Source organism: Vreelandella titanicae BH1 (genome assembly GCF_000336575.1).
Taxonomy (GTDB): Bacteria; Pseudomonadota; Gammaproteobacteria; order Pseudomonadales; family Halomonadaceae; genus Vreelandella; species Vreelandella titanicae.
The window spans coordinates 114,237-227,223 of record NZ_AOPO01000004.1; the positions used below are offsets into that span (position 1 = coordinate 114,237).

At 53.7% G+C, this 112,987-nt stretch carries 115 protein-coding genes and 2 pseudogenes (2 of these 117 only partly in view); 48 read left to right on the plus strand and 69 right to left on the minus strand.

Features of this window, described 5'->3' with window-relative positions; genetic code table 11:
* Positions 1-78, plus strand: partial view of a phage integrase N-terminal SAM-like domain-containing protein gene (locus HALTITAN_RS26340; protein WP_411572201.1) — the end only. It extends 135 nt beyond the left edge of the window; 78 of the gene's 213 nt are visible here — the last part of the coding sequence; its start codon lies beyond the left edge, outside the window; its stop codon occupies positions 76-78.
* A 480-nt stretch (positions 79-558) separates the two neighbouring features.
* Positions 559-1,872 carry a hypothetical protein gene (locus tag HALTITAN_RS09585; protein ID WP_039859090.1) on the plus strand — a complete coding sequence of 438 codons (1,314 nt, stop codon included), beginning with the start codon at positions 559-561 and terminating at the stop codon, positions 1,870-1,872.
* A 4-nt stretch (positions 1,873-1,876) separates the two neighbouring features.
* On the opposite strand, the gene HALTITAN_RS09590 is transcribed toward HALTITAN_RS09585, so the two are convergent.
* On the minus strand, positions 1,877-2,398 hold the full coding sequence (locus HALTITAN_RS09590; protein ID WP_009286975.1) for a zinc ribbon-containing protein: 522 nt from the start codon (positions 2,396-2,398) through the stop codon (positions 1,877-1,879).
* 161 nt (positions 2,399-2,559) lie between these two features.
* Between HALTITAN_RS09590 and leuS the strand changes: the two genes are divergently transcribed.
* From leuS to HALTITAN_RS09620, 6 genes are all read left to right on the plus strand, one after another.
* Positions 2,560-5,145 (plus strand): leucine--tRNA ligase, encoded by a 2,586-nt coding sequence (gene leuS, locus HALTITAN_RS09595; protein WP_009286976.1) that lies wholly within the window; start codon positions 2,560-2,562, stop codon positions 5,143-5,145.
* Complete coding sequence (locus tag HALTITAN_RS09600; protein WP_009286977.1) at positions 5,142-5,636, plus strand: LPS-assembly lipoprotein LptE; 495 nt, start codon at positions 5,142-5,144, stop codon at positions 5,634-5,636. Before leuS ends, HALTITAN_RS09600 begins: the two co-directional genes overlap by 4 nt.
* Positions 5,633-6,700, plus strand: coding sequence for a DNA polymerase III subunit delta (holA, locus tag HALTITAN_RS09605; protein WP_009286978.1), 1,068 nt, complete (start codon positions 5,633-5,635; stop codon positions 6,698-6,700). The genes HALTITAN_RS09600 and holA overlap by 4 nt, the downstream gene beginning before the upstream one ends.
* Before the next feature lie 86 nt (positions 6,701-6,786).
* On the plus strand, positions 6,787-7,185 hold the full coding sequence (locus HALTITAN_RS09610) for a PA2779 family protein (protein WP_009286979.1): 399 nt from the start codon (positions 6,787-6,789) through the stop codon (positions 7,183-7,185).
* Between the two features lie 13 nt (positions 7,186-7,198).
* Complete coding sequence (locus HALTITAN_RS09615; protein ID WP_009286980.1) at positions 7,199-8,137, plus strand: PA2778 family cysteine peptidase; 939 nt, start codon at positions 7,199-7,201, stop codon at positions 8,135-8,137.
* 255 nt (positions 8,138-8,392) lie between these two features.
* Positions 8,393-9,631 carry a GGDEF domain-containing protein gene (locus HALTITAN_RS09620; RefSeq protein ID WP_009286981.1) on the plus strand — a complete coding sequence of 413 codons (1,239 nt, stop codon included), beginning with the start codon at positions 8,393-8,395 and terminating at the stop codon, positions 9,629-9,631.
* A gap of 63 nt (positions 9,632-9,694) precedes the next feature.
* Here HALTITAN_RS09620 and sthA read toward each other — a convergent pair whose 3' ends face one another.
* From sthA to HALTITAN_RS09665, 9 genes are all read right to left on the minus strand, one after another.
* Complete coding sequence (gene sthA / locus HALTITAN_RS09625; RefSeq protein WP_009286982.1) at positions 9,695-11,086, minus strand: Si-specific NAD(P)(+) transhydrogenase; 1,392 nt, start codon at positions 11,084-11,086, stop codon at positions 9,695-9,697.
* A gap of 60 nt (positions 11,087-11,146) precedes the next feature.
* Positions 11,147-11,401, minus strand: a complete 255-nt coding sequence (gene nqrM, locus HALTITAN_RS09630) for a (Na+)-NQR maturation NqrM (RefSeq protein ID WP_022523176.1) — start codon at positions 11,399-11,401, stop codon at positions 11,147-11,149.
* Between the two features lie 232 nt (positions 11,402-11,633).
* On the minus strand, positions 11,634-12,866 hold the full coding sequence (gene nqrF / locus HALTITAN_RS09635) for an NADH:ubiquinone reductase (Na(+)-transporting) subunit F (protein ID WP_009286983.1): 1,233 nt from the start codon (positions 12,864-12,866) through the stop codon (positions 11,634-11,636).
* Positions 12,867-12,938: 72 nt separating this feature from the next.
* A complete protein-coding gene (gene nqrE, locus HALTITAN_RS09640; RefSeq protein WP_009286984.1) occupies positions 12,939-13,556 on the minus strand; it encodes an NADH:ubiquinone reductase (Na(+)-transporting) subunit E in 618 nt (205 codons plus the stop codon).
* Between the two features lies 1 nt (position 13,557).
* Positions 13,558-14,226, minus strand: a complete 669-nt coding sequence (locus HALTITAN_RS09645) for an NADH:ubiquinone reductase (Na(+)-transporting) subunit D (protein ID WP_009286985.1) — start codon at positions 14,224-14,226, stop codon at positions 13,558-13,560.
* Between the two features lie 2 nt (positions 14,227-14,228).
* Complete coding sequence (locus tag HALTITAN_RS09650) at positions 14,229-15,050, minus strand: Na(+)-translocating NADH-quinone reductase subunit C (RefSeq protein ID WP_009286986.1); 822 nt, start codon at positions 15,048-15,050, stop codon at positions 14,229-14,231.
* Positions 15,050-16,273 (minus strand): NADH:ubiquinone reductase (Na(+)-transporting) subunit B, encoded by a 1,224-nt coding sequence (locus HALTITAN_RS09655; protein WP_022523175.1) that lies wholly within the window; start codon positions 16,271-16,273, stop codon positions 15,050-15,052. The genes HALTITAN_RS09650 and HALTITAN_RS09655 overlap by 1 nt, the downstream gene beginning before the upstream one ends.
* A gap of 2 nt (positions 16,274-16,275) precedes the next feature.
* Positions 16,276-17,625, minus strand: coding sequence for a Na(+)-translocating NADH-quinone reductase subunit A (locus HALTITAN_RS09660; RefSeq protein WP_027957530.1), 1,350 nt, complete (start codon positions 17,623-17,625; stop codon positions 16,276-16,278).
* Between the two features lie 306 nt (positions 17,626-17,931).
* Positions 17,932-19,386, minus strand: coding sequence for a glyceraldehyde-3-phosphate dehydrogenase (locus HALTITAN_RS09665; protein WP_039859094.1), 1,455 nt, complete (start codon positions 19,384-19,386; stop codon positions 17,932-17,934).
* Between the two features lie 231 nt (positions 19,387-19,617).
* Here HALTITAN_RS09665 and mfd point away from each other — a divergent pair, with 231 nt between their 5' ends.
* Both mfd and HALTITAN_RS09675 read left to right on the plus strand, forming a co-directional pair.
* On the plus strand, positions 19,618-23,067 hold the full coding sequence (gene mfd, locus HALTITAN_RS09670; protein ID WP_022523172.1) for a transcription-repair coupling factor: 3,450 nt from the start codon (positions 19,618-19,620) through the stop codon (positions 23,065-23,067).
* 111 nt (positions 23,068-23,178) lie between these two features.
* Entirely contained in the window at positions 23,179-24,348 is a 1,170-nt protein-coding gene (locus tag HALTITAN_RS09675; protein WP_009286988.1) for a L,D-transpeptidase family protein, read from the plus strand.
* Positions 24,349-24,525: 177 nt separating this feature from the next.
* Here HALTITAN_RS09675 and HALTITAN_RS09680 read toward each other — a convergent pair whose 3' ends face one another.
* The 6 genes from HALTITAN_RS09680 to HALTITAN_RS09705 form a co-directional block, all read right to left on the minus strand.
* Positions 24,526-24,789, minus strand: coding sequence for an Lpp/OprI family alanine-zipper lipoprotein (locus HALTITAN_RS09680; protein ID WP_022523170.1), 264 nt, complete (start codon positions 24,787-24,789; stop codon positions 24,526-24,528).
* Between the two features lie 230 nt (positions 24,790-25,019).
* Positions 25,020-25,649: a L,D-transpeptidase family protein gene (locus tag HALTITAN_RS09685; protein ID WP_009286989.1), complete on the minus strand. Its 630-nt coding sequence runs from the start codon at positions 25,647-25,649 to the stop codon at positions 25,020-25,022.
* A gap of 154 nt (positions 25,650-25,803) precedes the next feature.
* Complete coding sequence (locus tag HALTITAN_RS09690; protein ID WP_022523168.1) at positions 25,804-26,268, minus strand: ferritin family protein; 465 nt, start codon at positions 26,266-26,268, stop codon at positions 25,804-25,806.
* A gap of 46 nt (positions 26,269-26,314) precedes the next feature.
* Entirely contained in the window at positions 26,315-26,776 is a 462-nt protein-coding gene (locus HALTITAN_RS09695) for a DUF6586 family protein (RefSeq protein ID WP_022523167.1), read from the minus strand.
* The gene (topA, locus tag HALTITAN_RS09700) at positions 26,773-29,400 is read right to left on the minus strand and encodes a type I DNA topoisomerase (protein ID WP_009286991.1); all 2,628 of its coding nucleotides are present in this window, start codon (positions 29,398-29,400) and stop codon (positions 26,773-26,775) included. The genes HALTITAN_RS09695 and topA overlap by 4 nt, the downstream gene beginning before the upstream one ends.
* A 314-nt stretch (positions 29,401-29,714) precedes the next feature.
* Positions 29,715-32,258: a DUF3141 domain-containing protein gene (locus HALTITAN_RS09705; RefSeq protein WP_009286992.1), complete on the minus strand. Its 2,544-nt coding sequence runs from the start codon at positions 32,256-32,258 to the stop codon at positions 29,715-29,717.
* A gap of 235 nt (positions 32,259-32,493) precedes the next feature.
* On the opposite strand from HALTITAN_RS09705, the gene HALTITAN_RS09710 reads away from it, so the two are divergent.
* Positions 32,494-33,480: a LysR family transcriptional regulator gene (locus tag HALTITAN_RS09710; protein WP_009286993.1), complete on the plus strand. Its 987-nt coding sequence runs from the start codon at positions 32,494-32,496 to the stop codon at positions 33,478-33,480.
* 178 nt (positions 33,481-33,658) lie between these two features.
* Positions 33,659-34,723, plus strand: a complete 1,065-nt coding sequence (lipA, locus tag HALTITAN_RS09715) for a lipoyl synthase (RefSeq protein ID WP_022523163.1) — start codon at positions 33,659-33,661, stop codon at positions 34,721-34,723.
* A 112-nt stretch (positions 34,724-34,835) separates the two neighbouring features.
* Here the strand turns inward: lipA and lipB are convergent, their stop codons facing one another.
* From lipB to HALTITAN_RS09770, 11 genes are all read right to left on the minus strand, one after another.
* Positions 34,836-35,498 carry a lipoyl(octanoyl) transferase LipB gene (gene lipB, locus HALTITAN_RS09720; protein WP_009286994.1) on the minus strand — a complete coding sequence of 221 codons (663 nt, stop codon included), beginning with the start codon at positions 35,496-35,498 and terminating at the stop codon, positions 34,836-34,838.
* A gap of 2 nt (positions 35,499-35,500) precedes the next feature.
* The gene (locus HALTITAN_RS09725) at positions 35,501-35,809 is read right to left on the minus strand and encodes an HP0495 family protein (RefSeq protein WP_022523161.1); all 309 of its coding nucleotides are present in this window, start codon (positions 35,807-35,809) and stop codon (positions 35,501-35,503) included.
* Between the two features lie 95 nt (positions 35,810-35,904).
* The gene (locus tag HALTITAN_RS09730; RefSeq protein WP_039859097.1) at positions 35,905-37,119 is read right to left on the minus strand and encodes a D-alanyl-D-alanine carboxypeptidase family protein; all 1,215 of its coding nucleotides are present in this window, start codon (positions 37,117-37,119) and stop codon (positions 35,905-35,907) included.
* Between the two features lie 96 nt (positions 37,120-37,215).
* Positions 37,216-38,232 (minus strand): septal ring lytic transglycosylase RlpA family protein, encoded by a 1,017-nt coding sequence (locus HALTITAN_RS09735; protein ID WP_009286995.1) that lies wholly within the window; start codon positions 38,230-38,232, stop codon positions 37,216-37,218.
* Positions 38,229-39,290 (minus strand): lytic murein transglycosylase B, encoded by a 1,062-nt coding sequence (mltB, locus tag HALTITAN_RS09740; RefSeq protein ID WP_009286996.1) that lies wholly within the window; start codon positions 39,288-39,290, stop codon positions 38,229-38,231. Before mltB ends, HALTITAN_RS09735 begins: the two co-directional genes overlap by 4 nt.
* A 78-nt stretch (positions 39,291-39,368) precedes the next feature.
* Complete coding sequence (gene rodA, locus HALTITAN_RS09745) at positions 39,369-40,529, minus strand: rod shape-determining protein RodA (RefSeq protein WP_009286997.1); 1,161 nt, start codon at positions 40,527-40,529, stop codon at positions 39,369-39,371.
* 3 nt (positions 40,530-40,532) lie between these two features.
* Positions 40,533-42,440 carry a penicillin-binding protein 2 gene (gene mrdA / locus HALTITAN_RS09750; RefSeq protein WP_039859100.1) on the minus strand — a complete coding sequence of 636 codons (1,908 nt, stop codon included), beginning with the start codon at positions 42,438-42,440 and terminating at the stop codon, positions 40,533-40,535.
* A gap of 88 nt (positions 42,441-42,528) precedes the next feature.
* A complete protein-coding gene (rlmH, locus tag HALTITAN_RS09755) occupies positions 42,529-42,996 on the minus strand; it encodes a 23S rRNA (pseudouridine(1915)-N(3))-methyltransferase RlmH (RefSeq protein WP_009286999.1) in 468 nt (155 codons plus the stop codon).
* The gene (gene rsfS / locus HALTITAN_RS09760; protein ID WP_022523156.1) at positions 42,993-43,379 is read right to left on the minus strand and encodes a ribosome silencing factor; all 387 of its coding nucleotides are present in this window, start codon (positions 43,377-43,379) and stop codon (positions 42,993-42,995) included. The genes rlmH and rsfS overlap by 4 nt, the downstream gene beginning before the upstream one ends.
* Before the next feature lie 78 nt (positions 43,380-43,457).
* Positions 43,458-44,117, minus strand: coding sequence for a nicotinate-nucleotide adenylyltransferase (gene nadD, locus HALTITAN_RS09765; RefSeq protein WP_039859103.1), 660 nt, complete (start codon positions 44,115-44,117; stop codon positions 43,458-43,460).
* A gap of 9 nt (positions 44,118-44,126) precedes the next feature.
* A complete protein-coding gene (locus HALTITAN_RS09770) occupies positions 44,127-45,434 on the minus strand; it encodes a glutamate-5-semialdehyde dehydrogenase (protein ID WP_022523154.1) in 1,308 nt (435 codons plus the stop codon).
* 198 nt (positions 45,435-45,632) lie between these two features.
* Between HALTITAN_RS09770 and HALTITAN_RS09775 the strand changes: the two genes are divergently transcribed.
* Genes HALTITAN_RS09775 through HALTITAN_RS09785 form a run of 3 tightly spaced genes read left to right on the plus strand, consistent with a single transcriptional unit; the run spans position 45,633 to position 48,854 of the window.
* A complete protein-coding gene (locus HALTITAN_RS09775; RefSeq protein ID WP_009287000.1) occupies positions 45,633-46,487 on the plus strand; it encodes a hypothetical protein in 855 nt (284 codons plus the stop codon).
* Entirely contained in the window at positions 46,484-47,413 is a 930-nt protein-coding gene (locus tag HALTITAN_RS09780) for a diguanylate cyclase domain-containing protein (RefSeq protein ID WP_009287001.1), read from the plus strand. The genes HALTITAN_RS09775 and HALTITAN_RS09780 overlap by 4 nt, the downstream gene beginning before the upstream one ends.
* Before the next feature lie 43 nt (positions 47,414-47,456).
* Entirely contained in the window at positions 47,457-48,854 is a 1,398-nt protein-coding gene (locus tag HALTITAN_RS09785; protein ID WP_022523153.1) for a bifunctional DedA family/phosphatase PAP2 family protein, read from the plus strand.
* Between the two features lie 18 nt (positions 48,855-48,872).
* Here the strand turns inward: HALTITAN_RS09785 and HALTITAN_RS09790 are convergent, their stop codons facing one another.
* Genes HALTITAN_RS09790 through mpl form a run of 3 tightly spaced genes read right to left on the minus strand, consistent with a single transcriptional unit; the run spans position 48,873 to position 51,535 of the window.
* The gene (locus HALTITAN_RS09790) at positions 48,873-49,496 is read right to left on the minus strand and encodes a LysE family translocator (RefSeq protein WP_009287002.1); all 624 of its coding nucleotides are present in this window, start codon (positions 49,494-49,496) and stop codon (positions 48,873-48,875) included.
* Between the two features lie 3 nt (positions 49,497-49,499).
* Complete coding sequence (locus HALTITAN_RS09795; protein WP_009287003.1) at positions 49,500-50,144, minus strand: flavin prenyltransferase UbiX; 645 nt, start codon at positions 50,142-50,144, stop codon at positions 49,500-49,502.
* Complete coding sequence (mpl, locus tag HALTITAN_RS09800; RefSeq protein ID WP_009287004.1) at positions 50,141-51,535, minus strand: UDP-N-acetylmuramate:L-alanyl-gamma-D-glutamyl-meso-diaminopimelate ligase; 1,395 nt, start codon at positions 51,533-51,535, stop codon at positions 50,141-50,143. The genes HALTITAN_RS09795 and mpl overlap by 4 nt, the downstream gene beginning before the upstream one ends.
* Before the next feature lie 256 nt (positions 51,536-51,791).
* Between mpl and HALTITAN_RS09805 the strand changes: the two genes are divergently transcribed.
* Positions 51,792-52,178 carry a glutaredoxin family protein gene (locus HALTITAN_RS09805; RefSeq protein ID WP_022523151.1) on the plus strand — a complete coding sequence of 129 codons (387 nt, stop codon included), beginning with the start codon at positions 51,792-51,794 and terminating at the stop codon, positions 52,176-52,178.
* Positions 52,179-52,245: 67 nt separating this feature from the next.
* On the opposite strand, the gene HALTITAN_RS09810 is transcribed toward HALTITAN_RS09805, so the two are convergent.
* Positions 52,246-52,791: a hypothetical protein gene (locus tag HALTITAN_RS09810; protein WP_009287005.1), complete on the minus strand. Its 546-nt coding sequence runs from the start codon at positions 52,789-52,791 to the stop codon at positions 52,246-52,248.
* A gap of 297 nt (positions 52,792-53,088) precedes the next feature.
* Between HALTITAN_RS09810 and HALTITAN_RS09815 the strand changes: the two genes are divergently transcribed.
* The 7 genes from HALTITAN_RS09815 (at position 53,089) to pepQ (ending at position 61,268) form a co-directional block, all read left to right on the plus strand.
* Positions 53,089-54,669: an ABC transporter substrate-binding protein gene (locus HALTITAN_RS09815; RefSeq protein WP_039859107.1), complete on the plus strand. Its 1,581-nt coding sequence runs from the start codon at positions 53,089-53,091 to the stop codon at positions 54,667-54,669.
* Between the two features lie 199 nt (positions 54,670-54,868).
* Positions 54,869-55,918, plus strand: a complete 1,050-nt coding sequence (locus HALTITAN_RS09820) for an ABC transporter permease (RefSeq protein ID WP_039859109.1) — start codon at positions 54,869-54,871, stop codon at positions 55,916-55,918.
* Positions 55,915-56,871 (plus strand): ABC transporter permease, encoded by a 957-nt coding sequence (locus HALTITAN_RS09825; protein ID WP_009287008.1) that lies wholly within the window; start codon positions 55,915-55,917, stop codon positions 56,869-56,871. The genes HALTITAN_RS09820 and HALTITAN_RS09825 overlap by 4 nt, the downstream gene beginning before the upstream one ends.
* A 7-nt stretch (positions 56,872-56,878) precedes the next feature.
* Positions 56,879-57,895: an ABC transporter ATP-binding protein gene (locus HALTITAN_RS09830; protein ID WP_009287009.1), complete on the plus strand. Its 1,017-nt coding sequence runs from the start codon at positions 56,879-56,881 to the stop codon at positions 57,893-57,895.
* A complete protein-coding gene (locus HALTITAN_RS09835; RefSeq protein ID WP_039859110.1) occupies positions 57,892-58,965 on the plus strand; it encodes an ABC transporter ATP-binding protein in 1,074 nt (357 codons plus the stop codon). The genes HALTITAN_RS09830 and HALTITAN_RS09835 overlap by 4 nt, the downstream gene beginning before the upstream one ends.
* Before the next feature lie 49 nt (positions 58,966-59,014).
* The gene (locus HALTITAN_RS09840; RefSeq protein ID WP_009287010.1) at positions 59,015-59,926 is read left to right on the plus strand and encodes a LysR family transcriptional regulator; all 912 of its coding nucleotides are present in this window, start codon (positions 59,015-59,017) and stop codon (positions 59,924-59,926) included.
* A 43-nt stretch (positions 59,927-59,969) separates the two neighbouring features.
* Positions 59,970-61,268 (plus strand): Xaa-Pro dipeptidase, encoded by a 1,299-nt coding sequence (pepQ, locus tag HALTITAN_RS09845; protein ID WP_009287011.1) that lies wholly within the window; start codon positions 59,970-59,972, stop codon positions 61,266-61,268.
* Positions 61,269-61,410: 142 nt separating this feature from the next.
* On the opposite strand, the gene HALTITAN_RS09850 is transcribed toward pepQ, so the two are convergent.
* The 3 genes from HALTITAN_RS09850 to HALTITAN_RS09860 all read right to left on the minus strand — a co-directional run bounded on the left by HALTITAN_RS09850 (position 61,411) and on the right by HALTITAN_RS09860 (position 65,435).
* On the minus strand, positions 61,411-62,007 hold the full coding sequence (locus HALTITAN_RS09850; RefSeq protein ID WP_027957556.1) for an OmpW/AlkL family protein: 597 nt from the start codon (positions 62,005-62,007) through the stop codon (positions 61,411-61,413).
* A 527-nt stretch (positions 62,008-62,534) separates the two neighbouring features.
* On the minus strand, positions 62,535-63,605 hold the full coding sequence (locus HALTITAN_RS09855; protein WP_009287013.1) for a 2,3-butanediol dehydrogenase: 1,071 nt from the start codon (positions 63,603-63,605) through the stop codon (positions 62,535-62,537).
* Between the two features lie 15 nt (positions 63,606-63,620).
* Positions 63,621-65,435, minus strand: a complete 1,815-nt coding sequence (locus HALTITAN_RS09860) for an NAD(P)/FAD-dependent oxidoreductase (RefSeq protein WP_027957558.1) — start codon at positions 65,433-65,435, stop codon at positions 63,621-63,623.
* 287 nt (positions 65,436-65,722) lie between these two features.
* On the opposite strand from HALTITAN_RS09860, the gene HALTITAN_RS09865 reads away from it, so the two are divergent.
* The 3 genes from HALTITAN_RS09865 to HALTITAN_RS09875 all read left to right on the plus strand — a co-directional run bounded on the left by HALTITAN_RS09865 (position 65,723) and on the right by HALTITAN_RS09875 (position 70,023).
* A complete protein-coding gene (locus HALTITAN_RS09865; RefSeq protein WP_027957559.1) occupies positions 65,723-67,705 on the plus strand; it encodes a sigma-54-dependent Fis family transcriptional regulator in 1,983 nt (660 codons plus the stop codon).
* A 278-nt stretch (positions 67,706-67,983) separates the two neighbouring features.
* Positions 67,984-68,838 carry an AAA family ATPase gene (locus tag HALTITAN_RS09870; RefSeq protein ID WP_027957560.1) on the plus strand — a complete coding sequence of 285 codons (855 nt, stop codon included), beginning with the start codon at positions 67,984-67,986 and terminating at the stop codon, positions 68,836-68,838.
* Between the two features lie 3 nt (positions 68,839-68,841).
* Positions 68,842-70,023 (plus strand): vWA domain-containing protein, encoded by a 1,182-nt coding sequence (locus HALTITAN_RS09875; protein ID WP_009287016.1) that lies wholly within the window; start codon positions 68,842-68,844, stop codon positions 70,021-70,023.
* Between the two features lie 5 nt (positions 70,024-70,028).
* Here the strand turns inward: HALTITAN_RS09875 and HALTITAN_RS09880 are convergent, their stop codons facing one another.
* Together HALTITAN_RS09880 and HALTITAN_RS09885 are read right to left on the minus strand one after the other, a co-directional pair.
* Entirely contained in the window at positions 70,029-70,562 is a 534-nt protein-coding gene (locus HALTITAN_RS09880) for a cytochrome b (RefSeq protein ID WP_022523135.1), read from the minus strand.
* 125 nt (positions 70,563-70,687) lie between these two features.
* On the minus strand, positions 70,688-71,251 hold the full coding sequence (locus HALTITAN_RS09885; protein ID WP_022523134.1) for a hypothetical protein: 564 nt from the start codon (positions 71,249-71,251) through the stop codon (positions 70,688-70,690).
* A gap of 170 nt (positions 71,252-71,421) precedes the next feature.
* On the opposite strand from HALTITAN_RS09885, the gene HALTITAN_RS09890 reads away from it, so the two are divergent.
* Positions 71,422-71,820, plus strand: a complete 399-nt coding sequence (locus HALTITAN_RS09890) for a RidA family protein (RefSeq protein ID WP_039859112.1) — start codon at positions 71,422-71,424, stop codon at positions 71,818-71,820.
* On the opposite strand, the gene HALTITAN_RS09895 is transcribed toward HALTITAN_RS09890, so the two are convergent.
* Positions 71,780-73,246 carry a cobyric acid synthase gene (locus HALTITAN_RS09895; protein ID WP_039859113.1) on the minus strand — a complete coding sequence of 489 codons (1,467 nt, stop codon included), beginning with the start codon at positions 73,244-73,246 and terminating at the stop codon, positions 71,780-71,782. The genes HALTITAN_RS09890 and HALTITAN_RS09895 overlap by 41 nt on opposite strands.
* 202 nt (positions 73,247-73,448) lie before the next feature.
* Here HALTITAN_RS09895 and HALTITAN_RS09900 point away from each other — a divergent pair, with 202 nt between their 5' ends.
* The 7 genes from HALTITAN_RS09900 to HALTITAN_RS09925 are packed head-to-tail and all read left to right on the plus strand — an operon-like array spanning position 73,449 to position 79,162.
* Positions 73,449-74,471 carry a substrate-binding domain-containing protein gene (locus HALTITAN_RS09900; RefSeq protein ID WP_009287019.1) on the plus strand — a complete coding sequence of 341 codons (1,023 nt, stop codon included), beginning with the start codon at positions 73,449-73,451 and terminating at the stop codon, positions 74,469-74,471.
* Between the two features lie 11 nt (positions 74,472-74,482).
* On the plus strand, positions 74,483-75,514 hold the full coding sequence (locus HALTITAN_RS09905) for an ABC transporter substrate-binding protein (protein WP_009287020.1): 1,032 nt from the start codon (positions 74,483-74,485) through the stop codon (positions 75,512-75,514).
* A gap of 2 nt (positions 75,515-75,516) precedes the next feature.
* Entirely contained in the window at positions 75,517-76,413 is an 897-nt protein-coding gene (locus HALTITAN_RS09910; RefSeq protein ID WP_009287021.1) for an ABC transporter permease, read from the plus strand.
* Positions 76,410-76,964: an ABC transporter permease gene (locus HALTITAN_RS09915; RefSeq protein WP_009287022.1), complete on the plus strand. Its 555-nt coding sequence runs from the start codon at positions 76,410-76,412 to the stop codon at positions 76,962-76,964. The genes HALTITAN_RS09910 and HALTITAN_RS09915 overlap by 4 nt, the downstream gene beginning before the upstream one ends.
* Positions 76,961-77,197: an ABC transporter permease subunit gene (locus HALTITAN_RS26015; protein WP_236614947.1), complete on the plus strand. Its 237-nt coding sequence runs from the start codon at positions 76,961-76,963 to the stop codon at positions 77,195-77,197. Before HALTITAN_RS09915 ends, HALTITAN_RS26015 begins: the two co-directional genes overlap by 4 nt.
* A gap of 23 nt (positions 77,198-77,220) precedes the next feature.
* Positions 77,221-78,303, plus strand: a complete 1,083-nt coding sequence (locus tag HALTITAN_RS09920) for an ABC transporter ATP-binding protein (RefSeq protein WP_039859114.1) — start codon at positions 77,221-77,223, stop codon at positions 78,301-78,303.
* Positions 78,296-79,162 carry a phosphodiesterase gene (locus tag HALTITAN_RS09925; RefSeq protein WP_051051972.1) on the plus strand — a complete coding sequence of 289 codons (867 nt, stop codon included), beginning with the start codon at positions 78,296-78,298 and terminating at the stop codon, positions 79,160-79,162. Before HALTITAN_RS09920 ends, HALTITAN_RS09925 begins: the two co-directional genes overlap by 8 nt.
* Here the strand turns inward: HALTITAN_RS09925 and HALTITAN_RS09930 are convergent.
* The gene (locus HALTITAN_RS09930) at positions 79,159-80,022 is read right to left on the minus strand and encodes a bifunctional transcriptional activator/DNA repair enzyme AdaA (protein ID WP_009287023.1); all 864 of its coding nucleotides are present in this window, start codon (positions 80,020-80,022) and stop codon (positions 79,159-79,161) included. The two genes, HALTITAN_RS09925 and HALTITAN_RS09930, sit on opposite strands and share 4 nt — an antisense overlap.
* Positions 80,023-80,226: 204 nt before the next feature.
* Between HALTITAN_RS09930 and HALTITAN_RS09935 the strand changes: the two genes are divergently transcribed.
* Entirely contained in the window at positions 80,227-81,147 is a 921-nt protein-coding gene (locus tag HALTITAN_RS09935) for a glutaminase (protein ID WP_039859115.1), read from the plus strand.
* Between the two features lie 92 nt (positions 81,148-81,239).
* Entirely contained in the window at positions 81,240-81,845 is a 606-nt protein-coding gene (locus tag HALTITAN_RS09940; RefSeq protein WP_039859117.1) for a LysE family translocator, read from the plus strand.
* Here HALTITAN_RS09940 and HALTITAN_RS09945 read toward each other — a convergent pair.
* Positions 81,831-82,664, minus strand: coding sequence for an AraC family transcriptional regulator (locus HALTITAN_RS09945; protein ID WP_009287024.1), 834 nt, complete (start codon positions 82,662-82,664; stop codon positions 81,831-81,833). The two genes, HALTITAN_RS09940 and HALTITAN_RS09945, sit on opposite strands and share 15 nt — an antisense overlap.
* Positions 82,665-82,806: 142 nt before the next feature.
* Between HALTITAN_RS09945 and HALTITAN_RS09950 the strand changes: the two genes are divergently transcribed.
* Positions 82,807-83,625, plus strand: a complete 819-nt coding sequence (locus HALTITAN_RS09950) for a DUF1206 domain-containing protein (RefSeq protein ID WP_027957570.1) — start codon at positions 82,807-82,809, stop codon at positions 83,623-83,625.
* A 192-nt stretch (positions 83,626-83,817) separates the two neighbouring features.
* Here HALTITAN_RS09950 and HALTITAN_RS09955 read toward each other — a convergent pair whose 3' ends face one another.
* From HALTITAN_RS09955 to HALTITAN_RS09970, 4 genes are all read right to left on the minus strand, one after another.
* A complete protein-coding gene (locus HALTITAN_RS09955) occupies positions 83,818-84,135 on the minus strand; it encodes an antibiotic biosynthesis monooxygenase family protein (RefSeq protein WP_022523120.1) in 318 nt (105 codons plus the stop codon).
* Positions 84,136-84,259: 124 nt separating this feature from the next.
* Complete coding sequence (locus HALTITAN_RS09960) at positions 84,260-85,048, minus strand: slipin family protein (protein WP_009287026.1); 789 nt, start codon at positions 85,046-85,048, stop codon at positions 84,260-84,262.
* Between the two features lie 46 nt (positions 85,049-85,094).
* Positions 85,095-86,453: an NfeD family protein gene (locus tag HALTITAN_RS09965; RefSeq protein WP_039859118.1), complete on the minus strand. Its 1,359-nt coding sequence runs from the start codon at positions 86,451-86,453 to the stop codon at positions 85,095-85,097.
* A 206-nt stretch (positions 86,454-86,659) separates the two neighbouring features.
* Positions 86,660-87,067 carry a DUF4019 domain-containing protein gene (locus tag HALTITAN_RS09970; RefSeq protein ID WP_022523117.1) on the minus strand — a complete coding sequence of 136 codons (408 nt, stop codon included), beginning with the start codon at positions 87,065-87,067 and terminating at the stop codon, positions 86,660-86,662.
* A gap of 201 nt (positions 87,068-87,268) precedes the next feature.
* Here HALTITAN_RS09970 and HALTITAN_RS09975 point away from each other — a divergent pair, with 201 nt between their 5' ends.
* On the plus strand, positions 87,269-88,012 hold the full coding sequence (locus HALTITAN_RS09975) for a class I SAM-dependent DNA methyltransferase (protein WP_009287028.1): 744 nt from the start codon (positions 87,269-87,271) through the stop codon (positions 88,010-88,012).
* 10 nt (positions 88,013-88,022) lie between these two features.
* Here the strand turns inward: HALTITAN_RS09975 and HALTITAN_RS09980 are convergent, their stop codons facing one another.
* Entirely contained in the window at positions 88,023-88,658 is a 636-nt protein-coding gene (locus HALTITAN_RS09980; RefSeq protein ID WP_009287029.1) for a LysE family translocator, read from the minus strand.
* Positions 88,655-89,071 (minus strand): GNAT family N-acetyltransferase, encoded by a 417-nt coding sequence (locus HALTITAN_RS26345; RefSeq protein ID WP_083868773.1) that lies wholly within the window; start codon positions 89,069-89,071, stop codon positions 88,655-88,657. Before HALTITAN_RS26345 ends, HALTITAN_RS09980 begins: the two co-directional genes overlap by 4 nt.
* A 100-nt stretch (positions 89,072-89,171) precedes the next feature.
* On the opposite strand from HALTITAN_RS26345, the gene HALTITAN_RS09990 reads away from it, so the two are divergent.
* The 6 genes from HALTITAN_RS09990 (at position 89,172) to HALTITAN_RS10015 (ending at position 93,145) form a co-directional block, all read left to right on the plus strand.
* On the plus strand, positions 89,172-89,768 hold the full coding sequence (locus HALTITAN_RS09990) for a GNAT family N-acetyltransferase (RefSeq protein WP_009287030.1): 597 nt from the start codon (positions 89,172-89,174) through the stop codon (positions 89,766-89,768).
* A 203-nt stretch (positions 89,769-89,971) separates the two neighbouring features.
* The gene (locus HALTITAN_RS09995) at positions 89,972-90,538 is read left to right on the plus strand and encodes an isochorismatase family protein (protein ID WP_039859119.1); all 567 of its coding nucleotides are present in this window, start codon (positions 89,972-89,974) and stop codon (positions 90,536-90,538) included.
* Positions 90,531-91,538, plus strand: a complete 1,008-nt coding sequence (locus HALTITAN_RS10000) for a GlxA family transcriptional regulator (RefSeq protein WP_027957575.1) — start codon at positions 90,531-90,533, stop codon at positions 91,536-91,538. Before HALTITAN_RS09995 ends, HALTITAN_RS10000 begins: the two co-directional genes overlap by 8 nt.
* A 45-nt stretch (positions 91,539-91,583) precedes the next feature.
* The gene (locus HALTITAN_RS10005) at positions 91,584-92,387 is read left to right on the plus strand and encodes a helix-turn-helix transcriptional regulator (protein WP_022523109.1); all 804 of its coding nucleotides are present in this window, start codon (positions 91,584-91,586) and stop codon (positions 92,385-92,387) included.
* Between the two features lie 52 nt (positions 92,388-92,439).
* Positions 92,440-92,895 carry a carboxymuconolactone decarboxylase family protein gene (locus tag HALTITAN_RS10010; protein ID WP_009287032.1) on the plus strand — a complete coding sequence of 152 codons (456 nt, stop codon included), beginning with the start codon at positions 92,440-92,442 and terminating at the stop codon, positions 92,893-92,895.
* Positions 92,896-92,938: 43 nt separating this feature from the next.
* Complete coding sequence (locus tag HALTITAN_RS10015; RefSeq protein ID WP_022523108.1) at positions 92,939-93,145, plus strand: YrhK family protein; 207 nt, start codon at positions 92,939-92,941, stop codon at positions 93,143-93,145.
* A 50-nt stretch (positions 93,146-93,195) separates the two neighbouring features.
* On the opposite strand, the gene HALTITAN_RS10020 is transcribed toward HALTITAN_RS10015, so the two are convergent.
* The gene (locus HALTITAN_RS10020) at positions 93,196-93,477 is read right to left on the minus strand and encodes a putative quinol monooxygenase (RefSeq protein WP_027957577.1); all 282 of its coding nucleotides are present in this window, start codon (positions 93,475-93,477) and stop codon (positions 93,196-93,198) included.
* A 142-nt stretch (positions 93,478-93,619) separates the two neighbouring features.
* Here HALTITAN_RS10020 and HALTITAN_RS10025 point away from each other — a divergent pair, with 142 nt between their 5' ends.
* Both HALTITAN_RS10025 and HALTITAN_RS10030 read left to right on the plus strand, forming a co-directional pair.
* Positions 93,620-93,856: an addiction module protein gene (locus tag HALTITAN_RS10025; RefSeq protein WP_039859121.1), complete on the plus strand. Its 237-nt coding sequence runs from the start codon at positions 93,620-93,622 to the stop codon at positions 93,854-93,856.
* Between the two features lie 2 nt (positions 93,857-93,858).
* Complete coding sequence (locus tag HALTITAN_RS10030; protein WP_051051979.1) at positions 93,859-94,170, plus strand: type II toxin-antitoxin system RelE/ParE family toxin; 312 nt, start codon at positions 93,859-93,861, stop codon at positions 94,168-94,170.
* 54 nt (positions 94,171-94,224) lie between these two features.
* Here HALTITAN_RS10030 and HALTITAN_RS10035 read toward each other — a convergent pair whose 3' ends face one another.
* The 21 genes and pseudogenes from HALTITAN_RS10035 to HALTITAN_RS10130 all read right to left on the minus strand — a co-directional run bounded on the left by HALTITAN_RS10035 (position 94,225) and on the right by HALTITAN_RS10130 (position 110,834).
* The gene (locus HALTITAN_RS10035) at positions 94,225-94,734 is read right to left on the minus strand and encodes a GNAT family N-acetyltransferase (RefSeq protein WP_083868775.1); all 510 of its coding nucleotides are present in this window, start codon (positions 94,732-94,734) and stop codon (positions 94,225-94,227) included.
* A 137-nt stretch (positions 94,735-94,871) separates the two neighbouring features.
* Positions 94,872-95,363 carry a RidA family protein gene (locus HALTITAN_RS10040; RefSeq protein WP_039859123.1) on the minus strand — a complete coding sequence of 164 codons (492 nt, stop codon included), beginning with the start codon at positions 95,361-95,363 and terminating at the stop codon, positions 94,872-94,874.
* A gap of 142 nt (positions 95,364-95,505) precedes the next feature.
* Positions 95,506-95,964, minus strand: coding sequence for an HIT family protein (locus HALTITAN_RS10045; RefSeq protein ID WP_039859124.1), 459 nt, complete (start codon positions 95,962-95,964; stop codon positions 95,506-95,508).
* A gap of 282 nt (positions 95,965-96,246) precedes the next feature.
* Entirely contained in the window at positions 96,247-96,774 is a 528-nt protein-coding gene (locus HALTITAN_RS10050) for a GNAT family N-acetyltransferase (RefSeq protein WP_039859125.1), read from the minus strand.
* 174 nt (positions 96,775-96,948) lie between these two features.
* The gene (locus tag HALTITAN_RS24830) at positions 96,949-97,344 is read right to left on the minus strand and encodes a GFA family protein (RefSeq protein ID WP_443604128.1); all 396 of its coding nucleotides are present in this window, start codon (positions 97,342-97,344) and stop codon (positions 96,949-96,951) included.
* A gap of 34 nt (positions 97,345-97,378) precedes the next feature.
* Positions 97,379-98,005: a LysE family translocator gene (locus HALTITAN_RS10055; protein ID WP_009287036.1), complete on the minus strand. Its 627-nt coding sequence runs from the start codon at positions 98,003-98,005 to the stop codon at positions 97,379-97,381.
* A gap of 51 nt (positions 98,006-98,056) precedes the next feature.
* Complete coding sequence (locus tag HALTITAN_RS26350; protein WP_039859127.1) at positions 98,057-98,434, minus strand: nuclear transport factor 2 family protein; 378 nt, start codon at positions 98,432-98,434, stop codon at positions 98,057-98,059.
* A 71-nt stretch (positions 98,435-98,505) separates the two neighbouring features.
* Positions 98,506-99,024 (minus strand): class IV adenylate cyclase, encoded by a 519-nt coding sequence (locus HALTITAN_RS10065; protein WP_039859128.1) that lies wholly within the window; start codon positions 99,022-99,024, stop codon positions 98,506-98,508.
* Positions 99,025-99,114: 90 nt separating this feature from the next.
* Positions 99,115-99,534: a MarR family winged helix-turn-helix transcriptional regulator gene (locus tag HALTITAN_RS10070; RefSeq protein ID WP_022523102.1), complete on the minus strand. Its 420-nt coding sequence runs from the start codon at positions 99,532-99,534 to the stop codon at positions 99,115-99,117.
* Positions 99,535-100,010: 476 nt separating this feature from the next.
* A complete protein-coding gene (locus HALTITAN_RS10075) occupies positions 100,011-100,571 on the minus strand; it encodes a hypothetical protein (RefSeq protein ID WP_009287039.1) in 561 nt (186 codons plus the stop codon).
* A gap of 65 nt (positions 100,572-100,636) precedes the next feature.
* Positions 100,637-101,080 (minus strand): hypothetical protein, encoded by a 444-nt coding sequence (locus HALTITAN_RS10080; protein ID WP_009287040.1) that lies wholly within the window; start codon positions 101,078-101,080, stop codon positions 100,637-100,639.
* Positions 101,081-101,211: 131 nt separating this feature from the next.
* Positions 101,212-101,697 (minus strand): YehS family protein, encoded by a 486-nt coding sequence (locus HALTITAN_RS10085; RefSeq protein ID WP_039859130.1) that lies wholly within the window; start codon positions 101,695-101,697, stop codon positions 101,212-101,214.
* A 271-nt stretch (positions 101,698-101,968) separates the two neighbouring features.
* A complete protein-coding gene (locus tag HALTITAN_RS10090; protein WP_009287042.1) occupies positions 101,969-102,391 on the minus strand; it encodes a hypothetical protein in 423 nt (140 codons plus the stop codon).
* A 265-nt stretch (positions 102,392-102,656) separates the two neighbouring features.
* Complete coding sequence (locus HALTITAN_RS24835) at positions 102,657-103,091, minus strand: GFA family protein (protein ID WP_083868779.1); 435 nt, start codon at positions 103,089-103,091, stop codon at positions 102,657-102,659.
* Positions 103,092-103,152: 61 nt separating this feature from the next.
* On the minus strand, positions 103,153-103,578 hold the full coding sequence (locus HALTITAN_RS10095; protein WP_039859132.1) for an N-acetyltransferase: 426 nt from the start codon (positions 103,576-103,578) through the stop codon (positions 103,153-103,155).
* A gap of 39 nt (positions 103,579-103,617) precedes the next feature.
* A complete protein-coding gene (locus HALTITAN_RS10100) occupies positions 103,618-104,082 on the minus strand; it encodes an NUDIX hydrolase (protein WP_039859133.1) in 465 nt (154 codons plus the stop codon).
* Positions 104,083-105,027: 945 nt separating this feature from the next.
* Positions 105,028-106,089 (minus strand): MerR family transcriptional regulator, encoded by a 1,062-nt coding sequence (locus HALTITAN_RS10110; protein ID WP_161609177.1) that lies wholly within the window; start codon positions 106,087-106,089, stop codon positions 105,028-105,030.
* Positions 106,090-106,217: 128 nt separating this feature from the next.
* Complete coding sequence (locus HALTITAN_RS10115) at positions 106,218-107,096, minus strand: class I SAM-dependent methyltransferase (RefSeq protein ID WP_039859136.1); 879 nt, start codon at positions 107,094-107,096, stop codon at positions 106,218-106,220.
* A 427-nt stretch (positions 107,097-107,523) separates the two neighbouring features.
* Positions 107,524-107,916, minus strand: a pseudogene (locus HALTITAN_RS10120) (VOC family protein); the annotation flags it as partial.
* 3 nt (positions 107,917-107,919) lie between these two features.
* The gene (locus tag HALTITAN_RS10125; RefSeq protein ID WP_039859137.1) at positions 107,920-109,002 is read right to left on the minus strand and encodes an NAD(P)/FAD-dependent oxidoreductase; all 1,083 of its coding nucleotides are present in this window, start codon (positions 109,000-109,002) and stop codon (positions 107,920-107,922) included.
* On the minus strand, positions 109,002-110,834 hold the full coding sequence (locus HALTITAN_RS10130; protein WP_009287046.1) for a LodA/GoxA family CTQ-dependent oxidase: 1,833 nt from the start codon (positions 110,832-110,834) through the stop codon (positions 109,002-109,004). Before HALTITAN_RS10130 ends, HALTITAN_RS10125 begins: the two co-directional genes overlap by 1 nt.
* 430 nt (positions 110,835-111,264) lie before the next feature.
* On the opposite strand from HALTITAN_RS10130, the pseudogene HALTITAN_RS24845 reads away from it, so the two are divergent.
* A pseudogene (locus HALTITAN_RS24845) lies at positions 111,265-111,441 on the plus strand (transposase); the annotation flags it as partial.
* A gap of 146 nt (positions 111,442-111,587) precedes the next feature.
* Here HALTITAN_RS24845 and HALTITAN_RS10135 read toward each other — a convergent pair.
* A complete protein-coding gene (locus tag HALTITAN_RS10135; protein ID WP_039859138.1) occupies positions 111,588-112,010 on the minus strand; it encodes a VOC family protein in 423 nt (140 codons plus the stop codon).
* A 116-nt stretch (positions 112,011-112,126) separates the two neighbouring features.
* A complete protein-coding gene (locus HALTITAN_RS10140) occupies positions 112,127-112,564 on the minus strand; it encodes a VOC family protein (RefSeq protein WP_009287048.1) in 438 nt (145 codons plus the stop codon).
* Between the two features lie 104 nt (positions 112,565-112,668).
* Between HALTITAN_RS10140 and soxR the strand changes: the two genes are divergently transcribed.
* Positions 112,669-112,987 carry the 5' portion of a redox-sensitive transcriptional activator SoxR gene (gene soxR, locus HALTITAN_RS10145; protein WP_039859139.1) on the plus strand. The gene runs 164 nt beyond the window's last position, so only the first 319 of its 483 coding nucleotides appear in the window; its start codon is at positions 112,669-112,671; the stop codon falls past the right edge of the window.

Genomic DNA, 112,987 nt, shown 5'->3' on the forward strand with positions numbered 1-112,987 from the left:
GATATGCCATTGGGTGATTTTGGTACCTTTTCACGAGCTAAACGCCCGCGTCGATTACCTGTCGAGCTTTCTCACTAAGAGGTTATGCACGTATTAAATCGAGTGTGTGGGCCTATGAATTTGATAGCCCCCCTGACCTGAGGAAGGAATTTGCCGGTGTGCGCTGCCCTTTAGGCTAATGAACTAAAACGAAACCACGCTACCGCCACGGCACACCTGGGTTACGTTAAAACGCTCCAGTTGGGACCGAGTCTGACTAATTAACCATACCTTATTCATAAATTTGGATTAGGTCACGTATCGATGAAAAAAAGTGTTTCCTCTCTGAGGGCAACGGCTCGTTAGTTGCGTGGATCTGGCATCGCTTCGCGATGCTCCCGCGGGTGCCTCATTTGCTCGTTCCTCGCAGATTCGTTACCACGCGCTACGAAATTTGGCTACGCAAGTAGTGGTGCCAGTTTTCCTCGCGCGTACAAATCCTCGTGCTTCATAACTCGTTGCCGCTGGCCTTCCTTTGCAAATCCGATTAGCCTGCTAATTCACTATTAAGGGTTTGGCATGCAAGAGACGACTCCTCGGCAGCGCTTGGCGGGCGTGCTGATTTTGCTTGGATTGATCGCACAAATTATCGGTTTTACCAGCTGGTTGAGCACTGCGCATGCGGTGAGCTATTTGCTGTGGGCGGCGGTTGTGTTGCTGTGGCGAGATATACCCCGTCGTTCTCGCATTCAGGCGGGCGTATTGATTGCGCTTGGTGTGGGAATGCTGCTGGTGGCGCAGTTTGTGTATGGTGCGGATGTCGATTGGCCCGCTATGTTGCAGGGCAACTCGTTTGTGGCGGCGATGCTGGTGGGCGTTAGTTTTATCTCGCTGATTGGTAAGCAAGGCAACAAGAGCGCGACAGGCAGCCGAGTGACTGGGGCGGGCGGTATTTTACGTACCTGGCTGGGGGTGCACTTTCTGGGCACGATTTTAAATCTGTCTACCGTATTTATGGTGGGCGATAAGCTGGCTCGGCGTGGGCCGCTCACTACGCCGCAGCTTTTGGCGCTTAACCGCGGGCTCTCCAGCGCAGCCTTATGGTCACCGTTTTTTGCCTCCATGGGTGTGGTGATCGCGCTGGTGCCCGACGTTGAGTACGCGCAAATTGCCGTGGTGGGCTTTCCCATGGCGATGCTGTCGGGGCTGTTAACCACGCTAGAGCTGCGGCGCCGGTTTGATCTCAGCGAGGTGGATGGCTACTCACTGGCGCCCCGTAGCTTGTTGATGCCGGTGGGCATGGCGGCGTTGGTGATGCTGTTTCACTTTGTGCTCACCCCTGCCCTGACCATTGTCAGCATTATCACCTTTCTGCTGCCTAGCGTTGCGCTGCTAAGTAACCTGCACCATGGGCCCAAATTTACCCTGCGGCGGATTCGTCAGCACACCACCACGCGGTTACCCGCCATGCGCGGGGAGATTTCGCTGTTTTTGGCGGCGGGGTTATTAACCATTGGCCTTTCGACACTGGTAACCGCCGCGGCTGGCAGCGACTGGACATTGTTCACTCGCTTTGGTGCGCCCCAGGCGATGCTTAGCTTTGCGGGGATCACGTTGAGCGCACTGGCAGGCTTACATCCCATTATTGGCGTATCGGTGCTGGCGTCGATCCTCAATTTGCAGGGCGGCGAACAAACCGTGTTTGCGTTTGTGGCGTTAACCTCGTGGGCAGTGGGCACCAGCGTGGGCCCGCTTTCGGGGATCAACCTGTCACTGCAAGGTCGCTACGGGGTGAGCGGCTACCGCATGATGAAAAATAACCTGCTCTACGCGGCGGTCATGAGCCTGCTCTCGCTGGGGGCGATTGCAGGCGTCAGTTTACTGGTTACCTAATCGATCAGGTCTCAATGATTTTATTGGGAAAACGGTAGAAGTAGCGATGGCCACACTGATGGCAAGGCTCCAGGCGTGCAACGGTAGGCAGCATCACCTGAGCATCGCAGTGAGTGCAGGCCATTAGGCCAGGCGCTGCCATCTCACCTTCGCAGTAGTCGGCGCGGGCAGCTTCTAAATCTTCCTCGAAGCGCTCGCGTTCGACTACGCTGCGGTCAGCAATTGAAAGCAGCGACTCCGCCACGCGGCGCGAAAGGCCGTCAATGTCGATGCCCAGCCAGCTGGCTACCTGCTTGCCGGTGTCTGCCATGTAGTAGCGCATATCTTTCAGGTCACGCTCGACCCAGGCGCGCAGCAGGGCTAGCTCATCTTTGGTGTACTCTTCCAGCTCCGCTTCAAACTCGACCGCGTCGTCCAAATCCTTCTGCAAGTTTTCCCAGGTTAGCTCATTGGCGCCCCCCTGCATCCGCTCTAGCAAGCGCTCATAGCCTTCGCGCAGGCGATTGTCGTTCTGCTGTTCACTCATGGTGCCTCTCCTTTTGTCGACGCGTGCAGTTACCTATCATCGGCTTACCGTTCAAGGATACACCTGCATAGGATACAATCGACCTCACTTATCTGACAGATGTCATCTAACATTCACTTTGCGCCCCTTTTGGGCGAATACGCCAAGGCATTAATAAACCGATGGACGCACACTACAGCCCTCGTGATATCGAACGCGACGCCCAGCAGTACTGGGACAAACATCAGTGCTTCAAAGCCGTAGAGGACGCGAACCGCGAGAAGTTCTACTGCCTCTCCATGTTCCCCTACCCCAGCGGCAAGCTGCACATGGGCCACGTGCGTAACTACACTATCGGCGACGTTGTGTCCCGTTTCCAGCGCATGCAGGGTAAAAATGTCATGCAGCCCATGGGCTGGGACGCTTTCGGCATGCCCGCAGAAAACGCCGCCATTCAGAATCAGGTGCCGCCTGCCAAGTGGACTTACCAAAACATCGATTACATGCGCAATCAGTTGAAGGCATTGGGCTTTGCCTATGACTGGAGCCGCGAGTTCGCCACCTGCGATACCAGCTACTACCGCTGGGAGCAGTGGTTCTTCACCAAGCTGGTAGAAAAAGGCTTGGTGTATAAGAAGATGTCGACGGTTAACTGGGATCCGGTGGATCAAACCGTCCTCGCCAATGAGCAAGTTATCGAAGGCCGCGGCTGGCGCTCCGGTGCGCTGGTTGAGCGTAAAGAGATACCGCTGTGGTTCTTGAAGATTACCGACTACGCCGATGAGCTGCTGGCCGACCTGGATAAAGTCGAGTGGCCCGAGCAGGTCAAAACCATGCAGCGCAACTGGATTGGTAAATCCCGCGGTGTCGAGCTGACCTTTGATGTCAAAGGCGCTGATGGCCAAGCCAATGAGCCGCTGGCGGTTTATACCACTCGCCCGGATACGCTGCTGGGCGTTACTTATGTGGCGGTTGCAGCTGGCCACCCGCTGGCCAAGCAGGCGGCCGAGCAGAACAGCGAGCTAGCTGCATTTTGCGACGAGTGCGCCAGGGGTGGCACCTCCGAAGCAGAGATGGCCACCAAAGAGAAAAAAGGCATGCTCACCGGCCATAGGGCGGTTCACCCGCTAACCGGCGATGAAGTGCCCGTTTACGTGGCTAATTTCGTGCTGATGGAGTTTGGTACCGGTGCGGTGATGGCGGTACCCGGCCACGACCAGCGCGATTGGGAGTTTGCCACCAAGTACGGCATTGCCATCAAACCGGTCATCGCCGATGAAAGCGGCCAGCCTGCCGACGTTTCTGAGGCGGCCTACGCCGAATACGGCAAGCTGGTTAATTCAGGTCAGTTTGATGGCCTTGATTTTGAACAAGCCTTTGATGCCATTGCCGCCAAACTGGCTGAGCTTGATCGTGGCGAAGTCAAAACCAACTATCGCCTGCGCGATTGGGGCGTTGCCCGCCAACGCTACTGGGGCGCGCCGATTCCGGTTAAATACGGCCCGGAAGGTCAAACCGTTCCGCTCACCGATGACGAGCTGCCAGTCTCTTTGCCTATGGAAGTCACCGTAGATGCCTCGGGCTCGCCGCTGAAAAAGATGCCGGCGTTTTCTGACCTGGGCGATGGCTGGACGCGCGAAACCGACACCTTCGACACCTTTATGGAGTCGTCTTGGTACTACGCGCGCTTCTGCTGTGCGGATAACACCGAAGCAATGCTGGACGAGCGCGCCAACTACTGGCTGCCGGTTGACCTCTACATTGGCGGTATCGAGCACGCCATTCTGCACCTGCTGTATGCGCGTTTCTTCCACAAACTGATGCGTGACTTTGGCTTGGTGGATTCCGACGAGCCGTTCCAGCAGCTTCTGACCCAGGGCATGGTCATTGCGGAAACCTTCTACCGCTCCACTGATAACGGAGGCAAGCAGTGGTTTAACCCCGCTGACGTGGAAGTGAAGCGCGATGAGAAAGGCCGCCCGCTGAGCGCTATCCTTATGAGCGACGGCGAGCCGGTGGAAATGGGTGGCATCGAGAAGATGTCCAAGTCGAAAAACAACGGCGTTGATCCGCAGTCGATGATCGACAAGTTTGGTGCCGATACCGTACGCCTGTTTATGATGTTTGCCGCACCCCCCGAGCAGTCCCTGGAGTGGTCGGATTCAGGTGTAGAGGGCGCGCACCGCTTCTTGAAGCGCCTATGGCGTCAAGTCAATGAGCACTTGGCATCGGGCACGCCCGGCACGCTGGACGTCAATGCACTTAACGACGATCAAAAGGCGCTGCGCCGGAAAACCCACGAGACTATCAAGAAAGCCAGCGACGACATTGGCCGCCGCACCACTTTCAATACCGCCATTGCTGCGGTGATGGAGCTGTCCAACGCTATCGGTAAGTTCGACGATAGTTCCGAACTTGGCCTGGCGGTTAGCCGTGAAGCGCTGGAAGCCTGCGTATTGCTGCTCTCGCCGATTACGCCGCACCTGTGCCATAGTCTCTGGGAAGCGTTTGGCCATTCAGGCCCGGCCATTGAAGCAACCTGGCCGGTAGTAGATGAATCCGCCCTTACCCGCGACAGCATTGAGCTGGTGGTACAGGTCAACGGTAAACTGCGTGCTCGACTTGAAGTACCGGCAAGCGCAGATAAGGCGTCTATTGAAAAGCTGGCGATGGAGCATGAAAACGTTCAGCGCTTCCTCGTGGGCAACACCGTACGTAAAGTGATCGTAGTGCCCGGCAAACTGGTTAATATCGTGGTGAGTGGATGAACCGACGCACATTTTTAACCGCTAGCATCGCCGCCTCGGCGGCGGTGCTGCTCAGCGGCTGTGGGTTTCGGCTACGCGGCTCTGAATCGCTGCCTACGCTGCCCCCCCTTGCTTTAGAAGGCGACACCAACAGTGCCGTCGCTCAGCAGATCGCCTCACGTCTTCAGCAGTTAGGCACCCAGGTCGCCGCTGATGCGCCTTGGAGGGTCACGTTGGGCACGCCTGTTTTAACCGAGCGTCGACTCGGCGGTGATGGCAGAGCAAGCCGCGAGCACGAGCTAACGCTCAGCGCCAGACTCTCAGTTCAGGAGCGAGCATCGAATGCCTACCACATCAATAATGAAACGCTGTCGACAGATACCCGCATTCGCGTTAGCGATGACGACCTGCTTAACCGCGAAACGCTAATGATGGAAGCAGAACAGACGCTTGCACGCCAGTTGTCTCAGCAAATCATTGAGCGCCTTACTTACGTTGAGGGCATGCAGTGAAGGTATTTGCTGATCAGCTACCCGCTGCGTTAGCAAAAAAGCTACCCCGCGTAGTGATCGTAGCGGGGGATGAGCCCTTACAGCATCGCGACGCCTGCGATGCTGTAAGGGCCGCAGCTCGCCAGGGTGGTGTCGAGGAGCGTGAAGTACTCGATGTCGAGCCCAATTTTGCCTGGGGTCGCTTGATGGAAATGTCGAGCAACCTCTCGCTGTTTGCGACCAGCAAGCTACTGGAGTTGCGCTTAGGCAATCACAAGTTAGGGCAAGAAGGCAGCAAAGCGTTAGCGCAGTACGCCGAAACTCTGGATAACAGCGATGACGTTCTGCTCATTGGTATGGGCAAGCTTGATGCCAAGCAACAAAAAAGCGCTTGGTTCAAAGCGCTGGATAAACACGGCCTGTTTGTTCCCGTGTGGCCCGTGGATGCTTCCCGCTTAGGCTACTGGCTGCGGGATCGTGCTTCATTGCACGGTCTACAAATTGATCTGGAAGCCGCTCGCCTGCTGGGAGAGCGCACCGAAGGCAATCTTTTGGCCGCTGACCAAGAGTTGCAAAAGCTGGCGCTGATTCACCCCCAAGGTACGCGCTTGAACGTCGAGAGCATTGCCCAAGGAGTGGAGGACAGCACCCGCTTTGATGTCTTCAATTTGGCCGATGCCTGCCTGAAAGGCGAACCCAGCCGCGCTTCGCGCATTGTGAATGGCTTACGCAGTGAAGGCGTTGAGGCGCCTATCGTGCTGTGGGCGCTTAGCCGAGAGCTACGCACGCTGCTCTCGCTGCATCAGCACCTGGATCAAGGGCAGAGTTTTGAGCACGCCTGCAAAACCCAAAAGCCGATGATTTTTGATAAGCGCCGCCCCGCTTACCAGAAAGCCATTGGCCGCCTGCCCATGAAGCGCTTACATAAATTGCTATTAATGGCCCAGCGGCTCGACTTAGCCGTCAAGGGGGCAGCAGCGGTGCCACTATGGCCCGGCTTACACGATTTAGCCATGACCATGGCCGGGGGCCGCGGGCTGCTCTCAGAGTCGGCCTGGACCTATCGCATTAGTGCAAATAATTAGCACTTTGCATATTACGCTTAAAAATCAAACCATTTGTTTCTATACTCATTCCTTACCACCCCGACTAGTCTATAAGGAAGAAGACGATGAAAACATTGCGTGCTTACCTCTCTACCCTACTGATTGCAGCGCTGGTTATTACCAGCTTACCCGTTGCCGCTGCACCCACTGCGCCCCAATCAATGGATTTAGTCTCCACCCAATCTGTTTTGGCAGCTGACCGTGCTGGCGCTGATCGCGAACGGATTAACGAGATCCTAGCCCGCGCCGATGTGCAAGATCAGCTGGTAAAACAGGGTGTTGATCTGGACGAAGTCGAGGCTCGCGTTGCATCACTCAGTGATGCTGAAGCACAGCAAATGGCCGATCAGCTTGAGCAACTGCCAGCCGGTGCCGGCGTTGTAGGCGCTTTATTTGCCGTTTTCATTATTTTGCTGGTAACCGACATTCTCGGCCTAACCGACGTTTACCCGTTTACTCGCTAATACAAGGCCGCTCATGACCTACCTGTTTTCCAACGCCCGCTTTGCGGGCGTTTTTATTATGCTGCTACTGCTCAGCGGCTGTGCGCGTAATCCGGTATTACTGCAAAGCACCTATCAAGCCCTACCGCCCCATACAGAAATCACCAGCGTACCGTTTTACGCCCAAACGGAATTTCAGTGCGGCCCTGCCACGCTGGCAATGGTACTCAATCACCAGGGTGTCGACACCGACGTTGAGGAGCTGATTCCTCAAGTATTTCTGCCCGGACGCGATGGCAGTGTGCAGCCAGAAATGCTGGCAACGGTGAGACGGCATGAGCAGCTCGCGTTTCCTATTCGCGGCACCATGGACGCCCTATTAAACCATTTGGCAGCGGGCGACCCGGTGGTCGTTATGCAGAATTTGTCGCTGCCGATTTATCCAATGTGGCACTACGCTGTGGCCATTGGCTACGATTTGCCCAGTGAAACGCTTATTCTGCGCAGCGGCGAGATTGGGCGCCATACCATGTCGTTCAGCCGTTTCGATGCCACTTGGGCACGCACAGAGCGCTGGGGATTTGTGGTGGCCGAACCAGGTACATTGCCTACAGGTATTACTGCCCGCAATGCCCTAGAAGCGCTTAGCGCCTACGAAGAGGCTCACGGTCCACGCGCTACGCTTTCAAGCTGGCAAGCGTTTGTAAAACGCCACCCCACTAACGCTATGGGGCAGTTTGCGTTAGGCAATGCACTTTACGCAGATCAACAACCCGACAACGCACGCAAGGCGTTTGAACGGGCAACCGAGCTAGATGAAAAGATGGGGGCCGCATGGCTAAATCTGGGCCTTTTACTATTGCAAAACGATGCGCCTGACGCGGCTCGCGAAGCATTAACGCAAGCGGCTGCGCTTGAAGGGAGCTGGCAGGAAAAAGCGCGTTTAGCCTTGGACTCCTTAAATAACGATTAAATATCAACCAATTAAATAGATACTAATAATAACGAGCACAAGTATGATCCTACAATTAGTAAAGTTGTGGGATGGCAGAAATGGCGGGTGAGTGCTTAAGTTGCATAAGGATGAAGTCTTTAAGCTGTTCATTGGATTACCTAACCATTAACGGAGAGGTGCCATGCAGAACTGCCCTTTGCAACGGATGCACTGTTACGATGATTTCGTTTACTATTCTAACGTGCCTTCGCCAACTCAGCAGTTGGCGAAGGGGTGCACCACCACTGCCAGCTTGCTGATGCCCTCGTGATGTTGCGTCGCTTTCTTCGTCAGCCCGGTGGGCGCTTAGCATTCATTTTTGCCGTCATTCTTTGCGCTATGTCCGCAGTAATGGGCAGCTATGTTTACAGTGCGTGCCAAAAAGCTAGCGCCGATTACACCACGCTAGTGAGTGATATTGTTCTAGCCCAACAGGCCACACCTCAGTTACGGGCCGCATTAGAGGAAGGCAGCCGCCAGCCTAGCAGCGAACACATTAAATACATCGATTATTTTATTTCACTTTCCAAACAGCATTTAAATAATATACAGAGCAGTATTGAACGCCACCGATATCTCATCTCGGACGTTGAATACCTGCATAATCACTTCGGCGAGCTTAACAATCGCCTTTCAGACTTAACCCAGCAGTCACAGCAAGCCCAACAGCGCCCAGAGCTGATTGATCCGTTACAACGGGTTGCCATGGAGGTAGGCGGCGCTCAGGCTTGGCTATACAACCAGCTGCTAGAAGAAGTGCGCGACACCTCTGTTCAGCAACGTTTGGTGATGCAGCGACTCTCGATTGCGGTGAGTGCGCTATTGGTGTTAATGGTTAGCGCTGCAATTACACTCTGCCTAGCGGTTATTCATCTCCACCGTCAGCGCAACGTCATGCATCAGCTAATGCTAACCGATGAACTGACCGGGCTATATAACCGGCGCCATTTGGTCAATATAGCATCCGCTGCGCTTACCCAAGCCCAGCGCGATCGAGCACCGCTTAGCCTGCTGCTGTTAGATCTTGATCACTTCAAGCAAATTAATGATACCTACGGGCACCCAACCGGCGATGAGGTACTTCGCCAGATCAGTAAGCAGCTTCGCGAGCTTAGCCGTCCATCGGATACATTAGCGAGGATTGGTGGAGAGGAGTTTTGTTTATTGATGCCCAACACCGCTACCCATGATGCGCTTCAGGTAGCAGATCGGCTGCGCCGAGAGGTCGAAGTTAATACGCTGAGCGGTATAGAGCAGCAAGCCAACCCGACTATTAGCATCGGCGTGACGACGTGCCAAGTCGGCTCGCTGACGTTTGAGCAGCTTTATTCGTTTGCCGATAAAGCGCTCTATCAAGCTAAAGCACTGGGGCGCAACCGCGTTGAAAAACTGTTGCCCCCCACTGAGCCGTCACCTGATAATAAACCACAAGCTTACGGCCATACGCTTATTCGCGAATCCAGTGACTCTTAAACGTCTACGACAAAGGCAACTTCTCGGATTAGACGCCTGACAAAGCCCTCGCTAAAGCTGTGGCTAGAAAACCCGGTTTAAACCATTCTGCGCAGCCACCCGGTACGCTTCTGCCATGGTCGGGTAATTAAACGTGGTATTTACAAAGTACTTGAGCGTGTTGGCATCGCCCTCTTGCTGCATGATCGCTTGGCCGATATGCAAAATCTCAGACGCCTGGTCGCCAAAACAATGAATACCGAGTATTTCCAGGGTGTCTTGGTGGAACAGAATTTTAAGCATACCCACAGTATCACCGGTAATTTGTGCCCTGGCGGTATCTTTGAAGAAAGCTTTGCCTACTTCATAGGGCACTTTGGCTTCGGTAAGTTCACGCTCATTGGGGCCGAACGAGCTAATCTCAGGGATGGTGTAGATTCCGGTAGGTACATCACTCACAAAGCGATACTCTTTATCGAGCAACTCATTGCACGAGTTCAAGCCTTGGTCGTAAGCCGCGCTCGCCAAACTCGGCCAGCCAATTACATCGCCCGCTGCGTAGATATGGGAAACCGCAGTGCGGTAGTGCTCATCAACGCTTAGCTGACCACGCCCATTGGCGGTTAAGCCAATGTTCTCAAGGCCTAAGCTGTCGGTATTACCGGTTCGCCCATTGGCCCACAAAAAAGCATCAGCGCGAATTTTCTTGCCTGACTTGAGACGCACGACGACGCCTGACTCATCGCCCTCAACGCTCTCGTATTCTTCATTATGGCGAACCAGCACACCGTGCTTACGCAAATGGTAGGAGAGTGCATCGCTAATCTCATCGTCCAGGAACGACAGCAGGCTGTCACGGTTATTAATGAGATCAACTTTAACGCCCAAGCCCGAAAAGATTGATGCATATTCACAGCCAATCACCCCGGCGCCAAAAATCACCAGCGTGCGCGGGGTATGCGAGAGACTTAATATGGTGTCAGAGCAGTAAATACGCGGATGGCGGAAGTTAATATCCGCCGGGCGGTAAGGGCGAGAACCGGTGGCAATCACGATTTTCTTCGCCACCAGTTCTTCCATGCCTTCCTGGCGGTCACGCACCAACAAGGTGTGCTCATCTTTAAATCGGGCGACGCCATGAAACAGATCAATGCGGTTGCGCGCATAGAAGGTGGTACGCATCTCTACCTGTTTATCAATGGTACCCCTTGAGCGTTCCATCACTTTGGGGAAGGAGAACCAGCGCGGCTCACCAATATCGCGGAACATACGGTTGGTGTTGAACGCCATGATCTGTTTCACCTGATGGCGCAACGCTTTGGAAGGAATGGTACCCCAGTGAGTACAATTGCCACCTACCTGAACCTGCTTCTCAATAATCGCTACACGTTTGCCATGCTTTGCAGCGTTGATAGCAGCGCTTTCCCCTGCAGGCCCCGTACCGATCACCACAACATCGTAATTGTGAACCGCCATGCTCTCTGCGTCCCCTTGCTATTTTTGATCAATCATCCCGTTGCATACAACGCAGTCTTGTTAGCGACGTGTAGCGTCATAGCCTAAATCGGCACCACGGCTTTCATCGCTACGGCGGCGCACACCGCCGCGCTTGCGGTTCTCCTCTTCACAAACCTCATCTTTGCCACCGCAGATATCGCAGCCATCTTTCATGCCGATTTGATTCAAACCGCCGCAAGAACCGGCAATTGGTTTGCGGCCCATGATGACGCCCACGGCCATAGCACCCATAATCAGTGCCATAAAACCGAATACCAGTAGCCAAATAGTCATATCAACCTCCCCGCTTCACATTGCTTCGCTTTAAATTATTGGCCTTACCTGACGACAACAGTCGTCGTGATAAGTGCCTCACGGTCATTCATCATTAAAGTGATTATACCTTAGCCAAGCCCCTCTTATCAGCGCGGCGATAAGTCATTCCCTTCACAAGGTTATATAAACAAACGGGGCCAGCCCAAAAGGCCAGCCCCGCTTAACGCTACTATCGACTTACGCCGACCGTTTAGCCACCGAAATCATCCAACAGGATATTTTCCGGCTCAACACCCATATCAAGCAACAACTTGATAACCGAGGCGTTCATCATCGGCGGCCCACACATGTAGTACTCGCAATCTTCAGGTGCTGGGTGATCCTTCAGATAGTTTTCGTACAGCACGTTATGGATAAAGCCTGTCGGCCCTTCCCAATTATCTTCCGGCTGAGGATCAGATAGCGCCAGGTGCCACTCAAAGTTAGGGAACTCTTCGGCTAACTGGTCGTACTCTTCGTTGTAGAAGGTTTCACGCCAGGAGCGAGCACCGTACCAGAAGGTAATCTTGCGATCAGACTTCAAGCGCTTCAACTGATCGAAGATGTGACTACGCATCGGTGCCATACCTGCACCACCACCGATAAAGATCATCTCGGCGTCAGTGTCACGGGCAAAGAACTCACCGAACGGTCCCATTACGGTGACCTTATCGCCCTCTTTAAGGCTGAAGACGTAAGTCGACATCAAGCCAGGCGGATGGTCAGTGCCGGGAGGCGGCGTGGCAATACGGATGTTAAACTTGAGGATACCCTTCTCGTCTGGGTAGTTCGCCATGGAGTATGCGCGAATCACTTCCTCGTTGTTCTTGTGGGAAATTTTGAACATATCAAATTTTTCCCAATCACCCCGATACTCCTCGTCGATATCAAAATCAGAGAACTTGATATCGTAAGGCGGTGCAACGAGCTGTACATAGCCACCGGCGCGGAAGGCGACTTCTTCGCCCTCTGGCAGTTTCAGGTTTAACTCTTTGATAAAGGTGGCAACGTTGGGGTTGGCAATAACCTCACATTCCCACTTCTTCACCCCAAAGACTTCTTCAGGCACTTCGACTTTCATGTCCTGCTTCACAGGTACCTGACAAGAGAGGCGCCAGCCCTCTTTCTTCTCACGCATCGTGAAGTGCGACTCTTCAGTCGGCAGAATAGAGCCGCCGCCCTCTTCAACCCGACACTTACACTGGGCACAAGAACCACCGCCACCGCAGGCGGACGAGAGGAAAATGCCGTTAGCGGCAAGCGTGTTTAGCAGCTTACCACCGGCCTGGGTCTTCAAAGTGTGCTCAGGGTCGCCGTTGACCTCAATGGTCACGTCCCCGCTACTCACAAGCTTGCTGCGCGCTGCCAGAATGATCGCCGTCAAGCTAATAACGATGACCGTGAACATGACAACACCGAGCAAGATGACTGTTGTATCAACCATGTCGGTTTCCTATTGCTGGAGGTTTTCTATTACCCGGCGATGTTTGCCACCGCCGGGAAAAACCGGCTCCGATTAAAGCTGAATGCCCGAGAAGGACATAAAGCCCAACGACATCAGCCCCACGGTGATGAAAGTAATGCCCAGCCCTTGAAGGCCACCCGGCACATCGCTGTACTTCAGCTTTTCACGAATACCCGCCAGGGCGGCAATGGCCAATGCCCAACCGGTGCCCGCGCCAAAGCCATAGACCACGGCTTCGCCAAAGTTATAGCTACGCTCCACCATGAACAGTACGCCACCCAGGATGGCGCAGTTAACGGTAATCAGCGGCAGGAAGACCCCTAGCGCGTTGTAGAGCGACGGTACGTACTTATCAAGGAACATTTCCATGATCTGTACCAGCGCCGCAATGACACCGATGTAGGAGAGCAACCCAAGGAAGGAGAGGTCGATGTTTTCAGCACCGCTAATACCGGTCCAGGTCAGCGCACCTTCCTGTAGCAAGAAGGTATAGACAAGGTTGTTAACCGGCACGGTGACGGTCAATACCACAATCACCGCAATGCCCAAGCCAATCGCTGAGGAGACCTTTTTGGACACCGCCAAGAAAGTACACATCCCCAGGAAGAAGGCCAGTGCCATGTTTTCAACAAACACCGAGGCAACAAAAAGACTCAGATAATGTTCCATGTTACACGGCCTCCTTGGGCTTGGTGTTTTCCTTCATTTTGAACTCATTATCTTCTACTTGCTCAGGGTTAACGGAACGCATTACCCAGATCAGTAGACCGATAATAAAGAACGCTGAAGGCGGTAGTAATAGCAAGCCGTTAGGCACGTACCAGCCACCATTTTGCACGGTCTGGAGGATGGTAATGCCAAATACGCTGCCCGAACCCAGCAGCTCACGGAAGAAACCCACCACCATGAGTACAAAGCCATAGCCTAGGCCGTTACCAATACCGTCTAAAAACGACATGCCCGGCGTATTGGACATCGCAAAGCCTTCAGCGCGCCCCATGACGATACAGTTAGTAATGATCAAACCCACAAATACCGAGAGCTGCTTAGACATCTCATAGGCATACGCCTTGAGAATCTGATCAACCACGATAACCAGCGAGGCAATAATGGTCATCTGCACGATGATACGGATCGAAGAGGGAATATGATTCCTGATCAACGATACGAACAGATTTGAGAATGCCGTTACGAAAATAACCGCCAGCGCCATAACGAGCGATACGCTCATACTGGTGGTTACCGCAAGTGCCGAACAGATCCCCAGAATTTGCAGCGCAATAGGGTTGTTCTGGAAAATCGGCGCTGTTAAAACGCCTTTTGCATTTACGTCCGCCATGATCAGGCCCCCTCAACGTCTTCGAAGTTGGTATCGGTCTCTTCGGCGTCTTCCGGCTCAGTGCCACTGCGGAATTTAGCCAAATAGGGACCGAAAGCTTCTTCGCTCAACCAGAACTGCAGCATGTTAGTCACGCCGTTACTGGTCAGCGTAGCGCCAGATAGCGCATCGACTTCGTATTCGTCACTGGCGCCGCCTTTGGTCAGGTGAATCTCCGGTGAGAGGTCGCCCTCTTCATCGTAAATTTTCTTGCCTTCCCACTGGGCTTGCCAGCGCGGGTTGTTAACTTCTGCGCCCAAACCTGGCGTTTCACTGTGCTCGTAGTAGGTGATACTGACAATAGTATTGCCATCACCCTCTACGGCCAGGAAGCCACGCATCAAGCCCCAAAGCCCCTGACCACGAATCGGCAACACGATCTGTTCCGGATCGTCTTCACTGCCGACCAGATAAACAGTCGCGTAGTTTTCAACCCGTGAAAGGCCCGCGATGTCTTGATCGCCAGAAAGCGTGCGACCCGAGGCCGGGTCACGGGCAGCCTCAAAACTATCGTAGGTATCGGGATCGAACTCATCGGAGTACTCACCCGTATCCAGGTCAACGACCCGTGCGATGATCTCATCGCTAAACACCTCTTCAACGTCCATACCCGGCTCATAAAGCTTGGCAACGTTCAAGATGTTGGTTTTACGGTCGAGTTCCTGGTTAAGCTGCTGCATGGGTCGCAAGGCGACCGCCGCGGTCGAGACAATGACGGAGCACACGATACACAGTGCAAACGCCACAATCAGGACTTTCTTGATGGAGTTGTTACCTTGTGCCATTAGGCAGTCTCCTCGGCCGGTACGGCGGTTCGCTTCACGCGACGCTTGATGTTGGCCTGGACGAAGAAATGGTCAATCAGCGGTGCAAACAGGTTAGCGAACAGAATCGCCAGCATGATGCCTTCCGGGAAAGCCGGGTTCACAACGCGAATCAAAACAGTCATCACACCAATCAGCGCACCAAACAGCAGACGGCCTTGATTGGTCATCGACGCCGACACCGGATCGGTTGCCATGAAGACCATACCGAAAGCGAAACCGCCGATCACCAGATGCCAGTACCACGGCATGGCAAACATTGGGTTGGTATCAGAGCCGATTAGATTAAACAGCGTACTGGTCACCACCATGCCCAGGAGTACCCCCAGCATGATTCGCCAAGAGGCAATTCCCGTCCACAGCAACACAGCGCCGCCGATAAAGATGGCTAGTGTCGAGACCTCCCCGATCGAGCCAGGGATAAAACCGATGAAGGCATCCCACCAGCTAAAGGTGTCGGTCAACGCAGACATACCGTCCTGGAACGCTAGCGAGAGTGCCGTCGCACCAGTATAGCCATCAGCGGCAACCCATACAGAGTCACCAGAGATTTGCGCGGGATAGGCAAAGTAAAGGAATGCACGACCGGTCAGCGCGGGGTTCAAGAAGTTTTTCCCCGTGCCGCCGAAGATCTCTTTACCGATCACCACACCAAAGGTGATACCCAAGGCAACCTGCCAAAGGGGAATGGTGGCGGGCAGTACCAGCGCGAAGAGTACGGAAGTGACGAAGAAGCCTTCGTTGACTTCGTGACCGCGCTTGATAGCGAACAGCACCTCCCAGAAACCACCGACCACAAAGGTGACCAGGTAGATAGGTAGGAAGTAGGTAGCGCCAAGGACAAAGTTAGCCCATAGGCTATTCGCATCGTGACCGGACGACAGCGTCATCATAATCGCTTCGCGCCAGCCTCCCATAGAGGCATAGCCCGCATCAATTGCCGTGTTGGCCTGCCAACCAGCGCTCCACATGCCGAAAAACATCGCCGGGAAAGTACACATCCACACGGTAATCATGATGCGTTTAAGATCGATACCGTCACGCACATGCGCGGTGGTTTTAGCCACGCTCGGTGGCGTGTAAAAAATAGTATCTACCGCTTCAAACAGCGGATAGAACTTTTCGTACTTTCCGCCTTTGTGGAAATGCGGCTCGATATTTTGGAGTGTCTGTTGAATACCCATTATCAGGCCTCTTTCTCGATCATGGTGAGATTATCACGCAGGATGGGGCCATATTCGTATTTGCCAGGGCAAACATACGTGCACAGCGCCAGATCCTCTTCGTCCAGCTCCAAACACCCTAGCTGCATGGCAACCTCAATGTCGCCCACGATCAACGAACGCAATAGCTGAGTCGGCATGATATCTAGCGGCATCACCTGCTCATAGGCACCTACCGGCACCATAGCACGCTCGGAACCATTGGTAGAGGTCGTCGGCGCATAGTTGCTGAGCCCCTTAATCTTGGAGATATAAATACCCAAGACCGAGTGACGATTAGCACCAGGAGACAACCAACCCATAAACGTGCGCTTGTTGCCCTCTTCCAGCAAACTCACTTGATTGCTGAAGCGGCCAAGGTAGGTCAACTTACCTTCAGCGGCAAAGCCAGAGAATACCGAACCAGAAATTACGCGAGTGTCCTCGGGTTTGATGACTTCGTTGGTCAGGAGTTCATCTGTACTAGCGCCGACACGGGTACGAATCAGACGCGGATTTTCAGCACGCGGGCCACCAATGGCAACCACACGGTTCATATCCAGCTTCCCTTCTACAAACAACTTACCGAATGCAATAACGTCCTGGTAGCCGATATGCCACACTTTTTTGTGCAGTGCGACTGGAGAAAGGTAGTGAATATGCGTGCCGACAAGTCCCGCAGGATGAGGGCCGGCAAAGCTTTCGGTTTTTACGCCGTCAACATCGCCACCCGGGACTGAGGCATTTTCGCCCGTACATAAGAAGACGTTGCCCTCGGTCAGGCGCGCTAACACCTTGAGGCCATCCTCGAATGCCTGCGACTGCTCGTTAATGATCAACGCAGGGTCAGGGCTAAGTGGATGGGTATCCACGGCGGTTACAAAAATATCGGCCGGGGTGCTATCAATGGCCGGGGTGCGCGAGAAAGGACGAGTGCGCAATGCAGTCCAGAGTCCCGATTCTACCAGTTGGTCGACAACGACCTGACGTTCAAGCTGCGCTAAGGCATTACGATCATGAGCAGCGAATTCGACCGCTTCCTCAGTTTCGTCTACTTTAATTACGACAGACAGCAAACGACGTTTTTCGCCACGGTTTATTGCAAGCACTTCACCGGCAGCGGGCGCTGTATAGCGCACACCAGCAATTTTCTTATCGGTGAAGAGCAATTGGCCCAGTTTGACCTTATCCCCTTCCTGGACTTCCATCGTCGGCTTCATGCCAACGTAGTCGGTACCCAGGATTGCCACGTGGCGCACAGGCCGCGCATCTTCAATACGCTGCTCGGGCGCTCCCGTGATGGGGAGATCCAGGCCTTTTTTGACTTCGATCATAGTCTCGCCCAGTTGTTGGATCGGATATACGAAGGTATGGGGTTCGAATGCTTATTTTCTGCTCAGCGAATTGTTATTTTCTGCTCAGATTGTTACCAGTCCGGCCCAAGCAGCACTTGAACCACCCCGAAAAATCCATCGTATTATAAAGATAAGCGCGTCCAATGACCACATCCCTGATGACCACCAAAAGTGCTATATACATTGGCAAAAGATGAGATTGAGACCAAAAAAACGCCACCCGAAGGTGGCGTCAACGCATTCTCTTAGCTCTAACACCCGGCATGCGGGCTTTGCTAAGTTTAACTAGCGAGGAAGTTTTAAAAACCGTACGTTAGACATTTGCTGCAAAATACGTACAACCTGGCAGCTATAACCGAACTCATTGTCATACCACACATAAATGACCGCATGATGGCCGTTGGCGATGGTAGCTTTAGCATCCACGATACCGGCATGACGATTGCCCACAAAGTCCGACGACACCACTTCTGCTGAATCGACAAAGTCAATTTGCTTCTGGTAGGCAGACTCGATCGACATACGGCGCAAGTAGTCATTTAGCGCTACGGCATCTGTCGCTTTATCCAGGGTCAGATTGAGAATGGCCATAGAGACATTAGGGATTGGCACGCGAATGGCGTTGCCGGTCAGCTTACCCTCTAGCTCAGGTAGCGCTTTCGATACGGCCTTGGCTGCCCCTGTCTCGGTCAATACCATATTCAGCGCCGCACTGCGGCCACGACGGTCACCTTTATGGTAGTTGTCGATCAAATTCTGGTCGTTGGTATAGGCATGCACGGTTTCCACATGACCATTCACCACACCGTACTCGTCATTGAGCACCTTCAGTACCGGAACGATCGCATTGGTAGTGCAAGAGGCAGCAGAGACGATGAGATCGCTGTCGCCAATGGATTCGTGGTTAATACCGTAAACGATGTTTTTAATATCGCCTTTACCCGGTGCCGTTAGCAGCGCTTTGGCAGCACCTTTACACTGCAGATGCTGGCCCAAGCCCTCTTCATCGCGCCAGATACCGGTATTATCAACAATCACCGCGTTATCGATATCATACTCGGTGTAGTCAATCTCGCTGGGCGAATCGGCGTAAATAACCTGAATAACATTGCCGTTGACCGTCAGCGTGCGGGCCTCTGCATCGACCATGATGGTACCGTCAAAGGGCCCATGCACGGAGTCACGACGCAGCAGGCTGGCGCGCTTCTCAAGGTCTTTAGCCACATCGCCACGGCCACGCACCACAATAGCGCGCAAACGCAGTAGATTACCGCCCCCGGCCTTCTCTATCATCACTCGTGCCAGTAAACGACCAATGCGGCCAAAACCGTAGAGCACCACATCTTGCGGCTCCCCGGTGCTAGCACCCGGCTGGTAGCCATCAATAATCTCTTGCAGCTCTTTACGCAGGAAGGCTTCGACATCGCCACCACCCTGGTTCTTGAACATCACCGCCAGCTTACCTACATCCACATGGGCAGGGCCAAGGTTCAAAGCGACCATCCCCTTCACGATAGAGTAGGTATCCTCAACGGAGAGCTCAGTCCCTTCTATTTTACGCACGAAGCGGTGGTCTTTAAGAATGCGGATGACCGACCGTTTAATAAGTGAACGCCCGAACATGGTGGCAACGACGTTATTCTGACGATAGAGCTGCCCTACTAACGGGATCATCTGCTCCGCCAAGGCTTCGTTGCCTTGCCATTCTTGAAAAACGTTTTCGAGCGCTTGCTGACTCACGTGCGGCCTCATCAGGTAGTGGGAACGGAGAGTGTATTATCCGGGGCAAGCGCAGCGGTCGCAATGACTGGATAGTCGCACAACATGTAGGGGTATTACAGAAATGCCAATCTCACTACAAAACCTCTTTCAGTACAGATTAACCCGCTACCTTAAGCCGCGGCACTCTAACTGAAACGGGTGATCGTGTATGATCTCCCTTCCGTTTCAGCGCAAAACGATATCTTGCTTATGCCGACATTCTCTCTGCTCGAACCGCCCCAGCCCCAAGGGACTCGCGATACGCTCTACTGGACATCGCCGCCGGGTAGCGCGACTGCGCTGGCACTCTCCCGCGTTGCTGCGAAAGCTCCGCTATTGGTGATCACTCCCAATACGGCCAGCGCGCAGCGTCTTGAACAAGATCTCTATTTTTATAGCGACGTACCGGTACTGCCCTTCCCCGACTGGGAAACGCTGCCCTACGACAGCTTTTCACCCCATCAGGATATTGTCTCGGCGAGACTGCGTACCCTGCGCCAACTGCAAGATGGCGTGCGCGGCATTGTGCTGGTGCCGATCAACACGTTGATGCAGCGCTTGCCCCCGGTTGAGTACATTGCCGGGCGGGTCATGACACTCAAAACTGGCGAGCGCTTGAATCGCGAAGCGTTTCGGGAATCGCTCTCCCGAGCGGGCTATCGCGCTGTCGAAACGGTCTATGAGCCCGGCGAATACGCCATGCGCGGCGCGCTGATTGACCTGTTTGCGATGGGTATGGATGAGCCGATCCGTATTGATCTGTTCGATGACGAGATCGATTCGCTGCGCCACTTCGACCCTGGCAGCCAGCGCTCGACTGATAAGCTTGAATCGCTAGAATTGCTACCCGCCCACGAGTACTCGCTAAGCCGCAGCGCGATTGCCTGTTTTCGTGAGCAGTTTGAAACCCTGTTCGACGTTGATCCGCGGCAATGCCCTCTTTATAACGATGCGTTGAAAGGCATTCCTTCACCGGGGCTTGAGCACTATTTACCACTGTTTTTTGAACACACTGCATCGCTGTTTGACCACCTGACCGACGATACACGAGTCGCACTGCTGCCGGGAGTTTTTGCTGCCGCCGAGCAGCACTGGCAGTCGATCGACGCTCGCTACGTAAACTTGGGCGTTGACCCAACCCGCCCGCTGCTGCCACCGCACCGAGCGTTTTTCCCGGTCAACGATGTATTCTCGGCAATCAAAGCCTGCCCGCGAATAGAGTTAACCGAGGATAGCGAGCAGCGCCATGCGCAACAGCCTGAAGCCGCACCGCTTCCCACACTCTCTATTAATGCCCGCGCCAAGCAGCCATTGGCGGAGCTGTCAGCATTTTTGCACTCCCATGCCCAAACCCGGGTGCTGTTTGTGGCGGAGTCGCGGGGTCGCCGGGAAGCCCTGGAAGAGATCCTGTCGCCACTTCAGCTCTCGCTTCCGCATACCGATAGCTTCCACGACTTTCTCGCTAGCGATCATACCTATGCAATTACGGAAGGTTTGGTCGACAGCGGCTTATGGCTAAATAATCCAAGTATTGCGGTAATTAGTGAAACCGAGCTGTTTGGTGACGTGGTACGTCAGAGCCGTCGGCGCGAAAAAGCCACGGATGACAATGAGCTTGCAGTACGCCACTTGTCGGAGCTGCGCGAAGGTGCGCCAGTGGTTCACCAGGCCCACGGCGTGGGCCGCTATTTAGGGCTGGAAACCTTAGAGGCCGGTGGCCAGGCAAATGAGTTCCTGGCGCTCTCCTACGCCGATGGTGCCAAGCTTTATGTGCCTGTCGACAGCCTGCATATGATCTCCCGTTACAGCGGGGCCGGTGACGAACTGGCCCCGCTGCATAAGCTCGGTTCGGACCAGTGGGAAAAAGCCCGCCGCAAAGCCGCCGAAAAAATTCGCGATACCGCTGCAGAGCTGCTGGATGTCTACGCCCGCCGGGAAGCCCAGCAAGGGGTGGTCTATGAGGCGCCAGGCGAGGAGTATCTGCGTTTTGCGGGTAACTTCCCATTTGAAGAGACCGCTGACCAGCACGCGGCGATTGAAGCGGTCATCAGCGATATGACCTCCCCGCAGCCCATGGATCGCGTGGTGTGCGGCGATGTCGGCTTCGGCAAAACCGAAGTGGCCATGCGCGCGGCATTTTTGGCCGTACAGTCTGGCCGCCAAGTGGTGGTATTGGTGCCCACTACGTTGTTGGCGCGCCAGCACTTCGAGAACTTCCGCGACCGCTTTGCTGACACCGCCGTCAATATTGGCCTGATCTCGCGCTTTACCAGCGGCAAAGAGGTCACCCAGACACTAGAGAGCATTAAAAGCGGCCAAACGGATATCGTCATCGGCACCCATAAACTGCTCGCCAAAAGCGTTGAGCTGCCCAAAATGGGCCTGCTGATCATCGATGAGGAGCACCGCTTCGGGGTGGCGCAAAAAGAGAAGCTCAAAACGCTGCGTGCCGAAGTCGATATTTTGACGCTGACCGCGACCCCTATTCCGCGCACGCTCAATATGGCCATGAGCGGCATCCGCGATCTGTCGATTATCGCTACGCCGCCCGCCCGCCGTCTGTCGGTTAAAACCTTTGTTCAGCAGCACGACACCAGTATCATCAAGGAAGCCCTGCTACGTGAAATACTGCGTGGTGGGCAGGTCTATGTACTGCATAACGAAGTCAAAACCATTGAAAACAGTGCCGAACAGATTCGTGAACTAATCCCCGAAGCGCGGGTAGCGGTTGCCCACGGCCAGCTTCCCGAGCGCAGCCTGGAACGCATTATGTCGGACTTCTACCACCGACGCTTTAACGTGCTGGTGTGTTCGACCATCATTGAAACCGGCATTGATGTACCCAGCGCCAACACCATTATTATCGAACGTGCTGATAAATTTGGCTTGGCACAGCTACACCAACTGCGGGGCCGGGTCGGCCGTAGTCACCATCAGGCGTACGCCTACCTATTAACGCCACCGCCCAAAGCGATGACCCGTGATGCTATCAAGCGTCTGGAAGCAATTAGCGCTTCGGATGATCTAGGCGCTGGCTTTACCCTGGCCAGCCACGATATGGAAATCCGTGGCGCGGGTGAACTGCTGGGGGATGAACAGAGCGGCCAGATGGAAACCATCGGCTACACCCTCTATATGGAGATGCTGGATCGAGCGGTGAAGGCCATTCGCGCGGGTAAAACGCCCAATATCGATGCGCCCTTCAATACCGGCGTGGAAATCAACCTCAACCTGCCTGCGCTGATTCCAAGTGATTATATTCACGATGTTCAGCAGCGCCTGGTGATGTACAAGCGGATTGCCAACACCCAGAGCGATAGCGAACTTAAAGAGTTACAGGTTGAGCTGATCGACCGCTTTGGCTTGCTGCCCAACCCGGTGAAAAACCTGATTCGCCAGACCAAGCTGCGCCACCGTGCCGAGCAACTGGGAATCAGCAAAATCGAGGCTGGCGAGAGCCGCGGTAGAGTATTGTTTGATAGCAGCACCCAGGTGGATCCCTTAACCCTGGTGACCCTCATTCAGACGTCACCAAAGCACTATCGTTTAGATGGCTCTGACACCTTACGGTTTGAATTACCAATGGAAAGTGTCGACAAGCGCTTCCAGCAACTTGAAAACCTACTTAGCACCCTTAACCAAAAAGTAGCGGCGGCGTGAAGCTTGGGGCAAACTTGCCAGTAGCCATGGCCCAGTTGATCAACAGCCGTTTATTGATCCCAGTGGCCCAGCAACGCGCATCAGCAGTGAATTAACACATTAGGAACGATCATGAACATTCGCGATACCTTTACCCTTTGGGGCCCTACCAGCTTGGCCGTGCTACTCGCCGCTAGCCTTGTGAGCCCCGCTTTTGCGCAACCAGCTAACGAGCAAGCCGACAGCCCAACACAGGCGCAAGAGCAGCAGACTCAAGAAAGCTCAGAAGAATCGCCACAGGCGCAAGCACAGGAAATCAGCATAGACGCCGTCGATAGCGCCACTCAGGTTGCTGATCAGGATGAGCTACCCCGTGGTCACTTCCGCCTACCCGAAGAAGGCGATGTCATTGGCGAGCGCTACACCGTCGTTGTCGAAGACCCCAAGCAGACGCTGATCGATATCGCCCGACGCCACAACATTGGCTATGAAGAGATTCGCATGGCCAACCCGGGTGTCAGCCTCTGGGTACCTGGCGTAGGTACCGAAGTGGTGATCCCCGCCCAATACATTCTTCCGCCTGCGCCGCGGGAAGGCGTTGTCATTAACCTTTCTGAGCTACGTCTCTACTACTACCCTGCCGACAAACCCGGCATCGTCGAAACCTACCCGGTTAGCGTGGGGCGTGAAGAGTTCGCTACCCCCGTAGGCATCACCCGCACCACGGTTAAGGTTAAAGACCCCGCCTGGGCTCCACCGGCATCTATGCGTCGCGAAGCAGCCGAACGCGGCGAACCAGCGCCTTCCGTGGTACCGCCCGGCCCTAATAACCCCTTGGGCGAGCACGCAATTCTGCTGGCCATGCCGAGCTATCTCATTCACGGTACCAACCGCCCTGATGGCGTCGGTATGCGCGTTAGCCGTGGCTGTATCCGCATGTACCCGGAAGATATCAAATCGCTCTACGAGCGTTTGCCTAGCGGTACTCAGGTCAACCTGATGGATGCACCGTTCAAAGCGGGCTTTGCAGCCGATGGCACGCTGTTTGTGCAATCTTTCCCACAGCTGGAAGAGAACGCGGAAGGCTTTGAGCCACTGCTTAATGCCCTTGAACGCGTCACTGAGCTAACTGGCAGTGACGTTGAAATAGACGCGGATCAGATTCAGCGCGCCGTAGAAGCTCCTGACGGCCAATTTATCGCACTATATGGCCCTCAGGCTCCCGAGCCAGAACCAGAGCCTGTTGAGCTGATTGACGAGCTTAAGCTCAGCGCCGCCACTGACGACGATAAAGACGCTTAACCGAACACCTAGCAACAAAAAACCCCGCCAAGGCGGGGTTTTTGCGTAGCTAGTATCAAAACCTACTGGTCTGACGCTTTAACGTACAGCGCCTTACTACGGCATATTAACTAACTACAGCTTTCTTCCAGCAGCTGCTGAGAGAGTCAGACGACTCCCTCAGCAGCCCAAGCAGAATTACTTCTGCATGGAACGCTGGAACATACGGTTCATTTCTTCACGGTTCTGCTCAGACATCTGCAGAGCAGCCTGCGCGTCGCGCTGGGCTTGGTTTGCAGTGTTCATAGCTTGTGAAGCCATGCTGCGTGCTTCTGCAGCGTCAGCCTGTGCAGATTCTGCAGTCATGCGAACTTCTTCCAGCGCGCTGGTAGAAGCACAACCAGCAAGAATTGCCAGAGAAGCGGCAGCAGCAGTCATCTTCAGAGTAGTTTTCAGAGTCATAATGTTCTCCTTGAGTCGTCCTTGGGTACTACGTTAAGGGTATGACAAAGGTAAGGCTAGTCACTTAAATTAGAATAAGTTCTTAGCTTAAATTTGTCTACCTGCGGTGCAGGTTCTTTTCAGTGACTTGTGCTGCAAAGCACGCAAGTCAAACGCTGTTTTATAATAGACCACAGCGGTTGTCTATAGCCACTTGTTTAAAACCTCGAACTTCCATCAACGGCGTTAGCTTAACGGATCACTACCCGAGTGCCAACACCCACTAGCGCTGCCAGGCGATCGATTTGATCGTTGGTAACGGCAACACACCCCTGAGTCCAGTGATAGCGCCCATGAATATTGGGGTCTGCGCTACCCAGGCCATGAATTCCAATCGCCCCACCCAGTGCGGTATCTTGCGGGGGGCGACCGTAACGTCGATAGTAGTCGAAGTAGTCATCATAATCAGCTTGGGAATAAATCCCTTTTTCCAGCGCCATTCTAGCGTGCGCTGGGGTTGGGTAATCAATGCCTATGAAGGTACGCCACTGGCTTTCGTAATTAAAACGGTTGACATGAAACTCCCCCATGGGAGTCACATTATCGCCGCGAACCCGTTGGGTTTTAGCCCCAGCACGGCCAAGTGATATGGGCGCAAACCGCTCCAGCAGCGCGTTACCCCGAAACACGCTAAGGGTGGCCTCTTTGTCGTCCACCAGCACCCACAGTTCGTTGCTATGACGCGGCACATGAGCGCGACTTAGTATCGTTTCTACGAGATCGGTGGCGGTATCCTGACTGGGCGCAGTAACAGCAGCACTGGCCACGGCTGGCAAGCTCAACACCATGGCTAAAAATCGACGGCGATTAACTAAAAACATGACAGCTCTCGAAACAAGTTAGCCCGCGATTGACCGACTCGGCGCATCTGGTGGCTGTTATACCCTATTCCCACATTCGCCGTTAGCAATTTCGTCATGTACACGACTGACGCCCCGAAGAGCAGTAACCGATAATCCACTAGTAGAGACCCCATCAAACGCCCTGAAACTCTTCCATACTCGCCATTATATTGCGTATCTCGGAATTATGTCCTTGAGCCAGGGCATTGAAAAACTCCTCTTCAGGCTCAATTTTCGCTCGTGCCGCGCGATGCTCGTAGAGCGCTTGAAGGCGCTGATGCGACGATGTGGCAGTTCTCATCGCATCCTCTATCGAGCCGGTGATGGTTTGTTCCGACAAGCGATCCAACTCAGGCGGCTGGGGGAAATCGCTGGAATCATCGAACCATAACTCCAGCACTTCTGAATGGTCAGAGCCATCGTGGAAGAGATCTTCAAGCCCCGTTTTCATTTTTAGCTCACGGCTGGCCAAGTAATTAAACGCCATCTCTAAGCGCTGATTCTCAGCATCCTCAGCGGCTTCGCTATACTGTCGCGCCATCCGGGCATGAAAACCCGCCGCCCATTCGATTAAATCTTTCACCTGGTTATAGCGCATCATGATCTCCTTTCTTAACGACTTGAGCGATGCATAACAATAAACACTACCACTCCAGGCTGGTTTCGCGCAGCGCGCCTATTTCACGCTTGGCCGCCTGAAGATTATCCAGTAACTGCTGGCGCAAACCGGCCTGGTTACCCACGGCAATCATAGCGGGGTTGTGAGTTTCGCGCCGCGCAGCACCTTCGTCACTATGTAGGCGCTCAAGTTGCCCCTCCAACCAGTTCAGCCAGCTTTCCGGCTGGGCTTTCAAGTCGCGCAGACGTTGCAGCTCGGCCAAGGCAGGGCCATCCTGGGCCAGCAATACAGTCCAGCGATGCTCCGACAGCCGAGCGTGTTCAGTAACTTCGCGCAGTAACGACTCAAGCGCCAGCTCAAAAAGCGCCAGCGCACTCTCTTCCAACGCCATCTGCCGCGCAGAAGCATGCTCATCACTTCCCGCGGGCAAGGTGACTAATAGCTCCGCCTGATAGAGCAGCTGGTTGGTTCGTGACCGTGCATTCACTTGCGTTTGTCCTCCACGTGCCATTTACCGGCATCAAACATGGCTTTCCAGCCTGTGGCCTTGCCCTCCTCGTCGGTCATCACGTACTGCTCTTTGCTCTTCCGCGAGTAGCGGATTTGCGCCGGGCGACCATCCGGATCTTCACTCGGCGCTTTAAGAATGAAGTGATACTTTTCGGGCAGCTCATCGGCGTGCGCTTTCAGCTCTTTCACCAGCGGCGGCCGTGTTTCACGATTTTTAGGGAACTTGCTGGCAGCCAAAAACAGCCCGCTTGCGCCATCACGCAGCACGTAATGGTCGTCAACTTTTTGGCAAGCCAGTTCCGGCATCGGGATCGGGTCCATTTTTGGCGGCGCCACTTCGCCGCTTTTCAATAGCTTACGGGTGTTTTTACATTCGCTATTGGTACAGCCAAAATACTTGCCAAAGCGGCCTGACTTCAACTGCATCTCAGAGCCGCACTTATCGCACTCGATGATCGGGCCGTCGTAGCCTTTGATCTTGAATTTGCCGCCTTCAACTTCGTAGCCGTCACAATCGGGGCTGTTACCACAGATGTGCAGCTTACGCGTTTCATCGATTAGGTAGTTGTCCATCGCCGTGCCACACTTGGGGCAGCGACGCTTGGCACGCAGCGCATTGGTTTCGGCCTCTTCTCCCGCGTCTTCGGCCACCGCCTCTTCACCAGGAATCAGGTCAATGGTGGTTTTACAACGCTCTTTGGGCGGCAAATTGTAGCCACTACAACCCAGGAAAACCCCGGTGGAAGCGGTACGAATTTGCATATGACGACCACAGCTTGGGCAGTCGATATCCGTTGGCACCGGCTGATTGGGGCGCATGCCATCTTCGCTCTCAGCCTTGGCCAGCTCTTCACGGAATTCTTCGTAGAAGGCATCCAGCAGCGCCTGCCAGTTGCGTTCGCCTTCGGCGACCTCATCCAGACTATCTTCCATGCGGGCAGTGAACGAGAAGTCCATCAAATCAGGGAAGGACTCTTTCAACCGCTCGGTGACGATATCGCCCAGCTTTTCGGCATAGAAACGACGGTTTTCCAGCTTCACATAGCCGCGATCCTGGATCGTTGAGATAATTGAAGCGTAAGTTGACGGTCGGCCAATGCCCTGCTTTTCAAGCTCTTTGACCAGGCTTGCTTCGGTGTAGCGTGGTGCTGGCTTGGTAAAGTGCTGCTGAGGATCGAGCGCTTCCAGTGCCATAGGCGTACCTTTTGGCAAGTCCGGTAAGCTCTGATCTTCATTTTTACCACTAGGCTTCATCACCCGGGTATAACCATCAAACTTCAGTACACGTCCTTTGGCACGTAGCTCGTAGCCATCGACTTCAACACTCAGCGTGCTTGAAAGGTACTCTGCAGGGGTCATTTGGCAGGCCACAAATTGACGCCAGATCAGCTCGTAGAGACGCTCGGCATCCCGCTCCATTCCGGCCAGATCGGAAGCCTTACGCTCGACACTGGAAGGGCGAATCGCCTCATGGGCCTCTTGAGCACTCTCTTTGCTGCTATAACGATTAGGTGCTTCGGGCAGGTAGCGTTCGCCGAACTCTTCACCGATATAGCTACGCACACCCTCAACCGCATCTTTCGATAAGTTGGTGGAGTCGGTACGCATATAGGTGATGTAACCCGCCTCATAGAGGCGCTGAGCCATGGTCATGGTTTTCTTCACAGAAAAACCTAACCGGCCACTCGCCGCTTGCTGCAGCGTAGAGGTAATAAAGGGTGCCGTGGGCTTTGAGCTGGTGGGCTTGTCTTCCCGTGAGGTAATCGCCAGCTTGGCTTTTCTAAGCTGCTCAATACGCGCAAGGGTGTCTTTTTCGGAGGTAGGCTTAAAGGCCTTGCCATCCTGACGAACCAGGGCAAAACGCACCAGCTCACCCTCAGGAGAGGCCAAATCCGCGTGCACATCCCAAAACTCTTCAGGAATAAAGGCACGGATTTCGCGCTCGCGCTCAACAATTAGACGTACCGCGACTGACTGTACACGGCCAGCCGACAGCCCGCGCGCTACTTTCGCCCACAGTAGAGGCGAAAGCATAAAGCCCACAACGCGATCCAGGAAACGCCTTGCCTGCTGCGCCTCTACCCGGGGGATATTGAGCGCGCCAGGCGCCTTGAAAGCGTCTTGAATCGCGTTTTTGGTGATTTCGTTGAACACCACGCGCTTGTAGCGGCTGTCATCGCCACCGATGGTCTCGCGCAGGTGCCAAGCAATGGCTTCCCCTTCGCGATCCAAATCCGTTGCGAGGTAGACAGCGTCAGCCTTCTCAGCCAGCTTCTTTAGCTCGGCAACGACTTTCTCTTTTCCGGGCAGCACCTCATAGCGGGCTTCCCAGCCGTTGTTGGGGTCAATCCCCATCCGCCGAATCAGCTGATCTTGGCTTTTACGTTTTTTATATTCTACTTTCTCTTCCGCCGACATCTTGCGTGTCGCTGCGGCCTGGCGCGCGCGCTCCTTGGGGTCGGAGGCTGCCTTACCTGAGCCGCTGGTCGGCAGGTCACGAATGTGGCCCACGCTCGACTTCACGATGAAATCGTTGCCGAGATATTTGTTAATCGTCTTCGCTTTCGCTGGCGACTCGACGATGACCAGTGACTTGCCCATAGTGCTCCACTTTCCTAATGCACGGACTGTCTAGCGCGTGCTCTGAATTCGGTGCCGTATCGACGGGCTGAAACTGCCCGTTAAAAAAGATACGGATGAAAAAATGCGCCTACCCTACCCCAGCCCTTAGCTAAGCGCCAGTGGCAACCAAGCCGTAGGGAGAATCCATAGACTTTAGACAACCAGGGTTATATTTCAGACAAATAGTAGCTAGACACTAGACTGCCACCGACATTACAGCAACCCAAAAGGTAATCAGGCAAACAAAGCGCCCCCACCAAATAGGCGGGGGCGCAATGAGCTAATGTACTGATTTAGCGTTTAGGCGGCGTCTTTTTACGTCTGGTAGTGCTGGTGGGTTTAGCCACCGGCTCACTGGCCGACTCGCTAGTCGCAGCAGATTTAGGCGATGACTCCTTAACCACGGACTCCTCATTCACCACGGGCTGCTCCTTGGCCACTGGCGCAGACGAAGTCGTTTGCGTTTCGGCCAGCTTAGCAGTAGCAGCTTTGGGCTTAGCGGCAGGCTTAGTTGTCGAAGCCGCTTTGCTGGCCGTCGGCTTGCTCGCAGCCGGCTTATTCGCTACCGATTTGCGGGGTCTTGCCTTATCAAACAACACTTTAATTTGCGCAAAGCGCTCAGCAGCATGCTCTGAAAGATCGCCGCTGGCGGCAAAGACATGCTCAAGGTGGCTAATATAGCCATCGACATCATCGTTGCTGCTACCTGCTAGCAAAGTAGGCAGCGAATTCAACGCCTGCTCACGATCCAGCTTCAAGATAAAGAACTGCTCGCGCACCAAGTTTTTAAAATCACTCAGTTCGATACCAGGCTCAAGCTCCGCACGGGAGGCGCGTAGCCGCTTAAAGTTACGCTCATCTGTAGCTGGGGCGCCACCGAGCACATAGATAAGCGAGCGCATAACCGCTTCATGGGCACTGCCCTTAGCAATTTTCTCTCGCAGCTCTTCCTGACGCTGCTCAATAAAGCGACGGTGCTCGGGCTCTGCCCCTGGACGGCGGCGGTGTACATGGGCATCGCCATACAGACCGACAGCAGCCTGCAATAGCGGCTGGCCGTAGATATCCATAAACATTTTTTCGGTGCTGCTATCCCGCAAATCGCGCATCGCATTGAGGCTGGCGACCAGTTGATCAGACCCCATAGTTTCAAGCGTTTTGAACAGATTATCTTTTGATACTGGGTGACGATTTTTGCGCACTGCTTCCGCCATTACCGGTAGCGGCACCGAAAGTGGATTACGATCAGAAAGCAGCTTGTAGCCCAAACGGATAGGGTGCATACGACGAATCAAGCGGGCAGCTTCCGGTGTCATGATGGCTTTTAGCCACGGCTGCAGAAAGAGCCGATACATCCCCAAATTGATTTCTGAGATCCGTGCCACGGTGGCAAAACGACGATCATCCTCTGGCTTGTGCATTACTGCCTGATCTAACTCTTCAAAGTTACGCGGCATAAATTCGAGCAGATAATCCCGCTCGAACAGCTCAGCGTCTTCACCCTTCTCTGCCGGAGATATGGAGGTTTCGTACAGCCCAGGCGGCAGTACGTCGATGTAATCCATATTGGCGGTGAATTCGGTATGCTCTTTGCGCGATACGCTGCCCGAAACAAATATACCTAGATGGCCGGTCGTATCATGCTGGCAATAGACGATGGTTTGCTCATTGGCAATGATGTCATCGGTGTTTGCATATAAATCACGAATCCACCCCAATGCTTGAGGCGGCGGAGTAATGTCATCCCCACGCGAACAGAACACAACCACCGGCGAACGCACATTACGCAGGTCGATTCGGCGGCCATCATGGGTGACCAGCTGCGCGGTAGAGAGCCGATTACCGACAAATAGATTATCGACGATATACTGAATCTCTTCACCGCCTAATACGACGTGACCACCCCACCAACGCTCAAAATCGAGGTATCGGCCCGCTTCGGTATCGATATTGTCGTAAAGGTGATACTGCTTTTTCCAGTAGGTATTAGCCGGGTTGAGGCGCTCGAAGTTCTGCACCAGCCACGCCCCGTCAAACAGGCCGTCGCCAATATCACTGGTGAGTGCCGTAATCCAGCTGCCTCCCGCCATCCCGCCGGTATAGCGCATGGGGGCTTTGCCGTGTTCACCAGCCCAGTAGGAGAGTGGCGCGCCAGCAATCAGGATAGGGCCAAAAACGTCAGGCTCCAAGGCAGCCGCCATCATGATCTGCCAGCCCGCCTGGCAATTGCCCACCACCATCGGTTTTTCAGTCGTTTCGGGATGCAGCTCAATCACATGGCGCAAAAAAGCGATCTCCGACTCGACCACATCCTCAACGGTTTGGCCTGGCTCAGGAAACGGCAAAAAACCAATAAAGTAGCAGGGGTGCCCCGCTTTAAGCGCCACGCCCAACTCACTGTCCGGCTTAAACCCTCCAATCCCTGGCCCATGCCCCGCACGTGGGTCAACCACTACAAACGGGCGCTTTTGCAGATCAATTTCTGTCCCTTCGTGGGGCAACACACGCAACAGTTCGTAGTTGGTTGGCCGCGGCAGCGTCCGACCATCCATCAGCACTTCGGTATCGAACCCCAACACATTGGGCTTGGTTTGCTCCATATGCTCGAGGTACTGATTACCGCGTTCGCGCATAACGTCCAGATAGAGAACGCTGCGCTCCATGCTATCGCGCCAGTAACCAAAGGCTGCACGCCCAAACCCGAAAGGATCGAATAATGAAGCGATCGCCTCACTTCCAGGTATGGCTGTGGAATCATTTTGTTGCTTCAACCATGCGCTAGTGAAAGCGTTAGCAGGAAACATAGTCTTGGCGAGTGGGTTAGCAAGAAAGTTCATAGGGTCTCCCGTTGGGTTGATGCACAGGCATCAGACCCGAAAGCAATGATGCTGCAATGCAATATAGTCTAGGCCACTATGCGCACGGCGTCGATCTTTAACCCTGGCAATTACGCCTTATGTGACTAATGAAGTCCTGTTTAGGCAGTCTAAAAGATTCAGTGTTAGCATGCTTTGCCCTGGCGATGAAGCCTGATCTTGATATTAGTTAAAGGGTGCTCACTACGAGGTTTTTATGTCATCCCCCAATCTGCTCAATCGCCTAACATTTCGGCAACTCCAGGTCTTCCAGGCGGTGCATCGGCAGCGCTCCTACTCTCGTGCAGCTGAGCAACTGGGACTGACCCAGCCAGCAGTCAGCGCGCAAATACGGCAGCTTGAGTTGGCACTGGGTCAGCCTCTGTTTAATTATGCGGGTAAAACGCTTCACACGCTTCCCGCCGCCGATACCCTCGCCCACTCAGCGCGCGAAATTTTTGGCCAACTGTCACGGCTGGAAATGAACCTATCGGATATTAACGGCAAAATAAGCGGCGAACTCAACATCGCAGCGGTTTCCTCAGCCCAATATGTGGTGCCTTATTTACTTGCCCGCTTCCGTGCTCACTATCCCGAAGTACATGTCCGCTTAAAGGTATGCAATCGCTGCCAGGCACTCGATCGATTGGCTGAGCAGCAGGACGACTTGGTTATCATGGCCATGGTGCCTGAAGACGATCGCTTGGTAGTGATGCCGATTATTGATAACGAACTGATCGCCGTCGTCTGGCCCGAGCATCCGCTACTTTCGATGCCGCAACCCTCCTTAGCAGACTTTGCGCGCCATTACGTGCTAATGCGCGAACCCGGTTCCGGCGTACGCAACGCTTTTGAGCAGATGGCGGCCAGTCAGCAGGTCGCGCTTCCCCACTGTATTGAGTTAGGTACCAATGAAGCGATTAAAGGGGGCGTCATGGCTCACTTAGGTGTTGCCGTGCTGCCGCGTTTGGCGGTGCAGCTGGAGCTTGAGCAGGGGTTACTGTTTGAGCTGGGGTTGCCCGACTTTCCTATCCACCGCTCTTGGTGCACGGTCTATACGCGGGAGCGCTTACCCACTCCGGTCGCCGAGCTATTTTTGAGTTTCATCCGTGAACACTTACCCGACTATCGCCGTCACTTTCAGGCGCCCGTCAGCCCCTTACCCAGCCATGGGGTAGCCTGTTTGCCGATACTTCCCTCCTGAAGGCGAGTGATGGCTTACGGTGTCTTGTTGGCAGCGAGATATGTTACATTAGCCATCATTAGCGCGATAAAATATTGAGCAAACTTCGTATTAACCAGGTATCAATAGGCAGGCTTGGAACAGGGTTAAACCTTTTTTACGCCTTCGGCCTACCGCACAGAAGAGAGGCTCTGTCACTATGAGCAATAACCCCTCGCAGCGCGTGTCCAGCGGTGAAAAATACCGTAATGAACATGGCATGTCGGTGATCAAGGATGGCATGAAGCAGCGCAAAGCGCAGCCAGAGGCCCCTTCTGTTGAGCTTGAGCGCAAACCCAAGTGGCTGCGAGCACAGATTCCAGGTGGCGAGCGTTTTGAAGCGGTCAAGAAAAACGTCGCGACCCACCGATTAAGCACTGTTTGCGCTGAATCCCACTGCCCCAATATGGGCGAGTGCTGGAGCAACGGCACGGCCACTATCATGCTGATGGGCTCGGTATGTACCCGCGCCTGTCGGTTCTGCGCAGTAGACACCGGCAACCCCCAGGGCTGGCTTGACCACGAAGAGCCTGAAAATACGGCTAAATCTGTAGAGCTCATGGGGCTGCGTTATATCGTACTGACTTCAGTTGACCGTGACGACCTCGACGATGGCGGCGCAACCCACTACGCCAACTGCATTCGCGCGATCAAAGCGCGCACACCCGAGGTGGTAGTCGAAGCCTTGACGCCCGACTTTGATGGTGACCTTGCCGCTATCGAACGCGTCGTCGATTCAGGCCTACAGGTATTTGCCCAAAATGTGGAGACCGTGGAACGCCTGACAGGCCGAGTGCGTGACCGGCGGGCAGGTTACCGCAAAACCCTCGATGTCCTTGCTCATGCCAAGCGCTACCGCCCAGATATCATCACCAAAACCAGCCTGATGCTGGGCTTGGGTGAAACCGACGAAGAGATTTTGCAAACGTTTGATGATTTACGTGAGATCGGCGTCGATATTGTCACGCTTGGCCAGTACCTTCGCCCGACCAAAAACCACCTGTCGGTGGAGCGCTGGGTAACGCCTGAAGAGTTTGATCGCTACCGCGTGATTGGCCTGGAAAAAGGCTTTATGGAAGTGCCCTCTGGCCCGCTGGTACGTTCAAGCTACCGCGCTGATCGCGTGTTTGAGAAAAACAACCTGGGGCTCGCCTCACCTGCCGCGATTCCCGGTCAGGAGCAAGAAGCAAACCCCAATATTATTCCAGCGCTCAACGTAGGATAGGCTTAAATTAAGCGTTCTACGGGGCTTGCTACTATGTATGGAGCGGGTTTTAAGACCCGCTTTATAAGCCTCGTTTTTTTGAACCGTTTTTTTAATAACGGTGACCCAATTTTTACAGTGGCGTGTTCTCGACACTGACCAATTCGCGGTTTAGCCGTTTAGCTAGCGCCTCGGCCAGCTGCTCACCCACCCGATGATCACCTGATAACGAGACGAGGTCAGCCAACTTCGCCATGGGCATACCTGCATAGCCGCAGGGGTTAATGCGCAAAAAAGGCGTCAGGTCACCGTCTACATTCAACGCCACGCCGTGAAAGCTCGCCCCCCGACGAATACGCAGACCCAGTGAGGCAATCTTCGCCTCACCCGCTTCTGTCATCACATAAACCCCTGGAGCATCGGGCCGCGCTCGGGCGCTCACGCCATAGTGGCTCAAGACGTCAATTACGGCATTCTCCAATGCAGTGACTAAATCGCGCACGCCAATTTTTCCCCGCCGTACATCCAGCAGCGGGTACAGCACCACCTGCCCTGGCCCGTGATAAGTGACTTGCCCCCCCCGATCAACGTGCACCACCGGAATATCGCCGGGCAGCAGCAGGTGTTCGGGCTTGCCAGCCTGGCCTTGGGTAAACACCGGGTCATGCTCGACCAACCAGAACTGATCAGGGGTTTGCGCATCCCGTGTATCGGTTAGCGTGCGCATAGCTTCCCACACTGGCAGGTAGGCTTGGTGACCCAAATCGTGCAACTCAATCGGCACGGCGTTTTCCACGGTTACACCACCATATGCACACGGCCAGTAGCCTTGAGGTCGTCGAACAACTCTTTAATATGCTGCTCTCCGGTCGCTCTAATCACCACACGTACCGATTGAAAACGGCCATTGCGGCTATCGACCACCTGCATTGCCGTTGCATCGAAGTCAGGGTCATGGCGCACAATCACCTGGCACACACAGGCAGGAAAGTCTTCGGCCGCATCGCCGACGACTTTTAACGAGTAATCACATGGGAAAGTGATTTTAGGCGGCTCCTGAGCCGCCGGTTGGCGCAAATCACGAAGTCCCGGAGCACCTTTTTTCATAACAAACCTATTTCGTAAAGACTGATTTTCACAAAGACTGGGTTCATCACAGATATACGCTAGAACCCATCAACCTATCGGCTGTAAGTCTATAATCAATCCGTAAAATTACTAATCAGATTACTAAAGAAGCGCTGCACCTGATCGAACAAGCGCTTAAAGAGACCACCCTCTTCGATGTTTTCCAGCGCCACTAAGCGGCGCTCACCGACCACTTCATCACCTAAATGCACTTCCAGCGTACCAACCTCGTCGCCAATGGCAATCGGTGCCTGTAGGTCTGGATTGAGGTTTAGGCGCGCACGCAGCTCTTCGTTGCGGTTGCGTGGCAGGGTCATAAAGACTTCTTCATCGACGCCAACACGCAGCTCATTGATATCGCCGCCCCAAACCCGCGGCGTTGCCAATACGGCACCGCGCTCATAGAGCTTCATGGTTTCGAAAAAGCGGAAACCGTAGCTGAGTAGCTTTTGGGTTTCTTGAGCGCGCGCTTCATCAGAGTTGGTGCCCATCACTACGGAAATCAAGCGCATATCTTCACGCTTAGCTGAAGACACCAGACAGAACCCCGCCTCCGTTGTCCAGCCGGTTTTCAGGCCATCCACCGAAGGGTCACGCCACAGCAAACGGTTGCGGTTGGGCTGATCAATACCGCCATAGGAGAACGTACGATGGGAGTAGATTTCGTAGTGATCAGGGTAATCATTAATAATGTGCCGGGATAAACGCGCCAAGTCATGGGCCGTTGAGTAGTGATTGTCGGCGGGCAAGCCAGTGGCGTTCTGGAAGTTGGTGTTATTCATGCCCAACCGCGTGGCATGCTGATTCATCAGATCGGCAAAGGGCACCTCACCACCCGCCAAATGCTCTGCCATGGCGACACTGGCATCGTTGCCCGACACAATGATGATACCGTGGAGTAAATCATCCACCGAAACCTGATCACCCACCTCAATAAACATTTTCGAGCCGCCGGTGCGCCAGGCATTCTCGCTAATATTAACCATATCAGTGAGCTTAATGGTGCCACGATTGAGCTCACGCTCTACCAAATAGGCGGTCATCAGCTTGGTTAAACTTGCCGGTGGCAGACGCTCATCGGAGTTATGCTCGGCCAAGATACGGCCACTGTTAGCATCCATCAGAATCCACGAACTTGCCGCTAACTGAGGGGCTGAAGGGATAATGGTTTGCGGCTGCGGAATTACCGGCTGAGGCGTTGGCTGGGCACTGGCAGGCACAGCAACCGTCGCCATGGCAGCGAAGAGGCACAGGCGTGCAGAGCGACCAATGGATGTAAACACGTTCATAACGTCAGTCTCACTTACTTGAAAGCTTACTTGAAAAGCTTATTTTAAAAAACGGCGGCGCGTAAGGCGCGCCACCGGAAATAAACAGGGGGTGAATTATCGCACAACAAAGACCTGGGGGAACCCTGCTTGGCGCAGTGTTTCTCGCGCTTGAGGTTCTTGGCTCGGAGCGATGGGCCCCACTTGAACACGATAAACGTCAGCGTCGTTCATAATACGCACCGCATGGGGCTGCTCAACTTGTAAACGCTGCTGCAACTGCTGAGCGCCTTCCGGATTACCCAGTGCCGCGATCTGCAGATACACTGCGTCGCCAGCTTCCCCTTCGTTTGGCGGCTGCGCTGTTTGTGTCTGTGGTGAAGGATCAGCCGCAGATGCAGCAGACGCCGCCGGCGGAACGGGCATAGAAGAAGCATTTGCAGCAACCCGCTGTGCCTCGGCTACGCGAGGCTGGGGGGAAGCGCCGCCACCGCCCTTGCCGTGCTCGGCTAGCCACTGCTCAGGGTTGATCGCTTCCACTTTCACGGAACCGGTACCATTGTCGAGGAAGCCTAGCCGGGCGGCTGCCGCGTAGGAGAGATCGATCTCACGGTCACTGTGGAAGGGGCCACGGTCGTTCACTCGCACAATGACCGATCGCCCATTATCCAGGTTTGTGACTCGCGCAAAGGTGGGTAGAGGCAGCGAACGGTGTGCCGCCGACATCTTATACATGTCGTAGATTTCACCGTTTGAGGTCGCGTAGCCATGGAATTTTTCGCCATACCAGGAGGCCGTACCACGTTTCTCATAACCCGTTGCATCAGGCAGCACTTGATAGGTTTTCCCCCACACTTCATAGCTAGAGCGGTTGCCCGCTCTGGAAGGCTGCTCGATGCGGGGCTCTGCATCAGGCACCTTGGTAACATCCGGCGGCTCGAGCGGATAGGCATCACCACTCATGGCATAGCGGCCACCACTAGTGTTGGCCGCCGTTGAAGCCGGAGCCGCCGCTTGATTCGCGGAACCGGAGGCATCTACCCGCTGATTGTCATTGCTGGCACAGCCGCTGACCAGCGCCAGTAAGGCAATCGCGCCAACCGCCCGCTGGCTAATCCTCAATTTGCTCTTCATCCCTCATCCTCGTGCAGCTCAGCAATCGCTTCTGCCAACTCGGCTACGGCCATGGCATAGAGGTGACTATGGTTGTAGCGGGTAATCACGTAAAAATTATACTCGCCAAACCGGTAACGGGTCTCTCCATTGGCGAACTCAAGCGCCAACGGCACCACTGGCAAATTATCATCAAGTGGCTCGCTGGGCTCAATCCCATGAGTGGCCAACTGAGCAATGCTCACCGCAGGAGGTGAGGTTTGGTTAAATGAGAGTTCCTGGAGTAACTCTACGGGCATTACGTCTGGCCCAGTGGCCTGGTGGTAGATATCAGCTCCCGGCTTCCAGTTATGCTCGGCAAAGTAATTCGCGACGCTGCCAATCGCATCAACCGGGTTCTCCCAAAGATCACGTCGTCCATCGCCATCAAAATCCACGGCATAGGCTTGATAACTGGTGGGAATAAACTGCGGGTAACCCATCGCACCGGCATAGGAACCGCGCAACTCGGTAGGGTCGACCTGCTGTTCGTAGGCAATACGTAAAAAGGCCGCTAGCTCACCGCGAAAAAAAGCCCCCCTTGCCGGATGATGAAACGCCAGTGTGGCTAGCGAATCCAGCACGCGATGCTGGCCTTTATGGCGACCATAGTAAGTTTCAACGCCAATAATAGCGGTAATGATTTCAGCGGGCACACCATAGGTGCTTTCCGCGCGCGCCAAGGCGTCGGCATGAGCATCGATGAACTCCACGCCCTCTTCAATGCGCTGCTGGGTCAGAAAAATAGCACGATATTCGTACCACTTCAGACGCCGCTCAGCAGCTCCTTCCATGGCATCTAATACGCTTTGGGTATAGCTCGCCTGACCCAGTGCTTCTGCCAACCAGTCTTGCGGCAACCCTTGCTCGACCAGCTCTTCCACCAGCGCTTGGCTGTCAGCATTTTGCTGGGGAGCAAAGTGGTGAGGAGTCTCAAACTGAGCCTGCGGTGAAGGCTGATCAGCAAACGCCATGGGGGTCACCCAGCACATCAGCGCGGCCAACACATAGCTGCTCGTCTTCCCTTGAACCTTGTTCATTGGCTCTCCACTCCTGAGCTATTCAATCCTGAATTATCCATTACCGAGCAACATTAGCGTCTGAAGCAGACAGCGTCGCTAGCGCGACAGTAACCGACGATGCGCATGTATCGACATGAGAATACCGAAACCCGCTAACAAGGTCACGCTAGAGGTGCCGCCATAACTAACCAATGGCAGCGGCACCCCCACCACGGGCAAAATGCCACTCACCATGCCCATATTGACGAACACGTAGATAAAAAAAGTTAAAATGATGCTGCCTGCCACCAAACGCCCAAAGGTATCCTGCGCGGAGCTAGCCATCCACAAACCTCGGCTGACAATCAATAGATATAGGAACAGCAGCACAAGCATACCCACCAAACCAAACTCCTCGCCCAGGACGGCAATGATGAAATCGGTGTGTCGCTCAGGTAAAAACTCTAGTTGGGACTGGGTACCCTGCAGCCACCCCTTGCCCCATAGCCCTCCACTACCTATGGCCGTGGTCGACTGAATAATATTCCAGCCTGCCCCCAACGGATCGCTTTCAGGGTTGAGAAACGTCAATACCCGCTGACGCTGGTAGTTATGCATATTCATCCAGAGCAGCGGCACTGCGGCAGCCCCCAGCGCGGTAATAAATCCAATCAAACGCCACGACAAGCCCGCCAGCAGCACGACAATCAGGGCCGCGCTAGATACCAGCAGCGAAGTACCCAAATCAGGTTGGATCGCGGTTAGCACCACAGGCACGCCAATAATGACCCCGCACACGACAATATCGCGCAGGCGGGGCGGTAGTTCGCAGCGATTTAGATAGGCTGCAACCATTAACGGGGCTGCTAACTTCATCATTTCCGATGGCTGAAAACGTATCACACCAGGAATCACTAGCCAGCGCTTCGCCCCCATGCCCACATCACCCACTACATCAACGGCAATCAGCATGGCTACGCCAATGCAATAGGCCAATGGTGCAAAGCGCAAAAAGGTTGAGGGCGAGAACTGGGCAATAATTACCATGCCTACCAGCGCGATAAGAAAACGCACGCCTTGGCCAATCACTGCATCAATAGATTGTCCGGAAGCGCTGTAAAGAACGATTAAGCCGCTCCCCATCAGCAGCAATAGCAAACCTAGCAGCCAAGGGTCGAGATGGATTCGCTCCCAGATACTTTTCCGCCGGGCGATACCACTCTCAGGCGGGCGAACAGGATGGCCACGCATCGAACGGGCTATATAATGCCAAGGCATGGCTTAGTTTCCCTCCACATTGGCATCATCTTCTTCCAACACTTCACGCACTTCCTCTACGTCGGGGGCCTCATCCTCAAGTAACCAGGCATCGGTCATTGCACGGGCCAGATGCGCTGCGTGGGTACTGCCACCACCGGCATTCTCAACAATAACCGAGACGGCAATCTGGGGGTCATCCAACGGCGCAAAGGCCACAAACAGAGCGTGGTCGCGCAGTCGTTCGGCCAGCTCATCGGCGTTGTAGCGCTGATCCTGCCCCAGCGAAAATACTTGTGCGGTGCCTGATTTGCCGCCCATGCGGTACTCAAGGCCCACACCGGTTCGCCGGGCAGTGCCTTCCGTGCCACTAACCACCTTTTCCATGCCGCTGAATACACGATCCCACCAGCTATCATTGGCGAGCACAATATCATCTAACGTATCCGGCAGATCACGCGGCACAGGGGTATCACCAATCTGTCGGGCCAGCCTTGGTTTCACCCAATGGCCCCGATTAGCCAGCGTTGCCGTAGCACTGGCTAGCTGGAGAGGTGTTACCTGCCAATAGCCTTGTCCAATCCCCACCGAGAGGGTTTCCCCGGGATACCAGGGCTGGTTAAAGCGACCACGCTTCCAATCTCGCGAAGGCATCAAAGCACCACTCTCTCCCTGAACGTCATGGGCTACACGCCGGCCAAAGCCAAAATTACTCATTTGATCATGTAAGTCATCAATGCCTAAATCGTGCGCAAGGGTATAAAAATAGGTGTTATTAGATACCGCTAAAGCTCGTTCTAAATCGACCCGCCCGTGCCCCCAACGCAGCCAGTTGCGATAGCGTCGGGAATCATTAGGCAGTTGGTAGTAACCGGGGTCGTTGATGGTGCTGTCTGGAGTGATTACCCCTTCCACCAAACCCGCGAGCGCTAGAAAGGGCTTAATCGTAGAGCCGGGAGGGTAGTGACCACGAGTCGCGCGGTTAAACAGAGGGAGATCCAGGTCTTGCTGCAAATCGCGATAAGACGCAACATCAATACCGGTGACAAACTGGTTACTGTCAAAACCCGGTGTCGATACCATGGCGAGGATCTCGCCAGTGCCCGGCACGATAGCCACAATGGAGCCGCGACGACCATCCAGCAATTCGTAGGCTAGTGTTTGCAGCGACTTATCCAGGGTTAGGGTTAGGTTCTTACCAGGCACCGGATCGGTTCGCCCAAGCTCCCGCAAGACTCGCCCGCGAGCGTTTGTCTCAACTTTGCGCAAGCCTGCCTGACCATGCAGCTCTTCTTCGTAAAAACGCTCAACCCCCGTCTTACCGATAAAATGAGTCCCTGCGTAGCGACCCGCGTCCAGGGTTTCCATCTCTTCGGCGTTAATCCGCCCAACGTAGCCCAGTGTGTGTGCCATGATTTCGGCATCGGGATAGTAGCGCAGCGGCTGAGCCTCTATTTCGACTCCAGGCAGACGATGACGATTAACCGCCAAACGGGCAATTTGTGCTTCGCTTAAGTCACTGGTAAGGAGGGCTGGCTGGAAAGGACGCTGGCGTTGGCGTGAACGCACATTGAACGCCTCGATCTCCTCTTCAGGCAGTTCAAGCAGGTCGACCAATAGTGCTAGGGTTTCATCTAGGTTATCGACACGCTCGCGAACCAGCGTGAGGTTGTAGGTGGGACGGTTTTCAGCCAGCAGCACCCCGTTACGGTCATAGATCAAACCGCGGTTCGGCGGCAGCGGCTCGACGCGAACCCGGTTGTTTTCGGAGCGCGTGCTGTACATATCATGCTGGACGATCTGCAAATAAACCAAGCGACTCGTTAGCAAGCCTGCAAGCGTAAAAACTACTAACACCGCGAGTAGCGCTCTAACACGAAAAATACGCAGTTCTTGCTCGGAGTTTTTTAGCGTGTTGGGGCGCTTGAGCATGGTAACGATGACTCTCAAATCAAACAATCAAATCAAACAAAAGGCGCAGCAGGCCATAACAGTGATCGCTCACCATCTCAGTTAGCCGTCAGCGGTGATAAGGGTGACCTACCAGTAGTGTCCAGGCACGGTAGAGCTGCTCGGCCAGCATAATCCGCACCAGCGGGTGGGGCAGCGTCAGCGGGGAGATCGACCAGGTTTTGTCAGCCGTCGCAGAAAGTGAGGGCTCGAGACCGTCTGGCCCCCCCACAAGCAGGACAATATCTCGCCCGGCCATGCGCCAGGCATCGGCTTCTTGCGCTAACTGTTCGGTGGTCCAAGGCTTACCTTTGACTTCCAGCGCGACTAGATACTCGTCGCCACGCAACTTGTCGCGAATTCGCTGCGCCTCTTGGGCACGCGCCTTCGCGATATCTGCATTTTTGCCACGCTGACCGAGGGCAATTTCTTCTATCTCGAGATTAAAATCTCTCGGCAGCCGCTTGCGGTAAGTATTGACGCCCTCTTCTACCCAGCCAGGCATTTTGCTTCCTACCGCTAACAGCCGGATCTTCATGACATGCCGGCTCGCTCTTGGAAGCGCTCAAGAGAGTCGCCAATGGCACCCGAGTCGCTGGGTAGATCGGCCCACAGCCGCTCTAAGTCATACAGGGTGCGTGCTTCGGGCATCATCACGTGGACAACGACATCCCCCAGGTCGACCAGTACCCAATCGGCGTTATCGCCACCTTCAACGCCCAGCGGGCCAAGCCCTGCAGCCTTGGCTTTTTCCACGACGTTTTGCGCCAGGGCAGCCACATGGCGGGTCGAAGTACCACTGGCAATCAGCATGAGGTCGGTGACCTCGGTTAATTTGGCAACATCCAACTGCGTAATGTCACGTGCTTTCAGTTCTTCTAGCGCGTCAACCGCTAGATTTTTCAATGTATCGATGTGCATGACTCCTAAAGACAACCTTATTGGTTAATCGGTCAATAAAGCCGGCCATTGTAACGGCTTCTTTGATGACTGCCAGCGCTATTCGCGTTGTCGATAAAGTCCGTCCTGCGTAATGGCCAATTCAACGGCTTCTGGCAGTAAATAGCGCACGCTTTTCCCGGCCTCTAAACGCTCGCGGATATACGTTGCCGAGATCGCCATCAGTGATGGCAGTTCCAACGGCAGATAGCCGCCGCAAGGCCGCTGCATCAATGCGTCTACGCTATCGACTCTGCGATGCGCTACCAGTTCCATTAATGATGCCGGTAACGGATCGTCATAGCCCGGTCTGGCAATCACCACTAGATGAGCAAACTCAAACAAGCGCTCCGGCTGTCGCCACTGGGCGAGCCGCAAGAAGGCATCAAAACCAATCGCCATCACCAGACGGGCCTGTTCGCCAACTTCCCCACGCAGCTCAGCCAGTGTATCGACGCTATAAGAGGGGCCGTCACGGCGCAGCTCGCGGTCATCGGCGACCAGCCCAGGCGTCGCACCGATACCCGCTTCTAATAACGCCAATCTCTGTTTCGCCGAGACTTGGGGTCGCCCACGTAGCGGTGGCTGTTGAGCCGGTATCATATGTAGCCGATCAAGCGACAGCGCCTCATGCAACTCTACCGCGCTGCGCAAATGCCCCAGATGAACAGGGTCAAAGGTGCCGCCCAACATGCCGATACGCTGCTCCGTTTGACTCATGCCACCACCCTATTCACGCACCTGGCCATCGCCAAATACAACGTATTTCTGAGTGGTTAGCCCTTCCAAACCGACAGGCCCACGGGCGTGAAGCTTATCGGTTGAAATTCCGATCTCAGCGCCAAGCCCGTACTCAAAACCATCGGCAAAGCGGGTAGAGGCATTCACAATCACCGAACTGGAGTCGACTTCCGCCATAAAGCGGCGTGCGAGTGAATAATCCTGGGTGACAATCGCATCAGTGTGGTGAGAGCCGTACTGTTCAATATGGGCAATCGCTTCATCGATACCATCGACCACTTTGATTGCCAGCACGGGGGCCAAATACTCGGCATACCAATCGGCTTCTTCAGCAGCTGCCGCCTGTGGCAACAATGCCTGCGTACGCTGGCAGCCACGCAGTTCAACTTCATGTTCGGCATAAGCGCGGGCCAGTTCCGGCAGCAGCAGGTCAGCAATCGGCGCATCAACCAGCAACGTTTCCATGGTGTTACAAGTGCCGTAGCGATGAGTTTTCGCATTGACGGCGATGGCTAGCGCTTTGGCGGGATCAGCGGTGGTATCGATATACACATGACAAACACCGTCGAGATGTTTGATAACCGGTACGCGGGCATCACGGCTGATACGCTCAATCAACGACTTTCCACCGCGGGGGATAATCACGTCGACATATTCCGGCATGCTAATCATTTCACCCACCGCCGCGCGATCAGTGGTGGCGACTACCTGCACACTACCCGCTGGCAGGCCTACATCAGCTAACCCCGTTTGGATACAGGCGCTAATGGCGGCATTTGACTGGCTGGCTTCCGACCCGCCGCGCAAAATACAGGCGTTGCCCGACTTCAAACATAGGCTGGCGGCTTCCAGGGTTACATTTGGGCGCGACTCGTAAATAATCCCGATGACGCCCAGCGGGACGCGCATTTTGCCCACTTGGATGCCGCTAGGCCGATAACGCATATCGCCAATTTCGCCCACCGGGTCAGGCAAGCCCGCTACCTGCTGTAGCCCTTCAATCATGGCGTCGATACGCGCGTCGTTCAGAGCTAAGCGATCCAGCAGCGCGCTTTCCAAACCGTTCTCGCGGCCACGCTGTAAATCCTCGGTGTTGGCATCCAGTATTTTGGCTCGCGCCTCGGTCAAGCGCTGCGCCATAGCCATTAGCGCACGGTTTTTCAACCCGGTATCCGCCCGCCGCAGTTCACTGGCGGCACGGCGCGCCGCTTGCCCCAAGGCCTGCATGTAGGCGGGCACATTCCCGGCAATTAAGTGCTGATGGGCCTCGTCTTGGAACGGTGTTGAAGCGCTCATAGTGTCTCCGTACGGAAGGATACTTTAATTTTTTAATTAACCATGTATCGCGTTTTACATGTTTTGCTTATGTTACGTCATTTCATCGTTATACTGGGGACGATTAAGGCACTAATATGTCTCGCGTACATTTATTATCCTACAATTACTTTACTTGATGAGATACATCTGGTCATTCAGGACGAATAGTAAGTCACCATGCAAAGCAAGTACAAAATCCGCCTGCTACGTGCCAATCTTTTAGCTGCTGCCGTCGCTTTGGCACTATGGACACCCGCTACACCCCCTGCTGCTGCCCTAGTGCTGTGGCTATCAGTCGGCTGGTTACTCATCACCGCACTGATGCTTGATTTTAGCCACCGTCGTTCGCGAGGATTGCCATGGCAAATTGTACCGGGTGCACTGCTATTGGGTTTAATTGCCACTGCTCCAGAACGACACGGCATTTTAATCTGGGCGTGGGCCGCAATGCTGATGCTGCCCCAAAACAATGGGGTCGCCGCTTTTAACCTCAGCGCTGCACTGATTAGCGCTGTAATGGTAGCACCTCAATTGGAGGCGTCAGCGCTTGTGCTGCTGATTTGTTCACTGCTGGTGCTTGGTCTGCTGGCCTTATCCAGAGCACAGCAGCTTATTGATATGAACGGTTCCATTCGCCAACGCCTGCGATTGATTCCCGGCCTTAACCTTTGGGCCGGTGAGCAGTTGCTGCGCGATATCGCCCGGGAACAAACGCGCTGCGAGCGTGAAGGCGTTCATGCGGAACTGTTTATTCTGCACGTAAAACGCCACCAACTGTGGCCAATGGCGCAAAAGCTGTGCGAATTAACCTATGATTTTGAAAACGTTTACCGCTTAAGCAGCACAACGCTGGTGACACTCATTCTTGCCCGCTCACCTAGAGAAGCCGCTCAACGACGCAGCCTACTACTCGCCGACTTACCCGACAATATTACCAGTGAACACCTTGAATTAATCGATATCGAACCGGCAACGCTTTCGGTGTTTGAGATCAGCAAACTTCCGGCTGAGCGGGTGCGGGAGACGGTATGATCGAGCACCTCCCCAAACGATTAATGACCCTGGCTTATACTTCCAGTATCGCGTTGATGGTGGGCTACGCGCTATGGCTGTATGCCATGGGTGACTACCGCGACCTGCTGATTCCCACCTTTATGACCCTGCTGCTAATGGCCGCCCTGCTAATGCATATAGGGCAGGGCGTGAAAAGCTACCTGCCGCGCATTATTTTACTCTGCAGTACCTACTCGGTAGTGCTCGGCGCTTTCTATTTTCAGCCGCAGGTATCACCTCTATGGTTAGGCCTGCCGATTACCGCCGCGTTTTTACTGCTACCGCTATGGGCCGCAATGCTGATTAATATTGCCATTGGGCCATTGTGGTGGCTGCTTCCTTCGGTCGCCTCTGCGCCACCGGCGATTATCGTGGGCTATGCTGCTTTAACACTGTTACTTGCCCTCCCCCGCTGGGAGCATGCTCGTCGCCGTGCACTCTTAAGAGCTACCGACCCCAACGACAGCGACTGTGAAGCTTTCCACATGGACACGCTAAAAGAGCGTTTACACAGCGAGTTCCAGCGCGCTGCCATGCTCAATCAGCAACTGGCAGTGCTGGTACTGCATTTACCGCAGTTGGATATGGCAGCAGAGCAGTTTGGCCATCGTGCGCAAACGGCGCTGCTGGGAGCGCTATGCGGTGAAGTGAATAGCCGTTGTCGCGATCATGATGTGCTGGGGCGCGCGGACAGCGCCACTTTTTGGCTGGTTCTACCTGACACTAGTGAAAGCGGCGCTCTGTTGGTACGCGAGCGTTTACAAAGAGCTCTTTCACAGCGTGTACTGGTAGAAACCGGTCAACTGGAAGCGCGCATTGCCGCCTGCTTACCCAGTCGCACCGAGCACTTTGCACACTATGTAAAGCGCCTGGAAACCCGCGGCGCCGCCCTCGCCAACCTCTAGTCTGCCTTTTCAATGTCTCTTATCTGACGCTGGAGTACTCTCCTTGCCGCTAGCCGATCTGCTCCACTCATTAACGCCATCGCCTGCGTTGATCGTCTGTCTGGTGCTGGCGATTTCATTAGTAGAATCACTTGCCTTGATCGGGCTGCTGGTGCCGGGCGTGGTGTTAATCACTACCGCAGCCTCCCTGGCGGGACATCAGGATCTTGGCTTGGCATGGTTAATCGGTGCTGCCTTCATAGGCGCTATTTTAGGCGACGGCGTCAGTTTTTCGCTGGGCTTTAAACATCACGAGCAGGTCACTCAGAGATGGCCCCTTTCCCTGCATCCCGAATGGTTGGGCCGCGGGGCACGGTTCTTTGAGCGCTATGGCATTTGGTCAGTGTTTATCGGCCGCTTTGTCGGTCCAGTGCGACCGATTATTCCCTTGGTAGCAGGCATGATGCGTATGCCACCACGCACCTTTATTTGGGCTAACGTCACTTCTGCAGCACTGTGGGCGCCTGCCTATATACTGCCCGGATATTTGTTGGGGCGTACCTGGCAGCACCATTTGAATCTACCGCCAGGCATAGAGGCTGCGCTGCTTATCCTCGCAGCGATCATTGTCGTGCTCGCGGTGATTTTCTCCTGGGGTCGGCATCAAGCGACACGGCATGGGCGACTTTACCGGGCTATTGCTGTCAGCGTTCGCCGTATGCCGCTACTACGCAGGCCATGGCTGGCCATGAGTCAAACCGGCGATGTCCCCTTGGCTTCACTACTGTTACTGGTCATAGCGCTAGGCAGTCTGTCTGGCTGGACACTGCTGGTCATCGCCCACCATGAACCGCTTGAGATTGATCTGTTCATTCAGCAACTGTTCTCCTGGCTGCAAAGCGATGTTTTGTACCGAGCGGGGAATGTTTTTGCACGCATTGGCGACACCCTAGGCATTATCGCTTTAACACTGCCTTGGGCAGCATGGATGCTGGTGAGCAAGAGATGGGAGGCTTTACTGCACTGGAGTGGCGCCTTTGCCAGCGTCGCCTTGCTAAACACAGTAGGCAAAGGGCTGTTTGGTCGTGCTCGCCCAGAGACACCGGACTACTTAATGGGCTCGTTCTCCTACCCCAGCGCCCACACTTCCACCGCCGTGGTGCTCGTTGGCCTTACAGCGGCGTTCGTTGCGGCCGAGATACCCCGTCAAAAACGCTTTTGGGTGTACTGGATAGCACTAGCGCTTGCGCTGCCCATGGCGCTATCAAGACTGGTGGTGGGCGTGCACTGGTTCAGTGATCTGGTGGGAGGCGCGCTACTCGGCTTGGTCGTTTGCGCACTCACGCTACTTCATTGGCAGCAGCAGTCGCGCCCGTCGATGCGCCCCTGCCCGTGGCTTCTGCTCAGCCTGGCATCGCTAGTGCTTATCAGCGCTCGCGTCGGCTTATTCCCACCGGTTTAGCTTTAAATCGACACCGCTTTACCCCAAGGCAAGCCACAGGCCTACCCCAATCATCAGTGTTCCGGCGATGCGATTCAGGAGCCGGACATTGCCGCTTTTACCGAGCACATTGCGTAGCGTTTTGCCGCCGGTGGCATAGACCAGCATGCTGACAAACTCAATGGTCAAAATGACCGCTATCAGCAGGCTGAGCTGCCCCGGCAATGGGCGACTACTATCCAAAAAAGGCGGCAGCAGCACCATAAAAAATGCCCACCCTTTAGGGTTTGCCACCGCGGTAACAAACCCTTGCATGGCTAACTGCAGGGGGCTAGCGGGTGGACCCGCATCCAGCTCGCTGGGAATCGCCATGCGCCCACGGGAACGCCACATCATAATACCCAAATAACCCAGGTAAGCGCCGCCCACCCACTTAAACAGCACAAACAGCTCTGGCTGACGCAGCATCAACGCAGCTACCCCCGCGCCTGCGGCGGCAGCCACTAAACCAACGCCCAGCAGCTCGCCCACCATCATCCACAGCGTGCGTTTAACGCCTTGGGTCATGCCCAGCACCATGGCGAGGGTCATGCACATACCTGGGGTCAGCGAGACAAACAGAAACGTTGGCACAAAAACCGACAGCGTGGCCCACGACATCATAGATCACTCATCCTTATCTCCAACCTCTCCCCAGCGAGGCACCAGCGAATGCTCGATTCCCAACTGGTTAAGAATACGCGCGACAATAAAATCAATCAGATCATCAATGGTTTGTGGACAGTGATAAAATCCTGGGGCTGCCGGTAAGATGACCACTCCCAAGCGACTCAATGTCAGCATGTGCTCCAAGTGAATCGGCGAAAACGGGCTTTCTCGTGGCACCAGCACCAACGTTCGGCGCTCTTTAATCGCCACGTCCGCCGCCCGCTCAATCAGGTTATTGCTAGCCCCCGTTGCGACGGCAGAAAGCGTGCCGGTAGAGCACGGGCACACCACCATGGTGGAGGGCGCGCCAGAGCCTGATGCCACCGGCGCCATCCAGTCTTCGCGGCCAAAGCAGCGGATCTGACCAGGCTGTGCCCCACTGCGCTCACTCAGCGCCTCGGCTAAACGCTGGGGCTGGGCGGGTAGCTCAATATCTGTTTCTGTGGCGATGACCATGTGCGCAGCTTTCGAAATCATGACCCACACTTCATGGCCTGCGGCGACTAGTACATCGATCAAGCGCAAACCGTATTGAGCCCCGGATGCGCCGGTGAGTGCCACGGTAATCGGTTTTTTGAACGATGCGTCGGCTCTATCTGTCACGCATTCCCCTCCTTGGCTGCGGCTAATGCGGCGAGCAAGCGTTCATGCACGCCCTCAAAGCCACCGTTGGACATCACCACAATGCGATCCAACGGTGACGCTTGAGTGACCACTGCTGCCACCAGCGTATCAATATCGCTAAACAGCTGGGCATGCGCACCTTGCGTGGCAACCAGCTCGTCCATCGACCAGTCAAGCCCGGCAGGCTGAAACCAAAACACGCCATCAGCGTCAGCCACGCTCTCAATTAACCGCTCGCGCAGTGCACCTAAACGCATAGTGTTGGAGCGCGGCTCAATGACCGCCAGCAAGCGCCCCTTCGTGGTTGCAGCTCGTAGCCCTTTAAGCGTGGCGGCAATTGCCGTGGGATGGTGGGCAAAATCATCGATTACCTGAATGCCATTAATCTCACCGCGCACCTCTTGACGCCTTCTGGGTGTTTCAAAGCGCGCTAGCGCCGCACAGCCACGGGCTAGATCAACCCCACACAAATGCGCCGCTGCCAGCGCTGCCAGCGCATTGCGTGCGTTATGCTCGCCGGTAAGCGCCCACTCAACGACTCCGTCTTCATCCAGGCCGGGCTCGCCACCGCTATAAATCACCTGGAAGCGACTGGCATCGGCGCGCTCTAGTTTAAGCTGCCATTCGCTCGCGGCCTGATCGCCAAAATGCGCTACCGGCGTCCAGGTGCCCTGGCTCAGCACACGTTCAAGGGCAGGCTGCTCATCAGCAACTAATAAGTGGCCACGACTAGGCACGGTGCGCACCAGGTGATGGAACTGGCGCTCGATGGCTGCCAAGTCGGGGAAGATATCGGCGTGGTCAAACTCAAGATTGTTGAGGATGGCGATATGCGGACGATAATGAACAAACTTGGAACGCTTATCGAAGAAAGCCGTGTCGTACTCATCAGCTTCCACCACGAACGGCGCCTGCGGATCACCCAAACGCGCCGATACGCCAAAATTACGTGGCACGCCACCGATTAAAAACCCCGGCGCTAAGCCGGCACTCTCTAAAAGCCAGGCTAATACACTGGCGGTGGTGGTTTTACCATGGGTACCTGCCACGGCAATGACGCGTCGGCCGGGCAGCACGTGCTCCGCCAACCACTGCGCCCCCGAGGTATACGGCAGGCCGCTATTGAGTAACGCTTCAACCTCTTCATTGCCCCGTGACAAGGCATTGCCCACCACGACAAGATCCGGCGCTGGCGACAGATGCTCGGCGTGGTAGCCCTCCATTAAGGTGATGCCCGCATCAACCAACTGGGTGCTCATGGGTGGGTAAACATTCTGATCGGAGCCACTCACCTGGTGCCCCATTTCACGCGCCAGCAGTGCCAGGCTACCCATAAAGGTGCCGCAGATACCCATAATATGCAGATGCATGGCTCTCGCCCCGTTAATCGCCCGTAAACCAATTCACTAAAAGCCAAAAAATGGCGTAAAAATAGCCAAGTAGCCTAGCATGTTGAGGCTATTTGCTCATCTATTCATCGCCATAAACGCTGACAAAGCACCACTCAAGTGACAAATCTCTTTAGTTGTTGCAGGATGCGGCCACTGTTTACTTATGATGACTACCCCTTTCTTCCCACTTGTCACGCTGATGTAAGCCAACATCTCAGCACAGGAGCCTTTTTCGATGCGCATTTTAATTCGCTATTTCTTTCGTGGTCTTCGCTTGGTGCTCGCCCCGGTCATGCTGATTTCCGAGAAGCTTTCCACGCCTAAGTCAGTAGAGCGTACGCCTGAAGAACAAGCCAAGGTGGATCAAGCGTGCCAGAACCTTGCGCTGTACCAATTTCGCACCTGCCCTTTCTGCATCAAGGTGCGCAAAGAGATAGCGCGGCTGGGTTTAAACATTGAGGTACGTGATGCTCAACTTGATCCTGCCCATAAGCAGGCGCTCTTGGAAGGGGGTGGCAAAGTCAAAGTGCCCTGCTTGAGAATCACCCACGACGATGGGCGTGAAGAGTGGATGTACGAATCTGACACTATTAATGCCTGGCTGCACCAGCAGTTCGGTTAAGCGCTTTTGATGGACATGGATAGCCACTGAGGTCTTGTCACCAGGTCGGCAAACGTCGACCTGGGCATTAGAACTCTACTTTTTGCGCCTCTACATCGAACACCACGTCGATCTCAATGCCCTCTTCCTGGCTTGGCGGTTCACCTAGCTCGACTTGCAGTCCCAGCGCCCCCTCAATTTTCCCAGCTACGCGAACCGTTTGGCTGGTACGGTCATAGTGAGTCAGTGTTACTACTACTTCCCCCCCTTCAGAGGTGAACAGCGGCGGGGCAATAGAAGCCCCAATGGAATAAATAACCACTGCATTGATCAACTGCCCTTCGTTCACGGTCAGGCTAATAGAGAGCGCCTCCTCGCCGTCCCACTTCTCATCGTCAACAGAGCCAGCGATATCAATATTGATATCGTCGCCTAGCTCTACGAATGAGGCATTTGAGTCATTACCATGGCGTAAAATAAACCACTCCCGCAACTCATCATCCAACGACCCTGCTATTTCAGGCGCCGCGCGCTCAGAGCCACCTTGAGGAGGACTTTGCCCCACAGGCTCAGTGGCAAAACCAGTGATAGGTAGCCAAACCCCCATCAACGCTATCCCAATTTTTTTCCACATAAGATTTTCCGCCCTATTATGTGTCGCTTTTCGCTTACTACTTTCGTCTTAAAACAAGCCTTCAGCATGCCGCTATTAGCCCCATCATTCAGTAGACGAATGATGCCTGTCATTATTTCGATTGTATGACGCGATAGGCACTCTCTATGTTGTAAGCCTAGGTTGTGCGCTTGTGTTGTAAATAGGCTTAACAACTGACCGTGTCTGTTTTGCCGACGCTTTCCTGGCGGGAAGGGTGCTTCTAGCCAAGAAAACGGCGGTAAAACGAAAAATAAACAATGATTTAAGGGAACGATGATGACGCTCAAGAAAACCTTACTGGCTTCCGTTATTGGTGCAGTGGTTGCGGGTACGACGTTACTACCGATGACCGCAAGTGCTGAAACGCTGCGTATTGGCTACTCCGCCGACCCTGAAACCCTCGATATCCACGAGCAGCTTTCTGGCGGCGTCTTGCGCTTTTCTCATATGGCATTTGATCCGCTGGTGCGCTGGACAAAAGATTTTGAGTTTGAGCCGCGCTTAGCCACCGAGTGGGAGCAGGTCGACGAAACCACCATGCGCATGACCTTGCGTGAAGGCGTTACCTTCCACTCAGGTAACGAATTCACCGCCAAAGACGTGGTATGGACCATTGAGCGTCTGAAAGAGAGCCCTGACTATCGCGCTATTTTTGAGCCGGTTGCCAGCGCCGAAGCCGTTGATGACTACACCGTTGAAATTGTCACCACCGAACCTTACCCGCTGCTACTCAACCTGGCTACCTACATCTTCCCGATGGATAGCGAGTTCTATAGCGGTGAAACCGAGGGCGGCAACGACAAAGGTGAGATCGTTAAAGCTGGCAACTCCTTTGCTTCGCGCAATGTTTCCGGTACTGGTCCGTTCATGGTGACTGACCGCCGTCAGGGTGTACGGGTAGATTTTGAGCGCTTCGAAGACTACTGGGATACCGAAAGCGAAGGCAATGTCTCTAATATCGTGCTGACACCCATCGCTGAGAACGCCTCACGGGTTGCCGCCCTGCTCTCTGGCGGTGTCGACTTTATTGATGCCGTGCCTCCCAACGATTTGGATCGCGTACGCGAGGCCGACGGCGTTAATCTGGTTGAGGTTGACGGTACGCGTATCATTGGCTTCCAAATGAACGAAGACCGCGTTGAAGCCTTCCAGGATGCCCGCGTTCGCCAAGCGGTTGATCTGGCTATTAACCAGGAAGGCATTGCCGACCGCTTAATGCGCGGCTTCGCGACGCCCGCCGGACAGATATCACCCAAAGGTTACTCCGGTCACAACCCAGACTTAACGCCACGCTACGATATTGAACGCGCCAAAGAGCTAATGGCCGAAGCGGGCTACGCAGACGGCTTCAGCGTTGAAATGATTGCCCCCAACAATCGCTACGTAAACGATGCCCAGATCGCCCAAGCGGTCGCCAATATGCTGGCACAAATCAATATTGACGTTGACCTGCGTACCATGCCCCTGGCGCAGTACTGGCCTGAGTACGATACCCGCCAATCGGATATGGCGATGATCGGCTGGCACGCGGATACCGAAGATACCGCTAACTTCTTCCAGTATCTAACCTTCTGCTTCGATGAAGAGACCGGTGCTGGCCAATACAACTACGGTGGCTACTGCAACGAAGAGATCGACGCACTCGTCACCGAAGCCGATAGTGAAACCGATTTGGAAAAACGCAACGAAATGCTGCGCGAAGCCGAAGCCATGCTCTATGAAGACGTCGGCTATATCACACTGCACTGGCAGAACCTTGCTTACGCGGCCGCTGAAGGGGTTGAGATTGAGCCTGTAGTCAACGCCCTTGACTTCCCCTACCTGGGTGACTTGGTCATTAATCGCAGCGACGATTAAGCGCTCACAGCGCTGATTGATTAAATGCCTAGAAAAGAGTCACTACAGCGTTAACAGCCAACAAGTAAACCGCAAGGATGCTTCGCTCCCTAAGCGTTTAGGGGGCGAAGCCTTTTAGCTGGCAGTTCGCGTCTGTGAGAACTCTGCATAACATGCCCCTACTCCCTTTGATGAACCCCTCATATAGGTGGCGTACGCCATGATTGCCTTTTTAATCAAGCGGCTGATGCACGCGATTTTGGTGATGTTTGTCATCAGCGTGCTGGCCTTCGCCATTCAGGATAACCTGGGTGACCCCATACAGCAGATGGTTGGCCAGTCAGTGCCGGAGAGCGAGCGTGAAGAGATTCGCGAGCGCTTTGGCCTCAATGACCCCTTCCTGGTGCAGTACGCTCGTTTTGCTAAAAACGCCGTTCAAGGCGATTTCGGCTACTCGTACTTTTATCGCGAACCGGCGTTAGAAGTAATTGCTCGCCACTTACCCGCCACCCTGGAGCTGGTATTTGCCGCGACGCTGATTATTGTGCTGCTTTCGGTACCCATTGGGGTATATAGCGCCATCAAACCGCGCTCACCGATTTCACGCCTGTTTATGGGTATATCGATTATCGGTATCTCAATTCCAGTGTTCTTGACCGCAATCGTACTGATTCAAATCTTCGCCATCGGCGTCACTGTCACACTGTTCCCCGAAAGTACCGGCTGGGGCGCATGGCTGAATGACTTCTTCTCCACCGAAGGCAATATGCCCTCCTTCGGCCGTGGTTATGATCTCGTTAACGTGGTGGGCAACTGGGACACCAACCTGGCAACTTGGAACGGTTTACAGCATCTAGTGCTGCCGGCGGTCTCACTGGCCTCCATTATGCTACCGCTGTTTATCCGTCTGATTCGCGCCGAAATGATGGAAGTCCTGCAGTCAGAGTACGTCAAGTATGCCCGCGCTAAAGGCATCTCTATGCGCCGGGTCTATTTCGTTCACGCCCTTAAAAACACCATGCTACCAGTGATTACCGTGGGCGGCGTACAGATCGGCACCATGGTGGCCTACACCATTTTGACCGAGACTGTTTTCCAATGGCCGGGCATGGGTTTGATGTTTTTGGATGCGATCAACCGCGCCGATATACCGCTGATTGTGACCTACCTGATGATCGTCGGCGTGATCTTTGTCGTCACTAACACCATCGTGGATCTCATCTACGGCATGGTGAACCCCACCGTTAAACTGACTGGGAAGCCCGCATGAGTACCACCAACAATTCCTCCCCAGCGAGCGCCTCACCCAGCCGCTGGGAACGCCTGCGCGACTCCTATATATGGTACAGCTTCAAGCGTGACCGCACCGCCCAGCTCTGCTTGGCTGTGTTTATCTGCATGGTTATCGCCGCCTTTGCCTCACCGCTGCTGGCGCCCACGAACCCTTACGACCTATCCCAGATAGACATTATGTCATCTGAACTGCCGCCCTTCTGGATTGACGGTGCCGATGAGCGTTACGCGCTAGGTACCGATGCCCAGGGGCGCGACTTATGGTCGATTGTGCTGTATGGCACCCGCGTATCGCTGCTGATTGGTTTCGGTGCGGTTATTTTGCAGGCGCTGCTAGGGGTCACCTTCGGCCTAATGGCGGGCTACCTGGGCGGCCGTGTCGATACGATTTTGATGCGCCTGGCAGACATTCAGCTGTCATTCTCGACACTTATGGTCGCTATCGTGGTGGGCGCTTTGGTCAAAGCGACCATGGGTAGCGCCTTCTATAGCCAGTACGCGGTGATGATGCTGATTCTGATTATCGGCCTGGCCGAATGGCCCCAGTATGCCCGTACCGTGCGCGCCTCAGTGTTGGCAGAGAAAAACAAAGAGTACGTTGATGCCGCCCGCGTGATGGGCCTACGCAGCAAACGGATTATGTTCCGCCACGTGCTGCCCAACACCATGTCACCGATATTCGTTATCTCTACCGTGCAGATCGCCAACGCGATTATCTCTGAAGCGGCGCTGTCGTTTCTGGGACTGGGGATGCCAGAGACCCACCCCTCGCTTGGCTCACTGATCAAATCGGGCTTTGATTACATCCAGTCCGGCTCCTGGTGGATCACCTTGATTCCGGGCGCAGTTCTGGTGGTACTGGTGCTGTCGATCAATCTACTCGGCGATTGGCTGCGTGATGTCATGAACCCACGACTCTACAAAGGCTGAGGACACCATGGCACTACTTGAAGTCAACAATCTCGATGTACGCTTTGCGCTGCGCCAGGGTGAAGTGCACGCCCTGCGTGATATCTGTTTCAGCCTTGAGCGCGGTGAGCGCCTGGGTATTGTCGGTGAGTCCGGCGCAGGCAAGTCGGTTGCCGCGTTTTCGCTGCTCAACTTGATCGCCAAACCGGGCTTTATCGCCGGCGGCACGGTGACGTTTGACGGTCAGGTGCTTAACCGCATGTCTGAGCGTGGCCTACGTAAAGTACGCGGCAACCGCGTTTCGATGATCTTTCAAGACCCAATGATGACGCTTAATCCGGTGCTCTCCATTGGCGAGCAGATGGTCGAGTGTTTAAAAGCGCACCGGCGCATCTCCTCCAAAGAGGCCCGCGCGATCGCCCTGGACAAACTCCAACAGGTGCAAATCCCTTCGCCGGAAACGCGCCTGGATCAGTACCCTCACGAGCTTTCAGGCGGTATGCGCCAGCGGATTATTATCGCCATTGCGCTGCTGCTTGACCCGGACATTATCATTGCCGACGAGCCTACTACGGCTCTTGATGTGACCATTCAAGCCGAGATCATGGCGCTGCTACTTGATCTCTGCGAGCAGCACAATGTGGGGCTTATTCTGATCACCCACGACCTGGGCGTGGTCAGCCAGGTCACCCAGCGCATGCTGGTCATGTACGCTGGCCGAGTCATTGAGCAAGGGCCAACACGGGAGATTATCAACGACCCGCAGCACCCTTACACCCAGGGGTTAATCAACGCCCTGCCTCAGATGGCAACGCCGGGTGAAAAGCTCAATCAGATTCGCGGCAGCATGCCGTCACTCTCTAACCTGCCCAGCGGCTGCGCGTTTCATCCGCGCTGCGATTTTATCAATCGTGCCGATGGCCAGCCCCGCCCCGCCTGCACCCAGCAGGTGCCTGAATTTGTCGAATCCGGCAATTGCCGTGTGGCGTGTCATATGGTCGCTGAAATGCTCGAAGATCGCCGTTTGAAAGAGGAAACCTCATGAGTGCGCACGCTGAGGCTATAACGGACAGCCATAATCCTACTCCACGTCAGAACGAACAGAGCGCTGATTCGCTACTGCAGATTCGCGATCTAAAAAAGCGCTTCTCGCTCTCTGGGGATTTTCTCGATCAGCTGCGCTTTAAGGGCGGTAAGCTGGTTCGCCACCAAGAGCACGTTCACGCCATTAATGGTGTGAATCTGGATATCAAACGCGGTGAAGCGCTGTGCGTGGTCGGTGAGTCGGGCTGCGGTAAGTCCACCGTGGCGCGAACTGTCATGGGGCTGCTGACCCCAACAGAGGGTGAGATTCGCTACGACGGCAACCGCATCGATAACTTAAGCTCGCGCCAACTGCTGCCGTATCGCAAGCGGATGCAGATGATCTTCCAGAACCCTTATGCGTCGCTCAACCCGCGCATGACTATTCAGCAAACCCTGGAAGAACCGCTACGCCTGCACCACCCTGATTGGAAGCGGCCGCAAATTCTCGACAAGGTAGAGGAAGTGATGCGCTCAGTGGGCATCGACCCGGACTGGGGCAAACGCTTTGGCCACGAGTTCTCCGGCGGCCAGCGGCAGCGTATTGCCATTGCCCGCGCCCTGGCCGTTGACCCTGAGTTCATCGTTGCCGACGAGCCTATCTCCGCACTGGACGTCTCGATTCAAGCCCAGGTGCTCAACCTGCTGATGGAAGCCCAGCAAGAGCGCAATCTGACCTACCTGTTCATTACTCACGACCTAGCCGTCGTGGAGCACTTTGGCACCCGCGTGGCGGTGATGTACTTAGGCACGGTGTGTGAAGTTGCCACCACCGCGACACTGTTCGATAAGCCGCGCCACCCCTATACCCACGCGCTGCTCTCGGCCATTCCACGTTTGAAGGATGACCGGCCCCAGCATATTCGTCTCACCGGCGAAGTGCCGACCCCAGTTAACCTGCCTAGCGGCTGCGTGTTTCATGGCCGCTGCCCCCATGCCAATGCGCGCTGTAAGCAAGAGATCCCCTTGCTGCAAACACAGGATGACGGAACCCGAGTGGCGTGCCACGCTGTTGAGGAGGGACGCCTATGAAGCGGGCGTCGTATTCGATACAGCGACCCCAGGCGCTGAGAGGTAGAGCATGGAAATTCGCTGGCTAGAAGATTTTATCGCCCTGGCCAGAACGCGGCACTTCTCACGCGCAGCAGATGATCAAAACGTTACGCAACCCACCTTCTCCCGGCGGATTAAACTGCTTGAGGAGGAGATGGGCGTAACGCTGATTAATCGTCAAACGCTGCCGCTCTCACTCACCCCGGCCGGGGAGGAGTTTTTGACCCTGTGCGAACAGGTGACCGACCGGGTGCGGCTGACCCGTGACCGGGTGCGCGAAATTAACGCTGGCCAGCAGCGGCGCATTATGGTCGCAGCACCGCAGAGCCTATTGCCGCATTTTTTACCGGAATGGTTGGCGTCTACGGGGTGGCAAGATCGCGTACAGCCGTATTTGCGGGCGACCGGCTGGGTGGCCAATGACTACTTTCAAGCCTTGGCGCGTGCCGAGTGCGACCTGGCTATCTGTTACTGGCCAATTGGGCGCTGCGACCTGGAGATCGACACCAGCGCCTGCAATTATCGTGTGATTGGGCATGAACGGCTGATTCCAGTGACTGGCTTAAACCCAGAGGGAGAACCTCACGCACTGCTGCCTGGCTCGCGCCATCAACCGCTGCCTTGGCTTGCCTACCCCAAGCGTGGGTTGTTGGGGTCTGCGGTTAAAGCACACCTAGCCAGGCTCCCCCAAACCACCTATTTAACTGCACAGAGTGAAAATCTCTACGCGGCCGGTATTAAAGAGCTGGTGCTACTTGGCTACGGCATGAGTTGGCTGCCTGAACGCAACGTCGCGGCAGAGCTTGCTCAAGGCACGCTGGTAAGAGCGGGCGATAGTCGCTGGGATGTGCCCATGGAGCTACGGCTATACCGTCATCAAAATCATCGCCACGCTGAGCTGGATAGCCTGTGGAGCGAACTTGCGCCGCCCCGTGTATGACCCCCATTTGAGAAACCTTACTTAAGAGAGGGCACAGCTTTGTATGTCAACCACCCTATTTAACCTGCAACGCGAGCATATAGCGCACCTACAGCGTGCTTATTCGGATATTTTGACCGACCACGGGCTCGATAGCCTGGCAATTTACAGTGGCCATGCCAGCGACCATTTTGCAGATGACCACGCTCCTCCTTTTCAGGCTTACGGGCATTTTATGCACTGGGTGGGTTTAGCCGATGTGCAGCATAGCTGGCTGATTATTCAGCCGGGAGAGCGCCCCCAGCTCTACTTGTATGCGCCCGCCGACTTTTGGCACTTGCCCACTCAGCTACCCGATGAGCCCTGGGTAGAGACGTTTGATATCCACTTATGCAGCGAGAAAGTCTCCCCATCGCTTTCGGGAAATGCCGTCGTTATTGGAGATATCGAGCGTCTTCCCATCAGCATCCAACAGGCGCTAAAAGCTGAACATCACCCTGAACGCATAGTGCATGCCCTTGATGAATTACGGCTGTTTAAAACGCCCTATGAGATTGCCTGTCTCCGTGAAGCCAACCGTTTAGCGATAGCGGGCCATCAGGCATCCCAGGCCGCCTTTATCGGCGCCGCCGGTGAGCTGGATATTCAGCTGGCGTACTTAGCAGCGAGTCGCCAGCGCGAATCAAACGTGCCCTACCAAAATATTATTGGTTTAAATGAGCATGCTGGCGTGCTGCATTATCAACACTACGACCTTAACGCGCCTAAACAGCGCTATAGCTTGCTAGTGGATGCGGGTCGCCGCTTTCGAGGTTACTGCGCCGATATTACCCGCACATACGCTGGCCCCGATGCCCCCGTCGCGTTTGGCGAACTGGTCACCGCCATGCATGGGCTGAAAGATGAGTTAGTCAAAGGCGTAGCCCCTGGCGTTAACTTTTTAGCACTGCACGAGCAGATGCATCACCACCTGGGTGAAATATTGGTGGCTAATGATCTGTTTAAAGGCACTGCAGAACAAGCGGTTGCCGAGGGCATTACGCGGGTATTCTGCCCTCATGGACTGGGCCACTCGCTGGGCCTTCAAGTGCATGATGTGGCCGGGTTACGCCACCCAGATGGCACGCCCGCCCCTGCGCCAGAGCAGCACCCAGCGCTACGGCTGACGCGCATGCTGCGCCCTGGCATGGTCGTTACCATTGAACCCGGGCTCTATTTTATCGCCATGCTGCTCGACCCGCTGCGCAACACCTCACTGCCCATTAACTGGCCGTTGGTCGACCAACTCTCATCCTGTGGCGGTATTCGTATCGAAGATAACGTAGCAGTGACAGAGAGCGGCTTTGATAACTTAACACCATAAGCCCTCTGTAACGTCTTGCTAATCGACACTCTACAACGCACTACGCCCGGCTCAAGGCCGGGCGTAGTGATATTTCAGAAGACTTAACAAAGCTAAAACCTAGGCAAAGCTAAAATCCAGTAAAGCTAATGTCTAGTAAAACTTAGAAGCGGTAAGTAACACCACCGCCAATGGTGACGGGTTCGATGTCAACTTCACCACCGACGTTGATATCTGCGTTCACGTCAGCGTAGCTTGCGTAACCATTGAGCATAATATTATCAGTCACAGCCAGATCAACCCCTACTTGGCCGATCGCGCCGTAGCTTTCATCAACATTCACACCACTCGGCTCACCAGAGAAGCGTGTGTAGTTAAGGCCAGCACCAACGTAAGGCTGTACACGTGAATCCAGGCCACCCATCGGGTAGTAATTCACGAGTAGATTAACAGGTAGACGATCAACACTACCCACATCGCCTAAGGCAGAGGTGTTCAGATCGTGCTCGAACTTCTCAGAGCTGTTGAGTTCAACGCCAACCTTATCAGTAAACAGGTAACCAGCACCAAAGGTGAAGCCGCGAGCGCTCTGCACGTTCAGTGAATCACCATTCAGATTGCCATTACCTGACCCCGTATCCGTTTGGGCAACACCACCACGAACGAATACATCGCCAGCGTTATAAGCGAGAGCCGCCTGGCTTGCCAGTGCGAAACCGGCAGTGATTACAGCAGCAGAAATCAGTTTCATATTACTCATAAGGGTCATCCTCTATGCAGCGCGCAGTTCCTTGCGCTTGGGGATTGCGGTACTTGCTATCCAACTTACCTGTACAGGGTATAGTATACGAACACTGTTTCCAAATGGCTTGTAAAATATTGTTATAAGAAACTGAACTCTGATAGTTTTTCCTATGCGTAAAGTTCTGGCATAAAACTCAGGCATAAAATCCGGGCACAAAAAAAAGTCCCCCGAAGGGGACCAGGTGGAGCACGCCAGCTCACTCGGTTTGTTGCTACCAGCCGGTAGCAACGTGGATGAAGAAGGAAAAGAAGCCAGATAGTTAATTACGCCTCTCTATTCACTCATCCTTTGCCATATACATTGCGATCTGCGTGCCAATTTTTTAAATATCATTAAAAATCATATGGTTAATAAAAAACCTCTTCACTGACATCAACCTCCGACGCACTGCAGCAAACAAAATGCACCAGCATTGCGCACTTTGAGGCCTTTTTGCATCACAAAGCATCATATGCGTTTGTTTACGCTTCGGAATCCTCAGATTAGTGGTTGGGTGTCACGATGATTTTCACTTGGGCTTTGTCGTTTAGAAGCGCCTCAAAGCCCTCCTCCACGATATCCGCCAGTGGAATGCGCTGGGTCACCATGTCCTCGGCGCGGAAGTAGCCCCGCTGCATCAGTGCCATTACCGCTGGGTAAACATGGCGATAGGCAATAATGCCCTTCATGGTGCGCTCTTTGATGACTAGGTCGTTAGGCTGGAAGCTGGCCTCTCCTTCCCAGATACTCACCACCACCACTTCGCCCCCTTCGTGGGTGCTGTGCAACGCCTGATTCAGCACGTCAGGAATGCCGGTGACTTCAAACGCCACGTCTACCCCGCCACCACTCAAGGCTTGTAGCTTCGTAACCGCATCCTCCTGCTGTGGGTCAACCACAATGGCCCCTAACGCTTCGGCTTTGGCTTTCCGTGAAGGCGCGACCTCAACGGCATATATTTGAGCAGCGCCTGCGGCTTTTAGCGCTTCAATGGTCATCAAGCCAATTGGCCCCGCGCCAAAAACTACCGCGCTATCCCCGGCTTTCAGGCAGCTTTGGCGCACCGCATGCAGCGCTACCGCCGCGGGCTCTACCAGTGCACCCTGCTCGAAGCTGAGGTCATCCGGCAGCTTGTGCACCATATGTTCCCCCATCACGGTGAACTCGGAAAAGCCGCCGCCACCGCCCGAAAGGCCGTGAAAGCCCAGCAAGGGCGTGAGGTTGTAGCGCTCCATCTGATAAGCGCCATCCTTGTTGGGGGAAAGGATCGGCTCAATCGCCACGCGGTCGCCTACCTTCACCCGCGTGACTTTCTCGCCGACCTCTACCACTTCCCCAGCGAACTCATGGCCCATAATGATCGGCGCCTGTTCGCCGCTAATGGGGTGCGGCTTGCCCACCGGAATAAAAATCGGCCCGGCAGCATACTCGTGTAAGTCACTGCCGCAAATACCACAGGCAGCCACTTTCACTTTCACTTCATGGGGGTCGCTCATAGAGGGAACCGAAACTTGCTCAACGCGTAAATCTTTTGCTGCGTACCAAACCGCTGCCTGCATGCTTGACTGACTCATGGGTTACCCTTCCTGTTAAGACGTATGATGAACCGGCTGCAGCCCATAGACAGGCGTTTCCAGCCCCTCCATGCGTGCCTTTAACTGCAGCGCTAAATAGTGTGAGTAGTGCCGCGACTGGTGCAGGTTGCCGCCGTGGAACCACAGCGCCTCTTGCTGGGTGGGTTTCCACATATTACGCAGTTCGCCCTCCCAAGGGCCGGGGTCTTTGGTGGTGTCAGAGCCCAGGCCCCAGCACTTGCCGACTTTATCCGCCACTTCCTGAGAGATAAGCCGCGCCGCCCAGCCATTCATGGAGCCATAGCCGGTGGCGTAGACGATCAAATCTGCCTCTAGCTCACTGCCATCGGTAAGTGTGATGGAGTGGGGGTTAATGCGCTCAATGCCCACACCGCTTCGCAACTTGATATCACCGTTAGCCACCAAGTCGCAGGCGCCTACGTCGATGTAATAACCTGAGCCCCGGCGTAGATACTTCAAAAACAGCCCCGAGTCATCGTCACCGAAATCGAGCAGAAAGCCCGCGTCTTCCAGCTTCTGATAAAACTCGGCGTCGCGCTGTTTGATTGCCTCAAACGCCGGGCGCTGAAAGTCCGGAAGCACCTTGTAGGGGATCGAGGCAAAAATCAGATCAGCCTTGTCGTGGGTTAAGCCATTGGCCACCGCCTCTTCGGAGTAGAGCGGCCCCAGCACTTCCTCCATCAAAGAGTCCGACTTCACAATATGGGTGGATGAACGCTGCAGCATGGTCACATCGGCGTCGTGCTCCCAGAGTGCCGCGGCAATATCGTGAGCAGAGTTATTCGAACCCACAATCACACACTTTTTACCCGCATAAGCATCCGGCCCTGGGTGCTGGCTAGAGTGCTGCTGTTCGCCTGCGAAGCTCTCTGCGCCCGGAAATGTCGGCACATTGGGCATGCCCGACATCCCGGTGGCCATTACCAGCTGTTTCGGGCGTAGCGTGATCTCTTCGCCGTTGCGCTTAACGTTAACCACCCACTCGCCTGCGGCGTCGTCATAACGTGCATTCTGACACTCAGTGGAACTCCAATAATTGAGCTCCATCACTTTTGTGTACATCTCCAGCCAATCGCCCACCTTGTCTTTGGGGGCAAACACCGGCCAGTTTTCAGGGAAAGGAATATAGGGAAGGTGGTCGTACCAGACTGGATCATGCAGGCAGAGCGACTTATAGCGCTTGCGCCAGGAGTCCCCGGCTCGCTCGTTGCGCTCGATAATAATGGTCGGCACGCCCATCTGCTTCAGCCGGGCCCCAAGGCCAATCCCACCTTGGCCTCCACCGATGATCACGCAGTAAGGTTGTTGGGTATAGCCAAGCTCTGCCTCTTCGCGCTCCCGTGACTCTAACCAGGTTTCACGCTGTTTATTGGCCCCGTGCTCAGCTCCTTTTGGGCGGTTGTGGTTACGCGGTTCGGGGTAGTCATGAAGCGACTGCATAGTGGTTAGTAGCGTCCAGCATTTGCCGTCTTTTAGACGCAAGTAGCCTTTGCCGCTGGCGACCGCTGTTTCAAAGGTAAACCACGCCTCACTGGTATCGCCGTTCTGGGTAGCTTCGCCTTCTAGCTGCCAGTTCGAAGGACGCACGTTCTCCAGGGTCGCATTGAGCATGGCCTGAATAGCATCTTTTCCCTCACAGGTTTTTAAATTCCAGGTAAAGGTTACAAAGTCGCGCCAGTAGCATTCCTCATTAAATAGCGACAAAACACGCTGAATATCCTGGGCTTGCAGCGCTTTATCAAAATCACTTAGCCACCCTTGGACAATAGCCGTGGCGGTTTGCTGGGTTTGTGCCGGTATCTCGGACATAGTGAGTACTCCATCGTTTGTTATTGTTGAATTGCTGGTGAGACACCCAACTCTAAGCACCCGCCGTGCCAATCATTTCAGATAAACCACAAGCATATGAAAAATATAAATAAATTTAAAAAACAGTTGTCGATTAGGCGTTGCCCAAGGCGTACACCTGTCACATCTAGTTGTAAACAACGTTACAGGTGTAACGCACGACTAACGGCGTAATAGCGCTGCGTTGACACCCACGCCAGAGCGCATAGGCTGGAAGGATAATAACAAGCCCCACGGTGAACCACGCCATGCCCACTCAATCGTCCCTGCCTGCACGGCTGCAATCCGTCCAGCGCCAGCATATCGAGCATATTTTCCAGCTCGGCGAAGGCTTGGAAATGCCCCAGCTACCCGCCCAGCCGACTATTCGACGCTCCTGGCTGCGCTGCCTAAACGAGTACCAACTCGATCCCACCCAGCCACGCCCAGCCCGGGTGGTGCCTCAACAAATCCTGATCGAGCACCGGGAATCCGTGGATGAACTACTGCACGTGGCAAGAGCCGGGGTTGACCAGCTTTATCAGCAAATTGCTCAACTAGGCTACGTGCTACTGCTCACCGACCACCGTGGGATAACCGTTGAGTTTCGTGGCGATCCCAACCAAGACCAGCAACTGCGCAAAGCAGGCCTATACCTCGGTGCCGACTGGGACGAACGCTTTGCGGGTACCTGTGCCGTAGGCACCTGCCTGCATGACCGCCAAGCGATTATTTGCCACCGCCAGGAGCACTTCGACGCCTCGCATATTTCGCTTACCTGCACTGCCGCGCCCATCGCCGACCCGCAAGGCAACGTCATGGCCGTACTGGACATCTCCGCGCTGCAATCGCCTACCCAGCATGAGAGTCAAAATTTTAGTCTCTCTCTGGTAACGCTCTACGCGCGCATGATCGAGGACGCCTATTTTCTTCAGCGCTACCGTGACTGCCTGATGGTGCGGCTGGATACCTCACGAGAGTTTGTGCATGTAAACGGGCGCGGACTCATCGCCATTGAAGAGAACGGGCAAGTGATTGCTGCCAACGCAGTGGGTCGTGATCTGATAAGTGAACACCAGCGCCGTTGGCCACCCTGGTCAGCCCATCACACCCCAATGCTGGGGGAGCTATTCGAGTGCGAGATCGCCGATGTACTCAGCATTAATAGCGCCACCGACGATCAACTGCGTGCTTTTCGCGCCAGGGTCGATAACACGATCTACTTTATTAGCCTGCTGGAGCCACGCCGCCCGCGCCCTGCTCAGCAAGCACAACCTCTCGCCTCCAGCCTGCCGGAACCACTGGTACGCCTCGGCGCCGACGACCCCGCCATGCGCAAAGTGCAGAAACTGGCTGAACGGTTGCGCAACGAAGCCAGCGTCAATGTGCTGATTAGCGGAGAAACCGGCACCGGCAAAGAGGTCGTTGCCCGTGCTCTGCATGACAGCGGCAACCGATCTAAAGGCCCCTTTATCGCAGTAAACTGTGCCGCCATTCCCGAAGCGCTGATCGAAAGCGAGCTGTTTGGTTACGAGCCCGGCGCCTTTACCGGCGGGCGCGCCAAAGGCATGCGCGGGCTGATTCCCCAAGCCCACGGCGGCACACTGTTTTTAGATGAAATCGGCGATATGCCGCTGGCCCTGCAAACCCGCCTACTGCGCGTACTGGCCGAGCGAGAAGTGATGCCTCTTGGGGCCAATAAGCCTGAAAAGGTTGATATTCGGGTGATTACCGCCACTCATCGCAATATCGATTCGATGATCCAGCAGGGTGAGTTCCGCGAAGACCTCTATTACCGCCTTAACGGGGCTCAACTGCGCCTGCCCGCGCTACGCGACCGCGCCGATAAGCTCTACGTTATCCGCCGTGTATTTGATGACATCATCCAGGAGCGAGCCTCCAGCCAATCACCGCGCCTGCGGGCCGATGCCATTAGCGCCCTACTAGCTTACGCCTGGCCCGGTAATATCCGTCAGCTAAAGAATGCGCTGGCCTTTGCACTGGCCACCTCAGAAAACGAAGAAATCACCGTTCATGACTTACCTGAGCAGTGCCTAAGCCAACGCATCACTCGGCAAGCAACTCCCCTGCCTGCAGACGCTGGTAGCGACAGCGATCACACATTGCTGGAAATGCTCAAGGAGCAGCACTGGAACATTAGCGCCGTGGCTCGCGCTCTCGGGGTTTCAAGGCCCACGATATACCGGCAAATGCAGCGCCAGGGCATCGTGCCGCCGAATTGGCAGGGGTGATAAAAAGCTACTTCAAAGCTTTTGATTGGGAAATAACTGCAACATATCTTGAGAACACGGTGCGAGGGCAGGTTGAAGCGAGGGTCTTTCGCCATGGATGGCGAAAGTAGCGCCCACGGATGGGTTAACAGCGCCCTCGCGGAAACCTGCACTCGGCACAGTGTTGTGCAGAATGCCAGCTACCACTACCTCTTGGCCTTGAGGGTGACCCTCACGTACACTTGTTTGAATCCGTTTATCCTTTTATAAACCCGCTTTCGACAAGCCGAGGCCCTCCCATGGCGTTTGACTCCACTTCTTCCTATATCGCAACCGATGCGCTTAAGCAGGCGGTGAATGCTGCCGTGGTGCTCGAGCGGCCGCTGTTGATCAAAGGCGAGCCGGGTACCGGCAAAACCCTATTGGCCGAAGAGTTGGCTGAATCTCTCGATACCCAGTTAATTACCTGGCATATCAAATCCAGCACCAAGGCGGCCCAGGGTCTGTACGAGTACGATGCGGTCAGCCGCCTGCGCGATTCACAGCTGGGTGTAGAAGGGGTCGAGAACGTCGCCAACTACATCAAGCCCGGCAAGCTGTGGGAAGCCTTTACCGCCAACGAGCGCGTAGTGTTATTGATCGACGAGATCGACAAGGCCGATATCGAATTCCCCAACGACCTGCTTCAAGAGCTGGATCGTATGGAGTTTCACGTTTACGAAACCGGCGAAACCATACGCGCCGAACAGCGCCCGATTATCATCATCACCTCAAACAACGAAAAAGAGCTGCCAGATGCGTTCCTGCGCCGCTGCTTTTTCCACTACATTGAGTTCCCCGACCGCGAGACCATGCAGGCGATTGTCGATGTGCACTTCCCGGATATCGCCCCCAAGCTGGTCAGCGAGGCCTTAGAGGTATTTTTCGAGCTACGTAAAGCGCCAGGCCTCAAGAAAAAGCCTTCCACATCTGAACTAGTCGACTGGCTCAAGCTACTGATGGCTGACAATATTGCTCAAGAGGCGCTCTACAACCGCGATCCGTCCAAAGCACTTCCACCCATGGCCGGCGCCTTGGTCAAAAACGAGCAGGACACCCAACTGCTGGAACGCCTGGCGTTTATGATCCGTCGCCAAAAAGGCACAGGCCGCTAAGCCATGTTTATTGGCCTATTCGAAACACTAAAGCGTGCGGGCGTTCCGGTATCGCTACGTGAGCTGCTGGATCTTCACGCCGTGGTGGAACGCGGTGTGGTGTTCGCCGATATGGAAGCCTTCTATCAGGTGGCCCGCACGGTGATGGTCAAAGACGAACGCCACTTTGACCGCTTTGATCGTGCCTTTGCCGCCTGGTTTAAAGGCCTGGAGGACATGGACGCCGCCATTGAAGCGCTGATCCCCGATGACTGGCTACGCCGGGAATTTGAGAAGCAGCTAACGGATGAAGAGAAAGCCAAGATCGAATCCCTGGGCGGCCTCGAAGAACTCATTGAGACGTTCAAAAAACGCCTGGAGGAGCAAAAAGAGCGCCACGCGGGCGGCAATAAATGGATCGGCACCGGCGGCACCAGCCCCTTTGGCGCCTACGGCTACAACCCGGAAGGCATTCGCATTGGTCAGGATGGCTCCCGCCACCGCCGCGCCACCAAGGTCTGGGACGAGCGACGCTTCCGCGATTACGATGATTCTCTGGAATTAGGCACGCGCAATATCAAAATGGCGCTGCGTCGCCTGCGCAAGTTTGCCCGCCAAGGGGCGCTAGATGAGTTTGACGTGGATAGCACTATTCGCGAAACTGCCAAGGACGCCGGGCTACTCAACGTTCAGATGCGCCCGGAGCGCCATAACGCCGTTAAAGTGCTGCTATTTTTGGATGTGGGCGGCTCGATGGATGATCATATTCGCGTCTGCGAAGAACTGTTCTCTGCCGCCCGTTCAGAGTTCAAGCATCTTGAGCACTACTACTTTCATAACTGCCTTTACGAAGGGGTTTGGCGAAACAATATGCGTCGGGGTAACGAGCGGATCCCGACCATGGATGTTTTGCACACCTACGGTGCGGATTACCAGGTCGTGATTGTCGGTGACGCGGCCATGTCGCCCTATGAGGTCACCCACCCCGGCGGTAGCGTAGAGCACTTTAACGACGAAGCGGGCGGCGTGTGGCTGAAGCGTTTATGCGAAACGTTTCCCCGCCTGGCGTGGCTTAACCCGATGCCACCCCGGGCATGGGAGTACACCTACTCTACTCAACTAATCCGCGAGATCATTGATGACCGCATGTACCCCATGACCATGGAGGGTTTGGAAACCGCCATGCGCGAGCTAGCAAAGAAGTAGTCTGATTATCTGGCCATGCGCGTCAGCACGTCGTGGTGAGTCAGCTTGCGATGCAAAATGGCCATCACGATGTGCCCTACGATCAACGCTAACAATGTCCAGCCTAGCTCACCGTGGAGCAAACCGCCCAGATCTGTCATCCAGGTGATTTCCTCGCCTTCAAAACCTGACATCAGCGTAAAGCCAAACACCTCAAGCGAGCGGCCCGAACCGTACTGGCGAATAAGCGCAATCGTCGGAATCACCATCATCAAGCCGTAGAGAACAAGATGGCCCAACTTTGCCATAACGCTCACCGATGGCGGACGGCGCGATGCATTGGCCAACGCCCATATCGCTCTCAGTACGACTAAGGTCAGTAGCAATACACCCACTGGGTAATGGGTTCCCCAGAAGAACTCTTCAAAGGGTGTGTCCGGAAAAAGCCAGTGCGCCGTGGCACTCGTAAACTGCCAAGCAAACAGTAGCGCCATCCCCCAATGCAACAAGCGGCTAATCGCACCGTAACGTTGACTGTTATCCATTATCGGTAATGCCATGCAGCTTCTCCCTTCTTTTAATAAGCTAGTCGTGATGCTTATTTTATCGGGGCAACACGTAAATAACATGGCAACAACGTGCAACTTGGTTGCACAAACTGGAACGCAGCGTTTCCTAAGGGCTATTAAAGCGACTGCGGGAAATCGTTTAAGCCCTTCAAAAATGCCTGTTTGGCCGTTTCAAACGCCTTAGGGTCATGTTTAAAGCGACGCAGGATAAGCGCTTCATCCAACACTAGGGTAGGCGCTAATTCGCGAATACTCTTGGCAGGGTGGCGAGCGCCCAAGCCAATACGCTTTCCATCCACCCCGCCGAACCAGCGCTTAATGCCACTTTTTTGATAGAACGCTTCTCGTTCGGCGTTATCCACTTCGACCCGTAGCGGCGCTTTCAGAGTAAGCTCGCTGATCAAACGCTGCTGGGCATCTGTCTGGTCAAGTGCGCAGGCGTGGGTCACGGTCATACCCTCGCCTTCTTCGTCCAGCACTAGCAGCGCTAGCGCTTGGGGTTTACCCTGGCCGTCAACGGCAGCAAACAGTCGCGCGGCTTCCTGAGGAAATAACACACTGCAGGTGCCGGTGAACACGACCAGCGGCGTTAGACCAGCCTGTTGCCCGTATACCTCAGCGCATAGTCGCGCCAGACAGGCGTTGCGCTGGGCCTCTGCGTTAACGTGTACGACCTTCATATGAATCATCCTCACCGACTAAAAAGCCGCAAGCCTAGAGTAATTATCGCCGTTTTGACAGCGCGACATGCCTCACGCGTCCTCTATTCATTTTTACTGATACTGAACACTACTGTTAACAATCTGTCGAAGATAACTGTAAGCGTGAACATCACTTAGAAGGAGCTAGCATGCCCACCTTTATGAATGACCCTACCATGCCCACACCAAGCTTCCCCGGTAGCCACATGGTAGTCGATGATCACTATGTGTTTATTTCAGGACTGACCGTTGACGATCTTTCCAACGGCCACGCAGTCAAAGGCGACGTTAAAGAAGAGACCCGCCTTGTGATGCGCGCACTATCGCGCATGCTTGAAATGGAAGGCGGCAGCTTAGCGGACATAGTGCGGGTGGATATCCACCTCACGGATCTACACGCTATCCAAGACATGGACACTGTTTACGCGGAGTACTTTGAGCCTAGCCGCTACCCTACCCGCACCTGCACCGAATCCCCCCATATCTGCGGCGATAGCAGTATTGAAATTACTGTGATGGCAAAGCGCCCTCATCAATCAGCGCAATAACCGCCTCAATATCGATATGGGCTTCCAGCATATCGGCTAAACGGTCAAGCTCACGTTCTCGGTGAGCTTGATAATCGCTCTGCTCTCCATTAACGAGTCCCAACTGCTTCAGTAGGGCTTGGCAGGCCTCCGGGTGGTCAAATAACCCGTGCAGGTAAGTACCGATTATTTGGCCATCCTCACTGACGGCGCCTTCTGGTCGGCCTTCTATGTCAAATAATGGCGCGTTAAGCGCCTGCCCTTCACTTACGCCGTTATGAATTTCATATCCGGTGACGGTTACCCCTTCAGCAACGGTCACGCCGCGAACATTTCGTAGCTGTTTGCCTGCCACCATTCGGGTGGTCAGCGGCAACAAGCCCAAGCCCGCCACTTTTACTGGCTTACCCTCCAGGCCATCAGGGTCATCCACCCATTCGCCCAGCATTTGAAAGCCACCGCAAATACCTAACACCTTGCCGCCGTAGCGCAGGTGGCGCTGAATGGCGTTATCCCAGCCCTGTTGCTTTAACCACGCCAAATCGCTCGCGGTACTTTTACTACCGGGCAGAATGACCACATCGGCGGCGGGTATCGGCTGGCCGGGCCCCACAAAGGTCAGCGATACCTGTGGGTGCAACCGCAGCGGATCGAAGTCAGTATGGTTACTGATGCGCGGTAGCGCCGGAACGATCACGTTAAGTGTCTGGCTAGCCTTTTCGGCGTGGGTTAAACCAATGCTATCTTCAGCATCGAGTACTAGCCCCTGCAGATAAGGCAGTGTTCCGAATACGGGTTTTCCCGTACGCTCCTCCAACCATTCAAGCCCCGGTTTAAGCAGCGCTATATCACCTCGAAAGCGGTTGATAATAAAGCCTTTGGTACGCGCCTGTTCGCTCTCGCTCAAGAGCGCCAACGTACCTACCAATTGGGCGAATACCCCACCGCGGTCAATATCGCCCACCAGTATCACTGGACAGTCAGCCGCTTCGGCAAAGCCCATATTGGCGATATCCCCCTCGCGTAGGTTGATCTCAGCAGGGCTGCCCGCCCCTTCGGCAATAATGACATCAAAGCGGTTTTCCAACGCCTGCCATGCCGCCATCACGCTCTCTTTCGCGGTGCGTTTATAGGCGTGGTAATCCAGCGCATCCATATGGCCATGCACTTTGCCGCGTAAAATCACCTGGGCGCCACGATCGGTTTCCGGCTTTAACAGTACCGGGTTCATGTCACTGTGGGGCGCTAAATAGCAGGCTTGCGCCTGTAACGCCGTGGAACGGCCAATCTCGCCGCCGTCCTCAGTCACGGCGCTATTCAATGCCATATTCTGGGGTTTAAATGGCGCCACCGATACTCCACGCCTTGCCAGCGCGCGGCAAAGGGCAGCCACCACAGTGCTTTTACCCGCATCCGAGGTGGTGCCTTGAATCATCAGTGTAGCCATAAAGAAGTCTCGTCCAGGTGAACAAGAGCGAGACTTTAGCGGGAGGGGCTAAGCGGTGCAATGTGTTCAATCTCCGCTTAAGCACGCTGCTACCCTTAATAATCAAAAATACTTTTTATTGCCATCAATTCGTCATACGCCATCTCTAGGCTGACACCTAATAAATGAGATCGATCTCATTGCATTCATAACAGGTATTTCCATGGCAGATTTACTTAGTGTGGCCAAACTCGCAGGAGTCTCTCGGGCAACCGCGGCGCGGGCTTTTTCAAGCCCCGACTTGGTACGCCCCGCTACCCGTGAAAAAGTGTTTAACGCTGCCCAGCAGTTAGCGTTTAGGCCAAATAAAATCGCCCAACAGCTGCGCTCTCAAGCGACGCAGATGATTGGCGTGATGGTGCCCAGTCTCGATAACCCCGTATTCGCCGAGCAGCTACAAGCCATGGAAGTGGCCGCCCGCGCGTCTGGCTACTCACTGATCGTTACCACCAGCGAATACTCGCCCAGCCGCGAGGGTGACATTGTTGAGGAGATGCTGCGCCAGCGCGTGGACGGCTTGGTGCTGACCGTGGCTGAAGCGGATAACAGTGCCGTGCTGAACACGCTGCGCTTGGAAACCACCCCGTGCTTACTAGTTTACAACCCGCCAGGGAAAAGTGGTTTTCCCTCTATTGGCGTCGATAACCGCGCTGCCAGCGCTGATGCCACCCGCCATTTAATCACCCTGGGTCATGAGCGAATTGGCATGGTTGCTGGCCCACTGCTGCAATCAGACCGCGCTCGACTGCGTTTTGACGGTTACTGCCACGCTATGGGCGAGGCAGGCCTGATCGCCCGCTCATTGGTTGAGATGACCCGCCACACCCAAGCTGACCTGAAAAGCCTGATACCTGCACTGCAAGTCCCAGAGGCTCTCAGCGCAGTGATTTGTACCAATGACCTGCTTGCCATCAGCCTGATGGGCGAACTGCAACGCGCAGGCTTTAGCGTGCCTGGCGAACTTTCCGTGATGGGCTTTGATGGTATTGCCTTGGGCAAGCATCTATATCCATCGCTCTGCACCATTGAACAGCCTCGCGCCGAGATCGGGCGCGCGGCGGTTCACACCTTGCTAGCCATGATTCGGGGAGAAAAATGCACACCCGCTCCCCTGCCCCACGCACTGCGTAAGGGCGAAAGTGTCGGAACCCCGACATCCCGCAAGTCCACGTTAAGCACTTTATAGAGGAACTTGGTATGAGTCTTAAACGCATGAACCTTAAGCGTCTGTATCAAGCGTTACTGGCCACGGCGGTTATCAGTGCGTCAGGGGTCGCTACTGCCCAGTCAAGCGACAACGCTATCTGCTACAACTGCCCGCCTGAGTGGGCGGACTGGGGCACCCAGTTGCGTTTGATCGAACAGGAGACCGGCATTCGCGTGCCGCAAGACAACAAGAACTCCGGCCAATCCTTAGCCCAATTGGTTGCCGAAGCCAGTAGCCCGGTGGCCGATGTCGTTTACTACGGGGTGACCTTCGGCATTCAAGCCATGGAAGAGGACGTAGTGGCGTCCTACCAGCCCGAACACTGGGATGAGATTCCTGAAGGTCTAAAAGACCCCGAAGGCAACTGGTTTGCCATTCACTCTGGTACCCTCGGTTTTATGGTCAACGTTGACGCCTTGGATGGCGCGCCGGTGCCCACTTCCTGGGAAGATCTGCTCAAGCCCGAGTATCGCGGCATGGTGGGTTACCTTGACCCGGCCAGCGCCTTTGTCGGCTACGTCGGTGCCGTGGCGGTCAACCTAGCCATGGGTGGCGATCTTAATGACTTCACTCCGGCGATCGACTACTTCAATCAGCTAGCCAAAAACGACCCGATTGTGCCCAAGCAAACCAGCTACGCTCGAGTACTTTCTGGTGAGATCCCGATTCTTCTCGATTACGACTTCAACGCTTACCGCGCACGCCATAGCGATGGTGCCAACGTAGAGTTTGTGATTCCCGAAGAGGGCAGCGTGGTAGTGCCCTATGTTATGAGCCTGGTAAAAGATGGCCCTAACCCCGAAAACGGTCAGCAAGTGCTTGATTTCGTGCTCTCTGACCAAGGCCAAGCGGTATGGGCAGATGCTTACCTACGTCCCGTGCGCGCCAGCGCCATTTCCCCCGAAGCACGCGAAGTCTTTCTGCCCGATAGCGAGTATGCCCGCGCCGAGGCACTTGACTACCCCGCCATGGCGGCTGCTCAACGTAGCTTCTCTGAGCGGTATCTGTCGGAGGTTCGTTAATCATGACAGCGGCATCCAAGCAGCCCTCCGGGGCTGCTTCTTACCTAAGTCGACCATCGACGATGGTAGGCCCAGCCCGGCGTAAACGCTTTATCGCGTTGTTCGCCTTACTGCCTGCCCTGGTGATTTTCTGCGCCTTTTGGCTACTGCCTTTTTCGCGTCTGATCATGATGGGCGCCGAGGCTGATCCAAGCAGCGGTATTAGCGCTTACCTGACTATTCTTACCCATCGTCAGTACTTAATCAGCCTGGCGACCACCGTTGGTCTTTCGCTGGTAGTGTCACTGGTAGCGGTTGCCATTGCGGGCGTTGCCGGATTTTTTCTCGCCCGCCAGCGTTTTTTTGGCAAGTCCATACTAGTGGCTATCCTCACCTTTCCGCTGGCTTTCCCAGGCGTGGTGGTGGGCTTTTTGGTCATCATGCTGGGAGGGCGTCAAGGTGCCTTGGCGCAGACCAGCCTGTGGCTGTTTGGCGAGCGCTGGATGTTCGCTTACTCACTGGCCGGGCTATTTATTGGTTACCTCTACTTCTCCATTCCTCGTGTTATTACCACGGTGATGGCTGCCTGCGACAACCTGGATAGAAGCCTTGAAGAGGCAGCTCGCTCGTTAGGCGCTAACACTTGGCAGGTCACCAAGGACGTCATCGTACCCGGCATTGCACCCGCGCTGCTCTCAACCGGTGCCATCTGCTTTGCTACCAGTATGGGCGCCTTTGGTACGGCGTTTACCCTGGGCACGCGGTTGAGCATTCTACCGCTCAATATCTACGGCGAATTCACCAACTACGCTAACTTCGCCATGGCAGCCGCGCTATCAGTGGTATTGGGCGTGATCACCTGGATGGCATTGAGTCTTGCCCGCAGGCTGGCAGGCGGCAACTTGGGGGCTTCGGTATGAAATCTCACCTACGCTTTACGCTGCAATTGGGCTTCACCCTGCTGGTGTGCTTGTTCATGATTGTGCCCGTCGCCATGTCGGTCATGGCGGGGCTGACCGAAAACTACTTTGTCGGCCTTGAGAGTGGCCTGACCCTGCGCTGGGTGGATGAGGTGTGGCAGCTCTACGCCGATACCATCTGGCTCTCAATTAAACTGGCGCTGGCCTGTTTATTGATCACTATCCTGATTGGCGTACCCGCCGCCTATGGCCTGCTGCGCAGCCGTCGCCGCTGGGCCAACGCGATTGAAGAACTCCTACTGCTGCCGGTTGCCGTACCTGGGCTGGCCACCGCGCTTGCCCTACTGCTCGCCTATGGCAGCTACCGTGAATTCCGCGGCAGTTGGCTATTTATTCTGGTTGGCCATGTGCTGTTTACCCTGCCCTTTATGGTGCGCGCGGTGCTCTCTGTGATGCAAACCGCCAAGCTTCCCCAACTTGAAGAAGCCGCCGCCAGCTTAGGCGCCAGTTTTAGGCAACGCTTTTCGGGGTGGTCATCCCTAACTGTATGAGCGGCATTTTGGCGGGGGCGCTGATGGTGGTCACCCTATCGATCGGTGAATTCAACATTACCTGGATGCTGCACACCCCCTTGACCAAAACGCTACCGGTCGGCTTAGCCGACAGCTACGCCTCGATGCGCCTGGAAATTGGCTCAGCCTACACGCTGATATTTCTGGTGATGGTGGTGCCCTTGCTAGTGGCGATTCAGTGGGCGGGCCGACTCACCGAGCAGCGCCGCTAAGTTTTATTATTTGAGAATCCGTTATGAGTTCATCTGTCAGCATTACGCTACACCAATGCAGCCGCACCTTCGCAGGCGGCAACACGGCGCTCCAACCGCTTGATTTGCAGGTTAATGCGGGCGAAACCCTGGTACTGCTGGGCCCTTCCGGCTGCGGCAAAACCACCACCCTGCGCATTATTAGCGGCCTGGAAAGCCCCGACAAAGGCGGGCAAGTAATGTTTGGCGAGCGTGATGTCACCGCTCTGCCGATTGAGCAGCGCGACGTGGGAATGGTGTTTCAAAACTACGCGCTATTTCCCAATATGAGCGTTGCCGACAATATTGCCTACGGCTTGAAAATACAGCGTTTGCCACGTGCCGAGATCGCCCATCGGCTTGACGAAGTCATGCATATGGTCGACTTGCAAGGCTTTGGTGACCGGCGCATCGACGCCCTCTCCGGCGGCCAAAAACAGCGCGTCGCTCTCGCCCGTGCGATTGCTGTTCGCCCCAAGGTGCTGCTGTTTGATGAGCCGTTAGCAGCTCTAGACGCCAAACTGCGCGACCGCTTACGCATCGAGATTGGCCAACTGCTGCGTGAATTGGGCACCACGGCGGTCTACGTCACCCACGACCAAGACGAAGCGATGGCCTTGGGTGACCGCATCGCGGTAATGCAAGCCGGACGCATTGCGCAGTTGGGCACTCCCCAAGAGATTTATCATCAGCCGGCCAACGCCTTTGTGGCCGATTTTATTGGTGCGGTTAACTGCCTGGAGGTGATCAGCACACGCGCCGATGGAGGATTGGTCGTCCATGGCGGTGAACTCATCGCTGCCCATTTGCAGGGAGTATCCACTGTCTACTGCCGTCCAGAAGACATTCAGGTGGTTTCCGTTGACCAAGCCGATGTAACAGGCAAGGTGGTACAGAGCATCTTCCTGGGCCAGACCCAGCGCCTGATGGTGGACACGGGCGGCGCTTCGCCACTCCAGATTGAGGCACCCTCTCGCCAGCGCTGGCCAAACGGTACCGCGATTGGTTTGTCCCTCCCTTCTAACGTGCTTTTTCATCCAGATAAGCCCACTGCCCCTGTTAATGCCAAGGAGATGGCCAATGGCTGATCAAGGTTTAAACATTCAGAAAGCCCCTCATGCCCAGCAATGCCTTATCGCCCAGATTAGCGATCCGCATATCAAGGCGGGCGGGAAACTCTCTTACCGCCAGGTAGATACCGCCAGTGCTCTGCGCCAAGCAATCAGCACGCTCAATCAGCTAGCGCCGCGGCCCGACCTGGTGCTAATTAGCGGTGACTTGGTTGATTTTGGCCACCCTAGCGAGTACGCCACCTTTAAGCAGATTCTGGCTGAGTTAATGCTGCCCGTGTACCTGATCCCTGGCAATCATGATGACCGCGAGCATCTACGCGCCGCCTTTCCCGAGCACCGTTACCTGTTTCAGCACCACGACTATTTACACTGGGTCGTGGATGACTATCCGGTACGCATTGTAGGGCTCGACTCATCGGTGCCCGGCAAACCCCATGGCGAGTTAAGCGATGAAAGCCTGCAGTGGCTAGACACTATGCTGGCAGAGCAACCCGAAAAACCGACTCTCGTCATGGTGCATCATCACCCTTTTGTTAGTGGCATCGACCATATGGATCGCCAGCCGCTGAAGCGACCAGACGCGCTAGCCGACGTCATTGGCAGACATGCCCAGGTCGAGCGCGTGCTTTGCGGGCATCTGCACCGTTCGATCCAGGCCCGCTTTGCTAACACTTTGGCGATTAGCTGCCCTGGGGTTTCCCATCAGGTAAGTTTGGATCTAACCCCAGACGGCCCCGCCCACTTTCAGCTAGAGCCCCCCGGTTACCTGCTACACCAGTGGTCGGCAACTAACGGTATGGTGACTCACCAAGGGTTTATCCAGCGCTATCCTGGCCCCTTCCCGTTTTTTGATGCGAACGGGCTGATTGATTAGGTCGTTAAACTGGGGGCGAGCGCTGTGTTATCTGTGTGAGCCAGCGCCAGCTCCCAGGCTTGTACCATCTGCTTTTTCTCTAATCCCCAGCGGTAACCACCGAGTGCACCGCTTTGTTGAATCACCCGGTGGCAGGGGATCCATAACGCGATGGGGTTAGCGCCCACTGCATTGCCCACTGCTCGGGACGATTTAGGTGATCCCAGCGCCTGAGCAATATGGGAATAGCTGGCAAATTGCCCCTCGGGGATCGTTAACAGCGCTCGCCAAACCGCTATTTGGAAGTTGGTGCCAGTGACGTGTAGCGAGACAGCGGTAGCCCCCTCTTCAGGCTCAGTAAACAGCCTTTCCACCGCATAGCGAGTGGACTCAGTGTTATGTTGAAAGGTGCTGCGCGGCCACTCCTTGGCCAACCTTGCCAGTAACTCCTCTGAATTAGTCGTATCGACAAACCCCATTCGGCAGATACCCCGGGGCGTTACCGCGACGAATAGGCGACCTAAAGGTGTTTCGTGAACGCCATAAGCGATCTCCACTCCTTCACCCTGGCGCTTATACTCGCCGGGCGTGACCGCCTCTAACTGAACAAAGTGGTCGTAAAGCCGCGAGCCACCGCTCAGCCCCAGGGTATGGGCGATATCCAGCAAAGAAGTGGACGAATGCATCAACTGCTTACCGCGCTCTAAGGTGAGTGCCTGCAAAAAGCGTTTGGGACTAATCCCCGCATAACGACAAAACAGCCGCTGGAAGTGGAAGGCACTCAAATGAACATGAGCAGCCACCGTTTCCAGATTGGGCTGTTCCGCCGCATGAGCCACCATATAGGCCATGGCTTTTTCGATACGCTCATAGTCATTCATTGGGTTATCTCTCTGGCCGTCGGGGTCGGGGCTGCTTAGTTCCTTTCAGCCTAAGCCTTCACGGGCGAGCTGCCGACCCGAATCTTGCGCACCGGCGGGTGATCAGACAGTTTATGTTTAAAAGAGGCGTTATGTTTAACAGACATTTCCACCAGTTTTCGCTAGGGTAATGCCCCGCCTCCATTGACGGTACACGATACGCCCATGCAAGACTTGATCAATGACATTGCAGCAGCCATGGCAAACGCCGAAGAACGCGGTAAGGTCGCAGACTATATTCCCGAGCTTGGCCATGTTGACCCACAGCAGTTTGCCATTTCGCTCGCCACGGTGGATGGCAAAGTGTACTCGGCAGGTTGTGCTACCACGCCCTTCTCGATTCAAAGTATCTCTAAAGTATTTACGCTGACCATTGCACTTGGGCAAGTGGGTGATTCTCTGTGGTCAAAAGTAGGCCGCGAGCCCTCAGGGGATCCCTTCAACTCCATCGTGCAACTAGAGCATGAAAGCGGCAAACCGCGTAACCCGTTTATCAATGCCGGGGCCATTGCGGTAGTCGATGCGATCATGATGGGCCACGAGCCCAAAGAGACACTTGGCGAGATTCTTAGCTTTGTGCGCTATATCGCCGATGACGACAGCATTTACTTCGACCACGCGGTGGCCGCTTCAGAAATGGCCCACCGCGACCGCAACGCCTCACTGGCGCACTTTATGAAAGCCTTTGGCCGCCTACGCCATGATGTCGATAAGGTGCTAGGCACCTATTTTCACCAGTGCGCTATCGCCATGAGCTGTGAGCAGTTGGCCCATGCCGGGCTATTTTTGGCCTCGGATGGTATCAACAAACCCAGTGGCATTCGCGTGGTAGCCCCCCAGCGCGCACGGCGTATCAATTCACTAATGATGATGTGCGGGCACTACGACGCCTCGGGAGAGTTCGCATTTCGCGTCGGCCTGCCTGGCAAAAGTGGCGTGGGCGGTGGCATTCTGGCGATTGCACCCGGCCATGGCTCCATCGCAGTTTGGTCGCCGGGGCTGGATGCCTACGGCAACAGTTTTCTGGGCACCCAGGCGCTCGAAATGTTTGTGCAGCGCACCGGCTGGTCGGTTTTTGGGCATTAGCAGGGCAACGCTTTAAGCAACGATCTCAATTTTGTTCAATACCGCCCACAAGCGCTACTGCATTCTCCTTGCATTATCTGAGGAGAATGACAATGAGCGCTTCACCCCTGCTATCTTTGCTGCTACCCATGTCCGCCTTTGCCCTCGCAGCGTCTATTTCGCCGGGGCCGGTCAACATCGTTTGTTTGAGTAGCGGTACGCACTACCCTATTGCTAAAGGGCTTGTTTTTGTAACCGGCGCCACGCTGGGGTTTATCGCGCTATTTTTAGCCATCGGCGCGGGGCTTTACTCCCTGCTGAATGTGCTGCCGCTGCTGGAAGAGTTTTTACGCTGGGCAGGCATTCTGTTTTTACTCTATCTCAGCTATCAACTTTTACAGCACGATGGGCGCTTGCAGGAGAGAGGCGGCGTCAAAGCGCTAGGGTTTATGACAGGTGCCATGATGCAGTGGCTCAACCCCAAGGCGTGGCTGGCGTCTGCCGCTGGCATTGGCGCCTACACCACTGCTAATGAGCCCCATCTGCTATGGCTGTTCGCCGGCCTTTATCTGCCTATTTGCTGGCTATCGCTAGCCAGTTGGGTATATGCAGGCGCTTTTCTGAAACGCTATGTTCATCGTCCTATCATCTTACTGACGATTAACCGCGCACTCGCTATCTGCCTGGCGGCTAGCGCTATTGTCTTACTGGTTGAGTAGCGGGTAGCGGTACTGGTTGGGTGTCGCTGCTACCAGCCGCTTGAACGTCCTTTGAAAGTGGGGCTGGTCATTAAAGCCAGCGTTCAAAGCCGCCTCAACGATAGGTTGCCCTTGTTTTAACGCTTGCTGCCCCAGCTGAATGCGCTGATTAATCAGGTAAGCATGGGGTGTTAGTCCGAAGTGCTGTTTAAAGGCGCGAATCAGGTGCCCAGCACTATAGCCGGACTGCTCACATAGGCGTTCTAGCGATATATCAGCGCTACAATTGGCACGCAAATAGGCCGCGACCTGTTCTAGCGCACTGGGCGCTTGGGGCAATACCGCGGGGGATTCCTGAGCAAGCACTTGCATCATGATGGACAAGTATTCGACTAGCGCCGTTTGCTTATCGCTAATCTCGCGATGTTCATCCAGCAAACAAGCAGCCATATCGCAGTACCCGGCATAAAGCGCTGGCTGGGTAATGACGGCGGTGGCGATATCTTGCCAATACGGCGTATTCAACAGGCCCAATTGGTAACGCAATTCACTCAGCCACTCGGTATCGACGTAGAGCATCATGTACGCCCAGGGCTGGTTCTCGATGGGGTTGCAGGCATGCACCCAGTAGGGGTTCATCATAACGATGTCACCCGCACTAATCTGATGCGTCGCATCGCGATAGCAAAAAGTGCTTTTACCTGCGGTAATGGCCCCCAGCGACCAATGCGTATGGCTGTGCGGCGCATAGCAAACTTGTCGCGCGTCGCTAATCTTGCGCAGCTCCACATAGGGCATACGCGCATCGCGCCAGAAGATAGGTGACGAAATGGTACTCATGCTCTGCTCGCAATAGTTAAAAATAGCGATTCATTTCCTACGCTGAACAATAGCACAGCACAAGCACAGTATGGGCCGCTATACTGCTCTATACGCTAGATTGCATAGGAATGCGCAACGCCATATTAGTCAGGAGGACGCCATGGCCAACAGTATGAAAAACCGCAACCACTGGGATGCAATTACCCTTTATGCCCGCATGGGTTATGCCTCCCGCGGCATTGTGTATGTATTAGTGGGTAGCCTAGCAGCGCTGGCAGCATTTGGACAAGGCGGCCAAACAGAAGGCAGTCGTGGCGCCTTAGAACGTTTGCTCACCGCTCCCTTCGGTAAAGTCTTGTTAGCCATTATGGCCATCGGCTTGGTGGGCTACGCTATGTGGCGAATCATCCAGGCGGTTAAAGACACTGACCATCACGGCAACGGCGCCAAGGGGCTGGCAATTCGTGCGGGCTTATTGGCGAGCGCCATTACCCACACGTTGTTGTCTTTTTTTGCCGCCACGCTCATCTTTCAATTTGCGGGCTCTTCAGGTGATTCTGGTGGCGGTTCGCAAGGTGTCGCGGGCTGGCTGATGCAGCAGCCTTTCGGGCGCTGGCTGGTCGCTGGGGTTGGCCTAATCATGATAGGGGTAGGTATGGCCCACGCGCTTAAAGGCTACAAGGCCAAATTCGACAAACACTTCGCTATGCCACCACAAACGCAACAATGGGCCTACCCTATTTGCCGTTTCGGCTTAGTGATTCGTGGTGCTGTGTTTGTGATCGTGGGTAGCTTTTTTATCATCGCCGCTTATCAAATCAATCCCAATCAAGCAGGCGGTATGAGCGAGGTGTTTAGCACCCTGCGAAGCCAGCCCTTCGGTCAGTGGTTGCTTGGTTTTGTCGCGCTGGGACTTTTTGCGTTTGGCCTTTACAGCCTATTAGCGGCTGTCTATCGCCGCATTAATCCCGAAGTGTAGAGACCTGCATGGCCATAACATCCAAATGCACTAAGTAGTGGTTTGAGCGCATTAACCGCTCGAAGAATATGCTGTGTCTACTCGCCACCCTCTCCTTTCTGGAGACTATTCTTCTGCCCATTCCTATTGAACTGGTATTGATACCCTTGTTGCTGTTGCTGGTGGTGTAAGCCGTGAATCGGTGGCAACCAGCTAAATACCGTAATCTCGCTCGACTTTGGCGATACGGGTTTTGAAGTGCTGGTACCACTGCTGATGGCCTAGCCGCTGAGCTTCTTGATGCTCAGCATGGGCTTTCCACGCTTTAATAGATGCCAAATCGGCCCAGTAAGAAACTGTTACACCCACCTCATTGCGGGCAGACTCCACCCCTAAAAACCCCGGCTGCTGTGCTGCAAGCTCAACCATTCTTGCGGCCATTGCGTCATAGCCGTTATCGACCTCGGTGCGTAGTGAAGTGAAAATAACGGCGTAGTAAGGCGGTTCAGGGGTAGTGGCAATCAGGGACATGGCATCACCGGGATCCTTGGATCAGAGGCTTCGAAGCATATCCCATGAAACAAAAAATGTATTCAGGGAGCCCACTGCCAGTTGCTGCCAAACCGTACCACAGGCAGTGGGAAGAGCTGTGAGCCTAGGCGTCATCCTGCGCCTTACCAGGCGTCGCTGCCGTATGCTTGGCTTTCATATCCTTGAACGCTTCCATGATGTCCATGGGCAGCGGGAAAACGATTGTCGAGGCATTCTTGTTGCTCATGTCGCTCATGGTTTGCAGGTAGCGCAGTTGCAGCGCAGCAGAGTTTTCCTGCATGACATTGGCCGCCTCGACCAGTTTCTTGGATGCTTGCAGTTCCCCTTCAGCGTGAATCACCTTAGCGCGACGCTCACGCTCCGCCTCTGCCTGGCGCGCAATGGCGCGAATCATGCTCTCATCCAAATCTACATGCTTAATTTCAACATTGGCGACCTTGATACCCCACGCTTCGGTTTGGGTATCGATGATTTCCTGGATATCGTCGTTGAGCTTATCGCGCTCGGAAAGCATCTCATCCAGATCATGCTTACCCAGCACGGAGCGCAAAGTGGTCTGTGCTAGTTGACTGGTCGCCTGGGTAAAATTCTCGACTTGAATGATCGCCTTTTCTGGATCGACGACGCGGAAATAAAGCACCGCATTAACTTTAACGGTGACGTTATCCTGAGAGATTACGTCCTGTTCCGGCACATCCATGGTAATGACGCGCAGATCCACCACCTCCATCTTCTGAATGGCGGGGATCACAATGACTAGCCCAGGCCCTTTCACTATCTGATAACGCCCCAGAAAGAACACTACGCCGCGTTTATATTCTGGCAGTATGCGAATAGAGGCAGCGATCAACATCACCACCAGCACGACAGGAACTAAATACGAAATAATCATTGGACACCTCGTTTAGCTGTGGGTCGGTTATGTCAGAAAGTGGGCACTAGCGGGGCGTCACATATACCGTCAAGCCATCAAGGCGCACCACCACAAGCTTCTCACCTCGTTTGACTGGCACATCGCTTACTGCGTTCCAGCGCTCGCCATGCAGCCTTACATGGCCGCTGGTCTCAAAATCATCCAGTGCAACCGCATCTGCGCCGATTAACTGCTCCGCGCCAGTGTGTGCCGGACGACGGCGCAGCGTTGCAAAGCGTGTTAACGTCCATAGCATTAGCCCCCCGGACATCAATGCCACACCACCGATTAGAGGTAGCGAAATGGCAAGATGCTCCGCGTCCATCAGCATTACCGAGCCAAGTACAAAGGCAATGATGCCGCCAACCCCCAGCACGCCGAAGCTAGGCATAAATGCCTCACCCACCATCAACGCCAGCCCGACCACCATCAGCGCAAGCCCGGCGTAGTTAATCGGCAGCACCTGAAACGCAAACAGGGCGAGCAGCAAGCAAATCAAGCCAATGGTGCCGGGGAACAGGCTGCCGGGATTGGCCAGCTCGAAAACCAGCCCGTAAAAGCCGATGACCATCAAGAAGAAGGCTATGTTGGGATTAGTGATCAGCGATAGCACCTGGGTGCGCCAATCAGGGTCGAAGCGCTCAATGGTGAGGCCTGCGGTCTCAAGCGTGGCATCACCGCTTTCCATGACCACGCTCATGCCGTCAATCTGCTCAAGGAGATCGTCAAGATCGCGCGCCACCACATTGATGACGTTCTGCTCCAGCGCCTCGCTGGCAGTGAGATTGACCGCATTGCGCACGGCCTCTTCAGCCCAATCGGCATTGCGATCATGGCGTTCCGCTAGGCTGCGGATAAAGCTCACCGCATCTTCCATCACCTTGCGTTCCATGGCGCTGCCCTCGCCATCCGACTCCTCAGCCGAATTATCTTCTTCGTCTTCATCGCTGCCGAGCAGCCCACCGCCCATCTGTACCGGCGTGGCCGAGCCGAGATGCGTCGAGGGGGCCATGGCAGCCACGTGGCTACCGTAAAGTAGATAGGTGCCCGCGCTTGCCGCTCGCGCACCACTGGGGAAAACGTACATCACCACGGGAATGTCAGCGTTGAGCATCTCGCGAATCATGTCGCGGGTGGTGTCGACCAACCCGCCGGGGGTATCGAGCTCGACGATCACCACCTCACTGCCCTGCTCGCGGGCTTTATCCAGCCCACGCTCAAAGTAGTCCTTGGTAGCCGGGCCGATGGCGCCTTCAATATTAAGCACCAGAACGCTTGGTGAAGCGCTTTGTGCCATGGCCTGCCATGTAAACGACATAGTAGCCATTAGCAAACCGGCAACCATCAACCAGAGCCAGTGCGGTTTGAGAGAAAGGGTTTGCATACCCACTCCTCGCATTCAACGCCTTGAACATTCCCGTCTGAATCTGCAGCCTATCCATAGCAACATACACAAGGCTATCTACTCAACGTAGCAGCCAAATTGAGCTTCGTCATGAACAACGTGATGGCAGGATTCGAGGGGAAAAGGAGCCTGAACCAAGGCGATGCTGCAAACCAGAGGTGGTTGCAATATTTTTGAGGAGTCGGTTAGTTCAAGTAATAACCACTAACTTTCCACGTGCCCTCTTCCAAGTGAGGAGTGATGGTTTCCGTAATCTGCGATGATCTGTTTTCAAAACGTGTTTGGAACGTCAAAACCGCGTAGTCATCTCTTGGAGCCCCAGGCATAGAGGTTTCGCGGACAACGCTTACTCGCCGACGCGACTGAACCGCACCAAAGTCACGACGCGCTGCACCAATCGTCCGTTCTAACATGTGCGGTGAAAGCGGCTTTTTTAGTAGTGAAGATGAAGATTCCCATGCCTGCTCATACTGACCACTATCGATGGCTTCTAGCCACGCCAACGCCGCCGCCTCTGCCGCACTCGAGTTTGCCTGCGCTTGGTTAGACAGAATGAGAAGCAAGGTGATGATAAAGATCAGCATTTTCGGCATAACGGGCACTCTCGGCATTTAGCAACGACCAGAGAAATCTCGATGGTCTTAGGAATATATCGGTAATCCTCAGAGTTTCTTTAGGGCTGCAAGATGTATTTGCGTAATCGTTAAGCGCCAAGCTGTGTCTGCTTCTCAAACCCTACTCGCTCGTTTACTATGCGCCACCCACCCTATTTCAGTTGCCACTATTAGGTCACTATGTCCGTCAATGCCCTCTATACCGACCTTTCTGGCTACTACGATTTGATGTGCGTGGATATCGACTATCAAGCGCAAAGCCACGCCATTCGCAGGCTGCATCAGATTTTCGGTAACGGCGGAACGACACACCTAGATTTAGCCTGTGGCACCGGCCCACACGTGCGCCATTTTATTGATTTTGGATACGCCAGCAGCGGGCTTGATATTAATCAACCCATGCTGGATATTGCCGCCACGCGTTGCTCAGAAGCACACTTCACGTTGCAAGATATGAGTGACTTCAAGGCCAACGAGCCTCAAGACTTAATCACCTGCTTTTTATACTCAATCCACTACAACGATGGGATTGAAAAGCTAAAAGCGTGTATATCCAGTACTCATTGTGCCCTCAAGTCTGGTGGTATTTTCTGTTTTAACGCAGTCGATAAAGACAAAATCGATAACGCTTTATGTGTTAAACACAGCGCCCAACAAGAAAGCGATTTATTCACGTTCCGCTCGGGATGGCACTACAGTGGCCAAGGTGAAAAGCAGTCGCTTAGGCTCAGCATTGAAAAAGCCAACGCTGAAGGAACACAGCTATGGAACGACGAACACCCCATGGTAGCCGTCAGCTTTGCGGAGTTAAGCGCACTCTTAGCGCCTCACTTTGAGGTTCATGTGTTTGAGCACAACTATGAAAAAATCATCCCCTGGGATAACGCCTCTGGAAACGCTATTTTTGTCTGTGTGAAGGTTTAGTCGTCTTCGACTAGCGGTTCTCCACTTTCTCAAGAAATATCACTGATAACCCCGCTGCAATGAACATTGCTCCAGCGCCCATATTCAGGCCTTGAATTACGCGCGGACGACTCTCCAACCAGCGCGCAAACATAGATGAAAAGAGACCCAGCACGGCGAATATAGCGAATGCCATAAAAGCAAACCAAGCACCTAGCAATAGCGTTTGCAACGCAATCGATCCCTGCGCCGGCGATACAAATTGAGGAATAAATGCCAAGATAAATAGCGCGGGCTTCGGATTAAGCACGTTGGTTAGAAACCCAGTGGTTAAAACCACGCGGTAAGACAAACGACGATGCGATGAAAATGCAATCAAGTCTCTGGAACGTAATGCTTTAATACCTAACCAAATCAAATACCCGGCCCCAATCAATTTAACGGCGCTAAAGGCAACGGCAGAGGTCTGGATAAGAGCCGCCAAACCAAGAAAAGCGACAACCACATGCACCATCAGCCCCATTCCAGCTCCTACGCTGGAGACACAAGCCGCTAGACGCCCCTGGCTAAGTCCACGACTAACGGCGAGTATATTATCAGGCCCCGGCACTAGAATTATTAAAACGCATGCGGCAGTGAAAGCCATCCATGTTTCGATTGGTATCATGTCTCTCTCCTATCCCAAAACTTACGCTTACCCGTATTAATGGCAAAACCGTGCGTGCGCATCGGATGGGGCGTTATGCATTGAACCCTACCTGATACCTCTGCTTGCTTGGGCTGAATCCAGAAGACTCGTAGAACCTGTGTCGCGGGGTCTTTAGACCTCGTCATAAGCGCCGCTTTATAACAGCCAGCTTGCTGGGCAAAGTCTATAGCACACCTAAGATTGGCCTTACCGATACGTTGCTTGCGGTGATCCTTGGAAACAATCACATTTTCAATGATTGCATGCGGTCGACCAGACCAATTCAAATTAGCACACATATTTACGGTACAGGTACCCATCATGCCATTATCAGTGAAGGTACTAACGATGCATCCCCCCTTTATGATATTGAACCAAAGACCCGCGGCAATTCCTCATCCACTACTGAAGTTGCCTCATCCCTGCAAATAAAAATTAATTCACTGCGTCTGTGACCAATAGTCATTTCTCTTTGAATCTAGGAGCCAGTATATGAACGTTCTGATTCAGAAAGGCTTTAACCTTGAGAAGGCTGGGCCTGTCGCTAAGCTATATGAAGAAGCTTTCGGCGCTAAATTCGCGAGCGCAATACCTGACAAGGCTAAGCGCATTCAATTACTCTCCGACTGTTTTGTCCCTGAATTTTCCTTTACTGCCATCTTTGAAGATGAGGTCATTGGGCTAGCAGGGTTTCAGCAGCCCAATGGTTCGCTAACGAGCGGAATCGGGATGAAACAGCTGATAGGCAAGCTTGGAACATTGAAAGGGCTCTGGGCATGTCTGGTGTTCAGCTTATTCGAGCGCAAGCCAAAATCTCAAGAATTGGTGATGGATGGGATTGCTGTCGATAGCCGATTCCGAGGGCGAGGCATAGGTTCCAGACTCTTGGATAGCATTATTGCACATGCCGTGGATAATGGTTTCGAGACGATCCGCTTAGACGTTATCGATAGCAACCCGAGAGCGAAGAGGCTGTACGAGTCCAAGGGATTTATCGCCGTAAACGAAGAGCATTTTCCCTACTTGAAATGGTTAATCGGCTTTTCTGGGTCAACAACCATGGTGTTGAAGGTAGCAAGTTTAACTTAGCAGACAATGCTCGCCCTCTCGAAAGCATATCCCTTCAGAGGTGAGAGCCTGGCGCCTAGATGTTCATTCATAATCGCCATTGTCAGATATTACCCTTCGGCCACACATGGCCGAAATTGCCCCCTTTGTGACCGCTTAACGCATCGTTGGCAGAATGCGTAACAGCTAATCTGTAACCTCACTTCAACACGATGAGATTAGCCATGACCCAGCCTAAAACCGCATTACTATTAATTGATGTTCAAGCCTCGTTCCCTGCCCGCGATTACTGGGTAGAATCACTGGCTCAGGCGTGGCGTCCCAAGCAGCGTGCGGTGCTGAACGCAGCCCAGACCAACGATATACCGGTTGTGCGCATTCTGCATGAGGCACCTGGCAGCCAAGGGGCTTTCGACCCTGACGGTGGCCTTATTCGTCCGCTTGATGACTTTAACGATGAAGTGGCGGTAACCTTTCAGAAACGTGCGCATAACGCGTTCAGCGATACCTCACTAGAAAGCTGGTTACGGGAGCGAGGCATTGAACGGCTGGCGATTAGCGGTATTCGTACCGAGCAATGCTGCGAAACCACCGCACGGGTGGCGTCGGATTTAGGGTTTAGCGTCGACTTTATCAGCGATGCTACCCTAACGTTCCCCATGACACGCCACGGCATCACCTGGTCAGCAGATGATATTAAGGCGCGCACCGAACTGGTACTTGAAGACCGCTTTGCGCGTATTATCAGCACACAAGACATGATCAACGAATGGCAAACCCCCCGTGAGTGAAGAGCAACACAATAGCCAACCGCCATCCACAAGAGCCACCACCTTGCGGGTGGCGGTACTGATGATGCCCGGCCAAGTGCCACTTGATTTGGTTGGCCCACTTCAGGTCTTACAGTGTGCTGACCGGCTTTCGATAGACATTCAGGTGCGCTATCTCGGCCCCAAAGCGGCCATGCAGTGGCTAGGGCCGCTGACCCTTAGCGGCATCGATCCCTTGCCTGAACAGCTTCCTACTCAAGATTTACTGCTTATTCCTGGGCAGTACCGCAATAGCCTTGAGCCATTAGCGCAGCAAGAGTGTGTTGCTTGGCTCAAAGCGAATGCCCACTATGCAGATACGCTGATGACCGTTTGCTCAGGCACGCTATTACTGGCAGACGCGGGCCTGTTAAAGGGAAGACGCTGTACCACCCACCACGCGCTAATCGAGCAGTTACAAGCCAAAGCCCCACAAGCAAAGGTACAAAGTGATTGTATCTTTACCGAGGACGGGCGCTATTTAACCAGCGCGGGGATTTCGACCGGCATTGATACCATGCTGTACTGGCTTACCCGTGCTTGTGGCCATTCACTGGCCTTGGCGGTAGCGCGAGAGATGGTGCTGTATCTTCGTCGCAGTGGTCAGGAGCCTCAATTGGGTGCATGGCTTGAGGGCCGCAATCATGTGGATGAACGGCTGCATCGCGTTCAAGATGCAATATGTGCCGCCCCTTCGCAAACCTGGCGTATCGAGACATTGGCGGCTCAGGCAGCCATGAGCGAGCGTCATTTCCGGCGCCAATTCAAAAGCCTCACCGGCATGCTGGTGGGCGACTACATTATGGGGTTGCGCCTGCAGCGAGCCAAAGCGTTAATGACCGAAACGACATGGACGCTAGCGCGTATCGCCGAAGCATCCGGATTCGGGGATGAGCGGCAGCTAAGGCGCAACTGGGCTCGCCAGGAAAAAGCGCCGCCTAGTGTATGGCGCCGGGCCAGCTCCCAGATGCTGCGTGATTGAGTTAATGTGAGCCATCATTAAAAAAACATACCATTGGTTAACGCCATGACCGAGTTCATCTTGCCAAGCAACGCTAACGATCTAAATTTTCGGCATCGCCTGCCTGATAAACGCTTAGCCCCGTGGGTTCAGTGCCTTTGGTCAATGGGGCGCCCAGGGCATCTCACTGAATCAAGAACCGAAAAGTTCTACCCTGATGCCGGTGCTAGCCTCAGCATCAAGCTCACCAGCCCCCACCCCATTATCACGCTCTGTTTCAACAAAACCACGTTGATAGAGACACTCGACACCACCGCACCCTGTCTGGGCATTCGTTTTAAGGCAGCCGGCACCCACTGCTTGCTGGGTTTGCTACCCGAAGCATTCACAGATACACACTACCGCTTGGATAACGAGCTTGAACCATTAGGATTGCAAGGATTAATACCTGTGGTAGAGCGCCTCTACCAGTCGGACTCGCAACAGGGTTTACGCCTGCTGGAAACATGGTTGTTACATCGACTAGAAAGCCAGCCACCCGCCAATAGCCGTATCACTAAGATTGTTCAAGCCATTGGAGCACTTCAGCTTCCGCCCCAACAGTTAGGCGCCACGCTAGGGTTTACTCGACGTACCCTGGAGCGCAAATTAAAACGCGAGGTGGGCGTTACCCCAGGCCAATTAGTGGCCTATGCCCGGCTGAACCGAGCCCGCCATGGACTGCTTGCAACCACGCTGCCCCTAACGGAAATAGCCCTGCAATGCGGCTACTATGACCAAGCTCACTTCACCCATGCCTTCCAATCACTCGCCTATGAAACGCCCGCCGCCTATCGCAAGCGCAAACTGTCGCAAATTTACAAGGCGTAAAAAAACCTCGACGTTAAGCTGAGCTCTCAACTTACTCACCGAGGTCACCCACATGTCTACTCGTATCTCTCAACAGTCTGTATATCGCCTTTGCCCCCGCCTAGCTAAGCACCTGACGGCACTAGGCGACGTTGCCCCAGACTCAACGGTTGATCGCTCGATAATCCACTTGGTCAACCTACGTGTTTCGCAAATTAATCACTGCTGCTTTTGTCAGCACATGCATTCGCAAGAGGCCAGAGACGATGGCGAACACCAGGTTCGCTTAGACGTATTGCCTGCTTGGCGTGAAGCCCCCTGCTTCAGCACACAAGAGCGCGCCGCACTCGCCTGGGCCGAAGCACTAACACTGGTCAGCCAGCAAGCGGTGAGTGACAACGACTATCAAAACGCCCTAGCTGCGTTTGGTGAGCAGGGGCTAATTGACCTCACCGCCATTATTGTCCAAATCAACAGTTGGAATCGAGTATCGGTGGGCTTTCAGTTTGCACCGGACATCAGTATTTAAGCACTGAGGCTCTTGAAAGTAATAGTTCAGATAAGGAAACAGAATGAACAGTGAGATAGCGCAGCATCAACAGCTACCCAACCTACTCGGTCTCTTATCAAGCTTATTTTTCTTCTTTGGAAGTCTTTTGTTTCTTCCCGCTTTTGCGAGCTACGCAACCGTAGGCGTATGGTGTTTTGTAATGGGCTCACTGATCATGTTCATTATTTACGTGATGAGTATGAGAGATACTGGTAAGAAGCGCGGCTAATAGAGCACACATACGAAAGTAAGAAACGTCGGTTATAGCCGCTGGGTTAGCTACCCAGCGGATTGCTGACTGTAATGCCTTTCAATATTGGCTGAAACCTTACCCCAGGCGGAGGATTTCACTCTAGCTTGATGTCGCTCAAAAGAGTCTCGGTCAATGAACTCTTCATACACATCAAATCGATAGGGGTTAATAGTGCCTTGAACAACCTCAAAAACGAGGCAGCCGGGCTCAGACAGGGTTAACCGCTTATGGTTGATGAGCTCTGCTTTAACAGCGTTCAGATCCGGCTCGGGGACGATGATAAATCCTTTCAGTATGACCTTTGGCATTGATTTCCTCGGCGCAGAATCTGCCAACTGCGCTAATGATATGGTTCCGCAACAGTCCATAGGCAGGCATGATGGCCTTGTTATCAAGTGTAATTTACTGCATGATTTTGACATTGCCGTTTCCATGAGGCTGGGTAAATAGATGAATACAGCGCAACTTGAAACCATCACGAACGAAGCAATGACCCTATCGGAGAAAGACCGAGCTAAACTCGCTCATGATTTGGTAGCAAGCCTGGATGGTATGGCTGAAATCAGTGTATCGGAAGCTTGGGACGCGGAGATATGTCGCAGAATCAATGAGATTGAATCTGGCAAAATCAAATCTTTAGATGTCAGTGAAGTCCTTGAGCGTGCCAGAGCTCGGTTAAGGAACTGATTTTGATAGTAAAGGTTAGTCCAGAGGCTTCAGAAGAACTGATGGAAGCCGCAGCTTGGTATGAACTCGAATCACCGGGGCTTGGTGAACAGCTTATTGATACCTTTGAACAAGCTACCACAAAGCTAAGCGCACCAAATCCACCACTGGTTCCTGTAATAGGCGAAGCACGCAAACGTGGCGCAAAGCGCTTCATCCTTCAACAATTCCCGTTTTCCCTTGTGACTGTTTCCAATAACCAAACAATTACCATTGTTGCTTTCGCCCATCACTTGAGAAAGCCGGGCTACTGGCATAATCGGGTTAGCCCATAATGCCACTCATCACGCACCTATCGCTTTCATTTCATTAGTATGAAGTACGCCCCTCTACTGCTGAGTTAACCGATATTGCCTCACTGGACGGCCATGAAATTCAAGATTATCGAACACAGAAAACCCGGCTTTCTCTGCGACCTTAAGCGACGCAACATTTTCAGGCTCAATAATAACCACCACCGACGATAGCTGCTTTTGATTAAATGCCTTATGAAGTACCGCTTGCACGGCCTCAGACGCCAGCCCCTGGCCCCAGTACTGTTTGGCTAGCCGATAGCCTAGCCCCATCTCCTCAACACCATTGACCTCTTCGGGGCTGACACCACAAAAGCCAACAAGCTTACCGGCCCCCTTCTCAACTAAAGCCCATGGCCCGATACGGTGAGACGCATAGCTCTCCAAACACCACTCGATAAACCGCCGAGTCGCCGTTTCATCGCAAACGCCTCGAATCGAATATTTCATCACCTCAGGGTCGCTGAGGATATTGGTTAACTCGGGAACATCGTCTAAGGACAACGTTCTTATAACCAGCCTCTCCGTTTCACAAATTTGCACCATTTCCTCCTTGTTGATGATGCTCTCGGCAAGCGCTAGCTCCGCCCCAATTGATTGTCGGCAGGAGTGTGCCTTTACTGAGCCTAAGCCCTCGGCGTTTGGCAAAAGCTACCAAAAGTGGGGACAGCTCAAGGAAGAGGTTAAGCGTCGCGATGGTGTGGCGAAGAGCCTGAAAACTCAACGATGGCTTCAATTTCCACAGCAAACCCCTTCGGCAATGAGCCAACACCAATGGCAGAGCGTGCATGCTCACCGCGCTCACCAAGAACGGTAACAAACAGGTCGGAACAACCGTTGATGACTTCAGTGTGAGAAGTAAAGTTAGGATCAGCATTGACCATACCAAACACCTTCACGACACGCTGAACCCGATCAAAGTCACCCAGCGCTTCTTTAATGAGCGCAAGGAGATACAGGCCAACCTCTTGAGCGTACATCCGAGCCTGCTCAACAGTGACTTCCTGCCCAACTTTTGGGACAACAACTCCCTCTTCTCGCAACGGAGCACCCTTACCTGATAGATAGAGCATGTTGTCCGAAATGGCATAGGAACGAAAGTTGCCCCTTGGCGTGGTAACGACGGGCAGATCCAATCCCAGCGAACGGATACGCTCTTCCACGGTTGATTTCATTACAGGCTCCAAGTATTTGCTGTTAAGGCGTTTGTAACAACGTGTACTGATTTATTAAAGATCTTGACGACGATACACATTCCATTTCTTGATCTCACTGAAACCAAAACACGATATAACAGACTTAACCATGCTAGTTTAATTAAATATTCGTCCTGATTTTGGCAGCGAGATCCGCTAAAATGTTATCGTCTTCACGTTTATAGTCATGGGACGAAATATAGCCTTCATACCGATCAAAATATTTGTTCACGCTAGACGCAATAGGCTTGAACGCCGAATGTTGACCCGTCCCGTGCATAGGGAATAGTTTCGCATGTAAATGATCCACTCCATAACCTTCGAATATCATTCCCGTACGACCAACATCATCCAATACTTCATCAAGCAGCAAAGCCACTCGCTGTGAAGCCAATACCAGCGCCGTAACGACATCATCATCTTGAGCAAACAGGTAGCTTGGAACATGATGCTTCGGAATGACCACTGAAACCCCAGGTGTATTCGGATAAATGGACAGAAAGGCCAAGTGATTTGCGTCCTCCCATATCTTGTGACATGGAACGTTACCAGCCACGATCTCACAAAAAACACAGCTCATGCTCACTCCTTGATTTCATTTTATACTCCGTTGTTCAGAGACAGCCCTGGTAGGGCGATGCGGTAAAAGGTCAGGCTACAGATCAGATCCATGATTGATGCCGTCGCTAACCGGGACACCTTCCAAATCACAGGGGTTAACGCCTTCTAAGCACCCAACATTGAATCCATACACATTGGAGTTCAAGCGCGTTTGGTGATGAGTGTAGATGCCGCAATTTGAGCAGAAGTAGTGTTTAGCGAAGGCTAACTCAGAGCAAAAGCACCCCGAGACTAGCTTTTATTAACCCCTGAACTCGTAGTGGAAAACGTCCCTATACTCCCCGTTCAATTGAGGGGCTTGATAAAACTTTTTGGTTCTTGTCGTGAATCTAAACCCTGCTTTGGCTAAAGCCATTTGTGCAGCGACGTTCTCGACGTCAGTGAAGGTGTTAACTCTTATTGCGTGATCTTCTGCGAGCAAGTGCTGTGCGGTAAGTACCAACGCCTCTGCTGCGTACCCGCAACCTCTATATGGTCGCCCGATACCAAAGTGAACAACCATTGAGTCTTTACTTTTTACAACGGTTATCAGCCCTATGGCACCTCCTTCCCTGATAGCATCTACAACCCAAATACACTTGCCTGTTAACGCCATACTTTCAGGAACGGAAAGATTTTGAAACATCTTTTCAGTTTGTTCGATTTCAGTGTGAGGGTGCCGTGCAAGGTATTTTGTTGAGCCTAAATCCCCCGTATAGCTTTTAAAGATTGGGGCAATATCTTCAGGCCAGTAGTACCTCAAAACTAGCCTTTTGGAAGCCGTAATCATGTTTGGATCCTTTACGTCGCCACAACAGCGCAGTTCCATTGCTTCCGTACGAAAAGGCTTTAATTTATATCATCTTTCAGGCGATGAATATGGATGGAGTATCCCAAAGCAACCTCGATACCTGGATTTAACCAACCGGGTAGGCACTCTGCACTAGCACTTCCTAGCTCTCCGCTACAGATCAGATTCATGGTTGATACCGTCGCTAACCGGTACACCATCCAAATCACAGGGGTTAACGCCTTCCAGGCACCCGACATTGAATCCATACACAGTGGGGTTCGAGCGCGTTTGGTGGTGGGTGTAGATGCCGCATTTTGAACAGAAGTAATGCTTTGCGACACCTGAATTGAATTGATATAGCTTTAGATGCTCAGCACCGCGAAGAATGTGAAGACCGCTCAATGGTACATAGGCCATGACAGCACCTTTGCGCCTACAAATAGAGCAGTTACACCTTTTCAGGTCAACAAGACCATCAGGCAGATCGAGTTCGAGCTCCACCATGCCGCAGTGGCATGTAGCCCTGTGCCTAGGTTGAATGTTAACTCCGCCCACTTGCTTGACCACAGCTTTCCCCCGTATCTATCGCTGGCGAGGCGTTTTATAAGTTAGCATCAACTTCCTTCAGCCCTAGAAGCACCGCTGCGCCAATCAAAAACGATCCAGATACCTTACCTAAGTACTGGCGCGCTGATGACTTTAGTTTCGTACTAACCCATTCAGCTGATTTACCGTAGGAAAACAAGAAAACCGCATCCATGATGAGATACGTGGCACTCAGTATCGCAAACTGATGCAGAAGGGGCTCAGATGGGTTAATGAACTGTGGAAAAAGAGCAGCGAAAAAAATAACGGCTTTAGGGTTTGCGGCTGAAGTGATAAAACCTTGCCAAAACAAGCTTTGTTTCGACCGCCCCTGATTCGCCACACCTACATGGCCCCCACTCTTTGAGAAGATCAACCTTAGGCCTAAGTACGATAAATATGCCACCCCCGCCCACTTCACAACGATAAAAAAATCACTGGATTGCTGAACAATGCTCACCAAACCTATCGAGGCGACAATCATTTGTAAAAAATTGGCTGACAAATCGCCAGCAGCGGTAAATAGCGACCGTTGGAAGCCATTGCTAACGCTATTGGAAAGCATCAAAAGCTGGCTAGGGCCCGGTGTACTCATCAAAATGAATACGGTGCTGACATACAGAAGCCAAATTTCCGTTCCCATATCCCCTCACTTTTCAAAATTAAAGTGTGTAACGCCCGCAGAATCAACGATCTAAGACTGAACCTCAAAAGGAGAAATAGCCGTACCTTGGTTGTAAACCATTTTCCAGTCACTTCCCTCTTTCCGCCATATTGACGTTCGCCGAGAATAGCTTGTACCTAAGCCATTTTGACGACTGATAGCAACCCTATAAAAGAGCTGAATAAGATCAGAGCTCAATCTCCGGTGCTCAAAGTCCTGAGATATGGCCGACCATGCGGACTCCTGCGGCAAACAATCAAGGACACTATCTAACCCGAAAAAATCGCCTGATGTGCCGATCTCCAGGAAATCCGAGGATAGCAGAGACCGCAGCTTCGCCGGTGACCTGCGCACCTCGAAGCTAAGCAAGGCTCTCTCCTTTTCTATCAGATCCGCTTCGATTTCCATAGCCGATTACCCTAACATCTGAACTCGACAACCTCCCGCGGCTCCTTGGTTAGAGCCTGTAGAATGGATGGTTAGCTCCCCTTTTCCTCGAGCAAGTCGACATAAGCGCCTTCAATGAGCTGGGATGACTCGATACCGAGCCGATCCAATAAGTGGTGCGCGACTTCCACACCGGGCTGTGATGACTCACTGGAGGAAAGTACCACTTCAAGTTCAAGAAAGTGCCCAAGGCCCTCCACTCTATCGAGATGTACACGAGTCCTGTCAACAAGATACAGCGTGCGATGTTTTCGAACACGGCCAACTTCACCATAAGCCAGCGAAAGCGTCTCTCGCAACGCCTCAGGCTCATCGGTTTGCGAGCGAACGTAAAACGATTCTTTCGGGCCTGCCTGATTGGCGCGCAGGTAAAAAATGAGTTCGCCGTGCTTTTCTGAAAACACCCGAAGCTTCAGCCGACCAGCCTCACAATGGAAGAAGGTATCGTCTTGCACTATCTCAGTAGGCCCATTGTCCGCGATCTTAGCCACCCTGGACTCGAGCGCTTCGATGTTGTCGATACGTGCTTTGATCTCAATATTTCTGGCCATGGTAAGTGCCTCCGCCGCTTTCGTTCGGTGCAAACCCTTGAAATCTGCTGGCTGGTCTATCAAGAGTCAATGCCCAGTGGGCAAGCAAAACTACAACACTGCCTTTAACAGTTTATAAAACTCATCTAACTCTTTCTTATCAAGTGGTTCAAGCAATGCGGCAGAAGCATGTTTAAACGAAACTTGCGCATCTTCATAAATTTTTGTCCCAGCAGTGGTAAGTGCCACCAGGCTGACTCTGGCATCACGAGGGTTTTCCTGCTTCTTAACCAGCCCTATTTTCTCCATAGGATTTAAAAGGCGAGTAACCCCTGATGGGCTCAACCCAACCTGTTCAGCAAGATCGCTACGGCGTACTTTTTGATTGGGTGCGGTGTATAGCTGATTGAGAACCAGATAATCGGACAGGCCAATACCATGCGCGGAAAGCGCACTGCCAATCCGTTTTTGGATTTTACTTTGCAGGTTGATGACACTTAACACCAATCCTGCCTCTATATTTTCCGACATAGTCATTACTCTTGCGCGATGGTTGATCCCACAAATATATACTCAAATGATTGAGCAGTCAAACATATTGCAAGAAAATGGTCGTTAGCGGTTATTGATGACCGAGTGAAATGCCAGGTTAGCTGCTCTCATGCATGTATGCACGAGGCTGACTCTCCTAATTCATGACAAAGAGAATTAGAATCCGTCCTTCATCTTCAGGATAAAATGCGACACGAAGGCACCACTGCTTCCCATTTCGAGAAAGGCACTAGACTTTGTACGAAAAGTCGGCGAGCGAAGGTCAGGCAAGGCAAAAAACGGCGAAAAAGCGGAGTTTACGGAGTGTAAATGAGCATTTTGAGCCGTTTTTTAACGCAGCATGGCCGAGCACAGGCAGTTTTCGTACAAAGCCTAACGCTAAAGCCTACCTTCACCGATGCTTATATAGCGCAATTTTGCTGCCTTCATTCCCAAAAAATTGAATTAATTGTTTTCTAGGCTTTGAAGTTGGGTGGAGTGTCCCAAAGCTGCACCTCGATATAGAGCTCAAAATCTGTTTCCCAATAGCGCTCGTAAGGAATCTCGTGATCATTGGCAGGAATACCGAAGCGTGTAACGAGCCTACTCACCTCATTAAGCAGAAACACTTGATTGTAGTAAGGCTTGTCGTCTCGGGTTAGCGCAATAAAGCTATCCGGGTAAGTCAAAGACGTTACTTCGGGGTCGAGCTCAGAGAGAGGGATTCTAAGCTCACCTTGGTTCGCGTTCAGGTCACGAAACCAAGGGGATTCTCCAAGCACTAGATAGAAGGGATGATCACGGCGCGGTTTACCTCCACGCGCAACGAAGAGTTCTCGCAGCCGAGCTTCAACCTCACGTCGGACTCCTATGTAATTCCTACCGTAGCGCCGCCGGTAACCGGGATCACGCTGATGACGAGTTAGGATATCTTGAAATACAGGATCTTCCGAGCTCGCAGGAAGCTCTGAGAGACTCCGAAACGGGCCAGTCTCTCGCAAATAATAGTGTGTAGCAAAATCTGGGGGTCTACTCACTGTTTCATGCCTTCGGCCAAGCTAATAGCCATCAAACGCCCCGTTGAGCGACATATCAAAGCAACTTATTGACACGCCCTAGCCTGGCTAATGAAATCCTCTAGAAAGGCCATCGCCCGCTCAACATCTCGTTCATAAATAAACAGGTGATCGAATACGGCACCACACTGCGGGCCAGCTTTAATGCCGTGTTCATTTAGCACTCGCAGAACAGGGCCGAGAAAACCAATCACATCGAAAGGAAGCTCGCCATCCGTTGATACAACTCGAAACGGGCCGAAGCTATCTCTTATCGAGACCTCAGTTTTTAAGCGTTCAAGAGCCGCCTCGTCGACTATCGCGGATACACCTGCCTGATCGCGAATTAAACAGCTGTACCGAGCATCGCTTGCCACGAACACGTTAGCCACATCTTGAGCGGATGTATCGCTAAGATCGAACATCCAGTAGCGTTCAGGCCAGATTTTCAATGTCATATTCGCCCATACCGCCATTGGATCTATAGACATTACACTCTCCTGTTAGACCGCCAATGACCGCTCGATTCGACAGCTGTTAAAACGTCACATCGAAGCAGCAGCTGGCCTATACCGTATGATACAAAGTGCTGCAGCTATTATATGAATTCAGGCGATTAAGCTCAGGACTCAGAGCTTGGAGCCTCCTGGTTTGGCCGCAACTGAAGCTGGATGCCGAGTAAGAAATTTCGCAGCACCTGATCTTTGCACTCTCGATAATTCTTATGGCTGGGCTTGCGGAAAAACGCACTTAATTCATGGTTACTTAGGTTGAAGCCAGCCAGTTCAAAAGCAGCCAAAATATCTTCAGCCTTTAAATTCAGCGCAATGCGCAGCTTCTGGAACACCATATTGTTGTTCAACTGCGATTCTGGCACGGGCTGTGGCCCTTCGCGCTTACCACGCTTAAAGCTAATGAAGCCGTTCAAAAACGCCGCTAGCTCTTTGTTCTTCATGGTGACAAAGGCGTCGTCGTCATCCTTTTTCAGCCAGGCCGTTACCTGCTCTTGAGCCACGCTGACCTCTGCCAAGGCGAAGATATCCACGATGGTGCTGTCTTTTAAATCAAAGGTGTAACGTATACGGCGAAAAATATCGTTATTGGTCAAAATAGTGTCCCTAGTCTTAGGCAAACCCAGCACAATCAGGCTTTATGTGCATCTACGTTTATCGTGATATATGATTAAAATCAGCAGCTTAAATAAACTAGGCTTTGTACGAAAACTGCCTGCGCTCGCCAATACGGCGTTAAAAATCACCTCGTGCGCGAGTCCGATCAAAATGCTCATTTACAACCTGTAAATTCGCACGCGAATCCGATCCTTTTTTCGTTGATTTTTGCCTTGTCTAGCCTTCGCTCGCCGACTTTTCGTACAAACCCTAACCTGTGGTCAGTTTCCCAAGCAGCTCGTCAATTTCGTCTTTAAGCTCGCCATCTTCAATTTTATTGGCCGTGACTTGGGCATTTTTAAGATTACTGATAGCCGCATCGGTTTGGCCCAGTTCAACCTGCAACTTCGCCATGGAGAACGCAATGGATGACATGTGATCTTTTGAGTTAACGGCGACGGCCTTTTCAAAGGCTTTTTCGTAGACTGCCAGCGCCTCATCCAGCTCTTCCGTGAAGTCAGCCAAGGTTTCCCACTGCTCTGGATGATCTTTATCGGTGCTCTCATTCTCGGTGCAAATAGCTTCCAACTGCGCATAGAGCGCATCAAAAGCCTCTCTATCCTCTTTATCGGCAGCCTTCATGAGCTTTTCAGCGAGTTCGTAAACCGCCTTGTATATTTTGGTGTTAATCATGAACGACTGCCTTTTCTCTATTTAAAATATAGTAACAAGTAAACAAACCTGCTGAAAATCAACGTATGTAACGAAGCCACCCCACCGTCACCGGTGGCATTATACCCTTTGGGGATGGCTCTACGGGCGATCATTTTACGGTTTTTGTGCTGGGGTGTTGGTATGTTTTGCTTGAGTGGTCGTCCTAGCTGCTCGCGCCATCAGACCACTCCTTAGAGGCATTGGAGGACATTTCAGCTACCAATGGCAAAGATTCGACCTGCATTCAACGACTTGGCTTCTGCAATGCCTGGTTAAGTGACTCCAAACTATCAGGGCCACCATCCAAACGAACACAACCATCTGATTCTGACGCCCAAGAAGCCGATGAAGAAAGGTGAAGATGAATAGATATTTGCGACGCAGTCTCATCATTCAGCAAACCAGCGGGAACCCATACCAACTCCGTGTCTCTCAGTTGGTTGGGTACCAGACTACCGCAGACCGAACAAAAATCATTCCGATAGCCGGTTGGCTTCTGAAAGGTACTGATTTTGGATTGGCCGGAAAGCCAACGGAAGCTATCCGCTTTTACAAAAGTGGCCGTATTTGACGCAGACCCTGTCGCTTTGCGACACAGAGAGCAGTGACATTGATAGAAGTTCGGCAGTTTCCCTTCGATTTCGAACTTAATCTCCCCACACAGACATTCACCTTTCATTGAATATTCCTTTGGTTTAAGCAGCAAGCGGCCCTAGACGACCGCAGACCGCGAATCGCTGTTAACAGCAGCACTCCATGACTAACTCAGGATGACCCGTTAATTCATCCATTTTCTCATCTAATACAATAAATCCATGCTTCTTATAAAAATTGATACTTGGTAAATTTTCACTGTAGACCGTCAGTTGCAAGCACTCCCTTCTGCTCTTGGCATCGTTAATAAGCGCAGACCCCACACCTCTCCCCTGTAAGTTTGGAGACACAAAAGCGGCGGCCAACGTATTTTCGTATAGACTGTAAAATCCAGCTAATTGTCCCTCAGATTCAAATACAAAAGTCTCCGATGCAGGGAGATATACATCACGCATTTCACCAACTTTTGAGCGCCAAAAATCTGATCCAATAAAAGCGTGTGCTTTAATTGAGGCTGAAAGCCAGATATCCAGCACTTGATCAATATCTGACTCTCGATATTTGCGAATCATCTGCATATTCCTTTCTGATAATCAACTGCACCAATGGCATCACGGAGAGCCATGTGATAAATGTTGCCGGTGCAGTACAGAGCCAAGTAAATCAGGAATCCACCCAGGCTTGAAGAGTGAGGGATCTTTATCGAGTAATTCGTCAAGGCTCCACCATTTCCACTGCTGAATAGTGCTCTTCTCCTCATCTGTCCACTTTGCGGCAAACACCTCTCTGTTTGCAGGCCACTCAACTAAAAAGTACTGTTCAAGCCACCGCGCTGGCACCGATCTCGCAACGGCGTAAACATCATCACGCTCTCTTAACATTTCTCCAACGTCTTGTGCTAAACCTGTTTCCTCATATAGCTCACGTTTCGCAGCCTCAGCATAGCTCTCTCCCGGTTTTAGCTCACCTCCCACGGTGGCCCAAAACGGAGACTGATGTTCATCTTGATATAAAAACAGCAGTAAACGTCCTTCTTCATCAACGATTATTAACCTGGATGATTTTCTTGTCTCCATTTCTAATGCTCCGCTGCTCCTATAAATATTAACGTCGGCTTTCGCAACTGCAGAGATGTGTAAAAGGCCAGCCGATACACTGACCAATCTTCGCAGTAGCAATACAATATTACTTTAGGCTTTGTCTGAAAAGTCGGCGAGCGAAGGCCAGACAAGGCCAAAATCGGCGAAAAGACGGATAGGACTCGCGCACGAGCCGATTTTTAACGCCGTATGGTCGAGCACAGCCAGTTTTTCAGTCAGAGCCTAGCTCCCTATCACTAGGGTTCACTTTGTAGCACCCTCCATCTGTGGTTAAGTCGCCACAATGCATGAACTCAAAGGTAGAAAGCACTTTCTCACCTTGCTGTAGGAAGTAAACAAACACCACCAATCACTAAACGAGGTACGTACGGCATCGATTAAGACTTCAAAACGATCAAAGCCAATGTGCCCAATAGATTTATTCTCTTCCTAGTAAGCGCTGCTATGCCAGGAAACAGGTGTCCACTCTTCACCGTGCCCCTCTTCCGGCCCCCTCTCCTTCCATTGGGTTACGTAATGTCTCTCACTTTCCGATATCCCTTTTTTAGTTTCAACTCTCATTAAAACTCCAGAACTTAACAGCTAATATAAATTATACTTAATTTCACTAAAAAAATAACTCCATCGCTGGCCAGCGCCCCCCTATGGAGGCTGCTATGCTTGTTACTGAACATGGCGGTTTAAATTTTATTCGGCCAACAGCCTCTTGACCTGGGCGCTCTCTTCTTCGGGGAGCTTCAGATTGCAGATAATCTTTCCTTCTGTGAATCGACTCTCAAACTTATTTTCCTCTGTAGTGATGAACGTTACTGAGATCACTTTGGAATAGAAAGCGAGGAGCAGGTCAACTAGACGCCAAGCGCTTGAATCTAATACAAGTCTCCGCTTGTCACAAGGCATTACAAATGCCCTGATGGCAGCTCAGTGATATTGCCGCAGCGCCGCCAGTGCGCGCTGAAGAAAATCGAGTTGGGCATCTCGAAGCCAAGTACCGCGGCGAAGTTCTGGCTCGTTCATCTGCACCTTGCGTATTTCTGCTTGCGCCTTTGGGTCCTGACCAGCATAGCCTTGAAAGATGGCCAACCAATCCTGAGCCACCTCTCGACCGATTTCGCTTTCGGGGCTAATACCTTGTTCCAGCATTTGGTTAATACGCCTGAGGAGAGGCGGCCAATGTTTCATATAGTCGCCATAACGCTCAGCCAAGTAGGCATAGACTGACGGACTCAGGTGGCGGCGGAAGATCGCTAGCTTGTGCTCCAGGAAAGCCTGCTGGATGAAGTTCAACTGCTCCCTTTCAATGGACAGATAGTCCCGTAGAGCCTGCTCTCGCTCGGCCATCAGGCTCAGCTTACGGAGTAGCTCAGGGTTACCAGTAGTATCCTGCTCTAGTTGCTCCATCCAGCGCACCGCTAAATTTTGGGCTGAAGGAGCGGTCGGCTTTACGCCTTCGGCCTGGAGAGTATTTAATTCATCCAGCAGCAGTTGCCACTGAGCCCGCGTGGCACGCTGACGTGTGTAAAAACGCAGATCTTGAAGTTCATCCCTGGAGAAGTAGCGACTATAAGCCTCCAGTAATTCCAGAGTATTGAGAAATGCCTCAGTACTGGGTTCTGCTTCTCCAGCGAATGTATTCCGCAGCTGCTGCAAGTGATCCCTCAAGCGCGTAGCGCTATCGATTTGGGCGTTTAGGGCTGTGATGTTGTCGTTCACAAGCGTTTTGATAGAATGACGGGCATCGTCTTGCAGAAGTGAGGCGACCTCTGCCAAGGTGAACCCCAGGTTCTTAAGCAGTTGGATACGCTGTAGGCAAGCAATATCCTGAGCATGGTAGAGGCGATAGCCAGCCTCGGTACGACCCGAAGGTTTGAGGAGCCCCAAAGCATCGTAATGATGCAGAGTACGCACGGTGATACCAGCGCGCCGAGCTAGTTCACCCGCTTGCATAGGCTTAAGGATATCGTCGCTTTTATTTTGCCTCATGAGCGATGCCTTCCCTCCTTCTACTTTCTCCATCAGCTCTTATTGATTGCATTGATTTGACTCGGTGTACGTTTATCACAGCAACTGAGCCATTTTACCCAGCGCTTCCCCCAGACGCGCACCACGATTTATCGCAAAGCAACAATATAATTAAATCCACCGCCGGCAATCTGCAACCCGTCCTTACGCCGGTGAAAATATCGCTGGTTCAGGCTGGTGGTATCATTATTGTCCACCTGGGCAAAGCCCATTCCTTGCAACCCCTCCACCAACGTTGCAGGATGGAACTGCGAGAGCCAAGGTTCCCCCATGGCAGCGAATATCCGCTCAGAAACAGCGACTATCGATTGTTCGATGGGGTTGAGCAAATTGGTAGCCACACGATAGTCGAAGACAATAATCGACCCTGGAGGCAAGCCAGCCACCGATTCCAACACATTACATACCTGCTCCGGCGTCAGGTAAGGGCTAACGCCCATCCAACTAATAGCAACGGGCTGAGTACAATCGAGACCTGCCCCTGACAGCACTTCAAGCCAGCTTGGCCGCGTCAGGTCAACTGCTACAAACTGCATTTTGGCGGGTATCGTCAATCCGGCCTGCGCCACCCGATCTTGTTTGAGCTTCAGCATTGCTGGCTGATCCACCTCATACAGATTCACATGAGGCATGCTTGCACCATAGCGCAAGGCGTAGGTATCCAAACCAGCACCAAGACTCACTACCTGAGACACGCCCCTTGCTACAGCTGCATTTAGTGTATCTTCTGAAAGCAGGCTACGGGCGACAATGCCTGCGCGCATGGAACGGGCGCTAGAGTCGTTATAAGCAAATGGGTCAGCACTCACTGCTTTACCAAGCTCTGAACCGAGCAGGGACAAGCTCAAAGGATCATCTAATACTCTTGGCTCGTCCAACAACTGATGCACCGCACGGGCAATCGCCACGCGATGGGCAGAGTCGTTGGGATTGGCCTTTGAGGTCTGAATCGTCTTCGGATCCTGCATTGTTAGCTCCATCGTTTTTTAACAATGCAGGGACTCTAAGGCCTCACGTTGCGTGAAGGTCAATATCCCAGAACGAATTAATTTAGTGCTTTTTTTAACCTACTAAGGCAGATCCAGAATTTTGTATCAAAACGCTAATCTACCCACCAGAGCGGTGGCATATGAGCAATAATGGACCCTCTTTACTGTGGATTGACGTCACGAAGTAAATGGAAGGGGGCTCCCGAGCACCCAATTGAATAGGCCGCATGCCGCAAACTTCTTGCTGACTTGCATCACGCGCTGGCCTAAATAACGCGCAGCGAACAAGTCTGTGTCATCTAAAACACCGTCTACTGAATGAGCGATAAGCCCAGATTGCGCTCCTAGTCTGTTACGCATTTCAGGATCGTAGTTGCCTGGGATATCCAAACCTACCCATAGTTCATCACACCTCCCCCTTCCGTTGTTGCACTGCTTGTTGCTGCGTTTCTCCCTGCGTTACGGGTTGCTGAGCATCGCGGTTTAAATTCCGCTCGGCCGGTATATCGTTCAGGTACTCGACAAACTCCACTTCAAAACCGGCCGGATCGACAAAATAGACATTTTTGCGAAACGGCTCTACAGCTCCTGGTTTCGCAATGGCATAACCCGCGTTATTCAACCTGGCCACAACGGCATCAAGGTTATCGGTCACATAGGCAAAATGGGCTAAGCCAACGCTGTGGCCTTTCAAATCGGGGTTCGCCCCTTCGCCGTTATCGCTTAACGCCAGGTAATGTTCGTCGTCACCAAAGTGCACCCACTTGCGTGGCTTGCCATATCACTCGCCATGGCCTTCAATTCACTGCCTCCGTTGCCAGAAGGCCTCCTGACTGAAACGCCTTGGCCCCTGATAGCTGGCCTTGAGATGCCAGAGATAGCGCTGGCTAACCGCCTGCATCTCCTGCTGGTAGGCACCCAGTGATTGGTGCAAACCAGACTCGATAGCCTTGGCCGCACTGGCTGCCGAGGCCAGGGAATGAAAGAGCCCTTGGGAAGCGAGTGGATCGAAAGCCAGCAGGGCATCACCGATGGCCAGAAATCCCGATCCCGCCTTCGGCAACTGGTCTACTTCCAACAGAGAAGTGCCAGCCGGTCGCCCGCGTACACGGGCAGGAGCCAGCCCCTCCAACACCTCTGCCAACAGAGCATGCTCCCTGGCTCGGGCCAGAAGGGCGTCGGGGAGGCGCAGCAGCTGACGGCTCAGCGGATCATCGATGTCCATGTGGTAGGCCAACACCCGCTGCCCATGAGGCAGAGGCACCGTATACCACCAGCCACGGGCATCCGCCTGAATACGCATAGTAGCGTCCTGGCTCTCAGCCGCTTGATCCAGGAAACTGTAGAGACACATCAGAGGATCATCGGCGTAGCGCCGTAATCCCAATCGGCTCCCCAAGTGCCCACTGCGGCCCGTGGCGTCAACCAACACCGGCGCCCTGAACGATCCCAGTGTCGTATCCAGGAGCCACTGGCCCTGACGATGGCGGATATCCATTTGCTTGCAGCCTTCCCCCAGCGTCACCCCGGCATCTTGGGCTCGCCGACGCAGCATCTGCTCGAATTCCCGCCGATCCAGATACCACCCAGGGCCAGCCGGATCCTGGATGGCATCCCTCCAGACCGGCTTGTCATTATCCCACACTGATACTGCAGCGCCCCGCTCCCGGTGTCCCGCGTCTCGAAAAGCCGCCATCAGGTTAAGACGCTGCAGCAGCACAGCGGCCGCTCCCGGCAGGGACTCCCCAATGGGGCTCGACCTGATCGGGAAAGCCCGGCGTTCCAGAACCAGCACCCGATGCTCCGGCCGCAGCAGGGCGCCGAGTGCCAGCCCTGCGGGCCCGGCACCAACAATCACTACGTCGAAGGGGCGATAGTTAGCCATTAGCGGCCGCGTCGTTGTTCGATCAACAGCTTCCGCATGCCTTTGTCTGTGTCATGCCGCTCCTCAGGCGTCAAGTCACGGCCGCCTCTATCTTCGACCTGCATCTGCGGCGGGAAGTCGGGATCCCCGTTGAGCCCTGGCTGCACCTCTACGATCCCCATCTGATCAAAATCAGTCACCATTCTCGCCAACTGTTTATTGTGGCCAGCGCCCAGGGTGCGATCCCAGTCGGCACGCTGATGGTAGGCAGCCAAGCGCTCTTCTCTCGGCAGCGAGTCGTTCATCACCGTGTCATAGTTCTCCTTGCTCAGTACCTGATTAGGTACCCGAGCAGGCCAGAAGGTGGGTAGATAGGGATCGTATTCGGTGTCGTAGCCGGAGCGGCAACTGGCAGTGTCAGTTTGCCAGGGAATAGCCATCCAACGGGTGATAGAACCGGGGGATTGGCCGTACAGAGGACCGTTATAAGACTTCACCATGGCCGGAGTCAGGGTCGTGCCGTAGTCCGGCTCCGGATCTTCGGGACTGCGGTGGCGCCAGCGGTAGGGTTCCATATACATGGTGCTATGGCGTACCGGCCAGGTCATCTCACACCCCGGATGGAAAGCGTCGGCGATGCAGAACTCCATCGCTGCTCTGTCCAGCATAGCGGGCTGCTGCTCCAACGGAACCTTGTCGATACTCTCAGGTGATTGCCGATGTGGATCGTAGTCCGCTTCAAAATCCCCTTCTGCCCACTTGTCCAGAAGTGCCAGTTGGGTGGTGGTCAGGGTGTTCATAGCGTCGGGCACATTTGGCATGGGAACATTCATGGCATCGCCATAGATCCAGGGCCAAGGCTTCATGGAGATATCGCCGTCCTGGGGATTGCGGAAGCTATTGGCCACGGTGCGCCTAAGTTCGGCGTAGGTTTCACCCGGCTCGGCCAGTTGCGACAGGTAGCGGTGCTCCAGGAAGTACTGGGGCATGCCATAGCCGAAGCCAGCGGCAAAGCCCGCATTCATCCATTGTAGATCGCACATGGCTTTGAGGATGGGCAGTATGTCGTCGGTAAAGGAAGGTCTGGTGGGTGCCGGTAACTGGCCAGCCTGGATAGCCACATCCGTCATCAGCGCGTACATGGTACGCACTGCTTTCTGCTGTGGGCCGTAATTGGGCGGAGCCACCACCACCCAGGCTGGCGTCACGGTAATCGGACGGCCATCCACCAATACTGTGGCCGTCACGGGGCCGTCACTGGTGTCATCATACCAGCCGTCATTATTGGCGAAGGTAATGGGTGGCTTTTCCTGATAGGAAGCGGAGCGCCCATGGCCACCGAATACCTGCAGGCGACCAACAGTGTCGGTGCGTAACTCCCCCAGTGGCACCTCTATTCCCATGAACGTGCCGCCCTGAAACTGAGCCACGCCGGAACAGGTATTGATGCTACGCGCTCCTGGGGTAATGGACAGATTGTGCCTATCCCGCAGAGCCACCTCGGCGTTACGACGCGTGGAAGGCGCTGCCGTCTCAGCTTCGGGGATATCCAACGCGAGCTCGAAGTTGTACCAAGCCGCTTTATGGTTAGCTACCTCCACTGTCCAGGTAATCTCGGTGGTAGGATCCATGGTCAGTTCCCGCACTACCCTACCGTTGCCGTCGTAAGCGTAGATGCGGAACTCGGCGACCTCGCGCTTCAAGGCACCAGTGGCGTCCCGATAGGCCCCCGGTTCCCTGGGCAGGGGCTCGGTGACCTGGGGGCCGATGTAAAAACCGTCGCTTTGTTTGGAATTGCCCACCCTGGCGATACCAATGGCCGGGTGAATTTTGGCGTAAGCGATCTCAGACATCTGTCACTCCCTTTTTGTATGGGACGACACCATGAAGCGAAGGTGTTCTGGCGCCGCATAGGCTCATGAATCTCTGAACTGTAACTGAAGAAATAGTAAAGCTGGATCAGCGGTACACTGCTGCTTACCAAGATAGAACAAGACAGCCACTTATTCACTGCAAAAGGTGAAATTTAATTTGGGTCTCATCTATTCAAATTGCGCTGCTACCTTTTACAAGGTAACTGGCCTTCCCCGCTTAAGGGTTTATTAAACACAACCCAACCATTATCTCCTACGATTCCCAAAATCAGTCGGTGTAAACTTATAGCTAATCTCTAAACACAGGAAGGCAGCTATACAGCCTGAATTGATAAGAGCTCCTTGCAAAACCCTTGAAATAGCTCACCTACGTGCCTAGCTTAGCTATTATGGCTAAGAAAAATGTCCTGATGAACTTTGGGGAATTGTTGAGCCGCTCTTGCCACTGGATTCACCCAAGCATGATGGTGGTGGGCCATGTGTTTCCAACCGTGCCGCCTTGACCGGCATCCTGTTTGTTCTTAAGTCAGGCATCCCGTGGGACGTGTTACCTCAAGAAATGGGATGCGGTTCCGGCGTCACTTGCAACACGATAAGAGCGGCGTACTGACCCCCACCATGCGTTCACTGTGCTGGGCAGGCTGCTTACTGATTGGCTTTAAACAGCTCACACGACAGTTTTGAAAGATACTCAACGGAGCAATCGGCAACAGAGGCGGTATTGCTGCGCCCCTAAGTTTCCGATCTTTCAACCGTTAAGCCGATTTCCTGTCCATACGAAATTTCTAAAACATGTCCATCAGGATCATTTATGAATGCCCAATAGCCTACCGGATAGCCGCTATCAGTCGCCTCCCGGGACAATATTCCTTCGCGCCTAGCTTGGTCACATAAATCATCTACTTCACTCTTGCTTTTACAACCAACACCCAGGTGGGCAAAAGGCCCTAATATAGGAACCGGATTACTGCTTTGTACTAACACTAATACAAATGGCCGTGATTTATCTGACAACCAAACGACTCGCTTTTCAATTTCCTTATCTGTTCGCTCATGAATGACAGACATGTGGGCATAGCGCTGATAAAAATCAATACTTTGATCTAAGTTACTTGCTGATAACGCAATGTGCGTAAAGCCGACATCTATTTTCATTATCAATCCAAAATTTCTAGTTTTAAAAAAGAGACTTTCTGGCTCGTTATTGCTTACAAACCCCTGCTTATCAAGAGCATGCTTGACTACCAAACACCGCTAATTGTCTATCTCTCCTACGTTGCTGTTTGCTGAGCATCGCGGTTTAAATTCCGTTCCGCCGGGATGTCACTCAGATACTCGACAAACTCCACCTCAAAACCGGCCGGATCGACAAAATAGACATTCTTGCGAAACGGCTCTACAGCTCCTGGTTTGGCAATGGCATAACCCGCGTTATTTAACCTGGCCACAACGGCATCAAGGTTATCGGTCACATAGGCAAAATGGGCCAAGCCAACGCTGTGGCCTTTCAGATCGCGGTTTGCGCCTTCGCCGTGATCGCTTAACGCCAGGTAATGTTCGTCGTCACCAAAGTGCACCCATTTACGCGGTTTGCCATACCACTCGCCATGGCCTTCATCGCGTACCCGCCAATGCGGGAATACGGCGCGGTAAAAATCCAGCATGGCATCCATATCATCAACGACCAGATTCACGTGTTCCAAGTACATAAGTGTCTCCTTGCATTAAGTGAAATGGCAGGATAAAACCTCAACTTCACTTGAGGTAAAGCTGTTTTTGGAAAAAAATGGCAAAAAAGATTCAGGAGTGCGTGATGGCAGAGGCAATTTGGAGTGTTGGCAAGGTGGCAAAGCGCTGCGGCATTAAAGTCAGTACCTTGCACTTTTACGAACAGCAAGGCCTGATCCAAAGCTGGCGCAATGCGGGCAACCAGCGCCGTTACAAACCAGAAGTACTTAGGCGGATTTCGGTGATTAAAGCCGCGCAGAAAGTCGGCGTCAGTCTGGATGAGATCAAGCGAGCTTTTGAATCACTGCCCAATAACCGCACACCGACGGTTGAAGACTGGCAACAGCTTTCAAAAAACTGGCAGCAGATGCTTGATGGCCGGATTGCTTATCTGCAAAAGCTGC

What these genes read in the sequence shown, in the direction of transcription:
- HALTITAN_RS10070 (WP_022523102.1), bottom strand. Translation starts at nt 99,534, where the DNA reads ATGTCGGAAAATATAGAGGCAGGATTGGTGTTAAGTGTCATCAACCTG.
- HALTITAN_RS10035 (WP_083868775.1), bottom strand. Translation starts at nt 94,734, where the DNA reads ATGGTGCAAATTTGTGAAACGGAGAGGCTGGTTATAAGAACGTTGTCC.
- HALTITAN_RS10055 (WP_009287036.1), bottom strand. Translation starts at nt 98,005, where the DNA reads ATGGGAACGGAAATTTGGCTTCTGTATGTCAGCACCGTATTCATTTTG.
- HALTITAN_RS09835 (WP_039859110.1), top strand. Translation starts at nt 57,892, where the DNA reads ATGAGTGCGCACGCTGAGGCTATAACGGACAGCCATAATCCTACTCCA.
- HALTITAN_RS10090 (WP_009287042.1), bottom strand. Translation starts at nt 102,391, where the DNA reads ATGATTAACACCAAAATATACAAGGCGGTTTACGAACTCGCTGAAAAG.
- HALTITAN_RS09705 (WP_009286992.1), bottom strand. Translation starts at nt 32,258, where the DNA reads ATGAACTTTCTTGCTAACCCACTCGCCAAGACTATGTTTCCTGCTAAC.
- HALTITAN_RS09820 (WP_039859109.1), top strand. Translation starts at nt 54,869, where the DNA reads ATGATTGCCTTTTTAATCAAGCGGCTGATGCACGCGATTTTGGTGATG.
- HALTITAN_RS09935 (WP_039859115.1), top strand. Translation starts at nt 80,227, where the DNA reads ATGCAAGACTTGATCAATGACATTGCAGCAGCCATGGCAAACGCCGAA.
- HALTITAN_RS09855 (WP_009287013.1), bottom strand. Translation starts at nt 63,605, where the DNA reads ATGAGTCAGTCAAGCATGCAGGCAGCGGTTTGGTACGCAGCAAAAGAT.
- HALTITAN_RS09770 (WP_022523154.1), bottom strand. Translation starts at nt 45,434, where the DNA reads ATGAGCGCTTCAACACCGTTCCAAGACGAGGCCCATCAGCACTTAATT.
- nadD (WP_039859103.1), bottom strand. Translation starts at nt 44,117, where the DNA reads ATGAGTCAAACGGAGCAGCGTATCGGCATGTTGGGCGGCACCTTTGAC.
- HALTITAN_RS09915 (WP_009287022.1), top strand. Translation starts at nt 76,410, where the DNA reads ATGAAATCTCACCTACGCTTTACGCTGCAATTGGGCTTCACCCTGCTG.
- HALTITAN_RS10140 (WP_009287048.1), bottom strand. Translation starts at nt 112,564, where the DNA reads ATGTACTTGGAACACGTGAATCTGGTCGTTGATGATATGGATGCCATG.
- rsfS (WP_022523156.1), bottom strand. Translation starts at nt 43,379, where the DNA reads ATGCACATCGATACATTGAAAAATCTAGCGGTTGACGCGCTAGAAGAA.
- HALTITAN_RS09840 (WP_009287010.1), top strand. Translation starts at nt 59,015, where the DNA reads ATGGAAATTCGCTGGCTAGAAGATTTTATCGCCCTGGCCAGAACGCGG.
- HALTITAN_RS10040 (WP_039859123.1), bottom strand. Translation starts at nt 95,363, where the DNA reads ATGAAATCAACCGTGGAAGAGCGTATCCGTTCGCTGGGATTGGATCTG.
- HALTITAN_RS10065 (WP_039859128.1), bottom strand. Translation starts at nt 99,024, where the DNA reads ATGGCCAGAAATATTGAGATCAAAGCACGTATCGACAACATCGAAGCG.
- nqrF (WP_009286983.1), bottom strand. Translation starts at nt 12,866, where the DNA reads ATGGTTGATACAACAGTCATCTTGCTCGGTGTTGTCATGTTCACGGTC.
- HALTITAN_RS09975 (WP_009287028.1), top strand. Translation starts at nt 87,269, where the DNA reads ATGTCCGTCAATGCCCTCTATACCGACCTTTCTGGCTACTACGATTTG.
- HALTITAN_RS09805 (WP_022523151.1), top strand. Translation starts at nt 51,792, where the DNA reads ATGCGCATTTTAATTCGCTATTTCTTTCGTGGTCTTCGCTTGGTGCTC.
- HALTITAN_RS09710 (WP_009286993.1), top strand. Translation starts at nt 32,494, where the DNA reads ATGTCATCCCCCAATCTGCTCAATCGCCTAACATTTCGGCAACTCCAG.
- HALTITAN_RS09680 (WP_022523170.1), bottom strand. Translation starts at nt 24,789, where the DNA reads ATGACTCTGAAAACTACTCTGAAGATGACTGCTGCTGCCGCTTCTCTG.
- HALTITAN_RS10005 (WP_022523109.1), top strand. Translation starts at nt 91,584, where the DNA reads ATGACCGAGTTCATCTTGCCAAGCAACGCTAACGATCTAAATTTTCGG.
- HALTITAN_RS10100 (WP_039859133.1), bottom strand. Translation starts at nt 104,082, where the DNA reads ATGGAGACAAGAAAATCATCCAGGTTAATAATCGTTGATGAAGAAGGA.
- mfd (WP_022523172.1), top strand. Translation starts at nt 19,618, where the DNA reads ATGCCGACATTCTCTCTGCTCGAACCGCCCCAGCCCCAAGGGACTCGC.
- HALTITAN_RS09865 (WP_027957559.1), top strand. Translation starts at nt 65,723, where the DNA reads ATGCCCACTCAATCGTCCCTGCCTGCACGGCTGCAATCCGTCCAGCGC.
- lipA (WP_022523163.1), top strand. Translation starts at nt 33,659, where the DNA reads ATGAGCAATAACCCCTCGCAGCGCGTGTCCAGCGGTGAAAAATACCGT.
- HALTITAN_RS09905 (WP_009287020.1), top strand. Translation starts at nt 74,483, where the DNA reads ATGAGTCTTAAACGCATGAACCTTAAGCGTCTGTATCAAGCGTTACTG.
- HALTITAN_RS09590 (WP_009286975.1), bottom strand. Translation starts at nt 2,398, where the DNA reads ATGAGTGAACAGCAGAACGACAATCGCCTGCGCGAAGGCTATGAGCGC.
- HALTITAN_RS10020 (WP_027957577.1), bottom strand. Translation starts at nt 93,477, where the DNA reads ATGCCAAAGGTCATACTGAAAGGATTTATCATCGTCCCCGAGCCGGAT.
- HALTITAN_RS09890 (WP_039859112.1), top strand. Translation starts at nt 71,422, where the DNA reads ATGCCCACCTTTATGAATGACCCTACCATGCCCACACCAAGCTTCCCC.
- HALTITAN_RS10010 (WP_009287032.1), top strand. Translation starts at nt 92,440, where the DNA reads ATGTCTACTCGTATCTCTCAACAGTCTGTATATCGCCTTTGCCCCCGC.
- HALTITAN_RS09645 (WP_009286985.1), bottom strand. Translation starts at nt 14,226, where the DNA reads ATGGCGGACGTAAATGCAAAAGGCGTTTTAACAGCGCCGATTTTCCAG.
- HALTITAN_RS09950 (WP_027957570.1), top strand. Translation starts at nt 82,807, where the DNA reads ATGGCCAACAGTATGAAAAACCGCAACCACTGGGATGCAATTACCCTT.
- HALTITAN_RS09660 (WP_027957530.1), bottom strand. Translation starts at nt 17,625, where the DNA reads ATGATCGAAGTCAAAAAAGGCCTGGATCTCCCCATCACGGGAGCGCCC.
- topA (WP_009286991.1), bottom strand. Translation starts at nt 29,400, where the DNA reads ATGGGCAAGTCACTGGTCATCGTCGAGTCGCCAGCGAAAGCGAAGACG.
- HALTITAN_RS09870 (WP_027957560.1), top strand. Translation starts at nt 67,984, where the DNA reads ATGGCGTTTGACTCCACTTCTTCCTATATCGCAACCGATGCGCTTAAG.
- HALTITAN_RS09895 (WP_039859113.1), bottom strand. Translation starts at nt 73,246, where the DNA reads ATGGCTACACTGATGATTCAAGGCACCACCTCGGATGCGGGTAAAAGC.
- nqrM (WP_022523176.1), bottom strand. Translation starts at nt 11,401, where the DNA reads ATGACTATTTGGCTACTGGTATTCGGTTTTATGGCACTGATTATGGGT.
- HALTITAN_RS09650 (WP_009286986.1), bottom strand. Translation starts at nt 15,050, where the DNA reads ATGGCACAAGGTAACAACTCCATCAAGAAAGTCCTGATTGTGGCGTTT.
- HALTITAN_RS09970 (WP_022523117.1), bottom strand. Translation starts at nt 87,067, where the DNA reads ATGCCGAAAATGCTGATCTTTATCATCACCTTGCTTCTCATTCTGTCT.
- HALTITAN_RS09685 (WP_009286989.1), bottom strand. Translation starts at nt 25,649, where the DNA reads ATGTTTTTAGTTAATCGCCGTCGATTTTTAGCCATGGTGTTGAGCTTG.
- HALTITAN_RS09960 (WP_009287026.1), bottom strand. Translation starts at nt 85,048, where the DNA reads ATGATTATTTCGTATTTAGTTCCTGTCGTGCTGGTGGTGATGTTGATC.
- HALTITAN_RS09925 (WP_051051972.1), top strand. Translation starts at nt 78,296, where the DNA reads ATGGCTGATCAAGGTTTAAACATTCAGAAAGCCCCTCATGCCCAGCAA.
- HALTITAN_RS09980 (WP_009287029.1), bottom strand. Translation starts at nt 88,658, where the DNA reads ATGATACCAATCGAAACATGGATGGCTTTCACTGCCGCATGCGTTTTA.
- HALTITAN_RS10015 (WP_022523108.1), top strand. Translation starts at nt 92,939, where the DNA reads ATGAACAGTGAGATAGCGCAGCATCAACAGCTACCCAACCTACTCGGT.
- HALTITAN_RS10135 (WP_039859138.1), bottom strand. Translation starts at nt 112,010, where the DNA reads ATGAAAATAGATGTCGGCTTTACGCACATTGCGTTATCAGCAAGTAAC.
- HALTITAN_RS09995 (WP_039859119.1), top strand. Translation starts at nt 89,972, where the DNA reads ATGACCCAGCCTAAAACCGCATTACTATTAATTGATGTTCAAGCCTCG.
- HALTITAN_RS09860 (WP_027957558.1), bottom strand. Translation starts at nt 65,435, where the DNA reads ATGTCCGAGATACCGGCACAAACCCAGCAAACCGCCACGGCTATTGTC.
- HALTITAN_RS09885 (WP_022523134.1), bottom strand. Translation starts at nt 71,251, where the DNA reads ATGAAGGTCGTACACGTTAACGCAGAGGCCCAGCGCAACGCCTGTCTG.
- HALTITAN_RS09930 (WP_009287023.1), bottom strand. Translation starts at nt 80,022, where the DNA reads ATGAATGACTATGAGCGTATCGAAAAAGCCATGGCCTATATGGTGGCT.
- HALTITAN_RS24835 (WP_083868779.1), bottom strand. Translation starts at nt 103,091, where the DNA reads ATGAAAGGTGAATGTCTGTGTGGGGAGATTAAGTTCGAAATCGAAGGG.
- HALTITAN_RS09775 (WP_009287000.1), top strand. Translation starts at nt 45,633, where the DNA reads ATGCAAAGCAAGTACAAAATCCGCCTGCTACGTGCCAATCTTTTAGCT.
- HALTITAN_RS10130 (WP_009287046.1), bottom strand. Translation starts at nt 110,834, where the DNA reads ATGTCTGAGATCGCTTACGCCAAAATTCACCCGGCCATTGGTATCGCC.
- rodA (WP_009286997.1), bottom strand. Translation starts at nt 40,529, where the DNA reads ATGCCTTGGCATTATATAGCCCGTTCGATGCGTGGCCATCCTGTTCGC.
- HALTITAN_RS10115 (WP_039859136.1), bottom strand. Translation starts at nt 107,096, where the DNA reads ATGCAGGATCCGAAGACGATTCAGACCTCAAAGGCCAATCCCAACGAC.
- nqrE (WP_009286984.1), bottom strand. Translation starts at nt 13,556, where the DNA reads ATGGAACATTATCTGAGTCTTTTTGTTGCCTCGGTGTTTGTTGAAAAC.
- HALTITAN_RS09675 (WP_009286988.1), top strand. Translation starts at nt 23,179, where the DNA reads ATGAACATTCGCGATACCTTTACCCTTTGGGGCCCTACCAGCTTGGCC.
- HALTITAN_RS09810 (WP_009287005.1), bottom strand. Translation starts at nt 52,791, where the DNA reads ATGTGGAAAAAAATTGGGATAGCGTTGATGGGGGTTTGGCTACCTATC.
- HALTITAN_RS09955 (WP_022523120.1), bottom strand. Translation starts at nt 84,135, where the DNA reads ATGTCCCTGATTGCCACTACCCCTGAACCGCCTTACTACGCCGTTATT.
- sthA (WP_009286982.1), bottom strand. Translation starts at nt 11,086, where the DNA reads ATGGCGGTTCACAATTACGATGTTGTGGTGATCGGTACGGGGCCTGCA.
- leuS (WP_009286976.1), top strand. Translation starts at nt 2,560, where the DNA reads ATGGACGCACACTACAGCCCTCGTGATATCGAACGCGACGCCCAGCAG.
- HALTITAN_RS10025 (WP_039859121.1), top strand. Translation starts at nt 93,620, where the DNA reads ATGAATACAGCGCAACTTGAAACCATCACGAACGAAGCAATGACCCTA.
- HALTITAN_RS09940 (WP_039859117.1), top strand. Translation starts at nt 81,240, where the DNA reads ATGAGCGCTTCACCCCTGCTATCTTTGCTGCTACCCATGTCCGCCTTT.
- HALTITAN_RS09610 (WP_009286979.1), top strand. Translation starts at nt 6,787, where the DNA reads ATGAAAACATTGCGTGCTTACCTCTCTACCCTACTGATTGCAGCGCTG.
- HALTITAN_RS09780 (WP_009287001.1), top strand. Translation starts at nt 46,484, where the DNA reads ATGATCGAGCACCTCCCCAAACGATTAATGACCCTGGCTTATACTTCC.
- HALTITAN_RS09585 (WP_039859090.1), top strand. Translation starts at nt 559, where the DNA reads ATGCAAGAGACGACTCCTCGGCAGCGCTTGGCGGGCGTGCTGATTTTG.
- HALTITAN_RS09655 (WP_022523175.1), bottom strand. Translation starts at nt 16,273, where the DNA reads ATGGGTATTCAACAGACACTCCAAAATATCGAGCCGCATTTCCACAAA.
- HALTITAN_RS09920 (WP_039859114.1), top strand. Translation starts at nt 77,221, where the DNA reads ATGAGTTCATCTGTCAGCATTACGCTACACCAATGCAGCCGCACCTTC.
- HALTITAN_RS09945 (WP_009287024.1), bottom strand. Translation starts at nt 82,664, where the DNA reads ATGAGTACCATTTCGTCACCTATCTTCTGGCGCGATGCGCGTATGCCC.
- HALTITAN_RS26015 (WP_236614947.1), top strand. Translation starts at nt 76,961, where the DNA reads ATGAGCGGCATTTTGGCGGGGGCGCTGATGGTGGTCACCCTATCGATC.
- HALTITAN_RS09600 (WP_009286977.1), top strand. Translation starts at nt 5,142, where the DNA reads ATGAACCGACGCACATTTTTAACCGCTAGCATCGCCGCCTCGGCGGCG.
- HALTITAN_RS09725 (WP_022523161.1), bottom strand. Translation starts at nt 35,809, where the DNA reads ATGAAAAAAGGTGCTCCGGGACTTCGTGATTTGCGCCAACCGGCGGCT.
- HALTITAN_RS10080 (WP_009287040.1), bottom strand. Translation starts at nt 101,080, where the DNA reads ATGTCTATAGATCCAATGGCGGTATGGGCGAATATGACATTGAAAATC.
- HALTITAN_RS10110 (WP_161609177.1), bottom strand. Translation starts at nt 106,089, where the DNA reads ATGAGGCAAAATAAAAGCGACGATATCCTTAAGCCTATGCAAGCGGGT.
- HALTITAN_RS26350 (WP_039859127.1), bottom strand. Translation starts at nt 98,434, where the DNA reads ATGGAAATCGAAGCGGATCTGATAGAAAAGGAGAGAGCCTTGCTTAGC.
- HALTITAN_RS09830 (WP_009287009.1), top strand. Translation starts at nt 56,879, where the DNA reads ATGGCACTACTTGAAGTCAACAATCTCGATGTACGCTTTGCGCTGCGC.
- HALTITAN_RS10125 (WP_039859137.1), bottom strand. Translation starts at nt 109,002, where the DNA reads ATGGCTAACTATCGCCCCTTCGACGTAGTGATTGTTGGTGCCGGGCCC.
- mpl (WP_009287004.1), bottom strand. Translation starts at nt 51,535, where the DNA reads ATGCATCTGCATATTATGGGTATCTGCGGCACCTTTATGGGTAGCCTG.
- HALTITAN_RS09990 (WP_009287030.1), top strand. Translation starts at nt 89,172, where the DNA reads ATGAACGTTCTGATTCAGAAAGGCTTTAACCTTGAGAAGGCTGGGCCT.
- HALTITAN_RS09735 (WP_009286995.1), bottom strand. Translation starts at nt 38,232, where the DNA reads ATGAAGAGCAAATTGAGGATTAGCCAGCGGGCGGTTGGCGCGATTGCC.
- mltB (WP_009286996.1), bottom strand. Translation starts at nt 39,290, where the DNA reads ATGAACAAGGTTCAAGGGAAGACGAGCAGCTATGTGTTGGCCGCGCTG.
- HALTITAN_RS10095 (WP_039859132.1), bottom strand. Translation starts at nt 103,578, where the DNA reads ATGATTCGCAAATATCGAGAGTCAGATATTGATCAAGTGCTGGATATC.
- HALTITAN_RS10045 (WP_039859124.1), bottom strand. Translation starts at nt 95,964, where the DNA reads ATGAGCTGTGTTTTTTGTGAGATCGTGGCTGGTAACGTTCCATGTCAC.
- HALTITAN_RS09690 (WP_022523168.1), bottom strand. Translation starts at nt 26,268, where the DNA reads ATGCGCTATAACCAGGTGAAAGATTTAATCGAATGGGCGGCGGGTTTT.
- HALTITAN_RS09615 (WP_009286980.1), top strand. Translation starts at nt 7,199, where the DNA reads ATGACCTACCTGTTTTCCAACGCCCGCTTTGCGGGCGTTTTTATTATG.
- HALTITAN_RS09875 (WP_009287016.1), top strand. Translation starts at nt 68,842, where the DNA reads ATGTTTATTGGCCTATTCGAAACACTAAAGCGTGCGGGCGTTCCGGTA.
- mrdA (WP_039859100.1), bottom strand. Translation starts at nt 42,440, where the DNA reads ATGCTCAAGCGCCCCAACACGCTAAAAAACTCCGAGCAAGAACTGCGT.
- HALTITAN_RS09730 (WP_039859097.1), bottom strand. Translation starts at nt 37,119, where the DNA reads ATGAACGTGTTTACATCCATTGGTCGCTCTGCACGCCTGTGCCTCTTC.
- HALTITAN_RS09910 (WP_009287021.1), top strand. Translation starts at nt 75,517, where the DNA reads ATGACAGCGGCATCCAAGCAGCCCTCCGGGGCTGCTTCTTACCTAAGT.
- HALTITAN_RS09850 (WP_027957556.1), bottom strand. Translation starts at nt 62,007, where the DNA reads ATGAGTAATATGAAACTGATTTCTGCTGCTGTAATCACTGCCGGTTTC.
- HALTITAN_RS09880 (WP_022523135.1), bottom strand. Translation starts at nt 70,562, where the DNA reads ATGGCATTACCGATAATGGATAACAGTCAACGTTACGGTGCGATTAGC.
- HALTITAN_RS09790 (WP_009287002.1), bottom strand. Translation starts at nt 49,496, where the DNA reads ATGATGTCGTGGGCCACGCTGTCGGTTTTTGTGCCAACGTTTCTGTTT.
- HALTITAN_RS09965 (WP_039859118.1), bottom strand. Translation starts at nt 86,453, where the DNA reads ATGCAAACCCTTTCTCTCAAACCGCACTGGCTCTGGTTGATGGTTGCC.
- HALTITAN_RS09825 (WP_009287008.1), top strand. Translation starts at nt 55,915, where the DNA reads ATGAGTACCACCAACAATTCCTCCCCAGCGAGCGCCTCACCCAGCCGC.
- HALTITAN_RS09900 (WP_009287019.1), top strand. Translation starts at nt 73,449, where the DNA reads ATGGCAGATTTACTTAGTGTGGCCAAACTCGCAGGAGTCTCTCGGGCA.
- HALTITAN_RS09815 (WP_039859107.1), top strand. Translation starts at nt 53,089, where the DNA reads ATGACGCTCAAGAAAACCTTACTGGCTTCCGTTATTGGTGCAGTGGTT.
- pepQ (WP_009287011.1), top strand. Translation starts at nt 59,970, where the DNA reads ATGTCAACCACCCTATTTAACCTGCAACGCGAGCATATAGCGCACCTA.
- rlmH (WP_009286999.1), bottom strand. Translation starts at nt 42,996, where the DNA reads ATGAAGATCCGGCTGTTAGCGGTAGGAAGCAAAATGCCTGGCTGGGTA.
- HALTITAN_RS10050 (WP_039859125.1), bottom strand. Translation starts at nt 96,774, where the DNA reads ATGATTACGGCTTCCAAAAGGCTAGTTTTGAGGTACTACTGGCCTGAA.